The sequence below is a fragment of the Paraclostridium bifermentans genome (genome assembly GCF_964259345.1).
Taxonomy (GTDB): domain Bacteria; phylum Bacillota; class Clostridia; order Peptostreptococcales; family Peptostreptococcaceae; genus Paraclostridium; species Paraclostridium bifermentans_B.
Window position 1 is genome coordinate 1 of sequence record NZ_CAXVJR010000001.1, and the last position, 115343, is coordinate 115343.

131 protein-coding genes and 3 riboswitches (1 of these 134 running past the window's edge) are annotated in these 115343 nt (G+C 26.7%); of the genes, 28 read left to right on the forward strand and 103 right to left on the reverse strand.

Annotation, left to right across the window (positions count from 1 at the left end; all coding sequences use genetic code 11):
- Nucleotides 1-473: 473 nt before the first annotated feature.
- The 5 genes from ACEXNK_RS00005 to ACEXNK_RS00025 all read right to left on the reverse strand — a co-directional run bounded on the left by ACEXNK_RS00005 (nt 474) and on the right by ACEXNK_RS00025 (nt 5851).
- Nucleotides 474-2498: an FtsX-like permease family protein gene (locus tag ACEXNK_RS00005; RefSeq protein WP_373600780.1), complete on the reverse strand. Its 2025-nt coding sequence runs from the start codon at nt 2496-2498 to the stop codon at nt 474-476.
- Nucleotides 2488-3252: an ABC transporter ATP-binding protein gene (locus ACEXNK_RS00010; protein WP_373600781.1), complete on the reverse strand. Its 765-nt coding sequence runs from the start codon at nt 3250-3252 to the stop codon at nt 2488-2490. The genes ACEXNK_RS00005 and ACEXNK_RS00010 overlap by 11 nt, the downstream gene beginning before the upstream one ends.
- A gap of 188 nt (nt 3253-3440) precedes the next feature.
- On the reverse strand, nt 3441-3869 hold the full coding sequence (locus tag ACEXNK_RS00015) for a hypothetical protein (RefSeq protein ID WP_373600782.1): 429 nt from the start codon (nt 3867-3869) through the stop codon (nt 3441-3443).
- A 73-nt stretch (nt 3870-3942) separates the two neighbouring features.
- Nucleotides 3943-5184 carry a sensor histidine kinase gene (locus ACEXNK_RS00020; protein WP_373601553.1) on the reverse strand — a complete coding sequence of 414 codons (1242 nt, stop codon included), beginning with the start codon at nt 5182-5184 and terminating at the stop codon, nt 3943-3945.
- A complete protein-coding gene (locus tag ACEXNK_RS00025; RefSeq protein WP_373600784.1) occupies nt 5174-5851 on the reverse strand; it encodes a response regulator transcription factor in 678 nt (225 codons plus the stop codon). Before ACEXNK_RS00025 ends, ACEXNK_RS00020 begins: the two co-directional genes overlap by 11 nt.
- A gap of 169 nt (nt 5852-6020) precedes the next feature.
- Between ACEXNK_RS00025 and ACEXNK_RS00030 the strand changes: the two genes are divergently transcribed.
- Both ACEXNK_RS00030 and ACEXNK_RS00035 read left to right on the forward strand, forming a co-directional pair.
- Complete coding sequence (locus ACEXNK_RS00030) at nt 6021-7472, forward strand: ABC transporter permease (protein ID WP_373600785.1); 1452 nt, start codon at nt 6021-6023, stop codon at nt 7470-7472.
- Nucleotides 7473-7481: 9 nt separating this feature from the next.
- Nucleotides 7482-8171 (forward strand): ABC transporter ATP-binding protein, encoded by a 690-nt coding sequence (locus tag ACEXNK_RS00035; protein ID WP_373600786.1) that lies wholly within the window; start codon nt 7482-7484, stop codon nt 8169-8171.
- A 97-nt stretch (nt 8172-8268) separates the two neighbouring features.
- Here ACEXNK_RS00035 and ACEXNK_RS00040 read toward each other — a convergent pair whose 3' ends face one another.
- From ACEXNK_RS00040 to ACEXNK_RS00065, 6 genes are all read right to left on the reverse strand, one after another.
- Nucleotides 8269-9390 carry a DUF1648 domain-containing protein gene (locus tag ACEXNK_RS00040; RefSeq protein ID WP_373600787.1) on the reverse strand — a complete coding sequence of 374 codons (1122 nt, stop codon included), beginning with the start codon at nt 9388-9390 and terminating at the stop codon, nt 8269-8271.
- Nucleotides 9390-9773: a GntR family transcriptional regulator gene (locus ACEXNK_RS00045; RefSeq protein WP_373600788.1), complete on the reverse strand. Its 384-nt coding sequence runs from the start codon at nt 9771-9773 to the stop codon at nt 9390-9392. The genes ACEXNK_RS00040 and ACEXNK_RS00045 overlap by 1 nt, the downstream gene beginning before the upstream one ends.
- 139 nt (nt 9774-9912) lie before the next feature.
- Nucleotides 9913-10923 carry a sensor histidine kinase gene (locus ACEXNK_RS00050; RefSeq protein ID WP_373600789.1) on the reverse strand — a complete coding sequence of 337 codons (1011 nt, stop codon included), beginning with the start codon at nt 10921-10923 and terminating at the stop codon, nt 9913-9915.
- Nucleotides 10920-11591 carry a response regulator transcription factor gene (locus tag ACEXNK_RS00055; protein ID WP_373600790.1) on the reverse strand — a complete coding sequence of 224 codons (672 nt, stop codon included), beginning with the start codon at nt 11589-11591 and terminating at the stop codon, nt 10920-10922. Before ACEXNK_RS00055 ends, ACEXNK_RS00050 begins: the two co-directional genes overlap by 4 nt.
- 164 nt (nt 11592-11755) lie before the next feature.
- Complete coding sequence (locus ACEXNK_RS00060; protein WP_373600791.1) at nt 11756-13399, reverse strand: ABC transporter substrate-binding protein; 1644 nt, start codon at nt 13397-13399, stop codon at nt 11756-11758.
- A 109-nt stretch (nt 13400-13508) separates the two neighbouring features.
- Nucleotides 13509-15176 carry an ABC transporter substrate-binding protein gene (locus ACEXNK_RS00065; protein ID WP_373600792.1) on the reverse strand — a complete coding sequence of 556 codons (1668 nt, stop codon included), beginning with the start codon at nt 15174-15176 and terminating at the stop codon, nt 13509-13511.
- 320 nt (nt 15177-15496) lie between these two features.
- Between ACEXNK_RS00065 and ACEXNK_RS00070 the strand changes: the two genes are divergently transcribed.
- Nucleotides 15497-15817, forward strand: coding sequence for a hypothetical protein (locus ACEXNK_RS00070; RefSeq protein WP_373600793.1), 321 nt, complete (start codon nt 15497-15499; stop codon nt 15815-15817).
- A gap of 106 nt (nt 15818-15923) precedes the next feature.
- Here ACEXNK_RS00070 and ribH read toward each other — a convergent pair whose 3' ends face one another.
- The 6 genes from ribH to ACEXNK_RS00100 all read right to left on the reverse strand — a co-directional run bounded on the left by ribH (nt 15924) and on the right by ACEXNK_RS00100 (nt 21772).
- Nucleotides 15924-16388 (reverse strand): 6,7-dimethyl-8-ribityllumazine synthase, encoded by a 465-nt coding sequence (gene ribH / locus ACEXNK_RS00075; RefSeq protein ID WP_373600794.1) that lies wholly within the window; start codon nt 16386-16388, stop codon nt 15924-15926.
- A gap of 39 nt (nt 16389-16427) precedes the next feature.
- Entirely contained in the window at nt 16428-17624 is a 1197-nt protein-coding gene (locus tag ACEXNK_RS00080) for a bifunctional 3,4-dihydroxy-2-butanone-4-phosphate synthase/GTP cyclohydrolase II (RefSeq protein ID WP_373600795.1), read from the reverse strand.
- A 28-nt stretch (nt 17625-17652) separates the two neighbouring features.
- Nucleotides 17653-18306 carry a riboflavin synthase gene (ribE, locus tag ACEXNK_RS00085; RefSeq protein WP_373600796.1) on the reverse strand — a complete coding sequence of 218 codons (654 nt, stop codon included), beginning with the start codon at nt 18304-18306 and terminating at the stop codon, nt 17653-17655.
- Nucleotides 18307-19404: a bifunctional diaminohydroxyphosphoribosylaminopyrimidine deaminase/5-amino-6-(5-phosphoribosylamino)uracil reductase RibD gene (gene ribD, locus ACEXNK_RS00090; protein WP_373600797.1), complete on the reverse strand. Its 1098-nt coding sequence runs from the start codon at nt 19402-19404 to the stop codon at nt 18307-18309.
- A gap of 193 nt (nt 19405-19597) precedes the next feature.
- Nucleotides 19598-19714, reverse strand: a riboswitch (FMN riboswitch).
- Between the two features lie 60 nt (nt 19715-19774).
- Nucleotides 19775-21271: a glycosyltransferase gene (locus ACEXNK_RS00095; protein WP_373600798.1), complete on the reverse strand. Its 1497-nt coding sequence runs from the start codon at nt 21269-21271 to the stop codon at nt 19775-19777.
- A gap of 75 nt (nt 21272-21346) precedes the next feature.
- A complete protein-coding gene (locus tag ACEXNK_RS00100; RefSeq protein WP_373600799.1) occupies nt 21347-21772 on the reverse strand; it encodes a hypothetical protein in 426 nt (141 codons plus the stop codon).
- A 148-nt stretch (nt 21773-21920) separates the two neighbouring features.
- Here ACEXNK_RS00100 and glsA point away from each other — a divergent pair, with 148 nt between their 5' ends.
- Nucleotides 21921-22850 carry a glutaminase A gene (gene glsA / locus ACEXNK_RS00105; RefSeq protein WP_373600800.1) on the forward strand — a complete coding sequence of 310 codons (930 nt, stop codon included), beginning with the start codon at nt 21921-21923 and terminating at the stop codon, nt 22848-22850.
- 77 nt (nt 22851-22927) lie between these two features.
- Here the strand turns inward: glsA and ACEXNK_RS00110 are convergent, their stop codons facing one another.
- From ACEXNK_RS00110 to ACEXNK_RS00145, 8 genes are all read right to left on the reverse strand, one after another.
- Nucleotides 22928-23692 (reverse strand): ABC transporter ATP-binding protein, encoded by a 765-nt coding sequence (locus tag ACEXNK_RS00110; protein WP_373600801.1) that lies wholly within the window; start codon nt 23690-23692, stop codon nt 22928-22930.
- Nucleotides 23692-24783 carry a FecCD family ABC transporter permease gene (locus tag ACEXNK_RS00115; RefSeq protein ID WP_373600802.1) on the reverse strand — a complete coding sequence of 364 codons (1092 nt, stop codon included), beginning with the start codon at nt 24781-24783 and terminating at the stop codon, nt 23692-23694. The genes ACEXNK_RS00110 and ACEXNK_RS00115 overlap by 1 nt, the downstream gene beginning before the upstream one ends.
- Nucleotides 24784-24792: 9 nt before the next feature.
- Nucleotides 24793-25818 (reverse strand): ABC transporter substrate-binding protein, encoded by a 1026-nt coding sequence (locus ACEXNK_RS00120; protein WP_373600803.1) that lies wholly within the window; start codon nt 25816-25818, stop codon nt 24793-24795.
- A 120-nt stretch (nt 25819-25938) separates the two neighbouring features.
- On the reverse strand, nt 25939-26061 hold the full coding sequence (locus ACEXNK_RS00125) for a hypothetical protein (RefSeq protein ID WP_373600804.1): 123 nt from the start codon (nt 26059-26061) through the stop codon (nt 25939-25941).
- Nucleotides 26062-26171: 110 nt separating this feature from the next.
- Nucleotides 26172-27596 (reverse strand): sensor histidine kinase, encoded by a 1425-nt coding sequence (locus ACEXNK_RS00130; protein WP_373600805.1) that lies wholly within the window; start codon nt 27594-27596, stop codon nt 26172-26174.
- On the reverse strand, nt 27596-28282 hold the full coding sequence (locus ACEXNK_RS00135; RefSeq protein ID WP_373600806.1) for a response regulator: 687 nt from the start codon (nt 28280-28282) through the stop codon (nt 27596-27598). The genes ACEXNK_RS00130 and ACEXNK_RS00135 overlap by 1 nt, the downstream gene beginning before the upstream one ends.
- A gap of 193 nt (nt 28283-28475) precedes the next feature.
- Nucleotides 28476-29558, reverse strand: a complete 1083-nt coding sequence (locus tag ACEXNK_RS00140; RefSeq protein ID WP_373600807.1) for an ABC transporter permease — start codon at nt 29556-29558, stop codon at nt 28476-28478.
- Nucleotides 29555-30274 (reverse strand): ABC transporter ATP-binding protein, encoded by a 720-nt coding sequence (locus tag ACEXNK_RS00145; RefSeq protein ID WP_373600808.1) that lies wholly within the window; start codon nt 30272-30274, stop codon nt 29555-29557. Before ACEXNK_RS00145 ends, ACEXNK_RS00140 begins: the two co-directional genes overlap by 4 nt.
- A 151-nt stretch (nt 30275-30425) precedes the next feature.
- Between ACEXNK_RS00145 and ACEXNK_RS00150 the strand changes: the two genes are divergently transcribed.
- Nucleotides 30426-31049, forward strand: coding sequence for a TetR/AcrR family transcriptional regulator (locus tag ACEXNK_RS00150; RefSeq protein ID WP_373600809.1), 624 nt, complete (start codon nt 30426-30428; stop codon nt 31047-31049).
- 8 nt (nt 31050-31057) lie between these two features.
- Here ACEXNK_RS00150 and ACEXNK_RS00155 read toward each other — a convergent pair whose 3' ends face one another.
- From ACEXNK_RS00155 to ACEXNK_RS00215, 13 genes are all read right to left on the reverse strand, one after another.
- On the reverse strand, nt 31058-32521 hold the full coding sequence (locus ACEXNK_RS00155) for a SulP family inorganic anion transporter (protein WP_373600810.1): 1464 nt from the start codon (nt 32519-32521) through the stop codon (nt 31058-31060).
- 158 nt (nt 32522-32679) lie between these two features.
- The gene (locus ACEXNK_RS00160; protein WP_373600811.1) at nt 32680-33348 is read right to left on the reverse strand and encodes a hypothetical protein; all 669 of its coding nucleotides are present in this window, start codon (nt 33346-33348) and stop codon (nt 32680-32682) included.
- A gap of 159 nt (nt 33349-33507) precedes the next feature.
- On the reverse strand, nt 33508-35031 hold the full coding sequence (locus ACEXNK_RS00165) for a YfcC family protein (RefSeq protein WP_373600812.1): 1524 nt from the start codon (nt 35029-35031) through the stop codon (nt 33508-33510).
- 166 nt (nt 35032-35197) lie between these two features.
- Entirely contained in the window at nt 35198-36319 is a 1122-nt protein-coding gene (locus ACEXNK_RS00170) for a hypothetical protein (RefSeq protein ID WP_373600813.1), read from the reverse strand.
- Nucleotides 36320-36336: 17 nt separating this feature from the next.
- Nucleotides 36337-36675 (reverse strand): hypothetical protein, encoded by a 339-nt coding sequence (locus ACEXNK_RS00175; protein WP_373600814.1) that lies wholly within the window; start codon nt 36673-36675, stop codon nt 36337-36339.
- 567 nt (nt 36676-37242) lie between these two features.
- Nucleotides 37243-38025, reverse strand: coding sequence for a tetratricopeptide repeat protein (locus ACEXNK_RS00180; protein ID WP_373600815.1), 783 nt, complete (start codon nt 38023-38025; stop codon nt 37243-37245).
- A gap of 197 nt (nt 38026-38222) precedes the next feature.
- The gene (locus ACEXNK_RS00185) at nt 38223-38519 is read right to left on the reverse strand and encodes a hypothetical protein (protein ID WP_373600816.1); all 297 of its coding nucleotides are present in this window, start codon (nt 38517-38519) and stop codon (nt 38223-38225) included.
- 127 nt (nt 38520-38646) lie between these two features.
- Complete coding sequence (locus ACEXNK_RS00190) at nt 38647-39165, reverse strand: ECF transporter S component (protein ID WP_373600817.1); 519 nt, start codon at nt 39163-39165, stop codon at nt 38647-38649.
- 17 nt (nt 39166-39182) lie between these two features.
- Nucleotides 39183-39773 (reverse strand): class I SAM-dependent methyltransferase, encoded by a 591-nt coding sequence (locus ACEXNK_RS00195; protein ID WP_373600818.1) that lies wholly within the window; start codon nt 39771-39773, stop codon nt 39183-39185.
- Between the two features lie 154 nt (nt 39774-39927).
- The gene (locus ACEXNK_RS00200) at nt 39928-40284 is read right to left on the reverse strand and encodes a hypothetical protein (RefSeq protein WP_373600819.1); all 357 of its coding nucleotides are present in this window, start codon (nt 40282-40284) and stop codon (nt 39928-39930) included.
- Between the two features lie 34 nt (nt 40285-40318).
- A riboswitch (cyclic di-GMP riboswitch) is annotated at nt 40319-40401 on the reverse strand.
- Between the two features lie 100 nt (nt 40402-40501).
- Nucleotides 40502-40585: riboswitch (cyclic di-GMP riboswitch) on the reverse strand.
- Nucleotides 40586-40651: 66 nt separating this feature from the next.
- Nucleotides 40652-41308 (reverse strand): hypothetical protein, encoded by a 657-nt coding sequence (locus tag ACEXNK_RS00205; protein WP_373600820.1) that lies wholly within the window; start codon nt 41306-41308, stop codon nt 40652-40654.
- 58 nt (nt 41309-41366) lie between these two features.
- Nucleotides 41367-41576: a hypothetical protein gene (locus tag ACEXNK_RS00210; protein WP_373600821.1), complete on the reverse strand. Its 210-nt coding sequence runs from the start codon at nt 41574-41576 to the stop codon at nt 41367-41369.
- A gap of 172 nt (nt 41577-41748) precedes the next feature.
- Nucleotides 41749-43026 (reverse strand): MFS transporter, encoded by a 1278-nt coding sequence (locus tag ACEXNK_RS00215; protein ID WP_373600822.1) that lies wholly within the window; start codon nt 43024-43026, stop codon nt 41749-41751.
- Between the two features lie 249 nt (nt 43027-43275).
- Between ACEXNK_RS00215 and ACEXNK_RS00220 the strand changes: the two genes are divergently transcribed.
- Complete coding sequence (locus tag ACEXNK_RS00220; protein ID WP_373600823.1) at nt 43276-44118, forward strand: MBL fold metallo-hydrolase; 843 nt, start codon at nt 43276-43278, stop codon at nt 44116-44118.
- Between the two features lie 134 nt (nt 44119-44252).
- Here the strand turns inward: ACEXNK_RS00220 and ACEXNK_RS00225 are convergent, their stop codons facing one another.
- From ACEXNK_RS00225 to ACEXNK_RS00240, 4 genes are all read right to left on the reverse strand, one after another.
- Nucleotides 44253-44387, reverse strand: coding sequence for a hypothetical protein (locus ACEXNK_RS00225; protein ID WP_373600824.1), 135 nt, complete (start codon nt 44385-44387; stop codon nt 44253-44255).
- Nucleotides 44388-44555: 168 nt separating this feature from the next.
- Nucleotides 44556-45257, reverse strand: coding sequence for a DUF554 domain-containing protein (locus ACEXNK_RS00230; RefSeq protein WP_373600825.1), 702 nt, complete (start codon nt 45255-45257; stop codon nt 44556-44558).
- Nucleotides 45258-45382: 125 nt separating this feature from the next.
- The gene (locus ACEXNK_RS00235; protein WP_373600826.1) at nt 45383-46939 is read right to left on the reverse strand and encodes an AbgT family transporter; all 1557 of its coding nucleotides are present in this window, start codon (nt 46937-46939) and stop codon (nt 45383-45385) included.
- A 362-nt stretch (nt 46940-47301) separates the two neighbouring features.
- Nucleotides 47302-48060: a nucleoside phosphorylase gene (locus tag ACEXNK_RS00240; RefSeq protein ID WP_373600827.1), complete on the reverse strand. Its 759-nt coding sequence runs from the start codon at nt 48058-48060 to the stop codon at nt 47302-47304.
- Nucleotides 48061-48595: 535 nt separating this feature from the next.
- Between ACEXNK_RS00240 and ACEXNK_RS00245 the strand changes: the two genes are divergently transcribed.
- Complete coding sequence (locus tag ACEXNK_RS00245; RefSeq protein ID WP_373600828.1) at nt 48596-49405, forward strand: hypothetical protein; 810 nt, start codon at nt 48596-48598, stop codon at nt 49403-49405.
- A gap of 68 nt (nt 49406-49473) precedes the next feature.
- Here ACEXNK_RS00245 and ACEXNK_RS00250 read toward each other — a convergent pair whose 3' ends face one another.
- Entirely contained in the window at nt 49474-50199 is a 726-nt protein-coding gene (locus tag ACEXNK_RS00250) for a CPBP family intramembrane glutamic endopeptidase (protein WP_373600829.1), read from the reverse strand.
- A 393-nt stretch (nt 50200-50592) separates the two neighbouring features.
- Here ACEXNK_RS00250 and ACEXNK_RS00255 point away from each other — a divergent pair, with 393 nt between their 5' ends.
- From ACEXNK_RS00255 to ACEXNK_RS00265, 3 genes are all read left to right on the forward strand, one after another.
- The gene (locus ACEXNK_RS00255) at nt 50593-51351 is read left to right on the forward strand and encodes a hypothetical protein (protein ID WP_373600295.1); all 759 of its coding nucleotides are present in this window, start codon (nt 50593-50595) and stop codon (nt 51349-51351) included.
- A 111-nt stretch (nt 51352-51462) separates the two neighbouring features.
- A complete protein-coding gene (locus tag ACEXNK_RS00260) occupies nt 51463-51900 on the forward strand; it encodes a MarR family winged helix-turn-helix transcriptional regulator (RefSeq protein WP_373600294.1) in 438 nt (145 codons plus the stop codon).
- 20 nt (nt 51901-51920) lie between these two features.
- Complete coding sequence (locus ACEXNK_RS00265; RefSeq protein ID WP_373600293.1) at nt 51921-53060, forward strand: FUSC family protein; 1140 nt, start codon at nt 51921-51923, stop codon at nt 53058-53060.
- Nucleotides 53061-53163: 103 nt separating this feature from the next.
- On the opposite strand, the gene ACEXNK_RS00270 is transcribed toward ACEXNK_RS00265, so the two are convergent.
- The 9 genes from ACEXNK_RS00270 to ACEXNK_RS00310 form a co-directional block, all read right to left on the reverse strand.
- A complete protein-coding gene (locus ACEXNK_RS00270) occupies nt 53164-53580 on the reverse strand; it encodes an NUDIX domain-containing protein (RefSeq protein ID WP_373600292.1) in 417 nt (138 codons plus the stop codon).
- A 151-nt stretch (nt 53581-53731) separates the two neighbouring features.
- Nucleotides 53732-54079 carry a four-helix bundle copper-binding protein gene (locus ACEXNK_RS00275; protein WP_373600291.1) on the reverse strand — a complete coding sequence of 116 codons (348 nt, stop codon included), beginning with the start codon at nt 54077-54079 and terminating at the stop codon, nt 53732-53734.
- 72 nt (nt 54080-54151) lie between these two features.
- Nucleotides 54152-54931 (reverse strand): class I SAM-dependent methyltransferase, encoded by a 780-nt coding sequence (locus ACEXNK_RS00280; protein ID WP_373600290.1) that lies wholly within the window; start codon nt 54929-54931, stop codon nt 54152-54154.
- A 22-nt stretch (nt 54932-54953) separates the two neighbouring features.
- Entirely contained in the window at nt 54954-55409 is a 456-nt protein-coding gene (locus ACEXNK_RS00285; RefSeq protein WP_373600289.1) for a GNAT family N-acetyltransferase, read from the reverse strand.
- A 77-nt stretch (nt 55410-55486) separates the two neighbouring features.
- The gene (locus ACEXNK_RS00290) at nt 55487-56086 is read right to left on the reverse strand and encodes a YdcF family protein (RefSeq protein ID WP_373600288.1); all 600 of its coding nucleotides are present in this window, start codon (nt 56084-56086) and stop codon (nt 55487-55489) included.
- 20 nt (nt 56087-56106) lie between these two features.
- Entirely contained in the window at nt 56107-56496 is a 390-nt protein-coding gene (locus ACEXNK_RS00295) for a ParB/RepB/Spo0J family partition protein (RefSeq protein ID WP_373600287.1), read from the reverse strand.
- A gap of 48 nt (nt 56497-56544) precedes the next feature.
- Complete coding sequence (locus tag ACEXNK_RS00300) at nt 56545-57717, reverse strand: hypothetical protein (protein WP_373600286.1); 1173 nt, start codon at nt 57715-57717, stop codon at nt 56545-56547.
- A gap of 24 nt (nt 57718-57741) precedes the next feature.
- Complete coding sequence (locus ACEXNK_RS00305) at nt 57742-58221, reverse strand: GNAT family N-acetyltransferase (protein WP_373600285.1); 480 nt, start codon at nt 58219-58221, stop codon at nt 57742-57744.
- Between the two features lie 11 nt (nt 58222-58232).
- The gene (locus ACEXNK_RS00310; RefSeq protein WP_373600284.1) at nt 58233-58742 is read right to left on the reverse strand and encodes a GNAT family N-acetyltransferase; all 510 of its coding nucleotides are present in this window, start codon (nt 58740-58742) and stop codon (nt 58233-58235) included.
- 198 nt (nt 58743-58940) lie between these two features.
- Between ACEXNK_RS00310 and ACEXNK_RS00315 the strand changes: the two genes are divergently transcribed.
- Nucleotides 58941-59216 carry a hypothetical protein gene (locus ACEXNK_RS00315; RefSeq protein ID WP_373600283.1) on the forward strand — a complete coding sequence of 92 codons (276 nt, stop codon included), beginning with the start codon at nt 58941-58943 and terminating at the stop codon, nt 59214-59216.
- A 26-nt stretch (nt 59217-59242) separates the two neighbouring features.
- Complete coding sequence (locus tag ACEXNK_RS00320; RefSeq protein WP_373600282.1) at nt 59243-59518, forward strand: hypothetical protein; 276 nt, start codon at nt 59243-59245, stop codon at nt 59516-59518.
- Nucleotides 59519-59803: 285 nt separating this feature from the next.
- Here ACEXNK_RS00320 and megL read toward each other — a convergent pair whose 3' ends face one another.
- A complete protein-coding gene (gene megL / locus ACEXNK_RS00325; RefSeq protein ID WP_373600281.1) occupies nt 59804-61000 on the reverse strand; it encodes a methionine gamma-lyase in 1197 nt (398 codons plus the stop codon).
- Between the two features lie 236 nt (nt 61001-61236).
- Between megL and ACEXNK_RS00330 the strand changes: the two genes are divergently transcribed.
- Nucleotides 61237-61524, forward strand: coding sequence for a hypothetical protein (locus ACEXNK_RS00330; RefSeq protein ID WP_373600280.1), 288 nt, complete (start codon nt 61237-61239; stop codon nt 61522-61524).
- Nucleotides 61525-61700: 176 nt separating this feature from the next.
- Here the strand turns inward: ACEXNK_RS00330 and ACEXNK_RS00335 are convergent, their stop codons facing one another.
- From ACEXNK_RS00335 to ACEXNK_RS00385, 11 genes are all read right to left on the reverse strand, one after another.
- The gene (locus tag ACEXNK_RS00335) at nt 61701-62591 is read right to left on the reverse strand and encodes a M20 family metallopeptidase (protein WP_373600279.1); all 891 of its coding nucleotides are present in this window, start codon (nt 62589-62591) and stop codon (nt 61701-61703) included.
- A gap of 246 nt (nt 62592-62837) precedes the next feature.
- Nucleotides 62838-63614, reverse strand: coding sequence for a sporulation protein (locus ACEXNK_RS00340; RefSeq protein ID WP_373600278.1), 777 nt, complete (start codon nt 63612-63614; stop codon nt 62838-62840).
- A gap of 34 nt (nt 63615-63648) precedes the next feature.
- Nucleotides 63649-64143 (reverse strand): GNAT family N-acetyltransferase, encoded by a 495-nt coding sequence (locus ACEXNK_RS00345; protein ID WP_373600277.1) that lies wholly within the window; start codon nt 64141-64143, stop codon nt 63649-63651.
- 395 nt (nt 64144-64538) lie between these two features.
- Nucleotides 64539-65462 carry an aminoglycoside phosphotransferase family protein gene (locus ACEXNK_RS00350; protein ID WP_373600276.1) on the reverse strand — a complete coding sequence of 308 codons (924 nt, stop codon included), beginning with the start codon at nt 65460-65462 and terminating at the stop codon, nt 64539-64541.
- A gap of 542 nt (nt 65463-66004) precedes the next feature.
- Nucleotides 66005-66241: a hypothetical protein gene (locus ACEXNK_RS00355; RefSeq protein WP_373600275.1), complete on the reverse strand. Its 237-nt coding sequence runs from the start codon at nt 66239-66241 to the stop codon at nt 66005-66007.
- Between the two features lie 719 nt (nt 66242-66960).
- Complete coding sequence (gene rsgA / locus ACEXNK_RS00360) at nt 66961-67977, reverse strand: ribosome small subunit-dependent GTPase A (RefSeq protein WP_373600274.1); 1017 nt, start codon at nt 67975-67977, stop codon at nt 66961-66963.
- Nucleotides 67978-68259: 282 nt separating this feature from the next.
- Nucleotides 68260-68583: a hypothetical protein gene (locus ACEXNK_RS00365; protein WP_373601515.1), complete on the reverse strand. Its 324-nt coding sequence runs from the start codon at nt 68581-68583 to the stop codon at nt 68260-68262.
- A 24-nt stretch (nt 68584-68607) separates the two neighbouring features.
- Complete coding sequence (locus tag ACEXNK_RS00370) at nt 68608-69321, reverse strand: hypothetical protein (RefSeq protein ID WP_373600272.1); 714 nt, start codon at nt 69319-69321, stop codon at nt 68608-68610.
- Nucleotides 69322-69475: 154 nt separating this feature from the next.
- A complete protein-coding gene (locus ACEXNK_RS00375; protein WP_373600271.1) occupies nt 69476-71029 on the reverse strand; it encodes a Na+/H+ antiporter NhaC family protein in 1554 nt (517 codons plus the stop codon).
- 259 nt (nt 71030-71288) lie between these two features.
- Nucleotides 71289-72080, reverse strand: a complete 792-nt coding sequence (locus tag ACEXNK_RS00380) for a GNAT family N-acetyltransferase (protein WP_373600270.1) — start codon at nt 72078-72080, stop codon at nt 71289-71291.
- Between the two features lie 736 nt (nt 72081-72816).
- Nucleotides 72817-73077: a Mor transcription activator family protein gene (locus ACEXNK_RS00385; RefSeq protein WP_373600269.1), complete on the reverse strand. Its 261-nt coding sequence runs from the start codon at nt 73075-73077 to the stop codon at nt 72817-72819.
- Between the two features lie 124 nt (nt 73078-73201).
- Here ACEXNK_RS00385 and ACEXNK_RS00390 point away from each other — a divergent pair, with 124 nt between their 5' ends.
- Entirely contained in the window at nt 73202-73387 is a 186-nt protein-coding gene (locus tag ACEXNK_RS00390) for a DUF1659 domain-containing protein (RefSeq protein WP_373600268.1), read from the forward strand.
- Here the strand turns inward: ACEXNK_RS00390 and ACEXNK_RS00395 are convergent.
- Complete coding sequence (locus ACEXNK_RS00395) at nt 73379-73645, reverse strand: VapE domain-containing protein (RefSeq protein WP_373600267.1); 267 nt, start codon at nt 73643-73645, stop codon at nt 73379-73381. The genes ACEXNK_RS00390 and ACEXNK_RS00395 overlap by 9 nt on opposite strands.
- A 35-nt stretch (nt 73646-73680) precedes the next feature.
- Nucleotides 73681-75516, reverse strand: coding sequence for a DNA polymerase (locus ACEXNK_RS00400; protein WP_373600266.1), 1836 nt, complete (start codon nt 75514-75516; stop codon nt 73681-73683).
- Between the two features lie 344 nt (nt 75517-75860).
- On the opposite strand from ACEXNK_RS00400, the gene ACEXNK_RS00405 reads away from it, so the two are divergent.
- From ACEXNK_RS00405 to ACEXNK_RS00415, 3 genes are all read left to right on the forward strand, one after another.
- Nucleotides 75861-76190, forward strand: a complete 330-nt coding sequence (locus ACEXNK_RS00405) for a hypothetical protein (RefSeq protein ID WP_373600265.1) — start codon at nt 75861-75863, stop codon at nt 76188-76190.
- Between the two features lie 76 nt (nt 76191-76266).
- Nucleotides 76267-76656, forward strand: coding sequence for a hypothetical protein (locus tag ACEXNK_RS00410; protein WP_373600264.1), 390 nt, complete (start codon nt 76267-76269; stop codon nt 76654-76656).
- Between the two features lie 279 nt (nt 76657-76935).
- Nucleotides 76936-77127, forward strand: a complete 192-nt coding sequence (locus ACEXNK_RS00415) for a hypothetical protein (RefSeq protein WP_373600263.1) — start codon at nt 76936-76938, stop codon at nt 77125-77127.
- Between the two features lie 46 nt (nt 77128-77173).
- On the opposite strand, the gene ACEXNK_RS00420 is transcribed toward ACEXNK_RS00415, so the two are convergent.
- Nucleotides 77174-77395, reverse strand: coding sequence for a helix-turn-helix domain-containing protein (locus ACEXNK_RS00420; RefSeq protein WP_373600262.1), 222 nt, complete (start codon nt 77393-77395; stop codon nt 77174-77176).
- 704 nt (nt 77396-78099) lie between these two features.
- On the opposite strand from ACEXNK_RS00420, the gene ACEXNK_RS00425 reads away from it, so the two are divergent.
- A complete protein-coding gene (locus ACEXNK_RS00425) occupies nt 78100-78777 on the forward strand; it encodes a CPBP family intramembrane glutamic endopeptidase (protein WP_373600261.1) in 678 nt (225 codons plus the stop codon).
- Between the two features lie 53 nt (nt 78778-78830).
- Complete coding sequence (locus tag ACEXNK_RS00430; RefSeq protein ID WP_373600260.1) at nt 78831-78998, forward strand: hypothetical protein; 168 nt, start codon at nt 78831-78833, stop codon at nt 78996-78998.
- Between the two features lie 86 nt (nt 78999-79084).
- Here ACEXNK_RS00430 and ACEXNK_RS00435 read toward each other — a convergent pair whose 3' ends face one another.
- The 4 genes from ACEXNK_RS00435 to ACEXNK_RS00450 all read right to left on the reverse strand — a co-directional run bounded on the left by ACEXNK_RS00435 (nt 79085) and on the right by ACEXNK_RS00450 (nt 81307).
- Complete coding sequence (locus ACEXNK_RS00435; protein WP_373601516.1) at nt 79085-79348, reverse strand: hypothetical protein; 264 nt, start codon at nt 79346-79348, stop codon at nt 79085-79087.
- Between the two features lie 193 nt (nt 79349-79541).
- Nucleotides 79542-80000 carry a GNAT family N-acetyltransferase gene (locus ACEXNK_RS00440; RefSeq protein ID WP_373600258.1) on the reverse strand — a complete coding sequence of 153 codons (459 nt, stop codon included), beginning with the start codon at nt 79998-80000 and terminating at the stop codon, nt 79542-79544.
- 209 nt (nt 80001-80209) lie between these two features.
- Nucleotides 80210-80614 carry a GNAT family N-acetyltransferase gene (locus tag ACEXNK_RS00445; protein WP_373600257.1) on the reverse strand — a complete coding sequence of 135 codons (405 nt, stop codon included), beginning with the start codon at nt 80612-80614 and terminating at the stop codon, nt 80210-80212.
- Between the two features lie 51 nt (nt 80615-80665).
- Nucleotides 80666-81307, reverse strand: coding sequence for a class I SAM-dependent methyltransferase (locus tag ACEXNK_RS00450; protein ID WP_373600256.1), 642 nt, complete (start codon nt 81305-81307; stop codon nt 80666-80668).
- Nucleotides 81308-81577: 270 nt separating this feature from the next.
- Here ACEXNK_RS00450 and ACEXNK_RS00455 point away from each other — a divergent pair, with 270 nt between their 5' ends.
- Nucleotides 81578-82054 carry a DUF2975 domain-containing protein gene (locus tag ACEXNK_RS00455; protein ID WP_373600255.1) on the forward strand — a complete coding sequence of 159 codons (477 nt, stop codon included), beginning with the start codon at nt 81578-81580 and terminating at the stop codon, nt 82052-82054.
- Between the two features lie 102 nt (nt 82055-82156).
- Here ACEXNK_RS00455 and ACEXNK_RS00460 read toward each other — a convergent pair whose 3' ends face one another.
- The 4 genes from ACEXNK_RS00460 to ACEXNK_RS00475 form a co-directional block, all read right to left on the reverse strand.
- Complete coding sequence (locus ACEXNK_RS00460; protein ID WP_373600254.1) at nt 82157-82597, reverse strand: hypothetical protein; 441 nt, start codon at nt 82595-82597, stop codon at nt 82157-82159.
- Between the two features lie 133 nt (nt 82598-82730).
- Complete coding sequence (locus ACEXNK_RS00465) at nt 82731-83114, reverse strand: hypothetical protein (protein WP_373601517.1); 384 nt, start codon at nt 83112-83114, stop codon at nt 82731-82733.
- Nucleotides 83115-83156: 42 nt separating this feature from the next.
- Nucleotides 83157-83408: an HDOD domain-containing protein gene (locus ACEXNK_RS00470; RefSeq protein WP_373600252.1), complete on the reverse strand. Its 252-nt coding sequence runs from the start codon at nt 83406-83408 to the stop codon at nt 83157-83159.
- A gap of 87 nt (nt 83409-83495) precedes the next feature.
- On the reverse strand, nt 83496-84827 hold the full coding sequence (locus ACEXNK_RS00475) for a S41 family peptidase (protein ID WP_373600251.1): 1332 nt from the start codon (nt 84825-84827) through the stop codon (nt 83496-83498).
- Nucleotides 84828-85047: 220 nt separating this feature from the next.
- Here ACEXNK_RS00475 and ACEXNK_RS00480 point away from each other — a divergent pair, with 220 nt between their 5' ends.
- Nucleotides 85048-85362: a hypothetical protein gene (locus tag ACEXNK_RS00480; RefSeq protein ID WP_373600250.1), complete on the forward strand. Its 315-nt coding sequence runs from the start codon at nt 85048-85050 to the stop codon at nt 85360-85362.
- A 99-nt stretch (nt 85363-85461) separates the two neighbouring features.
- Here the strand turns inward: ACEXNK_RS00480 and ACEXNK_RS00485 are convergent, their stop codons facing one another.
- Both ACEXNK_RS00485 and ACEXNK_RS00490 read right to left on the reverse strand, forming a co-directional pair.
- On the reverse strand, nt 85462-86010 hold the full coding sequence (locus ACEXNK_RS00485; RefSeq protein ID WP_373600249.1) for a GNAT family N-acetyltransferase: 549 nt from the start codon (nt 86008-86010) through the stop codon (nt 85462-85464).
- Between the two features lie 31 nt (nt 86011-86041).
- Nucleotides 86042-86374: an inorganic diphosphatase gene (locus ACEXNK_RS00490; RefSeq protein WP_373600248.1), complete on the reverse strand. Its 333-nt coding sequence runs from the start codon at nt 86372-86374 to the stop codon at nt 86042-86044.
- A 679-nt stretch (nt 86375-87053) separates the two neighbouring features.
- Here ACEXNK_RS00490 and ACEXNK_RS00495 point away from each other — a divergent pair.
- The 3 genes from ACEXNK_RS00495 to ACEXNK_RS00505 all read left to right on the forward strand — a co-directional run bounded on the left by ACEXNK_RS00495 (nt 87054) and on the right by ACEXNK_RS00505 (nt 88780).
- The gene (locus ACEXNK_RS00495) at nt 87054-87314 is read left to right on the forward strand and encodes a hypothetical protein (protein WP_373600246.1); all 261 of its coding nucleotides are present in this window, start codon (nt 87054-87056) and stop codon (nt 87312-87314) included.
- A 67-nt stretch (nt 87315-87381) separates the two neighbouring features.
- Complete coding sequence (locus tag ACEXNK_RS00500) at nt 87382-88221, forward strand: YwqG family protein (RefSeq protein ID WP_373600245.1); 840 nt, start codon at nt 87382-87384, stop codon at nt 88219-88221.
- A gap of 136 nt (nt 88222-88357) precedes the next feature.
- The gene (locus tag ACEXNK_RS00505) at nt 88358-88780 is read left to right on the forward strand and encodes a DUF4829 domain-containing protein (protein ID WP_373600244.1); all 423 of its coding nucleotides are present in this window, start codon (nt 88358-88360) and stop codon (nt 88778-88780) included.
- 88 nt (nt 88781-88868) lie between these two features.
- Here the strand turns inward: ACEXNK_RS00505 and ACEXNK_RS00510 are convergent, their stop codons facing one another.
- A complete protein-coding gene (locus ACEXNK_RS00510; RefSeq protein ID WP_373600243.1) occupies nt 88869-89741 on the reverse strand; it encodes a DUF2268 domain-containing putative Zn-dependent protease in 873 nt (290 codons plus the stop codon).
- Nucleotides 89742-90038: 297 nt separating this feature from the next.
- Between ACEXNK_RS00510 and ACEXNK_RS00515 the strand changes: the two genes are divergently transcribed.
- A complete protein-coding gene (locus ACEXNK_RS00515; RefSeq protein ID WP_373600242.1) occupies nt 90039-90434 on the forward strand; it encodes a (deoxy)nucleoside triphosphate pyrophosphohydrolase in 396 nt (131 codons plus the stop codon).
- 54 nt (nt 90435-90488) lie between these two features.
- On the opposite strand, the gene ACEXNK_RS00520 is transcribed toward ACEXNK_RS00515, so the two are convergent.
- Complete coding sequence (locus ACEXNK_RS00520) at nt 90489-91670, reverse strand: S41 family peptidase (RefSeq protein ID WP_373600241.1); 1182 nt, start codon at nt 91668-91670, stop codon at nt 90489-90491.
- 126 nt (nt 91671-91796) lie between these two features.
- Between ACEXNK_RS00520 and ACEXNK_RS00525 the strand changes: the two genes are divergently transcribed.
- Nucleotides 91797-92117 (forward strand): hypothetical protein, encoded by a 321-nt coding sequence (locus ACEXNK_RS00525; RefSeq protein WP_373600240.1) that lies wholly within the window; start codon nt 91797-91799, stop codon nt 92115-92117.
- Between the two features lie 114 nt (nt 92118-92231).
- On the opposite strand, the gene ACEXNK_RS00530 is transcribed toward ACEXNK_RS00525, so the two are convergent.
- The 8 genes from ACEXNK_RS00530 to ACEXNK_RS00565 form a co-directional block, all read right to left on the reverse strand.
- Nucleotides 92232-94769 (reverse strand): ABC transporter permease, encoded by a 2538-nt coding sequence (locus ACEXNK_RS00530; protein WP_373600239.1) that lies wholly within the window; start codon nt 94767-94769, stop codon nt 92232-92234.
- An 11-nt stretch (nt 94770-94780) separates the two neighbouring features.
- A complete protein-coding gene (locus ACEXNK_RS00535; protein ID WP_373600238.1) occupies nt 94781-95440 on the reverse strand; it encodes an ABC transporter ATP-binding protein in 660 nt (219 codons plus the stop codon).
- Nucleotides 95441-95579: 139 nt separating this feature from the next.
- Nucleotides 95580-96890: a GHKL domain-containing protein gene (locus tag ACEXNK_RS00540; RefSeq protein WP_373601518.1), complete on the reverse strand. Its 1311-nt coding sequence runs from the start codon at nt 96888-96890 to the stop codon at nt 95580-95582.
- Nucleotides 96891-96937: 47 nt separating this feature from the next.
- Nucleotides 96938-97648: a LytR/AlgR family response regulator transcription factor gene (locus ACEXNK_RS00545; protein WP_373601519.1), complete on the reverse strand. Its 711-nt coding sequence runs from the start codon at nt 97646-97648 to the stop codon at nt 96938-96940.
- Nucleotides 97649-97669: 21 nt separating this feature from the next.
- Nucleotides 97670-98953 (reverse strand): B12-binding domain-containing radical SAM protein, encoded by a 1284-nt coding sequence (locus ACEXNK_RS00550; protein WP_373600235.1) that lies wholly within the window; start codon nt 98951-98953, stop codon nt 97670-97672.
- A 117-nt stretch (nt 98954-99070) separates the two neighbouring features.
- Complete coding sequence (locus ACEXNK_RS00555; protein ID WP_373600234.1) at nt 99071-99421, reverse strand: hypothetical protein; 351 nt, start codon at nt 99419-99421, stop codon at nt 99071-99073.
- Entirely contained in the window at nt 99421-99930 is a 510-nt protein-coding gene (locus ACEXNK_RS00560; RefSeq protein ID WP_373600233.1) for a GNAT family N-acetyltransferase, read from the reverse strand. The genes ACEXNK_RS00555 and ACEXNK_RS00560 overlap by 1 nt, the downstream gene beginning before the upstream one ends.
- A 117-nt stretch (nt 99931-100047) precedes the next feature.
- Complete coding sequence (locus ACEXNK_RS00565) at nt 100048-101349, reverse strand: S41 family peptidase (protein ID WP_373600232.1); 1302 nt, start codon at nt 101347-101349, stop codon at nt 100048-100050.
- A gap of 354 nt (nt 101350-101703) precedes the next feature.
- Between ACEXNK_RS00565 and ACEXNK_RS00570 the strand changes: the two genes are divergently transcribed.
- The gene (locus ACEXNK_RS00570) at nt 101704-102207 is read left to right on the forward strand and encodes a hypothetical protein (RefSeq protein WP_373600231.1); all 504 of its coding nucleotides are present in this window, start codon (nt 101704-101706) and stop codon (nt 102205-102207) included.
- Between the two features lie 245 nt (nt 102208-102452).
- Here the strand turns inward: ACEXNK_RS00570 and ACEXNK_RS00575 are convergent, their stop codons facing one another.
- The 4 genes from ACEXNK_RS00575 to ACEXNK_RS00590 form a co-directional block, all read right to left on the reverse strand.
- Nucleotides 102453-103235, reverse strand: a complete 783-nt coding sequence (locus tag ACEXNK_RS00575) for a hypothetical protein (protein ID WP_373600230.1) — start codon at nt 103233-103235, stop codon at nt 102453-102455.
- Complete coding sequence (locus tag ACEXNK_RS00580; RefSeq protein WP_373600229.1) at nt 103228-103710, reverse strand: RNA polymerase sigma factor; 483 nt, start codon at nt 103708-103710, stop codon at nt 103228-103230. Before ACEXNK_RS00580 ends, ACEXNK_RS00575 begins: the two co-directional genes overlap by 8 nt.
- Before the next feature lie 197 nt (nt 103711-103907).
- Nucleotides 103908-104966, reverse strand: coding sequence for a DUF4179 domain-containing protein (locus ACEXNK_RS00585; RefSeq protein ID WP_373600228.1), 1059 nt, complete (start codon nt 104964-104966; stop codon nt 103908-103910).
- On the reverse strand, nt 104966-105523 hold the full coding sequence (locus ACEXNK_RS00590) for a sigma-70 family RNA polymerase sigma factor (protein WP_373600227.1): 558 nt from the start codon (nt 105521-105523) through the stop codon (nt 104966-104968). The genes ACEXNK_RS00585 and ACEXNK_RS00590 overlap by 1 nt, the downstream gene beginning before the upstream one ends.
- Nucleotides 105524-105769: 246 nt before the next feature.
- Here ACEXNK_RS00590 and ACEXNK_RS00595 point away from each other — a divergent pair, with 246 nt between their 5' ends.
- Nucleotides 105770-106753 (forward strand): linear amide C-N hydrolase, encoded by a 984-nt coding sequence (locus ACEXNK_RS00595; protein WP_373600226.1) that lies wholly within the window; start codon nt 105770-105772, stop codon nt 106751-106753.
- A 141-nt stretch (nt 106754-106894) separates the two neighbouring features.
- Here the strand turns inward: ACEXNK_RS00595 and ACEXNK_RS00600 are convergent, their stop codons facing one another.
- The 12 genes from ACEXNK_RS00600 to ACEXNK_RS00655 all read right to left on the reverse strand — a co-directional run.
- Complete coding sequence (locus ACEXNK_RS00600) at nt 106895-107473, reverse strand: histidine phosphatase family protein (protein ID WP_373600225.1); 579 nt, start codon at nt 107471-107473, stop codon at nt 106895-106897.
- Nucleotides 107474-107508: 35 nt separating this feature from the next.
- On the reverse strand, nt 107509-107994 hold the full coding sequence (locus ACEXNK_RS00605) for a GNAT family N-acetyltransferase (RefSeq protein ID WP_373600224.1): 486 nt from the start codon (nt 107992-107994) through the stop codon (nt 107509-107511).
- A gap of 101 nt (nt 107995-108095) precedes the next feature.
- Entirely contained in the window at nt 108096-108929 is an 834-nt protein-coding gene (locus ACEXNK_RS00610; RefSeq protein ID WP_373600223.1) for a DUF2785 domain-containing protein, read from the reverse strand.
- A gap of 21 nt (nt 108930-108950) precedes the next feature.
- Nucleotides 108951-109466, reverse strand: a complete 516-nt coding sequence (locus tag ACEXNK_RS00615; protein ID WP_373601520.1) for a GNAT family N-acetyltransferase — start codon at nt 109464-109466, stop codon at nt 108951-108953.
- Between the two features lie 114 nt (nt 109467-109580).
- Nucleotides 109581-110108 carry an NUDIX hydrolase gene (locus ACEXNK_RS00620; RefSeq protein WP_373600221.1) on the reverse strand — a complete coding sequence of 176 codons (528 nt, stop codon included), beginning with the start codon at nt 110106-110108 and terminating at the stop codon, nt 109581-109583.
- A 130-nt stretch (nt 110109-110238) separates the two neighbouring features.
- Nucleotides 110239-110442, reverse strand: coding sequence for a helix-turn-helix transcriptional regulator (locus ACEXNK_RS00625; protein ID WP_373600220.1), 204 nt, complete (start codon nt 110440-110442; stop codon nt 110239-110241).
- A gap of 5 nt (nt 110443-110447) precedes the next feature.
- Nucleotides 110448-110939, reverse strand: a complete 492-nt coding sequence (locus tag ACEXNK_RS00630) for a DUF3796 domain-containing protein (protein WP_373600219.1) — start codon at nt 110937-110939, stop codon at nt 110448-110450.
- 119 nt (nt 110940-111058) lie between these two features.
- Nucleotides 111059-112102, reverse strand: coding sequence for a hypothetical protein (locus ACEXNK_RS00635; RefSeq protein WP_373600218.1), 1044 nt, complete (start codon nt 112100-112102; stop codon nt 111059-111061).
- 203 nt (nt 112103-112305) lie between these two features.
- Nucleotides 112306-113133, reverse strand: a complete 828-nt coding sequence (locus tag ACEXNK_RS00640) for a class I SAM-dependent methyltransferase (RefSeq protein WP_373600217.1) — start codon at nt 113131-113133, stop codon at nt 112306-112308.
- Nucleotides 113134-113154: 21 nt separating this feature from the next.
- Nucleotides 113155-113628: an ASCH domain-containing protein gene (locus ACEXNK_RS00645; protein WP_373600216.1), complete on the reverse strand. Its 474-nt coding sequence runs from the start codon at nt 113626-113628 to the stop codon at nt 113155-113157.
- A gap of 139 nt (nt 113629-113767) precedes the next feature.
- On the reverse strand, nt 113768-114868 hold the full coding sequence (locus tag ACEXNK_RS00650; RefSeq protein ID WP_373600215.1) for a radical SAM protein: 1101 nt from the start codon (nt 114866-114868) through the stop codon (nt 113768-113770).
- 162 nt (nt 114869-115030) lie between these two features.
- Nucleotides 115031-115343: the 3' end of a hypothetical protein gene (locus ACEXNK_RS00655; RefSeq protein ID WP_373601521.1), read on the reverse strand. Its footprint extends 929 nt past the window's final position; only the last 313 of its 1242 coding nucleotides appear in the window; the start codon falls outside the window, past its right edge; it ends in the stop codon at nt 115031-115033.

Genomic DNA, 115343 nt, shown 5'->3' on the forward strand with positions numbered 1-115343 from the left:
GGATTAGGTACACAAAGCTGAAAATCTATACTTGTTTGCTTAAAATTAGTAGTATCTTGAAAGCTACATACATTATGTGTATATGAGTCTATGCCTGTATATTCGACTAATTCTCTTATAAATTTACTCATATATAGACCTCCTTCTATGAAATATCGACTTTCTATATTATTTTATTAAAATTTTAATTAAACGTTCCTATTTTTAAATAAAATTTATTTGATTATCAATAGCTTTTAAATTTTTTGAAATTTATAATAATGTATACAAAATAAGTGAGTATAGAATTGATCTGTGGAAATTTACTATTTTTATACAAGAAATATGAATGTTCAAATTTAAATTAAAATAAAATGTAACCCCCATTAACATTTAAGCGATAGCTTTATGCTTATGAGGGTTATTTTGTAAATTATTAAATTTTACATTAATATAACACTAGTGCTATTTTAATTTATTTTTTTATTAAATATCTATGAATTTTTTATTATATTTTTATATCCTGTATATGTTGCAAAGAAATATCCTGCATATATTATTAAGAATAATATAGCTGTCATTATTGATGAAGATGAAATATTAGGCTTATTAAACATAGTAACAAAATCATTTATTATTTTTATACCAACTATAGAATGTATTAAAGCAAGTCCTATAGGAAGTGTAAAGTATATTAAAGTCTGAATAAATATTGTTCTATTTATCATCTTATCATTTGCACCAATTCTTTTTAGTGATTTATATCTATCGATGCTATCACTAGCTTCAGATAATTGTTGTAATGATAAAACAGCCATACTTGAAATTAAAAATACTATACCTAAATATATACCTAAAAATAGCATACTTGTAGTTACACCTTTATTTTCAGCATAAACTCCGGCTTTTGTTACTCCATATACAAATCCAACTTTTTCAAAATCAACTTTTTCTGGTATATAGGAATCAAATATTTTATTAAATCTTTCTTCCGATTTTTCTTTCTCTTCCTTACTACCCGTAAAGTTTACATTTAAGTTATTAGATACAGCTTTTAGTCCTTTGACTGCATTATCTGGTACTACAACTGTAAATAAATTGCTTGCCATACCAGTAGTAGTAAGTGATTCTTCTACTGCTTTCTGATTCTTTATATTATACACTTTGTCATCTATCTTTAGAATTGAATTATCTTCTAAAAAGTCATTAACTATATTCACCATTTGATTATTATTAGACATTAATATAATCTCATTACCTAACAACTTTATATCATCTTGGTGGTTTAAATTTCTTATTTTGTTATAATCAGATAAGCTTATAAAATCAACATAAGTGTTGTACATTTTAGATATTAATTTCTCATTTGATTTATTTAGATTTTTATTTAAAGTATCTTTCATATCTAGTTTAGATTCATATATATTAAAAGCTATATAATCTTCATTTTTATTAAACTTAAATCCTAATTTGTTTAAAGATTCTTCTATGCTTTGAACTTTTGAATCTTCATCTATATACATACTAGCACTTGCATCAAATGGAGTAGTAGCTTTAAGCCCTGATTCTAAAGCAGATTTTAAGCTAAGCCCAGTAGATAAAATACCTATTGTTAAAAATAACATTAAACATATAACTGACATTGATACGAAGTTTGTATTCACCTTGCTATTGATTTGCTTAACTATAAATATATTAAGATTTTTTAAATATATATTTTTATTTTTAGTTATTAAAAATGTAAAAGCACCTGATAAGCTATAGAAAAATAACACTGTTCCTAGTATACCTAGTATTATTGAAACTACAAACTTAGGATCTTCAATTGCCATAAGACCTATATCTATTATAAGGTAATAAGCAATAGCTAAAGACAATATACATATTATAAATGTTATTACATATATAATAGGATTTTTAAACTTAATGTTTTCTATTTTTTTACTAGCATTTAACATATCTATTATCTTATACTTTGATATTATTAATGTATTAAATATCATAACTAATAAAAATATAATTCCAAAATATAATACTGTTTTAAATATAGCATCAGATGAAATTATAAACTTATATTCATTCATTCCAACTTCAAATAACTTAGCTGTAAATAATGATAACCCTTGACTTAATAGTAATCCAAGTAAAAGACCACTAACTAAAGATGCTAGTCCTACTATTAATGTTTCTATTACTAATATTTTAGATATTTTATATTTACTCATTCCTAGTGTCATATAAATACCTAGTTCTTTTTTACGTCTTTTTATTAAAAAATTATTCGCATATAAAATTAAACTTCCTAATATAACTGATACAAATATTGACAAGCCTCCTACTAATTGAATTAACGCTTCTATATATTCAACATTTGACTTGTCCATTTCAAGTATAGCTTTTTGACTTTCTATAGAGTTAAAACTATAAAATATACTTACTGCAAGAGTTAAGGTTAGAAAATATATACTATAATCTTTAAAACTCTTTTTTACATTTCCTAAAGCAATTTTAGAATACATTCTCATCACCTCCAAGTAAGGTGATTACATCTATTATTCTATTAAAAAATTCTTTTCTAGTATCACTACCTCTTACTAATTCATTGAATATCTTTCCATCCTTTATAAATAAAATTCTATGAGCATAACTTGCTGTAAAAGCATCATGTGTTACCATAAGTATAGTAGTTTTTAAATCTGTATTTAAACTTTCAAATCTTTCAAGTAATAATCTTGCAGATTTAGAATCAAGAGCACCTGTAGGTTCATCTGCTAATACTAATGATGGATTAGTAACTATAGCTCTAGCTGAAGCTACTCTTTGCTTTTGACCTCCAGATATTTGGTATGGATACTTATTAAGTATTTTTTCTATTTCAAGATACTTAGCAACTTCTTTTACTTTTGAATCTATTAAAGAAGGTTTCTCACCTTTTATAGTAAGTGCTAGAGCTATATTTTCATAAGCTGTTAAAGTATCTAATAAATTAAAATCTTGAAATATAAACCCTAATTCATTTTGTCTAAACTTATCTAAGTTTCTAGACTTAAGTCTTGTTATATCTTGATCATTAATTATAATGTTTCCACTAGATACATTATCTATTGTTGATATACAATTAAGCAATGTAGTTTTTCCGCTACCACTAGGTCCCATTATCCCTACAAACTCTCCTTCAATTACATTAAAGCTTATATTATCTATTGCTTTTGTTACATTATCTTTATTTCCATAATATTTTTCTATATTTTTTACATTTAATATATTCTTCATTTCTTCCTCCTGATTTTTTATTATAATCTTATTTTACACATTTTTCTAAAAAAAAGCCTTACAGTAATAAGGAACTAATCTTACAGTTTAGTAATCTTTTCTAATTTTATGTAAATTAAAAAATACCCAATAGGTGACAATTCAGTTAATAGAATCACTTATTAGGTATTTATATAAATATTTAAAAACTATTTATTTGTCTGTTGAAAAATTTTTACTAATCGTTCTTTTAATTTATCTCCTTGGTCTTTAGTTATTATATTATCATTAACTAAGTTATCTACTAAAGATTTTTGTCTATCGTTATTATATTTTTTTAGTTCGCCTGTTTTTTTACACTCTTTATTGCCTCTACAATAATTATGTTGATTTTTTTTAGATTTCATTTTTGTTAAGTAGTTATTTATGTTATCAATATCTTTTTGAGTAAATACACCTTCATTTTTAAGTTCTTCTAAAGATTTATTCAAACATTCTCGTCTTGAAGTTTTATTTCTTTCTATTTTGGGGTTAGAATCTTCTACTGGTAAACTATTTGCACTAACTGTACCTGTTGATAATATAGATAAAGTTAATAAACTTGTAGATATTACACTTATTGTTTTTTTAAATTTCATATATATACCTCCTAAGTTTTAATTAGTACTTAGTTTGTACTTAAACCTTAAATAAACCTTAAAATTCTTTAATTTATTTTTTAGGTATATATAGAGTAAATGTACTACCTTTTTTATATTCAGAATCAACCTCTATTTTACCATTTAAATTAGATATTAGCATATTTGCTATAGATAGACCTATTCCTGATCCTTCTTTATTAGTTTCTCTATGTGAACTTGCTCTATAAAATCTATTAAATATTAGTGGTAATTCTTCAGATTTTATTCCAACACCTGTATCTTTTATGGCTAATCTTAAACCTGATATTTCATCAGATAAAATTATATCTATGCAGTCATGTTCATTAGTGTATTTTATTGCATTGTCTATAAATATTATAAATATTTGTTTTAGTTTTTCTTTGTCAGTATAAATCATATTGTCTTTTAAATTACTATTAAAACTTAATTTTTTATTTTGCAACTCACATATATCTTCATATTGTTCAAGTATTTCATTTATCATAAAATACACATCGAATTTAGATTTATTTACAGATACTATTGCATCTTCTTTCGTAAGTTTTAATAAATCAGATACTAATTTTCTAAGCCGCCTTACCTCTTTCATAACTATTATCAAATTGGTCATTTCATCATCAACACTATTTTCAGGTCTTTTTATAATACTTTCTATCTTTGAAAATATTATAGTAAGTGGAGTTCGTAATTCATGGGAAGCATCTTGGACAAATAATGCTTGGTTTTTCCAAGACTCTTCTATAGGCTCTAATGACTTATGAGTTAAGAATCTACTTATAAAGTACACTGTTATCAGTGCTATTATTGCTGAAGTTATAAGTACAAACTTTAATTGACTCAAAAGAGTTTCTTCTGTATCTACAATCTTTATTATTTCTATTGTATACGGTCCACTTGATTGCTTTAGTTCTCTGAACTTATATCCTTCATACTCATAAGAAATAATACCTTCTTTAAAATCTTTACTTTTTTCATATGGTTTTATATAATTTGCAATTTCTTTAGGTTCAGACTTTACTAATTGATCTCCCCTCCATACATATACAAAACTCCCTTTAGTAATCATCCTCATACCCATATTATTTTGGAAGTTTGGTGGAGCCTCTCTATTTAAATCGTCCTCAACTTTTTGATATTGCATATACAATTCTTTATCAACTTTTTGATAAGTTAAATTATAAAAATACTTATATATAAATAGTGTAAATATTATAAATATGACGCCGACTACTAAAGTATTTAGAAGTATTAGATTTTTCCTAGTTTTTTTTAATATATTTTTATTCATCATCAAATATATAACCTATTCCTCTTTTTGTTTTTATGTACTTATTATATCCAGTAGAAGCTAAATTTTTTCTTAAACCACTAATATGTACTTCTACTATTTCTAGCGGAATATCACTTTCTATTCCCCATATTCTATCATAAATTTGTTCTTTTAATAATACTTGTCCCTTATTTACTAAAAAATACTCTAATATATCAAACTGTTTTTTATATAGATCTATCTCGCAATTATCTATATATACTTTTCTTGAGTCTAAATTTATCTTCAAGCCTTTAAACTCTAATATGTTTTCCGTAGATATATGTCCAGTAGTTCTAAGTATTGCATAAACCCTAGCTATTAATTCTTCCATATAAAAGGGTTTAGTTATATAATCATTTGCTCCTAAAGAGAAAGCTCCTACTTTGTCATCTAACTCTTCTTTAGCTGTAAGCATTATTACTGGAGTTTTAATGTTTTTACTCCTTAAAACCTTTAATATTTCAGTACCACTTAAATCTGGCAACATAATATCTAGTATTATAACATCATAAATATTTCTTTCTATATAATATAAAGCTTCTTCTCCATTATTGTATACTTCTACATTAAAGTTAGTATTATTTTCAAGTTCTTCTTTTATAGTATCCGCTAAAACTATGTTATCTTCTACAACTAAAATTTTCATTTTATTTTCTCCTATCGATTTATTTAATAACTTAATTATAAACATACTACCTTTAATTAAACTTAAATTTTAAATAGAACTAGTTTAAAATTTCAAAATAATATTTAAGATTTTTTTAAGGTAAGGATTATATCTTTATATCAAACGAACGAGGAAAGGATGAAAATATATGAATTTTATATTTAGAGCAATTAAATCTTTAAAAGAAAGGAAAGGCAAAACCTTAATAACATTTTCTATAATACTAACTATATGTTTAGTAATACTAACTAGTTTCAGTATACAGTCTGCAACAGAATTAGCTTCTATAAGTGCTAGACAAAAACTAGGAGCTCAAGTTACATTGAGTCAAGATATGGAAAAAATGATGGAAGAAAATAAATCTGAAAATGGAGAGCCTAAAAAATTTGAACCAACAAAGTTACCAGTACCACTTACATATATAAATGAACTTAAAGATTCAGACTATGTACTTGAATACGCTGTTAATAGTAATACCTCTGCAAACTTAAATAATTTAACAGCAGTAGGTTCAGACGATGAAAGTGAAAATTCTAATGACAATGAATTTGCTCCAATGAAAATGCCTAACAATGGAGATGTAACAATTTATGGATTAAATGATTTCAATGTTAGTGATAAAATAGAATCTCAAACTATTTCACTTCAATCTGGAAGAGATTTCACTGAAGACGATTTAAATAAGAATGTAGTATTAATAGAATCTACTTTTGCTGATCAAAATGATTTAGAAGTTGGAGATAAAATAACATTAAGCTCAACTGAAGATGAAGACACATCTGTAGAAGCTGAAATTATAGGTATATTTAAAGATAATAGCGAAATAGATGATAATGCTTATAGATTTACATCTATGTTACCTTATAATAGCATTTATGCTCCATATACATTAGCAAATGAATTAAAAGGTGATGATTATAAAAATGCAGTAGACTCAATAACATTTTATATAAATGATCCTTTAAATGTTGATTCTTTCATAGAGGAATCTCAAAATAATAAAAATATAGACTTTGACCAATTTAAGTTAGATGCTGGTGATAGAGCTTACGAATCTATGATGGGACCAATTGAAAATGTAGCTTCTTTTTCTAAAACAACATTAATCATAGTAACTATATTTGGTGCAGCTATACTTACGCTTATTACAATGTTATCTATAAAAGATAGAATGCATGAGATGGGAATATTAATGGCTCTAGGTGAAAAGAAATTTAAAATAATTGGTCAATTACTAGCTGAAATATTAATCATTTTAACAATTGCTTTAGGTGCATCTACACTATTTGGAAATCCTATAAGTAATATAGTTGGTAACAAACTTATTCAAAATGAAATTTCAGTTCAATCTGAACAATCAATGGATCAACCAGGTGCTAATAGAGGAGGCCCTATGGGTGGCGGAAAAGGTGGCTTTATGAATACAAATAAGCAGCTTAACGAAATAGACCCTATAGATGATTTAGACATACAAGTTAGTTCATCTGACTTTGCTAAAATGTCTTTATACTCAATTGTAGTCGCTATGATAGCAACTATAATACCTGCCTCATTTATAATGAGATTAAATCCAAAAAATATATTAAGCAAACATAACTAGGAGGTTATTATGGAAAGTATATTAACTTTTAAAAATATAGATTACTCATACAACTCAAATACGAATATTTTAGATGATATAAGTATAGATTTTGAAAGCGGTAAGTTTTATACGATTATAGGGCAATCTGGCTCAGGAAAAACTACTTTTATATCTTTAGCTTGCGGTTTAGACTCTCCAACAAGTGGTGAAATAAAATATAAAGGGAAAAGTTTAAAAAGTATATCTCTTGAAAAATATAGAAATAGGTATGTATCTATAATATTTCAAGGATATAATTTATTAAATTATATGAGTGCAATTGAAAATATAACTTCTGCTATGAGCATTAAAGGTATAAAAACTAATGATAATAAACAATTTGCAATAGATATGCTAGAAAGAGTTGGAATAAGTAAAGAACAAGGAATGCAAAAGACACTTACTTTAAGTGGAGGACAACAACAAAGAGTTGCAATTGCACGTGCACTTTGTTGCGATTGTGACTTGATAATAGCAGATGAACCTACTGGTAACTTAGATGAAAATACCTCTAATGAAATAATATCCTTATTTAAAGACATTGTTGAAAAAGAAAATAAAACAGTTATTATGGTTACTCATAATAAGGATATAGCAGCTGAATCTGATGAAACTTATTTAGTTAAAAATAAAAAGCTTATTAAAGTAGATTTAAATATGAATAACAATACAAAATAGATATAAAAAGGAACTAATTTAAGTTATATACAACTCTTAAATTAGTTCCTTTTTTATGCTTAAAGAAATTATGATTTCTGAATTTCTTATTATTAATTTATGCAAATAATGGTGCTATTAAACTGAATACTAAAATAAATATTGTTATCCCTAATATTAGCTTAGAAGTTTTATGAGCCATATTAAATGTCCAACCTGCTCCCAGCCTTTTATCTACCATAAATGATGGGTCCTCTTTGTTGTAGTATATAAATCCATATATCCATTTTTCATCATCACTTTCAGGTGTATATAAATCTTTAACCTTCGATTTTGTTGTTGATAGCATTATATATGAATATATTAAATATACAGATATAAATATTGGAGCTATTGTAATAACTAAAAATGAATAATTTGGTATGTTCCACCCATTAATAGAATATATCGGTATTAATGTTGTTCCTATTTGTATAGTTAAAGTCATAATCCAAAATGAATAACCTATTTTATCTAAGTATTTCAAAGCTTTTTTTCGATTGTTTTCTAAGTCTGTAGTATCTAACTGAATTCTATAGCTTACTGTAGCTATACCAGTACATGAAAATATTATTACTAAAGCTAAATCTATTATATTTATTAAAAACGCATTTACAAAATTCTTAGGTCCAAATGCATCAGGTTTGCCACTTGCTCCATAATGAGTAGGTATCATGTCTGGCAAATTATTATAATTTAAAGCCGTATATAAAAATGAAATAATAGAAAGTCCTAAACAAATTCCAAATAATATCTTAAACTTTCTTTTTAACTTAAGCTTTCCTTTCATAAATTCAGTGTCTACTGATATTTTTCCACTTTGCTTAACAGGTACTTCTCCTTCTGGTTCTTTAATTAAAAATTGGCTTTTTAAAACCTTTGATTCTTGAAAACTATCTTTTAAATAATAAAAACTTAATACACTGTACATAATTAATGATATTGAAATTAATATACCTTCATTTACATTAGAAAATTTATATAAAATTATAGGTAAAATTAATAATACTAAAAATGTATAATTTATCTTTTTTTTATAACTTTTATCTATTCTCTTTTTCTCCCCTTCATCTAATTGCAAGTTCTTTACATATACTCCATAGAAATAATTTTTTGAACTTATCATCTGTATATTAGCTATAAATAAGTGTGTGAATATTAAAATCGGTGCTAAAATCATAATTCCTACCATATTTTCCATTATCTTTTCACCTCATAATTATTAAAATAATTTTTACATAAATCCATAAACTCATCTTCTTTTATACCTTTTAGATAACTTTCCGCTACTAATAGTTCTATTTGACCTTTAATATTCTCGAAGTTTTCTTTTGTTTTATCTATAGGAAGTTCATTTACTATAGCGCCTTTTCTTCTGTCTATATTTATATATCCTTCATCTTTTAATAAGTTATATGCTTTACTGACAGTGTGAAGATTTATCCCTATTTCTTCTGCCATTGCTCTTACTGATGGTAGAGATTCATTTATTTCTAACTCTCCATTTGCAATAGATTTAATTATCTCTTCTCTCATTTGTATATATATAGGTTTCTCACTATTAAAATCTAAATTTAAAATCAACTTTATCACCTCTCTTATATATTATATTCAATAATACTTGTTATATATATAATATAACAAATGCTATTATAGTATCAACTAAAACTTATAATAAAATAAATAAAAATAGAGTTATGAAATTTCACAACCCTACATTTATTTACCTTAATATGCTTTTGTATAAAGGAAATACTAAAATAACCGTAGTTCCTTTATTTTCTTTTGATTCAAGAGTAATACCCAGACCTAATTTTTCACAAAGATTTTTACATAAATATAATCCTATTCCTGTAGATTTAGAATATTTTCTTCCATTCTCTCCTGTAAATCCTTTATCAAAGACTCGAAATACATCTTTTTCACATATACCAACTCCATTATCAGAAATACTTAGAGTTATGTTATGTTTATTTATATTAGTATCTATAGAGATACAAGCATTCTTTTCTTTAGAATATTTTATAGCATTTACAAATATTTGATTAATTATAAACTCAACCCATTTAGGATCACTATAAACATTTGTATCTATATCTTTTATATCTATAGCAATTTTTTTACTTATGCAGTCACGAGCATTTTTCCTAATTACTTTTCTAACTATTTTTTCTAAATTAAATTCTTTAATTATATAATCTTTATTTACATCATTACTCTTTGAATAATATAATACTTGTTCTACATAGTCTTCTATCTTTTGTATTTCTGACTTTATATGAGGTGGAACTACTTCACTATTATTTTCAATAAATAGCATTGTAGATGCTATAGGTGTTTTTATTTCATGTACCCAAGTTTCTATATATTCTTTGTAATCATTTTGCATGGTTTTGTAATAATTTATATTCTCTCTCATAGATCTATTTGTATCCTTTAATAAATCATATATAATCATTTCATGAGTATATTTAGGTTTATTTATAACCTCTGATAACAAATACTTTTTATCTAAATTATCACAAATAGATAATATTTCATCAAAGTAAATTTTTTGCTTTATAAAATCTACTATCATAAATGATATTAAAGGCCCAAACCATAGTATTATTATTAAAAACACTAGTTGTGAGCCTGCTTGTGCGACTACTAACCCAAATAATATAAATAGAAATATTAAAGTATTTACAGTTAAAAATAGACTTTTATCTTTTATGTAATCTAATAGCTTCATTTCATTATATAACCTAATCCTCTTCTAGTCTCTATATAATCTTTTAAATTAATTTCTTCTAGTTTTTTTCTTATTCTAGTTATATTAACTGATAAAGTATTATCATCTATATAGACATCTGAATTCCACATATAATTCATCAACTCATCTCTAGATACTATTTTCTCTTTATTTTTCATAAGATATGCAAGTATCTTTATCTCGTTTTTGCTAAGTTCAATGTTATTATCAAATGCAGATATCATACCCTGTGATAAGTCTAAACTTAAATCTTTATAAGTTAATATGTCTGAACTTTTATTATCAGAATATGTTCTTTTAAGAACTGCACTTATACGTGCAAGTAATATTTGTGTGTTATAAGGTTTAGTTATAAAATCATCTGCCCCTAAATTCATACTCATAAGTTCATCTATTTCACTATCTCTACTAGTTACTATTATTATAGGAATGTTTAAATTTTTTCTAATTTCTCTACATATATGAAATCCATCATAAACTGGTAAGTTTATATCTAGTAATATAAGATTTGGCTTTTCCTTCTTTACATCTTCAAATACATTTTCAAAATTTTCAATAACCGTCACTTCATAACCATATCTTAAAAGTAGTGATTTAAGTTCATCTCTTATGACTTGAGAATCTTCTATTATCATTAATTTCTTCATAATATTTCTCCTTTAGGTAATTCTTGTATATAAGTTTAACATTTTTATATTTATTATTAAAGTAGTATATTGTTATTATGTCTATAGGATTATAATAATATTTAAGTATTATAATAAATAAAACTCACTTACATTAGTTAACATAAGTGAGTTCTGTTTATAACTTATTCAGTTATATCTGGTTCTACATTCAATATTAAAAAGTTTATAGCTGCATCCATACTAGTATTAAATTCTGGACTATCTTTGTAATTATCTACAGTTTCTGAGGATAACAATACTCTATCTATTTCTCCTGTTTCGTATAAATTCAAATCAGTATGAGGATCTTTTGTTATTTTAGTATTTATTTCTTTAAGATTAACCGAGTTAGAATCCCAATAATTAGGATTTTTGCTCATAGAGTATTGGTCTGATAGCCTCCAATCACTTAGCACAAAAGGACCATTAAAAACGGTATTTTCTATAGAATAGCCATATTCCTCTCCTTTTAATTCTACAAATTTTTGATTTTGGGGTGAAAACATCTGCATACTTACTAACTTATCAAAGTAAGGTACTGGTCTGTTTAACTTCACTTCAAAAGTATAAGCATCTATTGCTTTTATACCTACGCTATCAGAGTCTTTTACTTTGCCCATATTAAAATCTTCTGCTCCAACTATATCATAAAATACACTTGCATTTTGATATGCAGTTGATGGAGTTAATATTTTCTTCCAAGCATATTCAAAATCATGTGCAGTTACATTATCTCCATTTGACCAAGTGGCATCTTCTCTTAAGTTAAAAGTCCATGTTAGTTTATCTTCTGAAATATCCCAAGATTTTGCCATGCCTGGAGTTACCTCTTGATTTTCTCCTATTCTAGTTAAACCTTCAAACACATGAGTTGCTATATCTCCTGAAAGTAAATCTACTAACTTGCAAGTATCTAGTGTTGTTATGTCTGAATAGCTAGTCATTCTTAATGATTTATTTTCCTTATCAACATCTGCCCATTTATAATGATATTTTGTTCCATAAGTTGATACTATTATATTTTTCACATAATCTTTTTGTAAATAAGCTGAAGCTCTTTGATACATAGGAATAACATATACATCCTTTAAAAGTGTATTTTCAGCTTCAGCAAATATCTCAAAACTGTTATCTGTATCTTTTGCCTTTTTACCTTCTTGAACTAAATCATTGTACTCTTTGCTATTATAATGTGTTTCTACAGCATAAGTTTGACCTTCTAAAAAGTTAGCAAGATATGCTAATGGATCTGGATAATCTGGTGCCCATCCACTAAAAGCTATGTCATACTCTCCTTTAGCTAGACAATCACTTCTTTGTTTTGCAGGCATTTGTCTAAGTTCAATATTTAATCCATCTAACTGTTCAAGTTGTGATTTTAAATATTCTCCTAACTTTCTATTAAACTCTGTGTCTGATAAAATTACTTCTAGAGTTACTTCTTTAAATCCAAGTTCATCTTTTGATTGTTCCCATAAGTCTTTTGCTTTCTCCAAATTATATACATATCCCATATCTTTAACTGTATCTCTATAATCAATACCTTCTTTGTTTATTGCTAAATGCCTAGGAACATAATAATTAACAGGTATAGATCCATTATTTAAAATAACATCTACAAATGTTTGTTTATCTATAGCCATAGCTATAGCACTTCTTGCACATTCACTATTTAAAACAACCTTAGGATCAGCAAATCGAACTTTTTCTTTAGAGCATCCAACAAGAAAACCTGTACTAAGCATGCTTATAACAGTTATGCTTGACAATATTTTTTTGAAAATCATAAATTCTACACCCCTAAATATATATTTGTACAGTATATTCATATTTTATAAAACAAGTTCTAAAAAAAGGAAGTTTCTAAAATTAGAAACTTCCTTTAAATTCTATTTACTATTTTTTCCCTCCATTTACTAAGAAGAAGTATGTTGATGCATCATTTCTAGTTTTAAACTCTGGGGAATCTTTGTACTTATCAACATTTTCAGAAGTTAATCCTGTTTTATCTATTTCTCCAGTTTCATATAAGTTAAGTGCTGCATTTCCATCTTTAACTATTTTTGTATTTATTTTGTCTAACTTAACTACATTAGCTTCCCAGTAAGTAGGATTTTTACTCATAGTGTGTTGATCTTCTAATTTCCACTCACTCATAGTAAATGGTCCATTATAAACTATCTTATCGTGAGTTGTTCCATATTCTTCTCCAAATTGTTCAACTACTTTTTGACTTTGAGGGAAGAATACTGGGAAGGCCATTAATTTATCAAAATATGTTACAGGTCTTACAAGTTCAACTTGTAGTGTATTATCATCTAATGCTTTTACTCCTACATTGTCTGGACTATCTGTTTTTCCTGTATTGTAATCTTCTGCTCCAGCTACATCATACATTATGTATGAATATTCTGAAGCTGTTTCAGGATTTAAAGTTCTATGCCATGAATATACAAAATCATGTGCAGTTACATTATCTCCATTTGACCATTTTACTCCAGGTCTTAGTTTGAAAGTCCATGTTTTGCCATCTTCTGATATCTCCCAGCTTTCAGCCATAGCTGGTAGTGCCTTATCTCCTTCACCCATTCTAACAAGACCTTCCATTGTATTTGTCATTATAAAGAATGACTCTGCATCTGTAGCTTTACTTGGATCAAGTGTTGGTATATCTGATGTACTAGATAAATTTATTTCCTTAACATCTTTATCTACATCTGCCCACTTATAAGTTTCTTGTATAGTAGGTGACACCACTATTCCCTTAACAAAATCTTTTTGAAGATATGCAACTCCTTTTTGGAATAAAGGAGATAAGTATCCGTCTTTTAACATTATATTTTCAGCTTCTCCATACTTTTTCCAACTTTCATTTTTATCTGGAGTAGCTTTAGCTTCATCTATTAATTTATCATACTCAGTATTACCATAGCCAACTTTACTAGAGTATTGTCCGTTGCTAACCATTGTTTCTAAGAATGTTAATGGGTCTGGATAATCTGCTCCCCAACCAGCATAAGCTAAGTGAAACTCTCCTTTAGCTTCTAATTCTAGTTTTTGTTTAAATGGTTGTTGTTTTATTTTTATAGTAAGACCAGGTAGTGCCTCTTGAAGTTCTGCTTGCATAAATTCACCTTGTCTTTTACTAGTATCACTATCAAAAGTTAATAACTCTAATTCAACTGTATCAAATCCTACTTCTTCTTTAGCTTTCTCCCACATAGCTTTAGCTTCTTCATCGTTATGAGAATAACCTTTTACATTAGCTACTTCCTGATATTCTTTGCCATCATCGTTAACCCCAAGACCTGCTGATGTAAAATAATCTATAGGTGCAGATCCATTATTTAATATTGTGTTACACATTGTTTCTTTATCTACAGCCATACCTATAGCAGCTCTTGCATTTTGATTTGCTAGTACAGCATAAGGTTCTCCCACTTTACCTCCTTGTGATTGTCCCCCTGTTGATTCATCCGGTCCTGTCGAAGTACATCCAGATAAAGCTACAACGCTTAATGATGATACTGCAAATAATATAGCCAACCTTTTTCTTAAAACCATAACTATTCCCCCTTAATATATTTATAAAGTAGTTCATTTATATTATGGTAGCATAACTTTTCTGAATTTTCTATTTATTTTTAAATTTAAGTTATTTTTTAAAAAAGTTATTTTTTTAATGTTAAATTAATATTTTGTAGTATTTTTTATTATTTTTTAAATTTAATAAAAATACTGTAAAAAAATATTTACTAAAATTGAACTTAATCATAAAACAAGTTTTTATGTAACTATAGGTATATAAATATATAGGGTTTAATTTTTGTATAATTATGCTTTTAACAATTTAATTTATATAATAATATAAAGGAGGAGATAGAATGTATTTGCTTAGCATAATATTTACTGTATTAATTATATTTTTATTATTATTTTCTATATTGTTATTTTATAAAAATGGTAGCTTTATAAAAACTAAATTTGGAATAACTTCTGTAACTATATTCATATTACTTATTACATTTATAACATATACATCATTTCCAAGTAATTTCCACTTACAAATAATCTCAAGTATAGTTTTTGGAATAATAGGAGTAATTGGCGTTATTTTAACTAAATATAATAAAAGCAGCTATAATTTAGGTCGTATGTTAATATTAATATCAATGTTTTTAAATTTTTTTATATTAATTAAATAACAGTAAAAAGGACGAATCATAAATTTCACTTTATAATTCGTCCTTTTAAGCTTTAATACACTTTATAATTTAGTAATTTAAATGTGTTATTATTTTATGTGATTTATTAATTAAAATTTTTAAGCAAATTAGCCATTTCTATAGCACTAACAGCTGCATCATAACCTTTGTTACCAGCTTTAGTTCCAGCTCTTTCTATAGCCTGTTCTATTGTGTCAGTAGTTAATACTCCAAAGATAACTGGAATCTCTTCATTTAATGATACTGAAGCAATTCCTTTAGAAGCTTCTGCACATACATAATCAAAATGAGGTGTAGAACCTTTTATAACAGCTCCTAGGCATATAACTGCATCGTACTTTTTAGATTTAGCCATTTTCTTCGCCACTAGAGGTATTTCAAATGCTCCAGGAACCCATGAAACTTCTATATTATCTTCATTTACACCATGTCTTTTTAATCCATCTAATGCTCCACCTAATAACTTTGAAACTATAAACTCATTAAATCTTCCTACTACTATCCCTACTTTAATATCCTCTGCTACTAAATTTCCTTCTATTATTCTCATATCAATCTCTCCTTAAAATTTATTCACACAATTTTTATATTAAGCTAATAAATGTCCTAGCTTTTCTTTTTTAGTTCTTAGATAAAATTCATTTACTTCATTATGATTCATTTGAATAGGAACTCGATCTACAATTTCTATTCCATGTTCACTTAAATCGTTTATTTTTCTTGGATTGTTAGTCATAAGTCTTAATTTTTTAGCTCCTAAGTCTCTAAGAATTTGTGCTCCTATAAAATACTCTCTCATATCAGCTTTAAACCCTAGTTTAATATTTGCTTCTACTGTATCTAGACCTTGATCTTGAAGTGCATAAACTCTTAACTTATTTATTAGCCCTATACCTCTACCCTCTTGTCTCATATATAAAAGAATTCCTTTACCTTCTTTAGCTATTTTTTTCATAGCAGCATCATATTGTTCTCCACAATCACATCTTTTAGACCCTAAAGCGTCTCCTGTTAAACACTCTGAATGTACTCTTGTAAGAATAGCTTCATCCTCTGATATATCTCCCATAACCAAAGCTACATGATGTTCTCCATTTAACTTATTTACAAATCCATACATTTTAAAATCGCCATATTTAGTTGGCATTTTAGTTTCAACAACTCTTTCAATATGTTTTTCACTATTTTTCCTATACTCAACTAAGTCTTTTATAGTTATAATCTTAAGATTATGTAAGTTTGCAAACTCTATCAATTCTGGTGTTCTTGCCATAGTTCCATCATCACTCATTATTTCGCATATAACCCCACCTGGTTTTAATCCTGCTAGTTTAGATAAATCAACAGCCGCTTCAGTATGTCCATTTCTTACCAATACCCCACCACTCTTTGATTTAAGAGGGAATATGTGTCCTGGTCTTCTAAATTCATGTGGTTTAGAGTTTTTATCTATAACTTTTTGTATAGTTAAAGCTCTTTCATAAGCTGATATACCTGTTGTTGTATCTATATGGTCTATACTCACAGTAAATGCAGTTTCATGGTTATCTGTGTTATTCGTTACCATTTGAGGTATATCTAATCTATCTAAAGTATCTGCTTCTATTGGCATACATATAAGCCCTTTTCCATAAGTAGCCATAAAGTTTATAGCTTCTGGAGTTACTTTTTCTGCTGCCATTAATAAGTCACCTTCATTTTCTCTATCTTCATCATCTATTACTACAATAATTTTACCTATCTTTATATCTTCTATTGCTTCTTCAATACTATTAAATTTAAACATTTTTATCCCTCCAATAATTGATTTTATTTTAGAAAAATCCATTTACTTTTAGAAAATCTTCATTTATAGAAGACTCCTTTTCTTTACTAGAATTATTTAACCCTAATAATTTTTCTACATATTTTCCTATTAAATCACATTCTAAGTTTACAGTATCCCCTATTGTCTTATTAGAAAGTATTGTTTTATCTAAGGTATGGGGTATTATAGATACTTTAAAGCTTTTATCGTCTATGTAAGCTACTGTCAAACTTATTCCATCTATTGCCACTGATCCTTTGTAAACTATATATTTAAGTATTTCTGGTGAAGTATTTATATTTACCCATATAGCATTATCCTCTTTAGTCATAGATGTTATTTTTCCGATACCATCTATATGTCCACTTACTAAGTGACCTCCTAAACGAGTTTTAAGATTTAATGCTCTTTCTAAGTTTACTTTGCTACCTATATTTAAATTTTCTAAATTGCTTTTTCTAAGAGTTTCTGCCATCACATCAGCATCAAAGCCATTTGAACTAATATTGGTTACTGTTAAACATACACCATTAGTACAAATACTATCTCCTATTTTTGTGTCTTCTAAAACTGTACTTGCCTTAATAGTAAGTACAGATGATTTAGTTCCTTTTTTTATAGATTTTATAATACCGATTTCCTCGACTATTCCTGTAAACATTTAATCCTCCCTTTCTTTTAAATATCCTTCAATTAAAATATCTTCTCCTACTAATTTATAGGTCATATTTTTTATATTAAGAGAATCATTTATGTTAGATATACCTTCTCCTTCAATTGGTGTTTTAGCATTTTTACCACCTATTAACTTCAGGGCTACATAAACTTGAATTTTATCTACTAGGTTATCTTTTATAAAAGAATAATTTAAAGTAGCTCCTCCTTCTAACAAAATACTATCTATATTTAACTTACCTAATTTACTTAACATATCTTTTAAATCTACTTTATTATCGCGTACATTAGCTATAACTATTTCTACACCTTTATCTCTAAATTTATTTACATCATCTTTATTAGCTTGTTGAGTTGTTACTATTATAGTTCTAGCAACATCTACCGTAGTTACAACTTTTGAACTTATTGGTGTTTTAAGATGTGTATCGACCAATATTCTTATTGGATTTTTACCATTTTCCAATCTACAAGTTAACATAGGATCATCTTTTATAACTGTGTTTACTCCAACTAAAATTCCCATAACCTCATCTCTTAATTTATGTACATTTTTTCTAGACTCCTCACAACTTATCCATTTAGAATCACCTGTTTTAGTTGCTATTTTTCCATCTAAACTCATAGCTACTTTCATAACTACAAATGGTTCTTTTTTTATTATATATTTCATAAAAACTTCATTTAATTTTCTATTTTCTTTATCCAAAACTCCAGTAACTACCTTAATCCCTGCTTGCCTTAGCTTTTCAACTCCACGACCTTTTACAAGTGGATTTGGATCAGTTGATGCTATAACTACTTTACTTATTTTACTTTCTATAATTTTATCTACACACGGTGGAGTTTTTCCAAAGTGTGAACATGGCTCTAACGTTACATACATAGTGGCTCCTTTAGGGTTTTCATTTAAACTTAAAAGTGCATTTATTTCTGCATGATTTTCTCCATATTTCATATGGTAACCTTGACCTATTATTTTGTTGTTTTTTACAATAACTGCTCCTACCATTGGATTTGGAGTGACTCTTCCTTTCCCACATTTTGCAAGTTCTAAAGCTTTTTTCATATAAAACTCATCCATATAAAAACTTCCTTTCTAAAACTTAATTATGAAAGAAAATATAAATAGCCCTGAGTGAAATTACCCAGGGCTTATATGTACACAAACTAAATACACTTATACTATTTAAATTAAAAAAGCTCTGAAATATATTATATTCCAGAGCGTATTAACCAAATAAATATAGCAGTATAAAGCTACTATTATACCTATATATTATCTTCTTTCATCCAGACTTTACTGTCGGCTTCGGAGTTTCACCGAATCATGCCAATTTTGGCTCGCGGGCTATACCGCCGGTAGGGAATTTCACCCTGCCCTGAAGATTATTTAATTTATAATTAGATAATAATTCTTAAATTTATTATTGTCAATGTTTTTTTGTAAAACTTTATTTAATATCCTTTATTTTAACATGAATATATATATTACTATCATATACTTTTTTATTTTTTATTAAAGATTCTAAGTGGCTCTCTAAAGAGTTTATATTTTTCTTCTTTATAATTTTAATTTCTTTTTTATAAGTATTATTTAATACACTCAACATATTGAAACTAAAGCTTTCTATATTTGTTTTTCTCAATAAATCTATTATTTGTTTTTGACTTTTATTGGAACAAATTTCCCCAGGATTAACCAATACTATATACTTACCTCTGCACTCTTTTAATCCAATTTTAAAACATTTACTTTCATCTTTAGAATATATTATTTGAACTCCTATATTTTTTAATTCTTCTATATTTAAATCCTTATTATTAGTTACTATAACAAAATTAGATACTATTTCATTATAACTTTTTATACTTTCTACTAGGTCATTTTTATTTTTATGTTCACATTCATTTATTATCATTAACCCACTTAGTAAGCTATCATTTTGACCTGTACTAGCACTTAAAAGCCTTTCTTTCATTTCATTTATATCGTATACATTTTCGAATCTATTATTAGGATATTCATATATTTTATTTATAGGACATTTTATATAATTTTCTAATGACTCTAATGCCTTTGTAACCTTTCCACACTCTATATAAGCTAGACATTCCATAAAGTATAAATCTTTAAAATCAGGTGTTGTTGACTTTATACTATCTATAAATTTTAATTCTTTATAGAATTGTTTAGTGTTTGAATAAGCTTTTACAGTATTTAATATTAAATATGGATAAAATATATAGTTATACTTCATATCTAGTTTTTTGATAGCTTTTTCATAATAGTATATAGATTTTTCATAATCAGTTATTCTTGAGTATTCATTTCCTAAGACATAGTAATAATAAGCATCTTTCTCTTCTTCTTTATAAGTGTTTAATATATTTATATTTCTCTTATACTTTTTTTGAATATCTACAGTATTTGGATCATATCCATAGTGAAAAATTCTTAAATCTAAAGTTTCAATACACTTTTTGTTATTAAGTTGTTGTATAGAATTAGCTATTTGTTCATGTATTTTTCCTGTAAATCTATACTTAGGATTATTTTTAAATAATCTAAATACAACATAATCTCCAACACTATTTTCGTTGATTATATTTACTAATCTTAAGAAGTATCCTTCAGCTAAAGTTTTATTGTTTAATAAGCTTTTTATCTTATTAATATCTTCTTTAGGTATTTCTTCATCTGCATCTAAAAATAATATATAATCTTTTGTTGCATAATCTAAAGATATGTTTCTAGCTTCACTAAAATCATTATTCCACAATTTATTTATTATTTTCGCATTATAAGACTTACATATATCAATGGTATTATCCGTTGACCCTGTATCAACTATCACTATTTCATCTGCAATATCTTTTATACTATTTAAACATCTATCAATATTGCTTTCTTCATTTTTAACTATCATACAGATGCTTAATGATTTCAAAAAAATCCCCCCAATAACTCCTAATCTAAGATAAAATAGGTCTACCATAATTTATATGATAGACCTAAAATGTATCTATAAATCTTTACTTTTAAAATCTTTGCTTGCGCTAGTTAAAAATCCTATAGATGAAAAAAGTAAATTTTTAATTAATATAAGTGATGGATTATTAACATCTATATCTATAATATATGCTCCAATAATTACAATTAATGCAACTATAGAAAAAGTTCCTACTAGTAAAATTTTATTTTTTAATAGTTTTGGATTTGAACTGCAAGTTTTTGTAGACTTTTCTAGTATATAACCTGCAATAGAAGAAAATGCAGTTCTTATTGTAACTAAGTTTCCTGTTGCATCTAACTGTGGATGAAATATAGATATACATACAACTGCAAATGAAATAATTCCTAATACTATTAAATATTTACAAACTATGCCTAAGTCATTAAAAAACTCTTTAAATTCATTTATAGCTAGTTTTATATACTTTTTAATCATACTATCACCATTGTAACTTTAATAAAAACATAGTTACAATTTATAATATGAATGCACTCGAAAGTTGTTACTTTTTAGAAACGTTTTTATTTGGTATTTTTGGGTAATTACATATTATACAAATTTCATAAAAAAGGAAGCGAGTTTAATGTTTGATTTACTTAAAAACCTAGTTGAAGATAATAAAAAATACATAAAAGATGGTCATGTTGCAACGTATATACCTGCACTTGCCAATGTAGATGAAAACCAATTAGGTGTAGCAGTTGTTGATTTAAGAGATGGTAATTATAAAGAGTATTTTGCAGGTGATTATAAAAATACATTTGCAATAGAAAGTACTTCTAAAGTTATTACACTTATAATGGCAATGTTGGATAATTCTCCAGAGTATGTATCTAGCAAAGTTGGATCAGAGCCTAGTGGTTTTGCTTTTAACTCTATACTAAATATGGAGATAAATAATAAATCTGTACCTTCAAACCCTTTTATAAATGCTGGTGCAATAGTTACTAACTCATTAGTAAAAGGAAAAAACAGTGATGAGAAAATACAAAGAATATTAGAGTTTACTAGAAAGTTAGCTAATAATCCCAATATAGAAGTAATTGAAGATATTTACTTATCAGAAAAAAGAACTGGAGATATAAATAGATCTTTAGCTTATCATATGAAAGCTAATAACTTAATTGACGGTGATGTTGATGATGTCCTAGATTGTTATTTTAGACAATGCTCTATGTCTGTTAGTGCATTAGATTTAGCTAGAATAGGTTCTGTTTTAGCTAATAAAGGAGTTTGTCCTTGGAATAATGAAAGACTAATACCTATGGATATTTGTACAATTGTTAAATCATTAATGGTTACTTGTGGTGTATATGATGAATCCGGAAGGTTTGCCGTTCATATAGGTATACCTGCTAAGTCAGGCGTTGGTGGAGGTATTTTAGCTTCTGTTCCTAATAAAATGGGGATAGGAGTATTTGGTCCATCACTTGACTCTATGGGTAATAGCGTAGCTGGAGTTAGAATATTACAACAGATATCTAAAAAATTAGATTTAGATATTTTTGAATAAAAAAGTGAGCATAATTATGCTCACTTTTTGCTTGTTTATAAGTTATTATAAATTAACTTATATTATTAAATTTGTTATTAATAATGCTTATAGCATATATTTATTGTATTTTCATTTTCATCTTTTATTAAACTACAATCAACTTCATATACTTCATTTATTAATTTTTCAGTTAAGATTTCATTTGGAGTTCCATAACCTAATATTTTGCCATCTTTTAAAACATATATCTTATCGCAATACATTAAAGCTATATTTAAGTCATGTATAGCTGCTATTACCTCTATATTGAGCCCTTTTACTAAACTCATTAATTGCAACTGATATTTTATATCTAAATGATTTGTTGGCTCATCTAATATTAAACAGTCTGTTTGTTGAGCTAATGCTCTAGCTAATATTATACGTTGTTGTTCTCCCCCTGATAAAGTATTAAAACTTCTATTTTTAAAATCTAACATTCCTACTTTTTCCAATGATTCATTTACTATTTCATAATCTTTTTTAGAATCTCTTTCCATAAGTTTTTTATGAGGGGATCTTCCCATAAGAACAATATCTTCTACTTTAAAATCAAAATCATAATGATTGTGTTGAGAAAGTACAGCAACTTTCTTTGCAGTTTCTTTCATAGGCATACTATCTATATTTATATCATCTAATTTAACTACTCCACTTGAAGGCTTTAAAGTTCTATACATACATTTTAGAAGTGTTGATTTTCCACTTCCATTAGGTCCTATTACGCCTATGAATTCTTTATTAGATACATTAATATCTATCCCTTTTAATATATCTTTATCCCCTATATTTACATTAATGTTTTCAGTGTATAAATTCATTATTTATTTCCTCCAAAACCATACGATTTAGTAATCATAAGCCAGACAAAGCAAGGTGCTCCTATCATAGATATTAGTATACCTATAGGTATTTCAGTCCCTTTTATTACACTTCTAGATAATACATCCGCCCATATTATAAATATTGCGCCTAGGATAGCTGCTATTGGAATTAGTTTTTTGTGATCTGTTCCAAATACCATTCTCACTATATGAGGAATAATTAAACCTACAAATCCAATAACTCCGGAAGAGTACACTAGTAATCCTACCATAAGTGATGTAATTACTAAGTATATATGTCTATATTTATGTAAATCAGTACCTAATGTTGTTGCAACTTCATCTCCTAATAACATTAAGTTTAATATTCTATATTGACTAAAAAAGAATATAGATCCTAATATTATAATTGGTAGTATAATTACAATTTGTTCCCATTTTACACCTGCTAAACTTCCCATAAGCCAAAATGTTATTTGTTGCATACCTTGTGCATCATTTGAAATATATACTATAAAACTTGAAAATGCACTACATACTGAACCTAGTGCCATTCCTGCAAGTAGCAATTTAACAGAATTAGCTCTACCTCCAATATTAGATATAAAAACTACTAGTATAGATATTAAAAAAGCACCTGTAGATGCAGCTACTCCCACAGAATTAGTTCCAAATGATGCTCCAATACCTAGCATTATAGCTAGTGTAGCTCCTAAAGATGCTCCTGATGATACCCCTAAGACATATGGGTCTGCTAACGGATTTTTAACAATTGATTGCATTACTATTCCTACAACAGATAACCCAATCCCAACCGCAACTGCTAATATAATTCTTGGAAGTCTTATAAGCATTACTACGTCAATTACTGCTGGATTTATTGTTGTTGTATCTATATTTAATTTAAAAATTTTGCTTAAAATAATACTATATACATCACTTACACTTATATCTACAGAACCAATAGTAACCGCTAATCCAATAGATAAAATTAACAGTACTATCAACACTAAAGAAACACCTATATATATAGGTGTTCCTTCGAATTTATTTAAAATTTCTTTAGATGTTTTAGCTTGACTTATCATATATCTTACCTACTTATCTAAATTAGGATATAATCCATCGATAAATGTATTTAAACCATCTATAGTTCTAACTCCACTACAATACATTTCACCTAATGCTATTGAATTTACTCTATTGTCTTTTACAGTTTTTAAACTCTTAAGTGCTGGATTATTTAATACCTTATTAACTTCTTCTTTAGCTACTTTTTCATCAGTTCTATCCATATATACAACAAATATAGAATCAGGATTTAAGTTTATTAAATCTTCCTCACTGATATTTCCACCTTTAGGATTTGAAACTTCACCACCTAGTTTAGTTACCATATCTCCACCTAATGTATCAGCGCCATATGTGTATATTTTTCCGTCCATATACTCCATTATTAAAGCAGTTTGTTTTTCTTGGCCTTCAACTTTCTTTTTAACATTATCTATATTATTATTTATTTCATTAACTATAGCTTCAGCCTTATCTTCAACATTAAATATTTTTCCTAAGTTTAAGATATCTGTTGTTTCATTTTCTATAGTTTTACTTTCAACAGCTCCACTATTTAATGACATATATGTGTTAGCATTATTTTCATGCCAGTAGTCAACTTCTCCTAATCTTTTATCATCAAATATAGACCACCAAGACAATATTAAATCTGGTTGTTCCATTATTACAGTTTCTTTATCTGGTGTAAACTGCTCTGAATAGTTTATCTTTTCAAAAGCTTCTTTGTACTCATCTTTAACAGCATGATCAAGTCCAGAAGCTAATTTAATTTTGTCTTCTAATCCTAGTGCAAGCATTGTTTCTATAGAATTTTGATATACAGCTATAACATTTTCTGGAGCTTTTTCAAAAGTTACTTCAACAGGCTCCTTTTTATAGTTGTAAGTAGTTATAGTCACTGGATAATGTGAATTAGTGTCATGACTTGATGCAACCTCTTGTTTAGGCTTTTCAGTTGTAGCTTCTTTATCATTTTTACTACATGCTGTAAGTCCTAAAATCAACACTGAACTTAAAAGCAATGCTATACTCTTTTTTATTCGTCTCATTTATATAATCCCCCATAAATTAACCCATTTTACAATTTTAAAACTTATTAATTATTTTTATAATAGCTTTGTTGCTTAAAAAAGAGTATATACAAGTATATACTCTTTTTTTATTTTAAATTACTTGTTACAAGCTTCACAAGTTCCTGCTCCATCGCAAGTACAACTAGCTTTTTTACAAGCTTCACAAGTCCCTTGATTATTACAAGTACACTCTACTCCACAATTACAAGTTTTACACATATTATTATGTCCCCCTTTTGTTATGTTTTTTACTACTTCTTTAGTATAATGTATGATTGTGTCTTTTTTGTGTCAAAACATAGTCAAATTTGGTACATTTTAAATTTTTATTAATTATAGTGAATTGTAAATATAAATTTAGATCCTAGTCCTATTTCTGATTCTACACATATAGTTTCATTTAAATGAGCTATTATTTCTGATGCTATAGACAGTCCTATACCTGTTCCATTAGACTTTCTAGATTTATCAACTTTGTAAAATCTATCAAATACAAAAGGTAAATCTTCTTTATCTATACCTATACCTGTATCACTTATTACTATATTTATAAATTCATTATTATCTTCTACATCTATATAAATTCGTCCTTCTTCCCCTGTAAATTTAAAGGCATTGTCTAGTAATATAATCATTACTTGTACTATTCTATTGTAATTTGTAAATACATCTATAGATTTTAAATCGCTTTTAGGTATGTTAAATTCTATATCTAGATCTTGAGCAATAACTTCAAATTTCAAATATACATCTTGAATTAAATTGTATAAATTTACAATTTCTTTTTCTATCGGTAAATTTGAAGATTGCAAACTAGATAGTTCTAATATATCTTTTATCAAAATTTGCATTCTAATTGACTCTCTAAGTATCATACTATAGTATTTTTTCTTATCTAAAGCGTCTTCTATTTCTTCATCATTTAAAATTTCTGCTACAGCTCTAATAGAAGTAATAGGAGTCTTTAATTCATGAGATACATTTGCTACATAGTCTTTTCTCATTTGTTCTAGTTTTTTTGCTTCTTCTTCATTTTGTTCTAATTTAGAAGATAAATAATTGAATGCTTTTGCTAGTTCTCCAACTTCATCATTTTGATTTTCTTCTATTTTTGTTGAAAAATCTCCTTTAGACATTTTTATAGTTGCTTTTGTCATATCCTCTAAAGGTTTAAATAGTTTTTTAGTTACTATATAAATAGGTATTGATGTTGATAAAAGTACAATAATTAAACTAAATACTAATACTACATAAAAACCAAGTAATATCTTATCAAATTCTTTAACTGGTTTAACTATTAATATAGCACTTGAAACCTTTTTATTTTCTATAATAGGCTCCCCTATTACTATAGACTTTCCATTTATTCCTTCAACATTTTCTATTCCATATATTTTTTTGCCTTTTAGGATTTGTTGTGAATATGAATCTAGTGATTTATTAGTCTGTTCATAATTTACTTTAATTTTAAGATTGTCTACTGTGTAATATCTAAAAGTATTATTACCTTCACTATCATATCCTTTTATTAATACACCTTTTCCTAAAGAAATTTTAAGCCTTTCTCCTAACTTATTATTCCCTAAGTCATATTTTGAAATAGTATTATCTATTTTTTGCTTTATTTGACTTAATTCAATACTTAAAACATATTCTTTTATTATGAAACTAAAAAATAGTACAGTTATGATTATAGAAACTATACTTGAAATCCCAATGGTTTTTAGTATTTTCTTAAATAACGACTTATTCATTACAATACCTCAAACTTATATCCAACACCATATACGGCTTTAATTTCCCAATCTAAATCAAAACTGCTTACCTTTTTTCTAAGTCTTTTTAGTTGAGTATCTACAACCCTTGTATCTCCAAAGTAATCATATCCCCATATTTCTGATAGTAAATACTCTCTAGTTAAAGTTTTACCTTTGTTACTAGCCAGCATATATAATAATTTCATTTCTTTTGGAGTAATACTTATTTGTTCATTATTTATAAATACTTCATGTGCATCAATATCTATTTTTAAATTTTTTATTTCTAAGGTATTGCTTTTTCTTTTATTACTACTTCCCATTCTTCTTAATACTGTCTTAATTCTAGTAACTACTTCTTTAGGTGAAAATGGTTTTGTTATGTAATCATCAGCACCTATTTCTAAACCTATTATTTTATCAATAGTTTCTCCTTTAGCGGTAAGCATAATAATAGGTACATCACTTATCTTTCTTATTCCTTTACATAAATCAGTCCCAAACATTTTTGGCATCATTATATCAAGAAGTATTAAGTCTGGATTGTATTCTTTAGCTTTATATAATCCATCTAATCCATCATATGCAGATATATATTCCATACCTTCTAATTTTAAATATTCTCCTACTGTTTCATGTATTGATTCTTGGTCATCACATATTAAAATCAGCTTTCTTTTCAATATAATTCACTCCCTTACAAATATAAACCCTGTAATTTATCCCTGTAACATTATAACCTATAAAAGAATTTTTTTGTAAAAATTTGGTTTTTTAGTTGAAGTGAGAAGATTCAAATGTGCGAAATGATTTTAAAATTAAAATAAGAAGTGAACAAGTGATTATATCAATATACTCACTTGTTCACTTCTTATTTTATATTTTTCTATATCTTTTTAAGACAAATATATTTAAAATTGATAGTACTAAAGCAAATAATAATAATACACTTAACTCCCCAGATATATCACTTATAGAATATCCTTTTAAAATAACATTGTTAAGCGCATTAGCTCCATAATATAGAGGTGTTATTTTACCTAAGGCCTGTAACCAACTAGCCATTGAATCTATAGGTATAATTCCTGTGAAAAATATTTGAGGAACTATTACTATAGGTATAAATTGCATCATTTGAAATTCTGAATTTGCAAATGTAGATAATAATATTCCTAAAGATAAGGCAACTAAAGCTATTAGTATATTTATGCCTATTACTAAAAATACATCTCCTACTATTTTTATATCTAATACATATATAGAAAACAATACTAATACTATAGTTTGTATTACTGAAAACAGACCATATCCTAATAAATAACCTATTACTATTTCACTTCTTTTTATTGGTGTTGATAATAGTTTATCTAAAGTACCTGTAGTTCTTTCTTTTAAAAGTGATATCCCTGATACTAAGAATACAAAGAAAAATACGAAAAATCCAATTAACATAGGGTTTAAAGTATCAAAGAAAGTTAAATCTTTATCTCCATACACATAGCTACTATTTATCGATATTTTATTATTATCTATATTATTTCCTAGCATATTGGTTTGTTGTATAGCTTTATTTAAATTCATCATTTCATCTTTTGCTAATGTAGCATTTATCTTTGCTTCAATTTGTTTAGTATCTTGTGGAGCACTATTTTCATAAGTTACATTTAAGTCGTTGTTATCCATGTATATAAATGCACTTAAATTATCATTTTTTATTTTGTCCTCTATATTATCTTTATTTGAATACTTTTCGATATTCAAATCAGTATCTTTTAAATTATCATTAAATGCTTCACTAGTATTATAAACGCCTACATTTAATGTAACCTCTTCACTAGAGTTAAATAAGAAGTAAACTAAAGACATAACTACAAGAGGTGCTATCATCATAAGTGCTAGAGTTCTTTTGTCATGTATAGTTTGTTTTATAATTCTTCTTGCTAAGGCTTTTATTCTCATTTTACGTCACTTCCTAATTTTAAAAATATATCTTCTATAGTATTAACTTCAAAATCTTTAGTTAACTGTGAAGGTGTTCCTGTAGCTATTATTTTTCCATCTCTTATTAACGCTAATCTATCGCACTTTACTGCCTCATCCATAACATGAGTTGTCACTATTATAGATTTGCCTGTATTTTTTAAGCTATGAAGCTCATTCCATATGTCAAATCTTAATTTTGGGTCTATTCCTACTGTAGGTTCATCTAGTATAAGAAGTTTAGGATCTTGTATTAAAGATATAGCTAAAGATAATCTTCTTTTCATACCTCCAGAATAGTTTTTTACCTTTTTAGAAAGACTATTTTCTATATTTACAAGCTTAGATGTATAATTTATTCTTTCTTTTATTTGAGACTTGTTTAATTTAAATATTTGCCCGAAAAACTCTAGATTTTCTTTTGCTGTTAAGTCTTCATATAATGCATCTGATTGTGCCATATAACCTATTTCTTGAAGAATATCAATATTAGGTATATCTTTTCCAAATACTTTTATAGATCCCTTATCTATCTTTTCCATACCTATTATTGATTTAACAAATGTTGTTTTACCTGCTCCTGAAGGCCCTATTAGACCAACAATTTCTCCTTCATCTATATCTAAACTTAAATCATTTAATATAGTAGCTTTAGATATCTTTTTAGAAATATTTTTAACCTCAACTATTTTCATGTCATACTCCTCTCTCATTAATAGACATCGTGTTGATTATTCTTTATATTATTATTATAATAAACTCATAATATATAACAATAATTAAAATTTTCAAATGTGTTTATTACTAAACACATTTATTAAAAGTGTCAATTATAAGGAGATTTTTATGAATAAAAATTTAGATAAAAGAATAATTAAGACTAGAAAACTTATACAAAGTGCATTAACACAATTAATGAAAGAAAAAGGATTTGATAAAATAACAGTTAAAGATATAACTGAAAAAGCATTCATAAACAGAGCTACTTTTTATCTTCATTATAAAGATAAATATGATTTATTAGAACAAAGTGAAAATAGTATGTTGGAAGAAATAGAACTTTTAAAACAAGGAATTAGAAAAACTTATCATGGAAACTTTATTCCCATTGCTAATCCAAATAATATAATCCCTTTTTTAACTAAATTATATGAATATATAAGTGATAACTCTGAATTTATGAAAGTTATACTTGGGCCAAATGGAGATTTGAGCTTTCAGCTTAAATTAAAGTCTAGCATAGAAAACTTTATATTAGAAAATGCTGAATCTAATAAAAATATAAATGATTCCAACCTTCCTATAAAATATCTTACTGTAATGGCATCTTCTTGTCAGCTTGGAGTAATCCAAAAATGGCTTGAGGATGGAATGAAAGAAAGTCCCAAAGAACTAGCTTGTATAGTATCTAAATTTATATTTAGTGTATCTGAAGGTGCTTTTAAGCATAAAAAAAGGGATATTAAATAATATCCCTTTTAGTGTCCAGCTACTACATCTAAACCACCTGGTTTATCATGTATTGCCATTCTTTCTATTAAATCAGAACAATTTTCACTTAATCCAATTAAGTTTACATTGACTCCATTTTTATAAAATTTTATAACTACTTTATCGATAGCATCTACTGCAGATTCATCCCATATTTTAACGTTAGAAAAATCTATATCTATATTGCTTGAACTTTCATTATAATCAAAGCTATTTACAAACTTTAAAGTCGATGCAAAGAATAATTGACCTGTAACAATATACTTTATATGACCATTTATATCTTGTTTTTTTATACATATTTCAGATATTTTAGCTGCAAATGATATAGCACTTAATATTATTCCAACTACTACTCCATAAGCTAAGTTGTGAGTAAATAATACTACAATAACTGTACATATCATTACAACACTATCTGATTTTGGAACCTTTATCATTCTATTTAACGAGTTCCAGTTAAATGTAGTTATAGATACCACTACCATAACTGATGCTAGTGCTACAACAGGTATAATTACTACAAACTTATTTAAAACTATTATAGATATAAGCATTGCACATCCTGCTGTAAGTGTTGAAAGTCTTCCTCTTCCTCCATAACTATTATTGATAATTGTTTGTCCTATCATACCACATCCTGCTATTCCACCAAAGAATCCAGCAGTAATGTTAGCAAGTCCTTGACCTACACATTCTCTATTTTTATCACTCGTAGTATCTGTCAAATCATCTACTAATTGTGCTGTAAGTAAAGATTCTACAATTCCAACAAGTGCTACTGATATAGAATATGGTAATACTATTTTTAAAGTTTCCATATTAAATGGAACACTTGGTATTAAAAACTTTGGTAATTCACTAGTTATTTCGCCCATATCTCCTAGTGTTTTTACATCTATATTAAATACAGATACTATTACAGTTATAGTTATTATAGCTATTATTGGTGATGGTATAGTTTTGTTTAGCTTTGGGAATAAGTATATAATTGCTACGCCTATAGCTCCAAGTACTAATAATTCTACACCACCTTTAAAGTGAGTTATTTGAGATTGAAGCATTAATATTCCTAGTGCATTAACAAATCCTACCATAACGGGTTTTGGTATAAACTTCATTAAGTTTCCTATCTTTAAGTATCCAAGTATAACTTGTATAATACCTGTTAATATTGTTGCAGCTAGCATATATTCTATTCCATGAGTTCTAACTAATCCAGCTAATACTAATGCTGTAGCTCCTGCTGCTGCCGATATAAGTCCCGGTCTTCCTCCAAATATTGATGTTATTAAAGATATACAAAATGATGCATATACCCCCATCATAGGATCTACACCTGCTACTATAGAAAATCCTATAGCTTCTGGTATAAGTGCCATACAAACAACTATTCCTGCCAGTAAATCTCCTTTTATATTTCCAAACCATTCTTGTTTATTACGCCTCATACAATTCCTTCCTTCTATTTAATTTTTTTGATGTATTTTGCATTGAATGTATATTGTATAGTCTTTTGAATATTTTGTCAAATTTTCTGATAAATAATATTTAGCATGAAAAAATCAGAAAGTATTTGTTTAACAACTATACTTTCTGATTATATAAATTATACAAATATATTAATAACTACACCTATGTCTAAGTTTCCTTCAACAAAAATAAAATCTAATGGATTTATTAATACTTTTTCATTTATGTATTCTTCTGATTCTATATGTTTTTTTATAATTTTCTCTTTAGTTTCATACTCTTTCTTAGTTCTATTTACATACTTTTCTATATCTAGTAATTTTGATTTATACTCAGATAGTTTGTATTTTATATTTTGTATGTTTCTTAAAGCTTCACCTATAGTATCAATAGTACATTCTTCATGTGAAGAATGTAATTCTGCATTATATTCATGCCCTAAATCATTTGTTTCTTTTAATATTTTTTTTATCTTAATTTTTTCTTTTATTTGTTCTTGTTTACCTTCTTTTACAGCTTGTTGGTATGCAGATTGTATTTCCTTTAAAGTAGCTTCCATTTCGTTTACTTTATCTTCATGAACTTGAACCTGAGCTAACTTTTCTTTTATATTTTTTTGACTTTTGTTTACAATACTAATCTTACTTTTTAAATCTCTATAAATATTATTATCTGGATTTTTTCCTTTTTTACGTTTAACTTTTTTGCTATCTTTACTTTGAGTTTCTACGTTTATATTTTTATTTAAATCTTCTTGAACTGCTATTTCATAATTCCTAAGATATGTTCTATCTACTAAAACCATTTTTTCACCTCCTTTTCATTTGATTTTACAATTTAGTATTGAGCTCAATACAATATATCGGTAAATTTTGGTTAAACGTAAGTTAAAAATCTAATTATTAATATTTTCACATACTTTAAACCAAAAAAAAGAAGGTGTAAGTATACACCTTCTTTCTAATTATATAAACGATCCTACACAAAGGATAGCTATTGATAATGCCATTATTATACCTACTAGTGGCATAACAAATTTTAACCATTTATCATAAGTTACATTAACCATAGCAAGAGATGCTAAGATTAATCCTGTTGGAGTTATAATTCCTATTAAACCTTGTCCAAACATATATGCAGTTACTATTATATCTCTATTAACACCTACAACATCTGCAAGTGGTGCCATTATTGGCATAGATAAAACTGCAAGTCCTGAAGAAGAGTTTATAAAGAATCCTAAAATTATATAAATAAAATACATTACTACTGAGAATACTACGCCTCCCATATGAGATACTACTCCACTTAATGAATGTAGTAACGTATCACTTATTAATCCTCCATCCATTATTATAGTAACCCCTCTAGCTAAAGCTATGATAAGAGCTACTCCTAATAACTCAGATGCACCTTGTATAAAGTTTGAAACATAATCACTTTCTTTTTGATTAGCTAAAGGAACCATTATAAATGTTACTGCAAAGAATAAAGCTGTCATATCAATGAATCCCCAGCCAAGCTCTTTTACCCCATATATCATTACTACAAATGATAATGCAAATATTAATAACATTAATTTTTTTCTTAGAGTAAACTCTAATACATCATCATCATGAGTTTCTGATAAAAACTTCTTCTCTATCTCTTCCTTTTGAGAGTATATTAAAGACTTTGTAGGATCTTTCTTTACTTTCTCTCCATATCTTATTATGTAGATTAAAGTAATAGTAAGTGCTAGTAATAATGCAACTATTCTAAGTGGCATACCTTCTGCAATACTTATTCCTGCAATATTAGAAGCAATTACTGTAGAAAATGGATTTATTGTAGATACCATAGTACCTATACATGAACCTAAGAATATTGTAGCGATGGCAACTATAGCATCATAACCAGCAGCTATAAATATTGGTACAACTATTGGGTAAAAAGCTATAGTTTCTTCAGCCAGCCCAAATGTAGTTCCTCCTAAAGCTACTAGTGATGATATTATAACTATCATCCATAACTCTTTTCCTTTTAATGCTTTAGATAATGCATTTATACCTGCATTGAAAGCTCCTGTACTATTTATTACACCAACTAATCCTCCTATTACTAATACGAAAGCTATTATATCAATAGAATCATATAGTCCTTGGATTGGAGCTTTTAAAAATGTTGTTATTGCACCAAATACTGTTGTTTTTTCTTTTGCTAACTGTTCATATGTATTTGGTATAGCAACAGGTTTTGATATTGCTCCACTTGTAAATTGTTTTAACTCAACATTTACACCTAATTCATTTAAAGTTTCCTGAGTAGCTTTATACTCCTTAGTATTCCCATTAGGTAATTCAACTATAAAATCAGAATTTGTAGTATCATAGCTTAGCTTTGCATACTTACCTGATGGAATAATATAAGTTAGCCCCATAACAACAAGCATAACTATTAATATTACAGTATATGCAGTTGGGAATGAAAACTTTTTCTTATTGCTCATATAGACCCCTCCTATAAGTTTATTAATAAAATAATACCACGGTTTACTATATTTGGTAACTATGTCAAATAATTTCGAAATCTTAAAAATATTCATCATTTTGAAGAAAATACATAAAAAAAGAACTGTTAATTTAAAACAGCTCTTTTTATTTTAAAGTAAGTTTTTAAACAATATTCACTTTTTGGATATAATCATATTCATTATTGATTAAGGACTTTTCTAAATTATTAGAGATTTCAAAAATTGTCTGAGTTTTATCTTGTTTTAGATAATCCTCTCTTATTTTGTTTGACTTCTCTACATTTTCTATATCTCCATAATTTATATCTGATTTAGTTATAGAGTTTATTATCCTTATAGCTCCAACTAAATAATCTTTACTTATTTGTTTTGCTTTAGCATCTTCTATATTTGTTGGCATATTAAATTCACATATGTTTTGAGCTTGTTTTGTATTTACTTTAGGAATTTTAGTGTTTACAACTATATATGTAGAAAAATCATTATCACCTTCAACTCCAAAAGATGTTAAATCAGTATTATTAGTGTTTTCTTCATATACCACTGGTTGTAAATTGTTAGTTTTTGCAAACTCCTTAGAATACTGAGTCAATTCATTTTTTAAATCTTCTCTTTGTTTTTTATACTTTTCATATGTGTATTTAACTTCAGGATGATTTATAGCATCTCTTTTATAAGTCTTGTCTAACATAAAGTTTATACCATCGTATGTATAGTCAAAACTTATATTATCAAATGCATCTAAAGAATTAGTTAATTGCAATTTATCTGTATCATCAGAATTTATTAATTTTATAAACTCAGAAACTTTCATATTATCAATACTTTTAGTTGCATTTAATAAATCATACAAAGCTCTTACTGAAGCATCATTCTTAGCTACAAGTTCACCTCTATCTTTGAATATATTACCTTTTACTTCTATTTTGTAATTGTTTTTTTGTGCATTCATATTTATAACTATATATTCTTTTTCTAATTGGTTATTGACCTCTCTAGTAGCTAAATTTAAAATTATAGTTTGTTTATCTGGTGTTAATTGAGGTTTAAATTCAGTTAACTGAGAGTTTATTTTTTCCATTAGCTCTTGAGCTTGCTCATAAGTTAATTTTACTTCTTCTTTATTGCTATTATCTATATTATTTAACTGTTTGCTAACTCCATTCATAGTGTCTTTCATTTCTTTATTTCTTTGCGATGAACAGCCTACTACTGTTAATGTCATTACTGTTATTAGACCTAAGACTGCTATTTTTCTTTTCAACTTAATTCACTCCAAATCTATGCTGAGTATAACCATAGTTGGTCAACCCACTTAATTGTTATACTATTATTTTTTAAATTTTTAGATAGTAATAATATTACCTTATTATCTTCCGTGAATAGCTCATATATAATTTCATTAGGTTTATGTCTATCATATATTTTATCAACTGCCTCTATTCTTTCTCTAAAAAGTTTCGGCAGTGTGTATTTTATGTTTAGTAATTGCTCTGATAAAGTTATTATATTTTGCTTTTCTATCTCGCCTACTTTTATATGTTCAGGAATATAACTTTTATATATTCTAAACACCTTATCCATTATTAAATCTTTAGTTTTTATAAATATATTACTCAAAACAACATTCGCCCCCTGTGTTTTATAAACTTGCTATTCTAGTATATACACCATTTTGAAAAACTTCAATCATATATAGTTCTAAAGTGATATTTATTTTTTACCTCTACTTTTAAGTCTATTATTTTTCAAATGATCTGTGTATAATTTTACAAAAAAAAATGACCTAATCTTAGATCACTTTCTTATTTCTTCCTTTTATTACATTAAAATAAATTAAATTATATATAATTATATATACTATAGATCCACGACCTTTCACAATGCCCAGAAGGGAAAGTAGCCCTAATAATGTAAAAATTATTAGTTGTAATAAATCAAATATATATGTACTTCTTTCTAATTTTCGTATGTAACTACTAGTTCGTCCTATAATATATACATTTTTATTTTCGTTATACTCTTTCACTGTTCGTGAAATTATATATAACTCTAGCAATATTAAAATTAAACTCAGTAATTTTTCAAGCATTCATATACCTCTTTCTTATATAGTAATTTACATATACTCTAACAGTAAGCTTCATAAATTTCCATATAAGTGGACTAACATGGTATTTTTTTGCACTAAGATAGTATTAATGCTTCCAATTTATCTTTAGCTTTATCTAATCCATTGTTATATGCCTTTTCATACCAGATTGCTGCTTGTTTGTGATCTGCTTCTAATCCCAAACCTTTTTCATAAATTATTCCTATGTTATATTCAGCCTCTGAACATCCTTGTTCTGCTGATTTTAGAAATAAATCTAAAGCTTTTTCATAGTCAATTTCTACACCTATTCCATCTCTATATGCTTCTCCTAGGTTGTTTTGGCCAACTTCATCACCTTGTAGCGCAGATTTTTCATACCATAATACTGCTTTTTTTAAGTCAACTTCTATACCTAAGCCTTTTTCATACATATAGCCTAGATTACATTGTCCTATTGGATCTCCTTGTAACGCCGATTTTTTATAAAATTCCACTGCCTTTTTATAATCAATTTCTACACCTAAGCCTTGCTCATATATATATCCTAAAGTGTATTGTGCTTTTGAACTACCTTTTTTTGAAGCCATATCAAACCAGTATAAAGATTTTTCTAAGTCGATTTTACCGTACTTTTCATGCTTAGGCATATCCACTCCAAAATACCCCTCTAGGCCTTCTATACCTGATTGATATAGTAGCCCTAATATAAACTGTGCTTCTACATTGCCTTGTAACGCAGATTTTTTACATAGTATTAGAAAATCCTTAAAATCTTTTTCTTCGTTTTTTTCATATATATATTCCACTGCTAACTTTAAATTATTCTCTGCATCTTTTTGATTATATTCATTTAAACTACCTTCTAAATAATTCATAACTGTATCTCCTTAAGTTTCTTAAGTAAAAGTAATATATTATATTACTACTTTGTCATGATTTAATTGAATTGTAAAGTAAATTTTCTATCAATTTTAAAATTTATTTTAATTAATTTTAAGTAGTGTAACGTTAACTTATAAATTAGTTATAATTGGTGTTTTATATTAATAAAAAGAGATCTATATAGACCTCTTTAATAATCTTTCAATTTATCTATTTTTCGTTTTATTACAGTGCTTATTACTAAAAATATTAATACTATAAATAGCATATGCTTACAATCTACTATCTTAAAAGCTGATAAAAATCCTATAACTGAATACAAACAAGCTTCAAATAAATCAAATATATATTGATATCTTATATATTTATCTAATTCATTTCTATATTGAATACTTCTATTAAGTCTTTTAGGTTTTTCTTTTATAGTAAAGTAAACTAAAATCATGCCTGTCACGCTTAAAACTATAGATAAAACTTTTGTAAGCATTACGTTCCCCCCATTCTCATTGATATTCAATCTTGATTTTATCATAACAATAAAAATATTATGTAAATTTGGACTAAGATAGTGTTTTTTTGCACTAAAATATAAAAGACCCTAAAAATAGGGTCTTTTATATTAAAACTTTTTTGATTTCAGGGTTTTTATATAAATACTTTATAAGCATAGGAATAAATATTAATTGTATTAACATGCCAGGTATAGCCATTGATATATTTCCAAATACAAACATTAAAGGACTTACCTTTGGTGCTACTGTTATAGATACTAAATATGCACCTACTACTGCAAATAATCTTCCTCCTATCATTGCTCCTATAAGTGATATGTATATTTTTTCAGTTTTATTAAATATAAAGCCTGTTAAAAATCCATATGCACACAATTCAAATGCCATTATAGGCATCATAGGTACTAGTGGTGGCATTCCAGTCATCACGCTACTTAGTATAGGAGTTATTATACCTATTAGAGCCCCACAATAAGGTCCTAATAAAAATCCTGCTATAAGTACTGGTATATGCATTGGTAAAAATATTTGACCTGCTAAATTTATTGTATGAAATATCATAGGTAATATAATTCCGAAAGCTATAAATATGGCTGATAAAGTAATTTTTTTACTTTTCATGTGTTCTCCCCCTAATATTAATTATTTTTTAAAAGTAAATAATACATTTCATTATCTTCAAAAGCTTCTATTACATTTAGTCCTTGCTCTGTAAATAAATTCTTTTGCATATGTACAGGTATAAGTCTATCTTCACTTACCGACTCATCTTTTTCTTTATGCATATTATTTAAAAATTCTCTGCTATTTGAATGTGCTATCATAAGCTTTCCACCCTTGATTAAATTATTTTCAACTAAAGATTTAATTGTTTTCGTTTTGTCTTTTAAGTGTGGAAACATAGAGTAAAGAATTATTTTATCGTATTTATCTTTTATTTTATGATTTTCAACATCTAATAGCTCAAAGTCTAAGTCTGTTATGTTTTTGTACTTATTTTTCGCAACATCTAACATTCCTGAAGATATATCTATTCCTTTTATATAACCACTACTATTTAACTTTTTTAAAAAAGGAATTAATACACCTGTCCCAGTTCCTACATCTAGTATTCTTTCATCTGATTTAATGTCTAATTTAGATAATAACTTGCTAATTTTAAACTCATTCACTTCAATAATATTGTCCCAATCATTGGCTATGCTATCAAAAAACTCTTTTTGACTCATAATATATCCCCCTTTTTATACAAAAAAGCCATGAAGGATTAAAACCTTCATGGCTTTGATTAAAATAATTTATCTAAGAAAATTATAGTTAGTTTGTATATAATTTGTCAACTAAAATTAAAAATTCATATTGTTATGTTTTAATCTACTAATTTTAGTAGTTTTTTAATACAACTTGCTTTAATTCTTTTTCTTTATCCTTTAATATATCAGAATATCTAAAAGATAAAGATACATCTGTTGTCATATTACCTGTTTTTAAAGAATCTTTAAAACTGTTAAATGCAACATTTGCTTCCCCTAAATCATCTTCGCTATCTAATGTTTTTAAACATTCATTTAGATTAGCTAATTCTTGTTCAACTTTTTCTGCTGAAATTTGTACATGTGTTTTTTCTTTTAAATCAGACGTACTATTTGTTTCTAAAAGTGCATATCCTTTTACTCCTAATATTGATATTGATAGACATGTTATGGCTAATATGCTTACACTCTTCATTTTTACTTTCATTTTAAAAATCTCCCGTTTTATAAAATATAATAAAATTGAAATTAGCCGGTTGCACTACTAGCTCCATACACTCCAAGTGCCCATATACAGAATGTATTTCCTTGCTTCTATGTCTATTGTTTATGCAAACTTAATCTCTAATATGCGAAAACATTTTCTCTCATAGTATGTTATTTTGCATAAAAATAGACTAATCAAAAGTTATATAAAGATATAACTTAAAATTAGCCGGTTGCACTACTAACTCGATACACTCCAAGTGCCCATATACAGAATGTACGTCTAAGTTTCTAATATTTTCCATTTGTCGATTTTATTTTAACAAATATTAAGTTTTTTTTCAAGATTATATATTTAAAATATACTACTATTTAGATAATTCCTTAAAATAGGTTATTGATTCTATTTTATCTTTATTTATATTAGTTGATTCATCTTTATCATTAAATATATGTTCATTTCTAAGTAGTACTATAAAGTTGCCTTTTTTAGATGTGTAATATATGTAATTTTCATCCTTATACTCTTTTGTCTTAATTTCTTTTATATCATCTGGAAGTATACTAGAAGCTATTTCTATTGCTTCTTCATTTGTAAAAGCTTTTTTTACTTTAGAATAACTATAACCTTGAAGTATCATTGCATATTGTTTTTCACTTATAGCTTTTAAATGGTTATTAGCTTCAGTATTATAAGCTAATCCATTTTCAAATTCAAAGAAATAGTCATTTAAATTTTTCATATTTGGTTCATAAGTTAAATCTTTTTTATTAACTTCTTTGTATCTTTTATTTACCTCATCTTCATCAAATACAGTTATATCATCATATATAGGCTCATTATTATTATCTGTTAAATCTTGTTTGTCTTGTGGATTTGTAGTTTTTGTCGGAATGTTGTGTTCTATATTTATTGACTCTTTTTGTTTATTTGTTTTATAACTTATAAAAATTATGGATATTACTACCACTAATACAAGAGTTCCACTTAAAACAATCCATTTGTTTTTTCTTTCTTTTTTCATGAAATCCCCCTTTTTAACTTTATATTAGAGTATTTCTATAAATTATATAATACTCCTTTTACTTTTTATCTATTTTTCTTTCTATTTCTTCTATTCTTTCTTCTAGTTCATATATTTTATTTTTTCTGCTACTCTTCCCACTTAATTTTTTAAATAATAGATATAAACCATATACTATAAATATAAATATTATAGATATAAGTATAGTGTTAATAATTTGAAATATTAGTTCATGAGAAACTCCTATCAATGGTTTTATCTCAAACATTATTATTCCCCCCTTTTTATTATGTTGTCCTTTATATACTCATAACCCCTATATAGTACACTATAACATATTTTATCTAAATTTTCCGACAAATAACTTTATTAACTTTAAAAAGCTATCCCAGAATATAAATACTTAATACAGTAAATATTTTGAGATAGCTCTTTGTTTTTTAAGATACAGCCTCTGATAATCCATCGTAAGGATTCGGGCTGCCTTTTTTCATTCCTATAGTTGCTGCAATTATAGTAAGTATGCTCATTGCTATAAATAGCATAAATCCAGTTTTGTATCCTATTACTCCAGCTCCGTTTATCTGTATCATAAATCCTATAAATAAGTTTATAATTCCACTTCCCATAAATTCCGCTGTATTTATTATACTAGTTGATAGTCCTGAGTACTCATCTCTGTTTTTGTATTTAACGTCATTAAACGCTTGTAAGTGTGCCATATTAACACATCCTATTATAAAGAAAGCTATAGGTAAAAATACTATTGGAGGCTTAACGTCATTAGCTAATACTATAAATACCCATATAAATAAGTTTATAGCCCCACCTACTCTTACTATATTAAATTTATTACCTTTGTATCTACTAAATAATACATTCATTACTATGGCTCCAAATACAAGACCATAAGTTAAAAATGAAACTATAAATGCTGATACACTTTTGCTAACTCCATAAACATCTACTATATAAGTAATTCCCCATAAACTACTGAATGCTGTAGTAACCCCTACCAATGAAAACATTATAAGTGAGTTATACCAAGTAGCTTTTGTAGACATTACCGATCTCAAACCTTCTTTTATATTTACTTTTACATTGGTACTATTAACCTCTACATCAAATCCATATTCTTTAGGTGTATTTCTAACTATTAAATATATACTAACTCCTGATATTATACTTATGATACCGATTAATATAAATGAATTTCTCCATCCTAATACATCAGTTAAAAATACTAATGGAAATGTTGCAAATACAGTTCCTAAATTTCCTATAAGTGAAAACTTAGCTGATACAGACGCAAATTCTTCTTTTTTAAACCAATTACCTTGAACTTTAAACATTGCAAGTAATATCACAGATGTTCCTGCTCCAACCATTATACGTGATAAGTATGCTATTTCTATGCTTTTCATAAGTCCAAATATTATAGAGCCTATTCCTGATATTATCATTCCTAAACTACTAATTTTTCTTGATCCATACTTATCTATAATTATGCCTGCTGGTATTTGCATAATTGCGTAAGCATATAGGGTAAATGATGCTATATTTGATATTTCTATAGAATTAAAACCTAGCTCATTTGCTAAATTATCAGATATTACTGCTGTTGACATTCTAAGAAATAAAACTAATACAAATGAAAGTGTAAGTACCCACCATACACTCCATTTAACTTTTGAGTATGATTTTATGCTATTTTCCATAACCCCTCCAACCACCTTTTTTTATGATAATATTTAATTCCATATAGATATTATCATCTTGGTGAAATAATTTCAATATTATGAAATAATTTCATATATTAAATATTTTATTCACAATTATGAAATTTATTATATTTTATTACTTATGCTTTTTTGATATATAAATTAAGTTAGTTTAACTTTATATAGATTAATTTTAAGATGTAATATACAATTGTTAAAAAGTGGTGTTTAGAAAGGATTGATATTATGAAATTTACTATTTTAGGAAGTGGTGGTTGTGTTTCTTTACCTAAACCACTTTGTAAGTGCAGAATTTGTGAAGAAGCTAGAGTTAAAGGTGCTCCTTATTCTAGATTTGGGTGTAGTTTATTTTTAGAAGATATTAATTTATTAATTGATACTCCTGAGGATATAGTTCATGCCATAAATAATTCTAATATAGAAAATATTGATAATGTACTTTTTAGTCATGTTGACCCTGACCATACTCTTGGTATGAGAGTTTTTGAACAACTTAGACTTAATTGGTTTGATGTTTCAGAAGGAATAGAGTGTGATAATCCTATAGAGGTTTTTGCTATGGAACATGTCATGGATGATTTAAATTCTATAAGATTTAAGTTTGGGTGTTATTTTGATTATTATGATAATGTTAGAAACTTAATAAAAAGAAATGTTGTAAAAGATAGTATTTTTATTAAGGGTATAAAAATAACTTTTGTTAAGGTTAATCATGCTACGATATTTGTATTTGAAAAAAATAATAAAAAGGTTATATATGCTCCTTGTGATGTTAAACCATTCCCTGAAAATGATATATTTAAAGATGCTGATCTTTTAATAACTGGAAATACTATTATAGGTGATGTACTTAAAGATGGTATTGTTTTAAGTGATGATAATCTTTTAAAAAGAGATTTATTTAGTATGGATGAAGTTATTTCTTTGAAGAACAAATACAATATAGATAAGGTTATTTTCACTCATTTAGAAGAGGATTGGGGTAAGTCTTATGATGATTATTTAGATTTAGAAAAGAATTATGATAATGTTAAGTTTGCATATGATGGTATGAAGGTTTTGGTTTAGCGAGGTTGGTCGCTCCAGATAGAAGTATAAGTTTTGCTCCATACAAGCGATAGTACATGCTTGTAAATGTCGCTAAAACTTATACTTCTATCTTCCGCTGGCGACTTTCGCTATAACCTTTTTAAGCATAGAGTTTAAGAATTGTTTTTTATGTAAATCTTTAAAGCTTTTATAAGTAATAGTAGTGCATAAAATGCTGTTCCTAAAAATCCTACTATTACAGCTATATATATTAAAAACATGGGTACTGCGATTAGTTGAAAGTCCATTGTATTTCTCCTCTCTTTGGATCATTATCGATATTTATCCTAATTTTAATTATAAAATTCTATTATACCAAATCTATGTAAATATATAGCAATAAAATTATAGATAATAGTCTCATTATAAATCCTTTTACAGTAAAAAAGGACCTCTTTTAAGATAGCCCTTCTTGCTTATATTATTGAAAGAACTCCCAGTATTATTGGTATGAATACTGCTGGAAGCAAGTTCGCAACCTTAATTTTAGTTGCACCAACCATATTAAGTCCTAATGCCATTATAAGTAAGCTTCCTACTACATTCATACTATTTACAACCGAGTCACTTAATACTCCTGATAAAATCCCTGCTCCTATAGTTATTATTCCTTGATATATAAATACAGCTATTGACGAGAATATTACTCCTATCCCAAGACTTGCCGTAAATATTATAGATGATATTCCGTCTAGTATAGATTTTGTGAATAGTATTTCATGATTGTTTTGAAGACCACTTTCTAAAGACCCTACTATTGCCATTGCTCCTACACAAAATATTAAACTAGATGATACAAATCCTTGAGCTATTGATACTTTTTCGGAATCATTGTTTTTTAATCTTTTATTTAACTTATTTTCAATAAATTCTCCTATACCATTTAGCCTTTTATCTAGGTCTAACAACTCCCCTATAAGACCTCCTATTGCAATGCAAATTATAGTTATAATAGTGTTGTTATTTTCTAACGACCCGCTTATACCTATATATATTACACAAAGGCCTATTCCTTTAAGAATTGTGTCATTTACCTTTTCTGATATTCCCCCCTTTATAAAAAGTCCGATTATACTTCCAACTATAATGGCTAAGCTATTTACTATTGTTCCTAACATAAATGTTTTACTCCTTTTAGATGTTTTATTTATATAACTATTCAATAGTATTGTATTTTAATCCTTTTTATTATTTTATAAAACAAAAAGAGGAGAACTTGGTTCTCCTCTTTTTCTATCTAAATTTAGAATCCTACTGGTATTCCAAATGACATCCATACTATAAACATTATAGTCCATGCTATTAAGAAAGTCATTGAGTATGGTAACATTAATGATATAACTGTACCAATTCCTGTGTCTTTTTTGTATGCTTGCATGAATACTATAACCATTGCAAAGTAACTCATTAGTGGTGATATTATATTAGTAGAACTATCTGCTATTCTATATGCAGTTTGTACTACATCTGCTCCCATTCCAAGTTCTAAGAACATTGGTATGAATACTGGTGCCATTATTGCCCACTTTGCTGATGCAGATCCCATGAATAAGTTTATGAAACCTGTTATTATTATAAATCCTACAAGTAGTGGTATTGTTCCTATGTTTATAGACTTTAAGAAGTCTGCTCCACTTACAGCTATTATAGTACCTAAGTTTGTGTAGTTAAAGTATGCTATAAATTGAGCTGCTACGAATGCTAAACATAAGTATCCACCCATTGAACTCATTGCTTTTGTCATATGAGCTGCAACTTCTTTTTCATTCTTAACTGTCTTTGCTATTTTACCATAAACTACTGATGGTACAAAGAACATTAATGCTATTATTGGTATAAGACCATTCATAAAAGTAGATCCGTTAACTAAAGAATCTAAGAATGTTGGTTGTTCTAAGTTTCTTAAGAATGAATTTGGCATAGCTATTAATACTATTAATCCTATTACCATAAATAATAAAGTGAAGTTTGCTGCTTTCATAGCTTTTGCTTCATCTTTAGTTATATTTTGTAAATCACTTCCTGCATTTTGGTTAGGTCCACCTTCGTATTTACCAAGCTTAGGCTCTATAACTTTAGTAGTTATTAAAGTACCTAATATAGTTATTAAAAATGTTGATGCAAACATGAAGAAGTAGTTTGCAGTTGCACTTATGTTTATTGTTGGGTCTATTATGTGTGCTGCTTCGTTAGTTATACCAGCAAGCATTGGATCTACTGTTCCTATTAATAAGTTTGCACTAAATCCTCCAGATACCCCAGCAAAGGCTGCTGCTATACCTGCTAATGGATGTCTTCCATAAGCCATGAAAACTAATGCTCCTAGTGGTACTAATATAACGTAACCTGCATCAGATGCTATGTTTGATGCTATTCCTAAGAAAACTATTGTTGGAACTATTAATTTAGCAGGTGTTACACTAACTATCTTCTTTAGTAATGTACCTATATATCCTGAACTTTCTGCTATTCCTATACCTAACATACCTACTAACACTACTCCTAGTGGAGCAAATGATGTAAAGTTAGTTACGGCACTTTCTAGCATATATTTAAAGCCTTCACCATTTAGTAAGCTTACAGCTTTTATAGTTTGTTCTTCAACTTCCATTGTTTGTCTATTTATAAGGTCTGCTGTTACACTTAAATCCATTTTTGCTGCTACTGCAGATATAATTGCGATTCCCACACAAAGCATTGCGAATAATGTTACTGGGTGTGGCAACTTATTTCCTATGTACTCAATCGAATCCAAAGATCTCATTAATAAACTTTTCTTTTTAACTTCCGTCTTCCCCATTTTGTATTCCTCCTTTGTTGTTTTTTGTATGTTTTTCCCTTTTCTTGTTTTTATAATACCATAATATTCTAGCCATAACAATATTGTTTTTTAAATTTTCTAATTTTTTTAAAAAATAATATTATAATAAATAATTTATTCAATACGTTAAATTATTATTTTTTAAAAAAATAAAGAGATATCGTTATCCCTTTATTTTTTTACTAAAATAGCTATTTATAAACGTTTTCAGTTAGTTTTATAATATTATCTTTACTAATCTTTTACATTTAAAACAATTTTCAATTGAATACTAAAAAACATTTTATTCATATTAGTCTTTTTTTATTTTTTTCTGTTTATTTTATACAATTTCAAGTTTATTATAAATTAATAACACATTCAAATGCTAATAACATAAGTTTCTCTCTATGGGATAAATCATAATTTATAAGTCCACCTGGCTCCCACTCAGTCCCTCCTAGGTTGTCTGCTGCATAGAAAAATGTTGCAAATTTTATATCCCTAAACTTAGCAACACTAGCTAAAGCTGAACACTCCATTTCTACACATACGCACCCCATATCTTTCCTTTTTGCCGCTTTATCTCTAGTTTCTCTATAAGGTGCATCTGTTGTCCAAGTTTTACCTAGCGTATAAGTATATCCTTTATCTTTAATAGTATTTTCAATCGACTCTACACATTCCGTATTTAACTCTATCTCATCAGAAGCTTCTATATAATGATAACTTGTTCCTTCATCTCTTACCGCTGAGGTTGGTATTATTATTTGGCTCTCTCCAATATTCACATCTAACACGCCACAAGAACCTATGACTACTATTTTTTCAATTCCCATAGATATCATATCTTCTAGAGCCATAGAACTAGCAGGAGCACCAATCGGAGACAAATACATAGCAAGTTCTGTATTGTTATATTTAACCTTATATACAGGAATGGGCCCATTACCTGATCCTAAATAACTTATTTCCTCTGCCCCTATTGTATTTACGATTTTATCTACTATTTTTTTAGAAAAACAAGTTACTGCTATTTTAGGAAATCCATTTATCTTAGGTGCTATCATATGTGGTTCTATTATTGCGTCTTTACTTTTATCAAATTTAGTTATTATCATATATTGTCCCCCTTTGAGTTTATAAAAATTTATTCATTATTAATTCTATAATTTATTTAAAATCCCTTTCACATATATGTTCTTATACAATTAAAAAGGGTATAATTTACAATATAGGGATATAGTTATTAATTATAGGAGGGTTGTTTATGGATGTATTAGTTGATGTATGTATATCTATTGCTTACAACATATTAAGTCTATTTGGAGATGCTTCTTATGAAAAAGCATCTACTTATGTTGATAAAAGAAACAGTTAGTACAAGGGGGTATCTATATAAGAAAGTTATACACAAAAGTTGATAGTCTATTAAGTACTATCAACTTTAATAGTTTATGGATAGGATTTAGCAAATCTGACTTTGCTTTATATGATGAAAATTATGTTTATTTAAAAAACATTACTATACCCTATGATAATAGATTTATAGGTAATACTAGAATAACTTATGAAGAACAAGAATTAGCTATATGGTATATAGATGATATTAATAATATAGATATTATTTATTTAGCTTCTAATATAATACATGAAATGTTTCATTCACATCAAATCTTAAATGGTGAAACTAGATTTCCTAATGACATCAAAGCTTTGGCATATCCTAATGATTTAAGCAATTATGAACTTAAGTATAATGAAAGCTTACTTTTAGTCGATGCTCTTAATTCCATTGATAAAATTACAAAACTTGATATTTTAAAGCAAATAATATCTTCTAGGCTATATAGGTTACATGAGTTTGGAGAACTTATTAGATATGAGTTTTTGATAGAAACTCTTGAAGGTTGTGCTGAGTATTGTGGTACAAAGGCTTTAAAACAGTTATCTAAGGATTTATATTTAAAAAGGATAGAAAGTTATAAAAATAGTATTATGCATGATACTACTCTCTTATTTGATATTCGTAGATCTTGTTATTTTACTGGTACATTGTTTTTACTTCTATTAGATGAAGTCAATTTTGACTTTTCTAAGGATTTAAACGATAAAAAGCTTACTATATTTGAAGAAGTTTCAAAAGCTGTTGATATAAGTTGTGTAAATATAAAAAAATATGATTTATCAATCATTAAAAATTTTTATGATAATGAACAATTTAAAGTAAATTCTCTATTTAACGATTTTTTTAATCAGGACTTCATAACTAATAATGGCGAATTTTATATATGTGGATATGACCCTATGAATATGTCTATATTAGAAAACAAAGTTTTATGTAGTCACTTTATAATGCTTTTTGATACGGATAATAATACTAAAAACTTTATAAAAGGGCCTGTTGTAATAGAATTAGATAGTGATTTTGAAAAAGTTATTAGGTATTATACGCTTAATAATTAAGTTAAATACAATAATAAAGATGGGTATAATAACAATGTAGCTTGTTAGCATATCCATCTCTATTGGTTTTAATACATAATTTTCGCAATTAATGTTAATGCTAAAAAATTGTATATCATATGCATAAGAATATTATATTTTATATCTTTAGTTTTTACATAAATATATGTCAGTGAACAACTTATTACTAATCTTGGAAGAGAAGCTACAATTAAAGATAATACAAATGCATGACCTGTAAAATTAAAAGGAACATAATGCATGCTCAAAAACATAAGAATGTTAACTACAATAGCAATATTTCTTACAACCTTATTTTTCATATCAAGAAAATCATAAGCTATATTGAAAAAAACGCCTCTCATTAATAATTCTTCTACAAACGGAACTATCATAAAAGTTAAAAATGGATTATAACTAAAATCTATTGTTGGATAATGATTACCAACTATATATCTATAAACAAATACATCCATTCCAACCGCAGCTATCAAAGATATACCTGTAAGAATTAAAGTTAGTTTCAAGTCTTTTTTATCATAGCTTGTAAAACTTTTTAGTGTAAGTTTATCAAAAGGTGTTCTCCCTACTTCATCATTATAGGCTTTAGCTAATAAAAAAACTACCAAACTTCCAACTGCAAGAAGAATTACTGTCTTAATTAATCCATTTGTAAAAAACGCTCCTATTAATTCATAGCATGAAACAACTTGAAAAATCAAAAATATCGCTATAGATATTAAAAGCGCTCCAAAGAAATTTAAAAAATATTTTTTAAAATTAAAAGTATGCATACGCCCTCCTTATATAATATAGTTTTTTATTATCTGTACTTAATATATATTTAATAGAACAATTTCATAATTTATGGTTACCATGAATAAACTATATTTGTTTAGTAGCTGTTTATATGAATTTCTATTAAAGAATATACTTTTAATATACAGATTTTATTTTATAAGACTATACTTATAAATATAGTCTTATAAACTTATTAATGGATACTGTTATACAATAGATCTTCTGTGATTAATTAATAATTTTGATATAGATTTAATGTAAATATTTAATTTTATATACATAATTCTACATATTACTCCTAATCCCTTTATTTTTAGCTAATCATTGAAAATTATTTTAATATATCTATGTATCCTTTATTAAAATTTTATTAAGGAGGTATTTTTATGAAGGTTATTTTTACGAGAAAAGATGAATTTGATGATTATAGTGCTATTGCTGATTTTTTCGCTGATAATGAAATAGATAGAGTTCAAACTTATATTGCTACTACTTTAAACTTAGACTTACACTATTTAAATAAATTAGATTTTGATGGAAAGGTAATTTATATTTCTAATAAGTTGCAAAAAGAATATATTAATGCATCTAATATTATAGATAATAAGATAAATGAGATTAATATTTTATGGGACTTAGTTTGTGAAGATGTGTTTTCAATACTTTCTAAAGAGTTTGATTTAAAACTTCCAAGTAATAAGCCTATAAATGCCGAGTTTACGCTTAATGTTGTATGCCCTAGATATTTAGATAGATGGGCTTTTGATATTAACTATAGAAAGAATAACAACGAAATAATTTTAATTTGTATCCATGAGATTATTCATTTTATATGGTTCGAAAAATGGAGATATAGTTTTCCAAATGTTAAGGATTACGAGTGTAACACTCCTAGTTTGAGTTGGCTATTTTCTGAGATCGCTATAGATGCAATAATGAAGGAATCTGATTTATATAAATATTGCTGCGTAGATAAACCTTCTTATAAACACTTTTATGGTAAGTGTATAGATGATATAGATATTATGGAGTTTTTTAGAAAATTATATAGAGATAATAATATGAGTGAATTTATGATTAAAGGTTATAATTTTATGCTTGATAATAAAGGCTTTTTTGATAAGTTGAAACAGGATAGGTGTTAACTATTGTAAAAATTACAAAGATGTATTAAAATATAGTTAACAAAGTAAACTAAATTGAATATTATATAATATGTTATTTGGTTTATAAACTTGGAAAGCGGTGAAAAAAATATGACGGATTTAGAATGGGTTTATATGACAAATAAATTACAGGATATTGCTTTATTTAGTAGATTAGTTGTAAGAAGAGCTAATAAGGACGATAAATTACCTTCACAACATCTAGAACTTTTATCTGCTCTTGCTATAAAAAAAGAAAAAGTAACACCTATGTCCTTAAGTAAAATAATGGGTGTTAATAAAACTATAATAAGTAGAATTATAGATAAATTAGTTAAACAGGGCTATTTAGTTAAAGAAATAGATGAAAGTGATAAAAGAAGCTATTTTGTGTATATGACAGAAGAAGGTGAAAAGGTGTTAGATGAAATCTATAAGCATTACTTACAGCCTATTTATGACCTTCGTAAAGCTTTAGGTGAAGATGATTTTTTAAAGCTTATAGAATTGATAGAAAAAGCAAATATAAAAATGAATAAATTTGATTAGTAAAGATGGGAGATATTTAAATGACGTTTTATCAAGCAATGCAATTAGGCGCTAATGCATTAAAGCCTATGATTAAAGACACCACAGATGAAAAATTAAAAAGAAAGTATATAACTGCATTAATAGTTAAAGACTTTTTATGTTTATTCTTTTGTATGGCTGTTGTTATAGCCTTTAGTACTGTATTTGGAACTGAAAACAGTATAGTTGGGGTTGTTACAGTTATATTATTGTTAACTTTTAGATTTTCAAATCTAGATTTTGAAGTTAAACAATCTGCATTTACTTTGCTAGGTATATTTGGAATATATATGATAGGTCCATTTATAGCTTCAGCATCAAGTCCGATTGTGGCAAGTATTATAAACTTTATTTTTATAATGATAATAGTTGTTTTATCTTGTCATAATGTTGTATTGTGTAATCAATCAACGCTAGTATTATGTTATCTGCTTTTATATGGATATGAGGTAACTAGTATAGATGCATATATCAATCGTGTAATAGGACTTTTAATAGGTGGGTTAATTGTTTCAGTTATATTTTATTGTAAACAAAGAAAAGTTAAATTTGAAAATAACCTAATTGATATAATACAAGACTTTACATTAACTAATGAACGTAGTAGATGGCAATTAAAACTTTCACTTGGAATATGCACAGGTATGTTAATAGGAGAACTTATTGGTCTACCTCGTTCTATGTGGATTGGATTTTCTTGTATGTCAATAATTCAACCAACTCAAAATAGACTAGAGTTTAGATGTAAAACTAGACCGAAATATCTAATTTTAGGATGTTTGATGTTTGGATTGTTTTATGTAATTCTTCCTACAAGTTTAAAAGGAAATATAGGTATACTTGGAGGATTATTAGTTGGACTTTCTGCAACTTATGAGTGGCAGACTGTATTTAACTGCTTTGGAGCTTTAGGGGCTGCTATCCCTGTTTTAGGATTTGAACTTGCTATAATAATGCGTATTGTAAACAATGTATTTGGAGCTTTATATAGTAAAGTGTTCAATAACGTATTTATTAAGCTTGAGGAATCTATAGCATCTATAAGTGTAGTTGATGAAATGAAAGCTACTAATGTAGTTGATGGAATGATAGATGAAATGGCATCTACAAATGTAATTGATGAGGCTGTAGAAAATTAAAAAAAGTAAGCTAGTAAAATTTTTCTAGCTTACTTTTTTTATGTAACTTTATATCAATTTAGTTTTAGTAGTTCATACATAGTTTTTACCTGCTTTAAGTTTACTATATATATTTCAAATCTATAGCTTTATCTATAGCCCACACTTGATGTTCTAAATATAACTTTTCATGATATTCATCTCTTCTGATCCATTTTAATTGATGATTTTTTTCTATAGGTTCAGAGATTTCACCTTTAACTTCAGCTGTATAAAAATTGCCTATAGCATGTATATAAGATTTTAAACTGTCAATAAAAGTGTATTTACTAGCTTTACAAATAAACTCTTTAACTTCTACCTCTAGTCCAGCTTCTTCTATACATTCTCTTTTAATACAGTCTTTATAATTTTCATTACTTTCAATTTTTCCACCAAGCAAGAAATAACCTCTATCTGTTTTTACAGTTAAAAGATTATTATCTTCATTTAATATAATTGCATATGCACCTACTCTATCTTTATATTCTACTTCTTTCAATTTTTCACCAAATACCTTCTCTATACTATCCCCTCCAAACACCTAATATTTACTTAATCTATTCTATTATAATTACTGCTTTCCTTTATATAATTAAATATTCACTATTGTTACAATAAAAAAACACCTAGAATTAGGTGTTTTCATAGAATTACTTATTAGCCATTTTTTTACATTCTTCAGAACACATTTTGCATGTATTTGCACATTTTTTACAATGATCATCTTTAAACATTGCACATTCTTGTTCGCACTTTTCACAAACCGTAGCACATAGTTGACAATGTTGTTTAGAAAACTCACTGCTCATAGACATCATAGATACTGACATTTGACACATCATAGCACATTCAACTAACATGCTTAAACAATTTTTTCTTTCTTTTATGTCTTCCTCGTTTAAACATTCATTGAAACACTCATAACATGCTTGAGCACATTTTTGGCATGCATCTATACATGTTTGATGCATGTCTGTTTTATTTGTTACTATTCCCATTTGTAAGCCTCCTAAAAGTAGTTTTGTTATCAGGAATAGTGTCTGTAATTTATTTAATTTTATTCTTTATATTCATTTTGTTCCTATATATAACCCATGCTTGCTATATCCTATTAAGCTAGGATTCTCACAAGTCTTAAAATGATAATTAATCCATAATTCAAATTCTTCATGTGTAAACTCATTTATTTTACCTCTAATCATATCGCCTATTCCATCAGTTGCTATATGATTAGATTTTTCTATTTTATTGGCTTTCATAAGGTTTTCTATATAATCATAAGTTGTAAAGTAAAAGCAATCCCTATACTCTCCCGATTCTAATATGTGATGAAGTTCTGGATCATTTATATCATCTTTATTCCTATTTATCATATCTGCAAAATGTGCAAATTTACTTATATACGATACTGCTATAACTCCACCTGGTTTTAAGACTCTTAGAGCTTCTTTTATACATTGTATTCTATCTTCTTCCTTCGTTAAGTGGTACATAGGACCTAAACAAAGCACTATGTCATAACTATTATTTTCTAGTATGCTTAAATCTAGGGCATTACCTTGAAGTATATTTATATTATCTGTATAGTTTTTAGCTTTTTCTTTCATTATATTTACATGTTTTTCTGAAATATCTAATGCAGTAACATTACATCCTTTTTCAAGATAATAAAATGAATATCTTCCCGTTGCAGCACCTATTTCTAGTATCTTAGCTTCTTCTGTTATGTGCTTATCTATGTATTTAGTTGTAGTTAAAAATTCGATGCTGTGTGAATTATCCTTTATAAGACGATTATCTTCATCATAGTTTTGATAATAGTTTTCTATTTGATCTTTTAGTAAATTCATAAAATCCCCCCATACAATATAATTATTCATTTAAAGCTTTAGTCATCATTATGTTTGTAGTATTGTAGCCTAGACTTTCATATAAGCTAATAGCTACCTTATTATGTGCAAAAACATGAAGTTCTAGCTTCTTTATACCAATTCGTCTAGCAAATAATTCTATTTCATTCATAGCTTGTTTGCCATAGCCTTTACCTTGATATTTATCAAGTATGTTTATGTCATAAATAAATCCATGTTTGTTAGTTTGTTTATTTAGCCATATCATTCCAATAACTTCTACAACTTCATATATAGAGAAAAAGTAATGATTTTTAGTTTTCTCTTTATCTGGAAGTAGTCTGTTAAACTCTTCTTTAGCTTTATCAAAAGCTTCTTCTTCACTCCAATTACCAGCTTTTATTTTTTCCTTAGCATAGTTATATATAGCTTTATCTATATAATTATTAAATTCTTCACTAGACATAGTTTTTATCATAAAAATCCCCCCTATTTTATAAGTAACACTCAATATCTATTGCTTTAAATATTATAATTTAAAAAAGCTTTCATTATTTAATTTCTGCTACCTATTTCCTTAATATAACTTCTAAATTGTTCACCACTCTTCATAAGTTCATTCATAACTCTATCTATTCCTTTTTCTAAGGTAAACCAGTTGTCTTTTCTAATTCCTTGAACTTCTGAGGAACAAACTAATAATTCTGTTTCTGGGTATGCCCATTGATAATACATTAAGCATCGTCTTGAATGGAAGTTTTTACAACATATTATAGCTGTATCTATCTTTAACCCTAACTTATCTGTAAGCTCACGTGATTTAAATGCATTTTGGTATGTATTTTCTGCCTTATCTTCTTTTAATATAGCCTCTTTGTTTACATCATGCTTGGTTAAAACATCTACGAAAAAATCGCACTCTGTTTCATATACATTTGTATATATATCTGCCTTTGATGATGGTTTTAGAAATCTATTATTTAAGGGACTATATTTCCCTGAAGGTAAAATTAGAGGTGCATAGTTATTATGCCAAAGCTTAGCAGCTTTTTCTCCAAGCTCTGAATATGATCCCCCTGGTATAAATATAATATCTACTTTTTTAGGTTCATCTTCTATAAAAATAAAGTCTGATATGTCAGTTATAGTTTTCATATATTCTCCAACTTTCTAACTTATAAATTTTTCATTAATTTAGTACAATAATCTACCCATAGTTTCTTATGATCTTTATTCTCAACGATTCTATCTTTTAGTTTTTCTATAGATGTTAATCCTTTATATTTAGCTTCTTCATGAATTTTCAAATATAATTTAGTAGGTCCTTCTATATCTTCTATTGAAACTACATCTGCTAGTATAGTTTTATTATTATTTTCAAAGGCTGCCATTGTTCTTGAATGTCCATCTATTAAGGCGTATTCATTGTTTATAATAGCTACTGTAACAGGTGGCAAATCTCCTTCTTTTTTATTTTTATATACTTCTCTTATTTTATTTAGCTTATCTTCATTTATATAAAAGTTATTAGGAATTAAGTCTAATATTAAAATTTCCTTTAACATGTTTATCACATCCTTAGTACATATTATTTAGTTATAACTATCTTTACTTTATATATATATACTCTGTAGATATCGCCCCTCATCTTCTTTGAATATCGGACTTTCTACAAAGTTAGTTTCAACAAGGTATTCATTTATTGCCCCAAATACTTGATGCCACAACTCGTTAGATATTTCTTTTATATCTACTTTATGACTTATTGAAGTTATTTCATTTAAGTTAGCTTCTATATCCTTAAAAAACTCAATAACAATAGGTTCTATAGCTGGTAATATAATTTCACCTATATTTTCTATTACATGATTGTATTTCTTATCAAATACAGGAACTTTAATGTTTATAAGATCTTTATCAATATCAATACTTATATAATTAAACTCTTTTAAAAGGTTTAACATTGACTTATCTTCTATATAATCACTATATTTGTTATTTTCTTTTGATATTTTTAAAATTAAATCCCCACATTTATTCATAAGTTGTTTGTTCATACTATCATTTAGCTTTGTATATGAAGTATTTAAAGAGTTATATGAACTGGTATTTTCTAAGCTTTTATCTACCTGCCTAAAAAATCTGTATACATCTTTTCTATTTCCATCGCAATCTCCAAAACTATTGAATATGTACTTATCAGTTTTATAGTTATTGCTACTACATAGTAATTTATCACTATATTTTTCTAACTCTTCGCTATTTTCATAGCCTACTATTATATAATTTCTATTATTTGGTTGTGATTTTGAGGTGCAAAATATATTTCTTTTTGAAAAGTAATCCATTGCAATACCATCAAATACGTTGTCACAAATTATGTGATATAGTTGTCTTTCAATTGTTATAGTTGTGTATATAGGAATATTTTTTACTATATCATTTTTTAAGCTAACTATTTTATCCCCTATTATTTTTCCTACTTGTTTAAATTTGCAATCTAATGTATTCATATCACTTTCTAAAAAGATTGGAAACTCTAATTTATAAGTGTTATTGGTTTCTTTTAGTGCGTTTATTTGTTTTAAACTATCTATTGCATTATTAAATTCTTTTTCTGATATTTTTAGTTTTTTTATTATGTTGCTTTTATTAATGTGAAATGGTTTATCTTTTGCTATTAGATATAATATGTCTGAAATGTATTTTTCACTTAATACATAGTATGGGTTGTAGTTGTCGTATTCCCCTGCTTCCCCAAATACATAAAAGTTAATCTTCTCCATACTTCTCCCCTCTTCCGTACTGTTTTATTTGACTATATCTTTCTCAGCTACTTCTCTGTTTTTAAAACTTAAATCACTTTGCCTGTGATAAAACTCTTGAGCTTGTTCATTTGATGCAGTAAATAAAAAGTAGTATTCTACACACTGACTCTTAAAATATTTCTCTGCTCCTTTTAATAATTTCTTACCTATTCCCAATCCCCTATAAGCTTTTAATGTATATATCCAATCTACATATCCAGTTTTACTACATTCTACTAAACTAGTAATTATAGCTATATCGCATCTACCGATTATTTTGTTATCTAACTTAGCTACTATAATTTTAGAGTTATCTAGCTTATTTATATTTAATGATTTTAGCTTTTCCTTATATTCACTTTCTACAAACTCCCATCCCCATATATCTGGCTCTGTTGTGCGAGCCTCTTTTTCAAATTCACATAGACTTTCAATATCATTATTATTAACACAGCTTATAGTTATATTTTTAGTATCTATCATATATAATTCTCCTAGCATAATTTTCTTCTAAAAATTAATATCTCTTTATCTAAATCTGAATATATATTAAATCCTAATTTTTCTACTAATTTAACAGATGCTATATTTTCTCTATGAATTGATGCTTTTAGTTCTTTGATATTTGTATTATTTTTTAGATATTCAATCATATAAGGTAAAACACCACTCATTATCCCTTTATTCCAGTATTGTTGCTTTAAATTATATCCTATTTGTACTTTTTGATTTTCAAAATCAAAATGATGAAGTGCAATGCTCCCAATTATATTATTGGTAGATTTATCTACTATAACAAATCTTACAAACCATCTATTTTTCATACCTTTTTTTATTAATTCAAGAGTTTCTTCTCTTGAATTTAATATATTTTTACTATCATATTTCATAATTTCTTTATCTGAATAAATTTCAAAAATATCTTTTAAATCATTTGAACTTATACTTCTTATTATATATCTACAACTTTCTATTTCTTTAAATTCGGTAAATATCCTCTCCATACAACTCCCCCATTATAATTATTTAATTAGTATAATTATAGATTTAATACTATTTATAATCTACAAATACTTAACTTTTTATATGAAATTTGATATATACTAAATCTTAGTACCTAAAAAGCCTATCTTAATCCAAATTTAATAAATCTCATTCTTAAAATGGTATATTAAAATAAAGGAATTTAAAGGAGGTTTTTTATGGATTATTCTAAAAATAAAGTATCGTTTCTAAATGTAATTTCTAATATTGCATGTATAATTATAATTTCAATATATTCATTTAAGGATAGCTCTGAAATAGGTGTATTTGGTAAGATAGCTGTAGTATTTGCAGCTTTCGGAATTTTAATAAACACTTCATCACTTATAAAAAATATTGGCGATAATATAGGGGCATCTAAAAAATTATTAAAGACAATTGACTTAGCTGTATTTTCAGTAGTCGGTTTCCTTATTGGAAGGTTTTTAATATAAAAATTAATTGTAATGGGGAGTATTTCATGGAAAACATAAAAAGTAAAATAAAACTAAACTGGCCATACATATTTTCTCTTATTGTATTCATAGTTATAATTCCAACATATGCTTTCAAAGATAATATAAATGCCTTTGGAAAAATAGCTATATTTTGTGCTATGATTGGAATGGCTCTTAACATAATATCTCTTATATCAAGAGCTTGTGATTCAAAGGGAGTATCTAAGACTTTACTAAAATTTATAAACTTAACTGTATTTGCAGTATTTTCATACTTTACTGGAATAATTTTAATATAAATAATAGTAATTTAAAAATTATATCTTATTTACACAAAGAGAAGGGGTAACATATAAGTTGCAGCGACATTTACAAGCATGATTTTTAGCTTGTATAAAGCAAAACTTATATATCACCCCCTTCTATCAAAAAAGAGGATATCTACGATATTAAGCCCAGAATAAGCATATAAATTTATCTTAGCAATCCCAAATTTGCCAAATAAAACTTACACACTTACTCCGAAAGCCTCCTATCAGATACCCTCTTAAAAATCTATATTATCCTATATTAAAGAAAACTTATTATAATCTATCAAGACCTTGTTTTAAATCTGCTATTATATCTTCTGCATCCTCAAGACCAACAGATATTCTTATTAATCCATCTGATATACCTGCTTCAGCTCTTTCCTCAGCAGTATATGGAGAATGAGTCATTGATGCTGGATGTTGTATTAAAGTCTCACAGTCACCTAAACTAACTGCAAGAGCACATAACTCTAAAGAGTTTAATAATTTCTTACCAGCTTCTAATCCACCTTTAACCTCAAATGCTATCATACCACCAGGTTGATCCATTTGTTTCTTAGCTAATTCATATTGTGGGAAACTTTCAAGTCCTGGATAATTAACTTGAACTACATTCTCATGTCCTTCTAAGAACTTAGCAACTTCCATTGCATTCTTACAATGTCTATCCATTCTTATTTGTAAAGTTTTCATACCTCTTAATATTAAATATGCATCGAATGGTCCAAGTACAGAACCAGTCATATCTTTAACACCAAATAATCTTACTTGGTTTATAAAGTCTTGGTTACCAACAACAAATCCTGCTATAACATCTCCATGTCCATTTAAATACTTAGTAGCAGAATGAACAACTACATCTGCACCTAACTCTAATGGTCTTTGTAAGTATGGAGTACAGAATGTATTATCCACCATTACTATACAATTTTTATTATATTCATGAGCTATATTAGATATAGCCTCTATATCTATTAACTTTAAGTCTGGGTTAGCTGGAGTTTCAAGGTATACAACCTTTGTATTTTTCTTCATAGCATCTTTTACTTCTTCTAAATCAGATGCATCTACGAAAGTTACTTCTACTCCGTATCTAGTTAAACCATGATTTAAAAGTGCAAATGTACAACCATATAATGTTTTAGATGCAACAACATGATCCCCTGCTTTTAATGCAGTCCATAATGCTGAAGATATAGCACCTATACCAGATGCAGTAGACATACAAGCTTCTGCTCCTTCAAGTAATGCTAATTTTTCTTCTACTTGTGAATTCGTAGGATTGCCTAATCTTGAATATATGTATCCACCTTCTTCTAGTGCGAATCTTCTTCCCCCTTGTTCAGCACTATCAAATACGAAAGTTGATGTTTGATATATTGGAGTACTTAAAGCTCCAGATAATGGATCTTTATGATGTCCCCCATGTATAGCTTTTGTAGCAAATTTCTTGTTTGTTAAGTTTTCCATAGCAAATTCCCCCTGAATATTATGTAATATATTAATTATTCTCTCACTTTAGAAAACGTTTAACCCCGTCTTCACTATAAATATAGCACTACAAAACATCCTTGTAAATAAATTAACAATAAGTAGTAAAACTTAGATTATTTTTAATATTTAGTTAAATTTCCAATACAAACTCATATGTAATTACCTTGAATTTATGGTATATTTATATGTGTGATTTAAGGAGGAATTATTGTATGAAAGATTCTTATAATAGGTTTATACAAAGAAACCCAAGACTTGTAAATATATTTTCAATTGCTGTTTCTATTTTAATTTTAAAAATTTATGCTTTTCACAAGTTTGCAGAATTACAACCTGTTGGAAAGTTATCTATATTATGTGCAATTCTAGCTCTTGCACTTAGTATTACTAGTTTTGTATGTAATTTATTTTTTGAAGATAGCTTATCTAAATTCACATTAAGTTTTATAGGAATTTTTTCTGCCTTAGGATTTTTCGTAGGTAGATTCTTGCTATTATAAATACATAAAAAAGTCGCTCAAAAAATTACTTGAGCGTAAAAAAAATGCCAGTATAATATTTACTGGCATTTTTAATAAATATGACTATATAATTTAAAATAAAATCACGACATGGAATTTTTTATTACTATATATATTATGCTATTTAATATATATAATATGACTATATAAATCATTTAGGACAATCGCTGGATAAGTTTTTTTAAAAGTTTAAAGGATGGTTCTATAGAGTCTATTTCTAAATACTCTTTTTTATTGTGTACAAGTCCCCCTGTAGGACCTATCGCATCTACTACTACAGCTCCTACACTTGCAACTATATTACCATCACTTCCTCCTCCTGCATCTGTCCAATGAACATCTATACCTACTTCTTCTCCAACCTCTTCTACTATATGTTGAAGTTCTTCTCTTTCTTCATTCATAGGCATAGGTGGTCTTTTTAATCCACCTTCTATATCTACTGTTACACCTTCTGTTGATACATGATTTTTTAAATCTTTTATAGCATTATCTATTTTTTTAGCTTCTTCTATTGAAGTTACTCTAACATCTACATCACAGCTAGCTTTTGGACATACAACATTTGAAGATACTCCACCTTCTACAATACCTACATTTACTGTAGTTCCTTTATTATAATCAGTTAATTCATGTAATTCTAAAATCCAATGAGCTAATTCTTGAATAGCACTTTTACCTTCTTGATGTTTGTTCCCTGAGTGTGATGCTACTCCATTAAAACCTATATGATATTTCATAACACCTTTTCTAGTTGCTACAAAATCACCATTAGATCTAGCTGGTTCTAGTATTAGTGCATATCGACTCTTTTTACCTAGCTCTTCTAATAGATTTCTTGAATATATAGAACTTATTTCTTCATCTGAATTAAATACTATACATATAGCTGCATCTAGTCTATTTTCTTTAACTAAAGCTTTCATAACATAGTAAATTAAAAGCAATGAGGATTTCATATCTACTATACCTAGCCCATAGGCTCGATTGTCTTTTATTTTAAAAGGTACTTTTTTAGTTTCTCCTTTTCCAAACACAGTATCCATATGCCCTAATATCAGTATATCAATATGATCTGATTCTTTATTTCTTATTTCTAAACAAGGTCCTGCTTTTTCATCTATTAGATGCTTTTTTACTATAAGATTTAAATTTTCAAATTTTTCATAAAATATTTCACAAATTTCTTCTATTCCTGCAATATTCTTGCTACCACTATCTATATTAACTAACTCCTCTAATTCCTCTAAATACTTTTCGAGATTGATAATACCACTCCTTAAACTTTTATATTACATTTTACTTTTTATAACTGAGTAAATTTTATTTGCTATATAGTCTATGCTATCAAGTTCATTGTAGGTAAAGTTAACTCTAACTTTCTTTTCATCCATACCTAGTTCTTCTAAGAAAAATCCACCTAACCCTCTTGCTTTTCTATCTACTTCCATATATATATCTACAGATGCATTTGAAGATATTAAGAATAGTTCTAATTCATCTAGTCTACCTCGGAATTCTCCACTATGTGGTATAAATTCAAATTCTTGTATAAATCGTAATGGACTTGTTCTATTTTTAAAATATTCATTTTCTACTTCATATAATATAAATCCTAGTTTTTGTACAGCTTCAATTATATTTGAAATGTAGTTTGGAGGTAGCACTTTTATATAATCTCTATCACCTGAATCTATGGCGTTTTCTATTTCTAAAGAAGTAGTTACCCAAACTTGACTTTTATGCAGTGATACAGGTGTATTTTTGTTTAAATCAAATTTAAAAGGTACTTCTATTTTCTCATCTTCTTTTATAGTTTTATTAACCATTATCTTTTCAGTTTGTAAAACAGTTTCTACAATATCTATTTTATCGTCATTTTCTTTTTTATAAGACGTTTTTATATATAACATTATGTGACTAATATCTTGTTCAACTTTGCCACCTTTTACCTCACATACACCCTCTATAGCTTCTCCTGGGTATATTGCATAAGTTTTAATTACAGTATTTATTTTGGCTCCACCTATTCCAAGTGTATTAGCCATTACTTTTTTTAGAAAGCTCATAAAATTTCCTCCCTGTTTGTTCTTTAGTTATATTTTACCATAATGTACTTATGAAATATTTTGTTTTTATTTCTTTTTTCATAACTAAACAAGGAAGGTCTTCTCCCCATATGGTTTTAGATTCTTCTAGTTGATAAAAACCAGCACTTCGGTAAAAAGCTCTTGTACTTTTATAATATTCATCTGGGTGAGATTCTCCTAAAGTTTTTACAACAATATACTTTATATTTTGTTGGCTAAGTTCTTTTTCTGCTTCTTCTATTAGTTTTTTGCCTATACCTTGATTATGAAATTCTTTCATTACTCCTATTAGGTATATTTCTGATGTGATTTTATCGATTGTCTTCATACTTATAAATCCAATTAGCTTTTGATAGCTATATGCAGCATATACTTTAGTGTCTTTTACTCCTTCTACATACTCTACTATAGAATCTTCTCTTGCAAACCATTCAGGTAAGCTTCTAAGTATGTTATTTGCTACGTAGGATTTGTCTTTGTAGTTTAATATTTTTCTAATAGTAATCAAATCAATCACCCCACTAAATTTGTATATATAGTTTTTAATAGTTGTTATTATAAATTTTATTCTTTTGTCATTACAGTAATACATAAATACTTTTGATAAAGAGACATATTAATTTGAAATAATTGTATTTGGATATGATATTAAATTATTAAAGAGGGGGTATAATCCCCCTCTTTTTGTATGTAGTGTTATTTATGTGTATTATTTTTTATTGTTTTTAGATTTATATTGTCTTATTAAAAAATAAGCAACTACAAGGATTACTATAAATATAAAATAAATCCATGGAAAAGTTGTAATTCCCACATTATTTCCCCCCTTATATATATTATAGTTATTGTAGAATTAACAATATATAATAATTATACTAAAATTCATTCAAGTATATAACAATTTTATATGTATTTATCGCTATTCAGTGTGTACCACTTAGGTATCAATGATTTGAAGTTATCATAATCATAAAAAGCATCAGTACAACGTTTTTTCATTCCATTTATATCATCTTTTCCGAATTTTTCAGCCCACACTATTGAATTTAATGAGTTACAAGCTACATATATAGATAGAGTATTCCAAAAATCTAATGGCGGATTACCCTTGAAGTATCCATGAATTTTACCAATTGAAAAAGGAATGCTAACTTCAACATCAAAACTTTGTATTCTTTGAAATTCTTCATATCTATCTCCATATCCACATCTATTAAAGTCAATAACTCCAATTGTATTTAAAGGAGTCAACACTAAATTACCTACATGATAATCACCATGTTTATGTACCAAAGATAGTGAATTTATTTTTTCAATATTCTTTTTAACAAAATCTATAACTGGTTGATCTTCTTTTACACGATTTTTGCTATTTTCATACTTAATAAGCTTGTTCATCATTTTATCTTTTTTATCATAGGCTATTAGATCATCAATGTTGTCCATTTTCAAAGAATGAATTTCATTTAATATTTTTCCTGCCTGTAATCCAAGTTCATATTGTTCACTATCATTAAAATCACCAATTACTTTATTGAGAGAACTCCCTTCTACCCATGTTAAAAGCATATATACATTTTTTTCATTATTACAGATCCCCATCTCTATTACTTGTGACATTGTAAAATCTAATGTATTACATTTTTTAATAAAGTTAAATTCTTTTAATTTATTACTGTACTCAGATATATCACAAATACGTAATAACAACTTATTTCCTTCAACATCTTCTATGTAAAACTTTGAATCATCTGACCAACCTTCATTTATTTTTCTTATTACGCTCCAGTTTTTGGTATTAGGAATATCTTGCAATTCTATATCCATTTATTCCCCCCCTTTTTAATTACTATTTCTCATATACCCTTATATATTTATTATGTATTATCAGTTTCTTCTTTATTATCCCAATCACCTTCATTTATTTTTTGTATTTTTATAAAAAGTAACATGATAGTCTACTTGCTTTACTGCTAATACTAAAAAAAGCACTGATTTGATAGCTTAAGCTTTCAAATTCAGTGCTTTTTCAAGGAGTAATATTAATTACATCCTTATCCTCTTTTGACTTTTATTAAATATAGTTTGCAATTTAGCTATAACTCTAAGCTTTGGGTATTAGACTAGGGCTAATCGCACTCTAGTAGAGCGAGGAAATCTAGTAGATTCATTATATTTAATATGATATTTTTTAAAATATCTAGCCACCATCACTTCCAAAGGTACTACCAAAAGGTTAGATATAATCTAGCTTTTGCATAGTAAGTGTTGGCTGATAGTTAACCTTAATTAACTATCTGATTATATATTAACCATTCTTTAAAAGAATATGCATCTTATTAAAAATTTTTATATTTTTAACTTAATAATTAGTCTATAAGTTTCCAATACCCAGTTCTAGGACTTACAAATAATTCGGTTCCATCAAATTCTTTGAATTCCGTACATCCTCTTTTTAAAATTTTTTGTACTATAAAACTAGAATCCGCCATACCTGAGTGAATAATTATCTTAGCTAATTTTCCAAATCTCATTTCACCATGTTCATCTAGCGTATATACAATTTTAGCTTGAATTTCTTTTAATTGTGCTTTAGTGTATTCCATGATCTTTCTCCTTTTAATCAATATATATCTATATTAACAAAATCACCATATAAATTAAAGTCTATACTTATCTAAATTAAATTAGTTACAAATTATTAAATTTTATAAATATAAAAACGCCGTAACAAACAAGCAATTTTGTTTACTACGGCACTTTTATATTTATATCTCATCATGTAATAAATCCCAATACCATACTAATGATACTGACATGGTATTTATACAAATAACAATTTTAAAAAACAAAAATATAAACCATATAGGACTTTTATACACTATCGAATGTATATAGTACTGCATTATACACAACACTACTAGTAAATAAAGTACTATAAGTATCTCTATTTTAGTCTTGTGATTACCCAATCAAATCATCACCTTTTTGAAATATCTACCCTATAAAATAAGCTAATGGTGCTATAGCTGTTATAATAAAAGCTAATATTATCATAAATATTGCAATTCTCTTTGCTCCTAAATTTTTAGATTTTTTCTCTTGTTTAATCATATTAATCCATTCCTTTCATTTTATAATGATAATTTTTCATAAAGACATATTTACATACATAAATATTATACAACTTGTATCTAAATTAATCAAAAAAAGTTACTATTATCTAATATTTTACATATCTCCAACGATTTTGTCTGTTGATTAATTGCATACTTCCTTAAACGCAAAAATGAACTCTATTATTCAGAGTTCATTTCTTATTTTTCTATCTTTTATAAGCTTTAGCCTTTCTTTCCTTACTTTTTCTTCTTTTCTCGGCATATATAAGTTCTCTTTGTAGCTTTTCATAGCTTTTAAATCTTTCTTTTGAAATCATACCATCTTCAATAGATTTTTTAACTGCACAACCTGGTTCGCTTTTATGTTTACAATCTGAAAATCTACATTCTCTAGCTATTTCTTCTATATCCTTAAAAGTACTTTCTAAATCACCTTGACTTAGCTGTAACTCTCTCATTCCAGGAGTATCTATTATAACCCCTCCACTTTCTAATACAAATAGTTCTCTATGAGTGGTTGTATGTCTTCCTTTGTCATTTTCACCAATATCCTTTGTTAGCTGGATCTCTTTATTTAATAGCTTATTGATAAGCGTAGATTTTCCTACTCCAGAAGAGCCTATAAATACAACAGTATCACTACTACATATATAATCTTTAACACTATTTATTCCTTCTCCACTCACTGAACTTACAACAATTACATCCATTCCAATACAAACACTTTCAATGTCTTCTAATTTGTCTTCTAAATCTTTACATAAATCTGCTTTGGTAAGTATTATTACAGGCGTTGCCCCACTATCCCAAGCTATATTTATATATCTTTCTAATCTTCTTAAATTAAAGTCATTATTTAATGACATAGTTATAAATATTTTATCTACATTAGTTGCTAGTATTTGCTCATCACTTTTAGCTCCTGCAACTTTTCTGCATATTTTAGTTTTTCTTTTTAATATTTTATATATTATTGCATTGCTATTATCTTCACTTTTAAAAACAACCCAATCACCTACTGCTGGATAATCTTCTTTGTTATCTAACTCATACTTTAACTTACCGCATACCGTAGCTAACATTTCACCAGAGTTAGTTTCTATTTTATATATGTTCCTATATTGAACAGATACTCTTGCCAAAGAGTATCCTTCATAATTATTAAATTCCTTTTCTAATTCTTGATTTAATCCTAATTTGTATAAGTTTTCTAAATTATTCATATTGTACGCTCCTAATTTTTAATTTTGGGCATAAATATAGCCCTGAAAATAGATAATTAATAACTACTCCAAGGCACTTTTAACTTATACAATTATATAAGATTAGTTTTTATAATTATATTGGAGTAGTTGTATGAAATTTATTGATTTTAAAGTTTTAGTTTTCATCATAATACAACACTCCTTTCAAAATTTAATCTTAATTACATTATATACTATATTATAAAATAAATACTTATTTAAATAAATTTAGATATATAATTTTTTTAATATGTCACTATATTAATCTTTTTTTATCTCAAATTTACATTCATCAGAATTAATATCATTTATACTTATAGTAAAGCTACCCATATATGCTTTAGGTATTTCTTCTTTTATTAAGAACTCTTTTTCTAAGCCATCTACAACCATTCTTAAGTTTTTCACCTCATCCAACGTACTAATTCCTGTTTGTTTATTCTCATTAGGTTTTATATTTTTAACACTAATAATTGATTGATCTACATTATAAATAAACTTCACTTCATTTATAACTTTATCTGTATTATTTCTTACCTTTAAAACTGTTGTCCATGAAAACCCCATAATAACCATATTTATCACCTTATATCCCTTTATATTAGTTTTTTATAATTTTATTTCATTTAAAAGTTGTAGTAGTTTTTCATTAACTTTAAAGCTATCTAAGTATAATGTAAAATCTCTTTCAAACTCTTCTAAGCTAATCCCAAATACCTTATTGAAACAGCCTTTAAAGTCTTCATTCAAACTTTTATAAAATAGCTTGTATTTTCCTATTCCATATATAGTTATAAGATATTCAGTAAAAGCACCTGCTATGGGATAAGTTAAGCTCCAACTATATTTATAAAAACTATCTTTATCTATAAGTTTACTGATACTTATATACCTATTAGCGCTTATAAAATACTTCGCCCAAACTAAATTACTTATACCAAAATGTTGCTTATCAAAGTACATTGCCAATCCTTCTCTTATAAATACTTGAGATGGTGTGTTAATTGAATAAGATATTATATGTGAATCCTCATGATATCCTATACACTGAACATCTTCATTTACAACTGCATAAATTTCATTTGGGTTTCTTGCAAAAGCATTGCAATCTTCATTGTCCCCATACAAAATACCTACCTCTTTTGGTGAGTTACATAAGTAATACTTTATTTTGTTATTAAACTTAACATCTAAAACTTTGCATATATGCTTAAAACATAATTCTTGAGTATTTACAATATCATATATCATATTTTGTGCTACTGAATTTTTATGATAATGAAATATGTAGTTCTCACTTTCTTTTATTATCCAATTATTCATTAAACACCTTCCCATTTATAAATACTTTAATTTAATTTTCAATATGTATCTTCAAAATCCCTCTTTTTAATTGGATAAATAATAAAGCTATCTTTAATATAATAAGAAATCTTTATACTTTTAGCTTTTCATATATTAAAAATAGCTTTATTTATTATTTTTTAATTTTATCTAACTTATTTTTATTTATTTTATTCATAATAAAAACAATCATAAACAAAATAGCTAATCCAAGTGGAAGGAATATCATAGGAGGTATTTTAAATATTCCTACTAAAAGTAATATTAAAAATACAACACTAGCTACAGTTATACCGTATGGTATCTGACTTTTAACATGGTCTATGTGGTCTGCTCCTGCAAATATAGATGCCATAACTGTAGTATCTGATATAGGAGAACAGTGATCTCCAAATACTGAGCCTGAAAGTGCCATACCTGGAACTGCCATAGCAAGAGCTGCATCTCCTGTTACTTTATATACCAAAGGAATAGCTATAGGTGTAACAATTGCCATAGTACCCCAAGAAGTACCTGTTGCAAAAGAAACTACCATTCCTAATACAAATATAGTTATTGGTAATATCCATGCTGGTATACTATCGCCTAAAACTTGTATCAAGAAGTTTGCAAGTCCCATATCCTTTGTTACTTGACCTAATGACCATGCCATTAAAAGTATAGCCGCTGTTAAAGTCATAAGTTTCATACCATCTATAAAGGTATCCATACTTTCTTTAAAAGACATAATCTTATAGCCTATAGATAATATAACTCCACTCATAGCCATTGCAAATGCTCCCCAAAGTAGTGCAGTTACTGCATCTGCATTTTCAAGTATTCCCATAAATCCAACGCCTTCTCTACCTGTGTAAACAAATCCAAATATTGTAGTAACTATCATTGCAATAAATGGAACTATAAATGTTATAAGTCTTGGGGTAACATCTTTTGGATCTCCTAATTCATTTGCAACATCAAGCATTGGTTGAGCTTCATCAGAACAGAATTTACCAGTGTTTATAGCTCTTCTTTCTGCTTTTAGCATTGGTCCATAGTCAAGTCCAGTTATAACTATCATTCCAACAAAAGCTAATGTGAATATACTATATAAATTATAAGGAATACTACTTATATATGCTGACATTGGACTTACATTTATAAGTCCTGCTGCTAATAAACCTTGACTTATCATACCTATTTGAAATGCTATCCAGTCAGATATAAAAAGAGATGCTGATGGTGCTGCTGTTGAATCAAGTATATATGAGAATTTTTCTGAGGATATTCTTTGTTCTTTTGCTATATCTCTAAAAACATTACCATCTATAGCTGCTATTAAACAGTCATTTACACTTATACACATACCTAATAGCCATGCACCTATTCCTACTGCTTTTCTATTTTTTATCTTTTTCCTTGCCCATATTGAAAGAGCTTTACTTCCTGACATTTTCCATATAAACGATATACCCACACCCATAAACATTGTAAATAATATAAGTTTTGCATTACCTGGGTCGCTTAATTGTCCTACTATTGTTTCTAAAGAAAAAGATACTGCTTGAAATATATTTCCTTTTGATACTATAACCCCTGCTATAAAAACTCCTGCAAATAATGACGGTATTACTTGTTTAGTTTTAAAGCACATAAATATTGCAACTATAGCGGGAAGTAATGCCCACAATCCATAATTAACTTCCATAAACACACCACCTAATATTTTATAGCTTTTAAAATTTGCTATCTTTAGTGTTTATTAAGTTTTTTCAATAATTAGGTTTAAGTTATATTATGAGTATGCACCTCCTTTATATAACAGTTTATTAAAGCTATATATATATTTATTACGCTAAATTTTCATAAATATAAAATCTTTTAATTATATATAAAAAAATAACCTGAAGCTCAAATTTAGATACTAAATCTTTACTTAGGTTATTTTTATTATTTTATATTAAGTTTTAAAATTTATTTTCCACTAGCATAGTCCATATACCAATTTCTTTAAACCCTAACTTATGATATACTTTTCCTGCCTTTGGGTTATCGTAGAATAGACATAAAGACTTACCTCTATTTAATAGATCCTTACATAACTTTGATAAACACTTACTCATATACCCTTGTTCTCTATATTCTTTTCTAGTAGCTACCCCTATTATCATAGCTGATTTACTATTTTCTGCAGTTACTTGCGATACACTTATCATTTCTTTTTCTTCATTTTCTATATAATAAACGGTCTTACTATTATCCTTGATTCTACTTCTTGTTGTTTCAACGCTATCTCTTATTGTAAACTCATCTATTGTAAGTAATAAATCTTGCATCCTAGAAGCATCTTCCTCTGTTGCAATCTTTATACTATCATCATAATTCACAAGTTTTTTATCATCTCTTAACTCACAAAAATAAGTTGCCTTTTCATTATAATCATTAAGTACATCTTTAAATTTTTCTATAATATTACCTTTCCCTGATATAATCTTTTCACCTTCATATGATTTTATAATTTGTTTAAATTCTTCTACGTCTGTATCTACATTATCTATATAAGGTACAAAATTGTTCATATATCTTAGCAAAATCCCATTTACATTATTATCTTCATCAAAACTTGCCCATATATCTTGAAAGTCCTTATCAAATCCATATTGTTCTATATCACCAATTATAAATAAATTTATACTTGGTTCTTTTCCTACATAGTTTAAAATCATAGATTTATGTGTATCATTTAGTTTTAAAATCATATAAAGCACTTCCCTTCTTAAAATATATAGGTTATATATATTCTTTATAGTGCTTAAATATCCTTTAAATTAATTTGATAGAAAAATAGCCTTCGTTTTCACGAAGGCTATTTCCCACTTGTCGTATTGTCGTAATTCAAAAAACATTGCATCTTTATTTGGATAAAATTGTTGGTAAGTAATTACCTAACCTAGGAATAACCATAGTATACAACCTCAAAGTTTTAGAATCAATATACTTTGCTAAACCTTCATGTAGTTATCAATTTAATTTCATATTTATTAATATTTCTTCATAGTAAATACATAAATTACAAAATACAACCTTGTATAAACAAAAAAACTGAATCAGATATACTTTCAAAGAAAAAGACTCTCTATATAGAGAGTCTTTTTACAGGAATACATTGCTTTCGCAATTAACAAGAACTGTTTTTTTAACTTTTTAGCAAATTAAATACTTTAAGGAATAAATTAATTATATATTTTTAAAAATTCAGAATCAATATTCTTTACTAAATCTTCATTTATTGTTCATAAATTTTTCATATTGTAAGCAAAAAAATACTACCATAAGATAATTATGGTAGCACTTAATAAAGAGTAGTTATAATAATATTTTATGTAGATTTCATTTACCCATTAATTTCACTTTCAAAATTTAATAGATTTTTTATTATAGCATAATTAGCATATTTATACAATTATGTTTTTAAAATTTAGTAAATTTTTTATTTTATTTTACAATTTTTCTAATTTGGACATCACTAATTCCAAATTTTTTCGAAAGTTCCTTATAGTTTCCTCCATCAAACGAGTCTTTTATAACTCTATTTCTAGCTTTTTTTACTACTGAACTAAGTGTTGGTAAATATAAACAACTTCCACCACAATACTCAACAAGGTCAATAAATATATCCATACCAAATACCTCGACCAAATCCCTACATCCTTCTGGAATATCTTTTGTCTCAACTAACTTCAAAAACTTTTCCATATTTTATCCCCCTCTAATATTATTAATTTCTAAACTTGTTTAATATTTAGTTATTTTAAAAACCTCTAAACTTTAATTAGAAGGTGCAACTTCAATAAATTTAATTTAAAAAGGAGATTTTAAAATGCCAGTATTAGAAACTAAAAAACCATCATCACTAAAGATAAAATATGACTGTGGATTAGACAATGACGGAAAGACAATAGTTAAAAACCGTACTTACTCTAATTTATCACCTATTGCTACTTCTCAAGATATTCTTGATATAGCAAATGCATTAAATAACCTTCAACAACATGCATCAATTTAAATCTTTAAATAAATTTTTTCTATTAGGATTTACACCTAATACCAAAGGCCAAAATCTTCTATTACCTGTTTTATCTTTTAAGAACTCCATTTCATTTGTAGTTCCAAATAAAATACATTGCCTTTTATAAGTTTCCTTTGTGTAATTTGTTTGTTTTATTATTTCTATAAACTGAGAATATTTAATAGTTTTATTTATCCAATTGGTTTCTTTTCTACTTCTTCCTAATGCTATGTTAATATCCTTGTCGTAAATCATATCCTATATCCTTTCTAGTATTTCATAAGTAGAGTCTATTTTTTATAATATTTAGATTCTATTGTATCTGCTTTTATATTTAAGTTTTTTAAGTATGGTATTTCTTGTTCCATTACTTTATTTATATCTTTTATATTAGTATTTATAGGTACTTCAAGTACTACTTCATCGTGTATATGCATTACTATGTTATATCCATGTTTATCTAGGTTTGTCATTGCATATGCTAATACATCTCTAGCTATTGCTTGAACTATGTTTTCTACTAACTTACCTCCATAAGTTTTAAGCCTTGTTAATTTCTTTGTTGTGCTGTCTATTCCTTCATAGGTTATTATGTATTTATTAAATATATAATCATATTCTAGTCTTGGTCTTATGTAGGCTAGTTTTCGCTTTGATGGTAGTTTTATAAATAATATGTTTCTTTCATATATAAAGCTTATTCCTTTTCCTATATGTACTATTGTTTTATCTTTTACTGCTTTTATAAAAGCTTTTTCTACTTCTTTCCATAGTTTTACTATGTTAGGGTTTGATAATCTAAAGGCCTTTACTATATTTTCAAGCTCTTCTTCTTTTATTCCCATCTTTGTTGCACCCATTTTTATAAGTGCATTTTTACCCCCTTGGTATCCTAGTGCTACTTCTGACATTTTTCCTTTTTGCCTTAGTTCACTTTCTTTAGTTATTTTCTCTATATCTACCTTAAACATCTTTGCTGCACTTGCTTCATATATTTTCCCATGGCTGTTAAATACATCTATTCTCCATTTTTCATTTGATATATATGCTATTATTCTGGCTTCTATTGCACTAAAGTCTGATATTATAAGTTTATGATTTTGTTTTGGTATAAAAGTTGTTCTTATACATTTTGACAAATTTTGTATCGTTTTATCGACATTATTTCTATTATATTTATTTCTACTAGGTAATTTTAGTTCATTATACTTTTTTATAACTTTCCTTGCTTCATCTAAATTTTCAATTTTATTTTGAGGTAGATTTTGGACTTGTACTAATCTACCTGACCATCTTCCTGTTTTACTCGCCCCATAAAATTGAAATAACCCTCTTATTCTATTGTCTTTCCCTAAACATCTTTGCATTGCTTCATACTTCTTTATAGAGGTTTTACTTAGTATTAACTTTAGCTCTACTGCCTCTTTTACTTCTTCATAAAATTCGCTTTTAATAACATACTCTTTTTCTAGTAGTTTTTCCATGTTTTCTTTGCTTATAGAGTTCACTACCATCCCTTTATTGTTTAGATAATCTTTAAATTGTTTTGTACTATTTGGATTTTTTAGTTTTGTTATATCTCTAACCTTTTCTGTTATAACTTCTTTTATTTCTTTATCTATTATAATAGCAGCATCTACTAACTCCTTATCTACAAGTACTCCCCTATCATTTATAGTTTGGTCTAATTCCCATAGCTTTTGTTCACTTTCTATTAACTCAATTTTACTTAAAGCCTTTTTTATACTTCTTTCTACCTCAACATCTTTTTTACAGTAGTATTTAAACTTTTCATACTCTTTGATTACGTTTCTTTTAGCTTCTGATTCTTCCTTTGAAGTAAGCAGTTTTATATTTTCTTCTTTCATAAAGAATCTTATTAGACTTTTTCCTTCTTCAAGTTTTTGATCTTTTAATTTTAAACTTTTAGCTACTTTTTCTAGGCTATGTGGCAAACCTAAACTTATAGCTTGAACTTGCGTGCATCTAAACATATTTGGTGATAGTAGTTTGTTAAAGTATTTTGATAAACATATCCTTTCAAAGTTTGCATTAAAAGCAGTTTTTATTATGTTTTCATCTAGTATATCTTTTATTAGATGTTTTGGTAGGTCTTCATTTTTCAAGTCTATTATATTTACATCTTCATCATTGTAAGCGTAGGCAAGTAATAGTATTTCAAAGCTATCGTCTTGAGTGTATGCATAGACTCCACTAGCTGTAAAATCTTTTTATAAAGGCGACCTTATAGATTTAATTTTGGTCGTAAAGAAGGTATTTACCACATAAAGCGCATATACAAATATATAATTTATAAAAGATTTCAAATTAATAAAGCCACAGTTTATATATACAGTAATAAATAAGTCAATATAATACTATAATAAAATCAAGTAAACAATTGGTATATAATGTGAAATAAAGATGTTTTTGATACTGTATAAATATAATAAATAAAAGGGGTGATTAAATGGTGTTTATAATATGGCTACTATTAGGAATATTCTTTATTTGGGAAGGAATTTACTGTATTAGATCTAAAAAAGACGTAGCTATTGGGTTTTGGACAAATGGGAAAAAACCTCTAATAGAAGAAAAAAACATAAAAGCCTACAATAAAGCCTTAGGAAAATTGTGGTGTGTATACGGTGTCTTATTTATATTGTTAGGAATACCTGTAGCATTGTGTGAACAAAACTCTCCCTTTATTATACTTTCATCAGTAGGTATTATTTTAGAGGTTATTGCATTGATAGTTATCTATGTCAAAAAAATTGAAGGAAAATATAAAAAGAAATAAAACAATTCTATTAAAGTATGAATTATGAACTATTTACATTGTTATGTAAATACTGAAGGAGGTGGAATAAATTAATATGATTGATTCAGATATATTGCTAATATATTTATACCCAGTACTATTCTTAATATTGGGTATTATTTTTAAAATAATAAAGCCTAAGTATCCACCAACGGGTAAAAATCCTTTAAATTCTGGAATATGTTTAAGTAGTGCTCTAAAATCTGAAGATCATTGGGACTATGCACAGCATGTTGGTTCAAATATGCTTATACTAGGGAGTTTAATTACTTTTACTATAGGTACAGTAGAAAATATTTTATACTTAAAAGATATAATCAGTCCTATGGTATATAAAATTTTGTCTGTTTCAAGTAATAGTTTAATACTTGTATTTGGATTATTATTATTAAACAATAAGGTGAAAAATTTACCAACAACTAGAAACGGTAGTGAGGATAATTAACTAATATGAAGGTAATTTAAAATTATTTAACTTTCTTAATAAATATTAATAATATATCTTGGTAATCTGTAAATTTATTAAGTAGGTATACTCATTGAAATTATAACCATCAGGCTATTTTACCTCTTGTTTATCATATAATAATATAGCTATAAATTAAAATATGTACCACTGTAAAATTAAATAAATAGCAATTCTTTTATAATGGTTATTAGTATATTATAATTAAATTAAGCTACATAATTTAGTAACTATATATTAACTAGGAGGTACTCCAAAATGGAGATTAATAAAATCTGCCCCAAATGTGGTAGTTGTGAAATAGCTTATGGTAAGCAAAATGGTTATGCAAAAATGTTTCCCTTAAAAGATATACTTAATTTTTCTGGTTCAAATGTAATAGCTGAAATATGTACTGATTGTGGTTATATCCTAGAAATGCGAGTTGAAAAACCTGAGAAATTTAAATAAACAAAAGGCTACCTCTTTACTTAGTAGCCTTTTGTGTTCTAACATTTTATTTTTTTATCTTATTTTTATATAAATCAAACTTTTCACTACCAAAATACTTAATCATAGCTTGTTCAGTTATAAGCCATGTTTTACCAAACTTCTTTACCTCAACTTCATTTACAAACTTATTTTTAACAATTCTTTTTCTTAAAGTTGAATTATCAATTCCATAAATATTTGCTACTTCCTGAAATGTATATAAACCTTCGAAACTTCCATCTGCCATTTTTCAAATCCTCCCAAATAATATTCTTATATACACCAAAACTACAATTAACAATATTATTTCTATTACAAGGCTAAAGTAATAAATTGCTAATCATTTGGTTAATTTTATTAATTTCCTCAATCACTTTTTTATTATCCTATCCTCATTAAAAAGGAAAAACATACTCTACATTTTTATACTTCTTCTTGAATTTATTAAATACATAATTATGTCCTTAATACTTAAACTATTAAAATACTTTTTATTAACATTTTGTCCCATAAATCAATATTCCTTAAAAAAATTATAATTCTCTATATACTGAATTGTAGCTGAATAATCTTTAAATTTCATCATAAACGAAAATTCTCTAAAATTAATTACTTATTTCAATTAATAAAATTTTTTACCTATCATTTATTTTCAAAAGCTAATTTTAAAATTAGATACTAATTTACTAAAAAAACAAAGTTAGTTTAACAATATGGTTAAAAAGTTCATAGTTAAACAAAACTTTTAAAACTAAAGTTTTATTTAGAATAACTAAAAATAAAACTAGTGAACCTAATGAAATATATTAATTTCAGTAGATACACTAGTTTTCCATTCGAATTATTCCCTAAATCTGAATTTTAAGACTTATTACATAAGTTGATACATATAACTAAAACAACTACAATTAATAATAAGAATATTCAGAATCAATATAAAGGAGAGTAATAATGGGAACTAATGAGCAAATAAAACATAAAACAACAAAAACTAAAAGTATATGTACCTTAATTTTAACTATAGCCATCTTAGCTTTAAGTGGATTACTGTATAAAAACTCAATTCAAGATACTATGTTTAATAATATTTCTTATCACATATTTCAAATAGTGTTTATATTTTTTATAGTAATCAAAGTCGATAAAAGACCTCTATCAAACATTGATTTACGTTTAGATAATGTGTTTAAACAATTAGCATTAGGTAGTGGTTTATTTTTTATTATGAGCCTTTTAACACTTATACCTTTTATATTTACACTAGATTACAATATGTTTAGTTTCAATGCTCCTACGTTGAAAAGTCTTTTATACGAATTTTTATACTGTATTTTTATAATTGGATTTACAGAGGAGTTAATTTTTAGAGGTTACTTACTTGAAAGGCTTAAATGGGTATTTAATTCAAATGCTTTAGGCATAATTATATCGTCATTTTTATTTGGTTTAGTACATTACGATTCAGGAGGAGTTTCAAAAATTTTTATATGTACCATGGTTGGAATTATAATTTGTATTTATAAAAATAAGTTTAAAGCTACTGGTTTAATTGGTGTAGCTTTTGCACATGGTATGAATGATTTTTATTTATCTGCATTAGGATATATAGCTCTTAAATTCTTTATGTAATATTTCTTACTAAGTGCTATATTAAATATATAACTTAAATAATGGGGGAACTTATGAAAAATAAACTTATTTTTTCGCTTGTAGGGGTATTACTTTGTATTGGGATATTCTATATAAATCTAGAAATTTTAAAGTTAGATAAAATAACAGGATATATTACTTCAGGTTTAATATATGGGTTAGTTTCACAAATTTTATATAAAAAGATTAAAGATAAGTAAATTTTAACTAGTTCCTAAAAACTTGTTTAAAGAGTACTAGTTAATGCCCTTAAAATCCATTTGTTTGGATTTTAAGGGCATTAACTTCATCTTAAATATATAATTACGTTTTTATGAACATATGTTAATTTTCGTTTTTTATATCCATTCCAAGAATCATATTTGAATTTATAAATATACTGTTTTGACTTATCTAATTCTCTATTTTTAAACATTTCTTCAAGAACTGAACACCATTGCTCTGTTTCTCCACTGAATTCAAATCCATTAATATTGTCTTTAATTAACCTTGGTTCAATCTCATTATCAATATAATAATTAATATAATTATTGAATTTTGGATTATCCATATCCCCACCCTTCAATTCCTTGAGAATAAACCATAGCATTTCGTAGTGATTCTACTGAGTCTACAAAAACCCACCCCGGATTAGTCCCTTTTATTACCGCTTTAACTTCAAATTAACTTTATCTCAAATACATAACTAGTCCTTAAACGGAAATTTTAAGACTTTTTATAAATAAATATAAAATAATAAAAATTTATTTAGCTAAATCTGTTGCATAGATACGAGATTCATCTCCCCAAGGGTGATACCCCGTACCTATGTGATTGAAATCATAGTGCTCGTAATACCCTATATGGTCAGTACATAAATATAGTTTATCAAAGCCAGCATTGAGTGCGTCTTTCTTTGCTTCATCAAGCAATATACTTCCGTAAGAGTTTCCACGATATTTTTCTTCAATGTATAATGCACACACCCAGGGATATAAGTCCATTCTACTGATAAAATCATTAGTAATTAAACCTGTACACCCAACAATTTCATCATTGTTGAAAAGCAAATACCACTGAGGAAGTGGTCTATTTGATGTTATGCAGTTATTGATGCAATCTTCATATACTTTTAGGCTATCTTTACTTGCCCATTTTTCTTGAAAATATTTTATTGCAATAGAAGCATATTCAGGTTGTTTTTTAATAGATATAATATTCATTTTTTCTCACCCCTATTATATAAATTTCTAATTTAAGTATAGCAGAGTTGAAACTTATTAATAAATTACTATTCCCTAAAAACACACTTAAAGATATCTAGTAAAAATGTCCTTTAAATCCATTTATTTGGATTGTAAGGACATAATTTATATTATCTACATACATAGCATTTTTTCACATATCAAGCTTTTAATATTTTAGCTAAAACTTATCTAATGTAACATACCATGTGTTTATCTGCTATTTTTTTAAAGTTAAAAGATTGATAAAACTTATTGTCTACTTTGTCTTCTATATCAGTTATAACTATAAAGCTTCTTATATCTTCATATTTTTTCATTATAGTCTTAAAAAGATATGTTCCAATACCTTGCTGTTGATAATCAGGATCAACAATTAAATCTTGAACTAACAACATATGCTCTCCATCTCCAACACATCTAATAAATCCAATTAATTTATCATTATCAAAAGCCCCTAGTGTATATAAGGAGTTATCAAAAGCTCTTATTAGTTTTGCATCATCGGTTAAATAAGCAATCCAATCTTCTTTTTTATAAATTCTTTTTACTTCTTCAATACTTGATGAATCTATTTTTTCATATGTAAACATAAAATCCCACTCCCCTTCTTAATATATTATATCAGATAAAAATACACTATTTTACTTTCTACCTAAATACTCTATTATGTGATGATAATGATTGCCTATCTCTTTATCTATATCAAGTATCATACCTGTATTTAAGGAGATAGTTTCTAAGTCTTTAAACAATTCTAAAACCTCATCTGAATCAGTGTAGTAATATCTATAACAGTTATGTTCTTGTAAATACAACGTATTTTTTTCATCACAAGATTTATCTAAGTTTTTTATATAGTAATCGTCTAATATAGAAAATGCAGCAAAATAAACTACTCCATTAGGTTTTAATCCTTTTTTTATCTTTGAAATAATTAAATCTATTTCATCTTTTTTAAAGAAATTTAACACCCAAGAAACTATTATTAAAGAGTATTCATTTTCAACTATATCAAAATCTCTAATATCTATAACACTAGCTTTTACATCTAAATTTAGTGTTTTAGCTTTAGCCAAATAATTACTTATATTTTTATCTGAAATGTCTATTGCTTCTACATCAAACCCTAACTCTGATAAAAATAATGAGTTTCTGCCGCATCCTACTCCTAAATCTAATATCTTTCCTTTTTCAATAAAGTCAATGTACTCTATAAGTTTATGTTCTGGTTCATCTCCATAACGTTCTTTTATAGATCTATATAAATCAAACCAATTACTCATAAAATTCACCCTTTCTCCAATCATATTTACTTATAAGTTCCATATTTATAATAAATCTCCTTTTATTTCAGTACCCTCTAGATTTTTTAATTATTTATGTAAAACATTATATTTTAAAGTAATTTTATATTAATCAATTAACTTAATGTGTTTTTTGTAGAATAATGTTTTTCATTCATAATATATCAATAAATTATATTTTTTTATTGATAAACGATATATAACCTGCTAATATTATATTAAATCGATATTAAAAGGGGTGCAATTTAGATGTCAAATAGTTTAACAAAAAGGGTTTTATCTACTTCATTAGCTATATTAGCATTTATGTTAGGTACGATGCTTATAGTCGGTATTTTTATTTTTATTCCATATGTTTTAGAAAATATAAAAGATATTAAAAGCTTATCTTTTGCAATAAGTTTATTAATTTTATTAAGTTCCTATTTAGCACTTACTATTTTGTTACTTAATATAGTTAGCCATTCAAAAGTTAGTATATTTGTAAATGAAACAGTGAAAAATTTTAAATTAATGGGAGTTATACTGTTATTAGATTTAATAGTTGAGTATATTTCAACTATAATTATAGGTGTAAGAGGAATGAGGTTTATTGATTTAGCACCAGGCATTTTTATTACTCCTAGTATGGCAATCTATTTCATATCTAGTCTTATATGTTTTGTTATAGCAGATTCCTTTACAAGTGCCATAAAAATTAAAAATGATAATGACTTAACTATATAAGTCATATAATAATATTCATTAAGCATAGTTTCCTTAAGCGTAAAAAATAGTATCTTAGTAATTTATAATCTCTATTACTAAGATACTATTTTTTTATAACTCTTACTTAAATCCAAAATCAATGCCTACAGTTTTCTTTAAGTCATATTCATCAATACCATTACCATCTTCTTTATATGGATGCATATATCTTACTTCAAAGTTCAATCCATCTACTGCATATGTAACTTTCGTTACTCCAACTTCACTTTCATAGCTTCTCTCAATTTCTTTTATTCCTTCTGGCAATGTTTGTTTTACATATTCTAATGCTTCTTCAATCGTACGATTTGTAGGGTTTTCTTCACTACTGTAAGATGCTCTCATCATTTTAAGCTTTAAATCTTCTACATCTATTTTTTCATTTTGAGAGTCATCTAATTGATTATCAACAATTTCATTTTCTGATTTTTGTAATTTATTATTGTTATCTTTATTACTACATCCGAACATAAATAAAGATAAACAAATTAAACAACCTAAACTTATTACCCTTAACTTCATAAAAAATGTACTCCCTTATGTAAATATACTTAATTATACCATTTAATTCCTTAAAAATCTTACTATTACAGGTATCTTTTAGCATATTATACGTATTTGTACAAAATTTCACTTAGAATTTAACTTGTAATTTCTATAGTGGTACCTCTATTAATGTAGTCTCCTTTACATTCGGAAGAATATCATATATAGAACAATTCATTTGTTGTTCAAAGTATTTTTTTATTTCAAATGTCGTATTCCAGCGTTCCACAGTAAATGGAAATGCACCATAACGTCTTGTTGTATTTACAAACCTCTTTTCTAAGATACAAAAGCCTTGATCATCTGCAATTGAATCACAAAGAATTATCAGTCTATCGTAATCGTCATAAGTTATATTATTTAAATATTTCCTTACAAATTCACTTTCTTCGTAGTTCATATCATTTTTGCCTATTTGTTTATCAAAATCAGGAACAGGATATGAATGTGTCAAACAAATTCTAGCTACTTCATACCACCCTTTTTCCATCATAAATTTATATCCATCAATTATATGTTTTCTTCCACTTACACCTCATCGTCTTCCTATATCATGAAGAAGTCCTAGTACATATGCTTTATCTGGATTAATATTTATGCATTTTTCAGCGATTATTTTGGCTGCTAATCCCACATTAATAGAATGCTGTGTCCATGGCCCTTTATTTAATTGTCCTGCTATTTCTAATTCCTTTTCAGCTATTTCTATACTTGGATACATATTTACCTTTTCAGTTTTGAAATCAACATCTCCATGTATAGTTCCTAAAATACCTACAGTATCCATATCTATCCCCTCACCTAAAATTAAACTTAATACTTTACTATTTCTATTGGTTATTTAAATCACCTTTATATAGTTCATTATTATTAACTATTTGTTATTTCCATCTAAGTCTTTTATATACTCATAGCAAGTATCTACTCCATTTATATAATCTTCATAAGTTTGAATTACTTCAAAATCAGGTACAACTCCACCAATATGGTCTTTGTCATATATACTTTCTTTAAAAGAGTGATATATATTTAATCCTGAATTAGGTAATACTATACTTTGATTATGGGTACTAAAAAGATTAACATTACCCCCAGTAGTTTCGCCTACTACGTTAGCATCTAGCTTACTTTGTAGCTCCCATGCCAAGGTAACAGATGCTGAACCAGATTGTTTACCAGTTATTACATATATATCTTCGCCCTTTAAATCAGTTCGAATTTTGAACATCTCCATCATGGCATTACGTATATTAACATCTCCTCCTCCATTTTCCCTTAAATCTATAATAAACTTACTATAGTCGTGTTTATTAATTACATCTATAAGTCTTTCTTGAACTTCTCTAAAGTCGGGAATCAGCTCACCTATTTCATTATCTTTAAAAATAGAGTAATTAGTTCCAAATGAATTATATCTAAAATATAAAATATTATCTTCTTCAAAGTTTTTATACCAATAGTAAGGATTTTCAATGCCTTCAATTATGTTAGTTTTCATTTCTTTTTTATGTGGAGATATATAGTTTATTTTATTTTTTTCTACTGCCTTTAAATTTAGAATTATTTCTTCGCCATTATCATTTTCAAATGTAAATTCAGCATTTGTGCTATCTATTACGTTAAAAAATTTTAAAACATCATAAGAATTTATAAAGAACTTAGCATAAGCTAATGAGCATTGGTTATTTTTATAATCACCTGGAATCAATGTTGCTACATCATTTAGTATTGTATTAATATCTATATTGTTTATAGCTACTAACCTTGATCCTAGAATTTTTTGATAATTTGATCCACACTCTACTATTCTAAATCCATCATTAAAATAGTCACCTTTTATAGGAAATTCAACTATGGTTTCTGGATTTAACTTTTTTTCATCAATTGGTTTTAATAAATCTATTGGATGAATAAAAGTATGTGCATCTCCTACTGTATTTACAATTTGTGATATTCGTAAAATTATGTCTGTGTCTGAAAGGTTATCTACATCTTTTTTAAGACTTTCTATACTTTTATTCCATTCCTCTTCTGATATATATTTAAATATGTTTGGGTGTTCTTCTTTTAATTCTTTATCTAAAGTTTGTATGTCTTCTAGCCACTGCTCATTACTCAGTACTCTCTTTTCAGTTAATGACAAGCTACATCCTGATAAAAGTATAATTGTTAGTAAAAAAATAATTATATATCTTCTTTTTTTCATAGGCATTTCCCCTTAACATAAATTTACTTACTAGTTTTCATTCTCTATTTCCATAAAAATAACTACTACAATTATATTTAATATATTGATAAACTATCTCCAATTAATAATCATTTTTTATATCTTGTAAATATTTATTAAAAATCTGGTTATAATTCAAATAAAAGCATTATGTAAGACTTTAAGTCTTACTTTTAATTTATCTAGATAGGGTGATACAATGACAAAATTTATAAAGGAATTAGCTTTAGTGATATGTGTATTTTCACTTTCAGTGGGTGTGTTTAAAATAGCTAGTTTTGATTTTTCAACCTTAGAAGGTAATGAATCTCCAATTATAGACGATGGAGATAGTTTTGATGAGGCTCAACAGATACTAAAAGAATATGGATATAATCTAAAGGAAGTTATTGATATTGGAGAAATCCAAGATACTATGCCTGATTTAAAAACCTACAATTATGAAGGTGAAAATGGAATTATATCTTTTAGTACAGATAATACATACCTTTACAGCGTAAACTATTATGAATAGTTACTAAAGCTTAATAAGTATTAAAGATAATGACTGTATCTTAATGTATATAATCTATTAATTCTATACATTAAGATACAGTCATTGTTTATTCTATAATTACTTATTTATTTGATCTAAATAATCCTCTTTTGAAATATTGTAATAAACTGTAGTTACTTCTTTATTGTCTAAAGCTGTAAGTGTTGTATCTTTCTCAAATTTATATTTAAACCCACACTTTTCAATTACCCTTTTAGATTTATTATTAAAATCAAAATGACTACACCATATTAAATCTAAATTCATTTCATTAAAACCATACTCAATTAAAGCTTTTACTGCTTCAGGAACATATTCATTTCCCCAGTATTTTGGATTTAATACATATCCAATATCTTTTTGTTTTAAATGCTTTAAATTTTCCTCTGTCTTTCTATCATGCAATCCAATTCCACCTATTACTTTAGCTTCTGACTTTAGAACAATTGCATAAGTATCATTATTTTTTATAAATATATGTATTATGTCTTTACTTTCTTCTTCAGATTTATGAGGTTTCCACCCTGCATTAGGTCCTACTAATTCGCTTTTTGCATATTCATATAAATCTTTACTATCGCTAAGTTTCCATGGTCTTATTTCTAGTCTATCCGTAGTTATATGCATTATCTCACTCCCCCTTTTAAATTTACTTATTTTAATACATTTTAATATTTGACTTAAAAAATCTCTCTTGAAATTCTACCAATGCTTTTACTTGTTCTTTATTGTACTTATTTAGTTCCTTACATACAACGAGTTTATCCTCATTATCATTTTCTCGTTTTATAATGGCAATTACATATCCTTCATACGTGTTTACAGGAACAAACTCTCCAATAATATAAGCATCTATTTCTTCATTATCTCCTGATATAGTGTTTGGTATATATCCATAGTTTATAGGATATATAAGATTATGATTTGGATGCTTAGAGCCTAATGGTCTATCAATTTTAACATTTACAATTTTTCCTAGATATTTTTCCATTATAAATCCCCTTTTCTTTTATTGTAATGTACTTATAGATAAAACTCTATCTAATAAACTATACTTACTGAATATTATTGTTGATATATCTACTCAAAGTTAATACCATATAGTATATATATTATTTTATAGATAGGTGGTATTTATTATCTCAAATGAAGAAAAGCGAACTAAAATGAAAACTAAACAAGAGTATCATTTTGTTGCAACAACATTTTTATTGATATCAATATTACTCGCAGTTTCAGGAATAGGAGAAATCGTCTGTAAAAATATCAGTTAGTAAATAAATATAAGGATATAGTCTTCATATCATAAAAAGTAAGTACGTAATTGTTATATAATGCGTACTACAGATTATTTATATTAGGAGATGTTAAATTGAGCGAAAAAAAGGTTATGGTAAGAAACAATTACTGCTGGTTTTAGAAGTTGCAAAAAACATAAAAATCCCAAAAGTAATGATTATCTGCGATAAAGACAATATTGCTTCAAGCTATACTGCAATAAGTTGCGGTGGTATATTATCAGACGAAAATTTCTATGAAGGTAAAGAACAACAAATCTATTGGATTAGTCTCTACTAATAATACTACTATACAGTAATCCCCCCCCCCTTTATTGAAGTTTTAATTTTAATCGTATATAATTACCATATAATGTCTAAGGGGGTATTATTTTGAAAGAATTTTTTTCAATTAAAAGTTCCAATAAAATAAATATATTTTCTATTATAGGTTTATTAATCCTTATATACAGTGTTTTTAATTCATATGCTGGAATTCCTCTTTTAGGACTTTTAGTTATGTATATTCCTGATGTTTATGTATCAATTATAAATTTTAAAGAATCTAGAGAAATAAATATAATATTATTTGGTTATGCTACTGCTCTTTTAATAATATTTTTAACTTTTTTATTTGATTTTTTTATTCATTAATTAAGATTTAAACTTCTCATATTATGGTATAAGTAAAATATTACATAATTTAAGGAAGGTGAATTTAATGAATGAATTAGAATCAAGTAAAATAAAAGATATTATAGCTAGTGTTATGCAAAATAATCAAAAAGAATCAATACATATAAAACTATTAGATGAGATACCTTCACTATTTGATAGTAAGTTTGGTGGTATCCCATATATCCCAAAAGATACTGGATGTCCTACAAATCAAGAAGGTGAACAGTTAAAACTTTTAGCTCAGATAAATTTATCTGAACTAAAAGAAAATGGTATATTACCTGATAAAGGTATTTTACAATTTTTTATATATCCTGATGATTTATATGGAGTAGATTTTGATAATCCTACTAAACAAGATGGTTTTAAGGTAGTTTATTATGATGATATAGATACTTCTGTAACTCTTTCAGATGTAGAACCTAAAATTATAAATTACAATATAGATGGATATAATTACTTATTCCCTCTTACAGGACAATGTAAATTAGATTTTAAATACGGATATGAGCCTATTTCTATAGGAGATTATTCTTTTGAAAGTAAATTTATTGAAGAATATAATGCTAATTTCCCAGATGCTAGAATAAATGATTTGTATGATGATTTAGGAGATGATGTATTCGATATTATAGACAAAGAAAAAGGTACTACAGACTGTGGTCATAAGATTGGTGGATATCCATTCTTTACACAACAAGACCCTAGATCATGTATGGATTATGATGAATTTGATACTTTATTACTTCAAATAGATACTGATTCTGCTAAAGAATTTGAAATCATGTGGGGAGATAGTGGAGTTTGTAACTTCTTTATAAATTCTGAGGATTTAAAAAATCTAGACTTTAGCAATGTTTTATACAATTGGGATTGTTGTTAATCTTATATAATATAGTTTCAATAATTAGATGATTGTGCTAGTTTATCGTATAAATTGGTGCAATCATTTTATTTTCGAGGAAATATTTGGTATAATCTCTACTAAGTTCAATAAACAATACAAAGGAGATATACATATGAAAAGATTTCTATTTATTTTTAGCATAATTGTAATAACTTTTTCTTTAGTTGCTTGTGAGAAAACCAATAATGTTAACGTTTCTATCGAAAAATCTGAAAGTTTTAGTGAAGAAGAAATAAATAATGCAGTTGAAACAGTTAAAACTCACTTCAAAAGTTTTAATGGATGTACACTTACTGATATATGGTATGATGAATCTGATTCTAATAAATTAGTTGATGATTATCTAAAATATGGTGGTGGTTTAGAAAATAACTCTACTATTGAAAATTCAATAGGACTAAGGTCTAACTTTGATGTAGGTTCTTCAGGTGGAGATGGAAGTCTTGAACCTAATTCAACATATACGGATTGGACCTGGGTTCTTATAAGAGATAATAAAAATTCAAATTGGAAAGTTCAAGAATCTGGTTATTAGTTTTTGAGTCCATAATCTTAAAAGTACCTCTTCAGTTTGAAGGGGTACTTTTAATAAAATAACTAATTATGTATTTACTAAATCCATTTTATGAATTATATAGTATTAAATATTCTTCTAGTATCTTATCCGCTGAAAGATTAGTTAATTGTTTAAGGGAATACTTCTTAGTACTATGTACTTTTTGAATAATCCTAAAACCTATAAAATATCCGCTGTATAGTGGTTTATCTGCTAACATATCTTCAGCTGTATATGCAAAATACTTTCTCATCATATCAAAATTTAATATCTCATCTATTTGTTCTAAAACCTCTTTTTCTAATAACTTTTCTTGCTTAATAAGAGTTTCTATATTCTTTGCTGGAATACCTATCACCTTGGATAAGTCCTCTGTATTATCTTCTAACTCTAATAATCTAAAAGGTGTAAATACCCCTAAGCCTTCTGATATTAATCTTTCTTTAAAACTATTCATTTGTTCTATATTAAAATCATTATCCTTATTTAAATCTAAGTCCCTTATAAAATGATTTATCTCATGTAAAACCAAAAACTTTAAATCTTCTATATTTTTAATAGTTTCAATGCCAAAATAAACAACTATCCCCCCCTCTACAGGCAATACACAAGCTCCAATATTATCTATCTCACAACCTATATATAAAGTAAGTTCATTTTTACTACCAAAGTAATCTAAACCTGTTTCAACCAGTTTAATTATTTCCTCTATGCATCCTTTTTTTGCATTTTCTTTAGCCTTTATATATATTGCTTTAAAGTTTACGCTTTCTATTACAGGTTTTAAATCCTCTAAATCTAGCATATATAAACCTTTTAATATCCCTGAAAATAAAGCTTCGTACTTTGATACATAATTTTTCCATGCTTCAAAGTTACCTTGTATATCACTTTCTATACACAACTGTTCATAATCATCTAACATATTAATTACCCTCATAAATTCCCCCTTCTTAGTATCTAAGTTTATATCTATTATCTTAATAAAACCTATTTCTTAACTTTAATTTATCATAATTATGATTATTTTCTTTTTAATATATTATTATATATACATAGATTTCATTTTATATTAATTAAAGTTAATAATAATTTACTATTTAAAAGTTGCATAATCCTTTTATTTTTCAAGAAATATTTGATATAATCTCTACTAGGTATAAATTATATAAATACTTATAAAAGCTACTATATTAAATTTAAATAATAACTTAATATATAACACGAGGTGATATAAATGAAAAAAACTGTAAAAGTTGTTGGCGCTATTATAGAAAATGAATATGGCGAGATATTATGTGCTTTAAGGTCTCCTAAGATGATACTTCCAAATAAATGGGAATTTCCTGGTGGAAAAGTTGAAAAAGGTGAATCACTACAAGCTGCTATTGAACGTGAAATACTTGAAGAACTAGATTGTACTATCGAGGCTGGAGAAATTTTTAATACTACTACTCATGAGTATGATAATATTATCGTCAACCTTACTTGTATAAAGTGTAAAATTATAGACGGACTTCCTATGTCTAATGAACATTCTGAGCTTATATGGTTTAGAAGAGAAAATCTAGATTCTTTAAAGTGGGCTAATGCTGATATACCTGCGGTTAATAAGTTAATAAATGAAAAATAAAAATCCTCTACTTAAAGAGGATTTTTATTTTTCTATTCTATTTAGGTTAACCTACTATTGTTTAATTTTTTCAAGTTCTAATACTTTATTAATGCACTCATCTAATGTAACTGTACCATCTGGTGAATCACTTTCAATAACTATATCGGGGGTAGTTTTTTCTTCTTCATTACATATTCCACTGTCAGTCAAATACATGTTTGATGACATTCTAACAATAAGTCCACTATTGTCTAACTTAAATAGCACAGGATCATATATGTATCCATCTCCCGAAGTCTTAGACCCAACTATAGTGGCAAAGTTCTGTTCTTTGCAGAATATAGAAAAAGACTCTGCTCCCGAAAATACCATATCGTCAACTAATAAATATATCTTTCCTTTAAATGGAGTTTTACTTTTGCCTTCAATTCTATTTTCATTATATTCAAAATGAGTAAACATGCTCCTAACTTCTTTTGGTGCATTCTTTAATATATCTTCTGGTAGCATGCTAATATCATTAAGCTCTACCCCTCTAGCTTTAGTATAATTATTAATAATATCTGATTTATTTCTAAATAATCTATATCCTCCACATTTATAATATTTATCTGTAAGTAATGAAACTAGCTTAATCCAGTATTCATCACTCCCTCCTGTATTTCCTCTTATATTAATAACCAAAGATTTATAATCTTTGATTTTCTTCAAATACGATTCAATCCTTTTCATATCATCATCAATACTTCCATTTGCTGAATTCATTTGAGGAATATACATATATCCAATTTCTCCCTTTACTAAATCCTTTAACTCTATATCATTATAAGTTTCCTGACTATATACTCTTGACTCATTTAAAGAACTATACATATTATTTACATCTTCATCATCTAGAAAATCGTACCATTCAAGTGGTTCATAGAGTTTTTTTATATCCTCAAACCCGGTCTTACTATTAATTACTTGAGTATGTCCATTATGCAAATCCATTAATATAGCATTTAACTTATCAGCAAAATCTTGATCTGAAGATGTATTTTTAATAATAGCTTCATAATGCTCTTTATTAGCTAACCAATCTTCTTTATTTTGCCTTTTATTAACTTCTAAAAAAGGATATCCTTTTTTAACTTCGTTGTACATTTGTTCAAAATCTGCTAACTTTTCTTCCTCTGTCAAAGTACTAACCCCTGAGCATCCAACGGTCATTATGCTTATAATTAAAATCATTATTACATTTTTAAACTTCACAAAAATCCCTCCAACAGTAAATATCAGCTTACATAAGCTTCGTCTAATAGACATGATTAATTTTTATAACTATAATATAAGTATAGTATAAGTGTATTTGTTATATATAAATAAGGGGTCTTTATAATGAAAAAAAGTAAAAATTTAATTATTTTAGTAATAATTTTGTTAATAGTTACAATATGCATTTTTAAAATAGTAAATATTATGTTCAACTCTTCAACTTTAGAAGATAGTCATTCTCCTGTTATAGAAAGTGGAGATAGGCTTAGTGATGCTGAAAAAATATTAAAAGATTATGGATATACTCTAAAGAGTATTTATGATGATGAGGAAGAAGATCCTAATGCTCCCGATATAAAAACCTATAATTATGAAAGCAAGAATGGACTAATTTCCATTAGTACCCATAATGATTATGTTCAGATTGTTAAATATTATGAGTAATAAAATAATTAAAAAGGACTATGAATTTCAATTCACAGTCCTTTAAGTACATAATTATCGTTCTTCAATTTTATTTAAGAATACACAATTTAATTTACATCCTTGTACTCTATTCTAGTCTAAAGTTTTTATCATTTCTATAAAATTATCACTTTGACTTTTCTTAACAACTCTTAAATTGGTTAATATTGTGATAAATGTCAAACTTAATAATATTACAAACATAGCTATTATAAATTTAATATTTATCAAACTTATATTTTCAAAGTCTTTTATTATAATACTTCTTACTATAAGTGTAGGAACTAACGAAACAATAAAACTAACAACTATATATATCAAAACTTCTAGCTTCACAATCTTATTAATTTCATTCTTACCTATTCCAATACCTCTAAACAATGCAAACTCCCTATTTCTACTATTTATATTAGTCACAATAGTATTTAAAATATTAAATACAGATAATATAACTATAACAGAAATAACCATCACCATAATTAGTAACTTTTGATTATCACTTTTTTCAATATCTTGTGATTCCATTTTATATGGAATTAATACTCCCTTTCCATATTTAGGTATATTATTATCTAGTATCTTATTTAATTCACTTTCCACATATTCATCATCAGCAAGCTTACTTGTCCATATGTCAAATCTTTCATAAGTATCAATTCCCGTAAACTTATTCATTTGATTTACAGACATAACTCCACCAAAACTAGTACTAGCTGCTTGTGAAGTAAGGGGGATGATCTCTATTATACCTGCTATAGTAAAATTTTTTGATATACTCCCTTTATAATTTCCTGTTTTATCATCTTTTATATTAAGATGAACTTTTATTTTATCTCCTTTTTTCAACTTAAGTGTATCACTTGAATACTTATCTATATAAATATATGGCTTATTATTTATTTTATCTAAGTTTTCACGTCCATCTATTATAAACTCATCCAACATAGAGCCATCTTCTATACCCATAACTTCAAAACCAGCTCTATACGCTTTTTTACCCTCAGTATACTTTATAGCCTCAGCATTCATTTCAATATTATCCTTTGATTCTTTCCAATAACTTGAATTTTTATCTATTTTATTTATATCAATATCAATATCTAAGTTCTTAAGCCTTGTTGCATTTACTTCTTTTATACCCTCTATATTTTTTATATCATTTAATACCTTTTTATCATAAGCTTTTTTATTATCATTTGCAGAGTTCATATCTATATTATGTAATAAGTAATCTCCTGGTATCCACCATCTTAACCCTCCATCAGTTAAAAAGTTACTGGTAGCTTTAGTATAAACTGTAGCTAATAAGAAAAATACTATAGTCATAGATGCAAGCATAATTCTTGTACGCTTTTTATTTCTTTGAATGTTTTTAGATGCTATGTTTCCATAATCACCAAAAAACTTCTTCATAAACTTACTTACAATTGAATTTTGATTTATAACTATCTTTTCATCACTTCTTTTTATACAAGTCATAGGGTCTACTTTATAACTCATTATTATTGGCTTTATAACCGATATAATTATAGTTATACTACTTAATAATATAGTAAATATATATGCACTTAGGTAACTATCACTTTTAATAATGTTTACATAATTAACATTATAAATTACTCCTATAACATAGCTTCTACATAAATTTGATATAATATATCCTAAAATAAGTCCTATGGGTATACTTATAATTGAATACATCAAAACTTCTAAAGTCATTATTTTACCTATATCTTTTGGAATAAACCCAATTGCTCTTAATATTCCAAAGTCCTTTGTTCTACTAGTTACAAGTATATAAAAGATGTTGTAGATTAATAGTATTGTAGCTAAAGCAAGTACCATATTAGTTATCATATATGGAATTTTTAAACTCATACTATCTGCTATAGCATTAACTATAACTTTATTTACCCATATATTATCTTTATTTAAGTTACAGTCTTCTATAAGTTTATTTACTTGCTTTTCTATATTTCTTTCTTTTTTGAAAGTAAACATAACTTGATCAACTTTATTTTTAATCGGTATATTATTTATAGCACATTCTTTACTTATTGCACCTATACTAACACCCTGTGCTTTTAAAATTGAATTACTTTTTAATATTCCAACTATCTTAAATTCTTTTTTACCTTTGTATAAAACATTTTCACCATCTCTAGTATATCTTGAATAATCTAATACTACAGTTTTTCCTATTGGATTCTTTATTTTCTTTTGTTTTATATACCAAGTATCTAAAGCTATTTCATTTTCTTTAGTTGGCATTTTTCCTTCTTCTAATCTATACGAATTGTTAATTTTCATTGCTACTTTATCATCATATACAATTTGTAAAGTCTGTCCTTTATCTACATCAGCTATTCCAAGCAACATATCTGTTCCAACTTCATCTATACTATTATGATTTTTAATATTTTCTATATCTTTATAGTTTGCTTCACAATATGAACCATTTTGTGATCCTAATTCTTTTTTAGCTTGATCTATGACTATATTTCTAGCATCCTCACTTATTATATTCATAACTAAAAACAAAGTCGTTGAAAGTATTATACTTATAATTATTAATATTGTATTTTTCTTATTTGCAAATATGTATTTTTTTACTAAATCATTTAATCTCATAACTTCACCTACTATCTAAGATATCCATCTTCAATTTTTATAACTCTGTCTGCATAGCTTAAAATGTCTTTATTATGAGTTATCATGACAATGGTTTGATTGTACTTTTTCTGAGATTCTTTTAATAAATTTAGTACCTCAGCTTCAGTTTTTGTATCTAGATTTCCAGTAGGCTCATCTGCAAATATTATTGATGGTTTATTTACAAGTGCTCTTGCTATTGCTACTCTTTGTTGTTGCCCTCCCGATAGTTGATTTGGTAGATGTGTTTTCCTATTTTTTATATTAAGTAGTTCCATCAATTCATATATGTATTTATCATCTTTATTGTTAGTGTTTATCGTCGGAAGTTTTATATTTTCTTCAACGGTTAAAACAGGTATTAAGTTATAGGATTGAAATATTAGTCCTATTTTTTCTTTTCTAAGAAGTGCCCTTTTACTTTCATCCAGTGAAGATATGTTTATATTTTCTATCACTACATCTCCACTACTTGCTGTTTCTAGACCTGCCATTATATGTAGTAGTGTACTTTTACCACTTCCACTTTTTCCTACTATAGCTACAAACTCTCCTTTGCTTATTTCTAAACTAATATTATTCAAGGCATTTACTTTAGTTTCTGCTTTTCCATATACCTTAGTTAAATTTTTCACTTCTAAAATACTCATATCTCTAACTCCTTTATTAATTATTTACAATAAAAAAATACTACCTCCTAAGCATTTAAATAGTTTTTATCTATTTACTATGCTTAAAAGATAGCATTTTGAAATTTTCACATCAATATTATTAATACAAGTGGGTATTTTAGGAACATAAGTGGGATTTATTTTTAACAATAGGTATATATATACATATTATAAATTCATTATCAGTATAATCTATTTCTACATTTCCATCGTATTTTTCAACCGAACTTTTTATACTGCTTATCCCAATTCCATGTAACAATTTATTGCATTTATCAGTTATTATTGATGTTTTGTTTGTACTAATTTTATTCATTTTACTATTCTCACATTTTATAAAGTATAAACTGTTAACAATAGTCCCTTTTAATTTTATATATTTTTGTTTATCATCATTTATTTTCTCACAAGCTTCAATTGCATTATCTAACATATTAGAAAATATACTACAAACATCAGCTATATCAATAAACTCACACTTTTTAAAATTAACATCCACAAGTAATTTTATTCCTAGTTTATCACAAGTACCTTTTTTATCACTAAGTATTATATCTAAAATCATGTTACCAGTATTAAATATATTATCATACTTAGCTAATTGTTTATTTATATTTTCTATGTAATCATTACTTCCATACATATTTTCAATACAAATCATGTGATTTTTCATATCATGATATAACTTTCTAATGTCTTCTTGAGATTTTTGCATATTAGCATAATAACTATACTGCATATCAATATTTTTCTTTACTGCTTCATTTTGTAATATAATTTCTCTATCATTTATTATACGACTTATAAGGTTTATAGAATAAATATTTAAAAGAATAACTATGCAAGTTAAAACCGTTGTAAATATATCTAAACTTAAGAAGAGTATCTCGTATGCTTCCATATAAAAAATAGCAATTATGAGCAATATGTATAATATATTTCCACTTAATAACACTCCTATATATCTCAATTCTTTTCTTGTAACATTATATCGTAGCTTAATAAATTTGATTATTGGTATTAAAGATATCATAATTAATTTGGAGAAAATTCCACTTTGTAGATTTATAAATTCACTATACATATTAAAGTAAAAAGTATTAATTGTCATTACTCCTCCATTTCTGGATATATAGTTTAATATGAAAGATATTCCTTTTTCACTGATTAAGTTTATACATAAATATATCATACAAATTAACGTGGTTTTTAATAAGTTTACTTCATAGTTATAATACGCAAAGGCAATTAAAATCACTACATACATAATTGAATTTAATATACTATTTTTTATTAAAAAGTTAACTAAAATACTACTAAAAATACAAGTTAAAAGTGATATATTAAAAACAGTTTTATTTCTTTTATTTGCATATAGCTCATTTAATATAGTTTTTATAACAATTATTTCTACAATTGTAAGAAGCATAGATGTTACTATCCAAAATTCCCTACCTTTAAATAAAAAATCAAAATCTAGCACACGACTGATGCCAATACTTTCGTTAATTTTGTTTTTAAATTACTAATTCTATGTTTACTAACAGGAATTTCTTCATCATTTATAGTAACCATATCTTTTTTTATAAATTCTATATGCTTCATGTTAATCAAGTAACTTTTATGACATCTAAAAAAGTCATATATCAAAAGATCTTTTTCTAAGTTTTTTATTCTTCCCTTAGTGTAATAAGTTTTATTTTTAGTATGAATTGTTATGTCATTTTTAATAACTTCTATATAAGTTATATCTTTTATAACTATGTTTTCTATTAACCCTTTACTTTCTATAACTAAAAAGTTTTCTTTCTTTTTTATAATATCATATACACAACTTAATAAATTTTCTTTCAAACCTTCGTAGCTTACAGGTTTTATAAGATATCTATAAGCTCTTACCGTATAGCCTTCTTGTATGTATCCTATATATGAAGTTATAAATATTATTTCACAATTATTGTTTGTTTCCCTAATTTTTTTTGCCAAATCCATTCCATTTATTTCATTCATCTGTATGTCTAAAAAGAATATATCAATATTATCTACTTGTGCTTTTAAAAATTCTTCTCCCGAACTAAAAGTATAAATTTCTACTTCACTACATATTTCATTTAAAATATTTGTGATATTATTTTTTAAGTTCTGTCTTTGTAAATCATCATCTTCGCAAATTACAACCCTATACAAAATCCTCACTCCTTGTATGTATTAAACATTCTTTCTTATAGATACCTTATAACCTAAATTGACTATCAAATTATAAATTATATTTGCTTTTGACTTTTTAATTCTTGTACATATTGATTTTAATGAATAAAAGTTTCTTCTAAACCACATATATCCTTCAAATAATTCTTCTGAACTCATATTTTTAGGTTTAAAAGCTACTCTCGTTTTTCCATTATAATACGACCAATCGGTTGTTAATAATCTACCTTCTTCTTTTAACTGATAATATAGTGGCGTTTTAGGCAATGGCGTTAATATACTAACTGTAACTCCGTCTATACCTAAGTAATTACACATATCCAAAGTATGTTTAAAAACATCCTTTTTATCAGTATCAAATCCAAAAATTATACCTGCTTGAATACAAATACCATGTTTATGTACAGAGTCAATTAACTCTTTATATTTATCTACATTATTTAATCCCTTATTTACACTTTCTAGAGTTTTCTTAGAAAAGGATTCTAATCCAACAAAAAAATAAATACACCCTGCTTTTTTAGCAAGTTTTAATAATTCTTTATCTTTTAACCTTTCTAAAGTAACTTGAGCAGCCCATTTTTTGTTTAACTTACTTAACTCTTTTAATAACTCTTTCGAATATTCTATATCTCCAAAAAAATTATCATCCCAGAAAACGAAAAATTTACTTTTTATGCTCTTAATATCTTTTATAACTTCATCTATCGGTCTTTTTCTAAATGAATCTTGATATATTTGCTTTAAATTGCAATATGAACAACTATAGGGACACCCTCTTGTCGCAAAAACTGCTCCTTTTGTAAATTTTCTTCCTTTTATTAAATCTCGTCTTGGTATAGGTATGTTTTCTAAAGTGGGAGTATTTATACATCTATATTCACGCTCATGCACTCCATTGTAAAAATCATTTAGGAATTGTTTCCAACTATCTTCAGCTTCACCTATAATTACTACATCACAGTGATTTTTTACTTCTTCTGGTAAAAGTGTTGCATGTGGCCCTCCAAATACAACTTGGCTTCCTTTATCTCTAAAAGTTTTTGAAATATTATAGCAGTGCGGTGCATTTGAAGTGTTTACTGTAATTACTACTACATCATAAAATTTTTGAAAAGGAATTTTTTGATTGTATTCATCTACCAACGTGATATTATATTTACTTTCATCAATAAATGCTGCTAGATAAGGCATTGTTATCTGTATAAAATTATTTGCTTGCCTTTTTCTAAATCTGTTAATCTCCCTATTTTCTGGTGTTATCATTAATATGCTTTTTCTCATTATTTCTCCCTATTTACATTTTTTTCCAAATTAATCTTATCATAATGTATATTATCTTTCAAATTTAATAGTATGTAAAATATCAAAAGGGTTACCTCTTTTAAAAGTAACCCTTTTTTAATATATAGATTCTAATAAATATCTAAATTCTTTTTCATTCATTTTTATTAAACTTCTTTTTCCATCTTCAAACTCAATAGAAACTAATCTATAAGCTTCATATGTATTACTCGCAGTAAATCCTGCTAACAATCCTATAATACCTACTAAACAAACCCCTATTATTATTCTAATTATTATATCTATACTACTTTTTTTATACTCTATATGTACAGTATCATATTTCTTAATATTATCCCTAGAAAGTTCTTTAACTTCACTATATCCTTCTAAAAATAAGTTTTCACATTTTTTGTGATTTACAACTCTCCAATGTTTATAGTCACCTTGTATAACTAAGCTATTCACTAAATAATATACCTCCAGTATCTAACTTCTAATGCCCCATCAAGATCACTTATTCTCTCTACTCCATCTGATTTAAATCCACATTTTTCATAAAACTTTCTTGCTCTATAATTATCTTTAAACACCCATAAATACGCCTTGTATTTTCCGCTTTTTAATATATCTTGTAATGTTCTATCCATCATAGCCTTACCAACACCTTTTCCCCATGTTTCTTTAAGCGAGTGAAAAGCCACTACTTCTACACAATCTAAATTATCTTCTTCATCTGAATCGCACCAAAATACTTCTCCACAAGGTTTTTCATCTAAATATGCAATATAAAAAGTTCCTTTCTTAGAGTCAAAAACTGATTCGAAAAAATTTGTAAACTCCTCAACGTCTTGGTACTTTTCCAAAGTCTCTTTTGAAAGAATATCTTTAAAAGCAACACTCCAAGAATCCACTTGTATCTTTGCCAATGCTCTCATATCACTTCTATTTGCTAATTTAACTTCTATTTTATTCAATTTTACCTCCCATATATAACATACAATTAATTATGTTCTTTTTTATTTATTATCATAGTTAAAGTATCTCAATTTTACTTACTAAAGTCCATAGCAACTTTAATTATATAACTCTAACTATCTAATTAATTTTCTTATATGCTCATAACAAGTATCTATTCCATTTACATAATCCTCATAACTTTGTATTATTTCTATATCTGGTTTAACTCCACCTATATATCCTTTTTTACTTATAATTGGACTATTAGAATAAGCTACCTTAAATTTAGAGTTGGGTAATTCTATTTGTACAGAGCGACTTCCAAATAAATTGATATTACCACCAGTCGTTTCTCCAACTATATTTGCGTCTCTCTTGCTTTGTAAATCCCACGCTAATAAAGTAGATGCAGAGTTAGATTGTTTTCCTGTTATAACGTATATATCTTCCCCACTTAAATCAGTTCTATATTTTATCATATCTGTCATAGCATCTAAAACCTTACCATTACCACCTTTATTATTTCTTAAATCTATAACAAACTTATCGTAGTCTTTCTCGTTAATTTCTTCTATCATACCCTCTTGAAACTCATAAAAATTAGGATATATATCTCCATTAGTATGAGTAGCAAACTTATTGAATTTAAAATATAAAATATTATCTTCTTTAAAATTTTTATACCAGAAAAACTCACTTTCTCCTTCTGGTATTTTATTTGTTTTCATTTCTTTAACATCTGCTTTTATGTAATCTATATCTTTATTTTTTAATGGCTTTAATTTCAAATTTATCTTTTCTTTATTATCATTTTCAAATATGTATTCCGCTTTTTTACCATCTACTATTTCAAAAAACTTCAAAAATTCATATGTATTCATATACTCTTTTGCATAAAATAACTGACCTTGTTTGTTTTTATAGTCATGTGCTATTATAGTTGCTATTTTATCTAAAACTTCTCTTATATCAACATTATTTATAGATATTAGCTTAGAACCTAAGATGTCTTTATACTTTGAGTCACTCTGAACTACTCTTAACCCATCATCAAAGTATTCAGCTTTTACTGGAAACTCCCATATCTCATCTGTAGTTATTTGCTTTTCTCCAATTGGAGTAAGTATATCTATAGGAGCTACTGCTGTATGAGCATCACCTAATGTAGCTACTATTTGTGCTATTCTCATCTTTATATCTATATCTGAAAGTTTTGGAACTTCTGATTTTAATTTGTCTATACTATCATCCCATTTTTCTTTTGGTCGGTACTTAAAGATATCTGGATGTTGCTTAGTTAACTCTGTACCTAAGTAATTTATATCTTCTATCCACTGTTCATTACTCAAAACCCTTTTGTCATTAAAGCTAATGCCACATCCTAATAAAGTAATTATTGATAAAATACAAACTATCGTAATTAATATTTTTTTCATACCCCCACTTACACCCTCCCATAATATAAATTTATATATTATATCAGTATTAAACTTTTATTAATTAAATACCTCCATTAAAATCAATATATAATTACATAAATAAAGCTACATTCAAATACATACAATGCCTTTTAATTGCATATCTATAATGTAACTACCAATGAAACGTATATAACAAGAATAACCATTCAAAATAGATTAATTGAACTAATTTAAATCAATCTATTTAGTTGAGGTATGCCTAAGACCATTTGATAATTGAAATATGATTAAATGTTATTTATGCTATAATTAATTAGAAGGTTTTTATGCAATATATAATATATAATATATAAAAATGGGGGATATAACATGCTTGATGTTACAAATAAATCTTTGTCAAATAGTCTAAAAAGGGATATAGACGACGCATTAAACTCTGGAAAGGTAATCGTTTCAGTTTCTATAAATGGTAATGATTATCCAGGCAAAATGTATTCAAGAAGCCCATGGATTTTATTAATAGGTGGTGCTGAAATCAAAATATATAACAATAGAGATAAAAAGGTTCTGAAAAATATATCAACTTTAGATATTACTGAAATTAACTTAAGAGTAGCAAAAGGTTTTAACAATGCACCTGGTATATTTATGACTCAATCACTTTGCTTAGAGATGGATGTAAGAAAAAATAATAAAAATTACTGCTTGATTTGTGAAGATTTAAGGCCAATTCCAGAAATATTAAAATGGTTAAAAGAAAATAATATATTCTATATAGATTCATATAATTTAGAACAATTATACAATGAAAATGATGTAAAAGAAGTTGTTAATATTTTATATAGTAAAATTCAAGAAATTCAAGAAAGATAATATTAACAATTGAACTGAATTATGAATTGATTGATATTCAATTTAATATAAGACTGTGCCTTGTAATTCAACATTTTAGAATTACTAAGGTACAGTCTTTTTTTATTAATATATCACAAACTTATCTAACATAGCCAAACTTTTTAATTAGCAATAAATATACCTAATACGATAACATTCCCAAATAAAAGCTCTCGGATATAGGCTCAAGAAATGAGTTTATACTCTTATCTTGAGTCTATATCCTACTTATTATCTATAATCTCACATGCCATTTTAACTAATTCATCTTTAGATATGTCATTATTCATAGCCAATAATGAATAAGTAACACCATCTTTTTCAAAGCTTAAGAACTTAACCTCAGTAACTTCTACTTCCTTAGACCCAACACTAAAAACATATTTCCCCTCTGCTTCATCTTTCTTATCTTGTTCTGTCATCTCATAATCTGCTGGAACCGACTTACTTGCATATTGATTATAGTATATATCTACTCCCTTATAATTTTCAACTTTTTCTGTATTTTCATCCTTTTCCCCAAACTGCTTATTTGTCATATAAAGGCTTAATTCATTCTTACTATTCCTATAAGTAAAATCCAGTTCCTTTGATTTTCCTAATGAATTTCCCTCTTCATCAAAACCTTCTTTATTAACAGTATATCCTTTATCAAAAATATATCCATTGCTAAATTCTTTAACTATTTTAGGTTCAAACCCAAAATCCTTACTTACTTGAGATATACTTGGAATACTCTTATAAGTTGGAATATTACTTGAGTTTCCAATTATAGAAAATACATTTCCTGCTGCAAATACTCCTGTTCCTAATATCATAGTAACTGCTAAAGTAACTAATACTCTTTTTCTAAACCCTATATTAAAACGCTTTTTATTTTTATTTTTATCCTTAACCATTACTATATTCTCCTCTTTATCTGGTAAGTTATTTAGTGTTGACCTTACCCTATTTTTAAACCCTTGTGGTACATCTTCAAAAGTATCTTTAAAATCTTTTCTATTCATAAATTTCCTCCATGTTCTTTAGCTCAATTTTTAATAGCTTTCTACCTCTTGATAATCTGCTTTTTACAGTTCCTGATGGTACTTTCAAGATTTGTTTAATCTCATCTATGCAATATCCTTCTACATAATATAAAACGATGGTTACACGAATTCTTGGTGGAAGGTTAACTATAGCTTGATATAGCTCGTTATAATCCTTTTTATCATCCGCTTTAACAGATTCAAAAGCTTCTTCATAGGGAATGTTTTTTACAGCTTTACGTTTTAAGCTATAACATTCATTTATAAGTATACGTATTAACCAAGTTTTAAAATATTTTTCTTCTTTTAAAGTATGTAGCTTGTCATAAGCTTTAAGTATTGCATTTTGAACTGCATCTTCACAATCTTGTTCATGTATTAAAATTGATTTTGATACATGGTATAAAGTAACTTCAGCTTCAAGTACCTTATCTATAAATTTATTTTTATCCAATTATATTTCCTACCTTTCTTAACAAATCATAGCGCTATTTCTTTGCTTTCACTAATTAGATGTATCTATACCATAAAAGGTTCATTTATTTTTAAATTTTTTAATAGTCTAATATGATAATAGCAGTAATTATATTTTTTTACTAAAACTACCATAAAAATAAACCAACAATACTTATGTTGGTTTACTCTTACATCTTATTTATCTAAATATAAAACTTCATCAAAAACTACATCTCTTCTAACTTCTTCATACGTTCCTTTTTGAGATTTCAACTCCTTATATACAGATTTCTCTATAACAATTCTTATACTTTTGCTATTTCCTGTAGCTTCTAAAGATGCCGATATTTCTTTATCATTATCTTCTGACACACTAGTTTGGTCACAGTATAACTTTTTATTATTTTCATCTAACACCTTAATATCATAATCATCCCAATTGCCTTTTTTATATTCTACTTTCACAATACTCTTAAATGGTGTTATAACTACTGATTTAACCTTTACTATATCATTTTCCAAGTTATCAGTGATAATTTCTTTTTTTAGACTTTTATTAACCTTAACTGGAACATTAAATGCCCAAGTCCCTTTTTTAACGTAATCTTTACTGTTCTCTTCTGTAGCATAATTTTCTATAGATACAAGTTTAGTTTTAAATATGAATTCATCTGGAATATCTTCTTCTATGTTAGATAAGTCGTATGTTTCTACTCCAACAAAAGTATTCTCATCAATAAATTCACCTTCTAGCCCTGAAAATCCTGATACGTCAGGTTCTTCATTTGTAAAATCTAATTGGTTGTATTCAGCTTCTACCTCTAGTTGATTCATATCTAACTCTTTCCCATTTCCCCATGATGTATTTTTAAATGGCTCATCATTTTCAACAATATATGTAGCATATAATGTCTGTCCATCACATACTAATTCTGAAAGTGTAATTCCTATTCCATTTGAATAAGCAGTTTCATTTATAGAAGTTGCGTACTGAGAATAGTTTCCTGGAAAGTAAATATTCTTTTCAATAACTTCAAATACATTTCCTACAAAAGGTATTTTAGATGCTAATGCAGGGTTAACAATTCCAACAATTATTAAGCCAATAAAACTTGCAGCTAACACCTTATATAGCTTTCTATATTTGTTATCAGTATTACACTTTTTATGTATTAATGCTTTTTCAACACCTTTTTCTATTACACTATCTATATTTGTAGGTATAATTATTTCATCATATTTTTTATTTCCCATTACAAGTCACCGTCCTTTAAAATTTGTTTAATTTTTTCTTTAGCTCTTCTGAGATGACTTTTTACAGTGTTTATTGGGATATCCATATTTTTAGCAATTTGTTCATCTGTCATATCATTAAAATATTTAAGTATAATAACCATTTTATAATTATCGCTTAACATATCTATTGCATCATATAAATCTAATTTATCCTCAATTGAAATATTTTTATGATCTTCTGATAAGATTGTTTCTTCTATGTAAACTATTTTTTCTTCTTTTTTAGAATAATCTATTGATGTATTAATTAATATCTTTGTTATCCATGTTTTAAAATATTTTGCTTCTTTTAGCTTTTCTATATTTATTAACCCTTTATATACCGTTTCTTGTAATATATCTAATGCTTTTTGTTCATCCTTTACATAGCTATAAGCTATTTTATAAAGTGATGCTTTATGAATTTTTATCAATTCTGAAAATGCATCAGAATCTCCCCTTATTGCTGCCTTTGCTAAGTCTTGTTCTGAATTTTTCCTTATTTTTTGCAAAGGTATTTTTAATATATTTAACATACAATCTCCCTTCGTTTTACTTTACCCACCTAACATTATAATGTATTTTTAGAAGTTAATTAACTTTTACATCAATTAGACTTACAATGATTTTAAAAAGTTGCAAAAATTATAATTAATTTTTAATATCTTACATCAAATACTTAATAAATAACATTAAGCATTCAGTTAATCCTGTTTATCATATTTAAGTTAGGGTAGAAAAATAATATAAAAAATACAATAACTTAATAGGAGATGATTTCATTGTGTACACATGTTCATATTTTAAGCAATAAAAATAATTCTTACTGGGGAAGAACTTTAGATACTTCTTTTAATCCATTTGACATGAATTCAAAAGTAACTATCGTCCCTAAAAATTTCACTTTAGATACACAAAGTAATCCTTGGAAAACAAAATATGCTTTTTTAGGTATTAGTTTATCAGGATCTACTTTATTTTTTGATGGAGTAAATGAAAAAGGACTTGCTGGAGGACTTTTATTTTTAGATTCATGTACATGGGATACGAAAGATAATATAGAAAAAGAAGGTCTTACAGCTATCAATAGTGGTGAAATAATACCTTGGATTTTAAGTAACTTTGAAACTGTTAGTGATATAAAGAAAAATATATCAAAAGTTGCAGTTACTGGTGATGATCTTCCTGCTCTAGGAGAATTAGATAAAGGACATCCTATCACTGCTCATTATACTTTTACAGACAAAATGGGTGACTCAGTAGTACTAGAGCCCACAAACAATGGACGTTTTAGAGTTTTTGATAATACTATAGGTGTAATGACTAATGCTCCTACATTCGATTGGCATATAACTAATTTATCAAATTATATACAAGTTCAAGGGTTTAATAAACAACAAAATCATATAAATAGTAAAACAGTAATTCCACCTAGTTCAAATGGTTCTGGAATGCTTGGATTACCAGGTGATTATACTTCACCATCAAGATTTGTGCGTGTAGCATATTTAAGAAACTTTTTAGGCGAGATTAATGATGAAGAGGCTCCAACTCAACTATTCAGTATTTTAAATTCAGCTTGGGTGCCAAAAGGAGTTGTACGTTTTGTTAAAGATAAAGATGATTCAGATTTTTCAAGTTATATGTGCGCCTATGACCAAACTTTAGGAAAATTATATTTACGTATTTTTAATCATATAAATACAATGGAATTCTCTTTAGAAAATGTTAAAGAAAATGAATTAGTAACTTATTCAATTAACTAAAATTTATGGTTTTAGTGTATATGATAATAATATAAACTATTGTTATATACGCTCAAATCAAACAAAAAGAGTATATATATTGAATAAAAAAAATTCCAATATATATACTCTTTTTTGTTCATATTTTATTTTTACTTAGAACTATATTGCACCGGCTTCTATATTAATAAGTTCTTTCATATTTAAAATATCAACTCCGTCAAACTCCGCACAAACTATCCAGGGCATAACTCCCTTTATTCTATCAAAGGCTTCATATCCAAAATCTTTATCATAAAAATTTATTATAGTGCTTAATGCAGTACCATGAGTTCCTATAACTATATTTTCATTAGCATTTTCTTTTAAAATTCTATGTAATTGAACTATATTTCTATCCTGAACTTCCTTTAAAGATTCTCCTCCATCCATTTTGTAGTCAAAATCTTTCCACTGATTTTTAGAAAATTCATTAAAATTTTCTATCCAACAATCGCTTATCTTTCTTTCTCTAAAATCATCTACCATCTCAATTTTTAAATTAAAATCTTTAGCTACTTCGTTTATTGTGTCTATAGATCTTTTATATGGACTTGAATACATTTTAGTTATATTCTTATCTTTAAAAAACTCTACAAGTTCCTTACTAGATTTTATCCCTTCTTCTGTTAGTGGTCTAGTTAAATCATCATGAACTGAAAAATCAGGTTTTGCATGTCTTACAAAATATACTTTATTCATATTTACATCTCCCATTCCCCTGTTTAAACTGCAATCTAATTAATAGAAAATACCACACTATCAATACTTTTTACATAACCTTCATTTTTAAAATTCAATTTCTCTAATAACTTAATACTAGGCTCATTGTTTGGATGTACTAAACATGCAATTTCATAGTTTGAAAAATTATCAAAGATATAAGCCATTACCCCTTTAAGTATTTCATAGGCATAACCATTTCTTTGATGTTTAGTTGCAATAGTGTACCCCAGTGTAATTGTATTATCTTTAAAAGCAATGAACATATCTCCAATAAGTTCATTACTACTTTTAAGTCCAATCGCTACTTGCATTGTTTTCTTATCTAATATTCTAGCAGTATTATTTTTTTCAATTAAACCTTTTAAGTAGTCCAAAGATGTATTATCCCATCTTTGATATTTAGCACAATGTGGATCATTTCTATATTCAAATAAAGTGTTTAAATCTTCATATTTTAGGCTTCTTAAAACTAATCGTTTGGTTTCTAAAAATACCATATTAAATTTTCCCTTCTTTATTTATCATACTATCTATAGCTATAATCATTTCAACTTTTTCCAAATACATTTTTACTTAGCATACATAATAAATTAATACTTTATAATAAATTAGTTACTAAGCACTGAATTTTATCAAGTATAATTACATCTTGAATACAACCCTTCAATGTAAAATACAAGCTCTTTAAAAAATTAGTAATATTAACATTTTGATGATACCATTCTATTGATGATTCTTTAATATAGTTATACTTTTTAAAACTTTCTAACCATGACAATATATCACATTCACCAATTTCATCTCTCATAAAAATACTCTTCACAGCAATGCTTATTCGATCAGGCTCTCCATCAATGTATACATATTTCCCCTGACATATTTTTGACTGCAATGTCATAAGCAGCTTTTGTAAATCTTCTTTACAAAGAACACTACATTTTCCTAGTTCATCAATTACATCAGCTCCATGTGCTACTGAGTGAGCCCACCCCTTATTATCTACGTACCCTCTTAAATCAACCTCTTTAGTATAGTACTCAATTATTGTGTTTGTCGTCTTGTTAATTTCATTATTAGATAAAAAGTTATTTTGATTATTAGAGTATAATATCAAGGCTATAATCAGTGCAGAAAACGTACGGCTAAAAACTGTATCATCATTTTCAATCCCCACACATTTCATTAAATGCTGATTATCTATACAAATTTCTAAGAAAGTTTGAAGTTGCTGAATAGAAAATTTATTTTGATTAATCCATTTTGAAAAAATATCATAAATCAAATCATCTCTCAAAGTTGGATCAATTGTTCCTATATGTTTAAGCATATCAAGTGCATAAGAATAATATAAATTCTCACAGTTAATTTCATTAATCAAATAATTATCTTCTTTAACTTGTATTAATTTAGTTTTTAATATCTCCTCTGTCATTCTATTCCCCCTCCCTAACAACTATTTAAGAAGTAATTTTAATATATTTAAATTACTTTCTTTATCTCCAATATTTATTGTTGTTGATTTTACATGTTGATACCCTGCTAATTTCCAAAACTTTATACCTTTAGTGTTTTGCTCTAACACACCTATTCTAAATGTATCAGCCCCTTGAGTTAAAGCATATTTCTTTATTTCTTCATGAATTATTTTTCCTAAGTTTTTATTTCTTTCATTTGGTGAAAGTAACAATAATCCTATCATCCAAGTTCCATTTTCAGGATAGTTTTTAAATATATCTACCATACCGATTAACAATCCACATTTATTGTATACTCCAAGTGTTAAAGAGTCTTCTAATGTCTTTCTTTCACTATATTTAAAAATACTATCTACATCCTCATCAGTTGCATTTCTTCCACTACTCATGATATGGTAATCAGAACATAAATCATATAAATGTTTTATTTCATTATGATTCGAAGACGTTATAGGCTTAATTGAATACTCATTCTCTAATATAATATTCATCATCATCCCTCCCCCTATAATTAACTTTAATAGGTAATCTTAATTTAATTATAGCAGAAGTTGTATTTTCAAAATCTACATCAAAATACATATTTTTAATATTTATATTTACTTTAATTAAATATTATCTTTACATGTAAAGCCCATATAATCTTTCATATCAAATAATAGTTCTATAAAACTTTTGTGATATGGTATAAATTCTTTACTATCAATCATACCTAAGATTTTATTTTTATCAGCCCACATAACATTTTGAACTTCTTCATATTGCAATTTAAGCTTATCAATATCAACATCTTCTTTTATTATATAAATATCATCAAATCCTACTTCAAAATTAATTGTCAATGAAGGTCTTTTATCTTTAAGATTTATCTTATAACCTATTTCTTCAAAAACTTCCCTCTCTGCAGCTGACTGACTACAATCACCCGATACAGCACTTCCTCCAACCGTAATATCCCACATGTTTGGCCAGCCTTCTTTAAACGTTTGTCTTTGTTGAATTAACATTTTTCCTTCTAAATTAAAAATACACACATGCACTACCATATGATAAGTATTTTCTTTAAATTCACTCCCTCTTATCATAGTTTCTCCAATTTTGATTCTATCTTTATCATATAAATCCCATATTTCCATATTTTCACCCTTTCTAAATATATTGTTTAACTACTATATTACTAAAAAAAGGAGCATACGCTCCTTTTATATATAATCATATTATTAATTTCATAGATGTCAATTATCATTTTCTATATTATAATCAAACTTAAAATTCAAATATAAATAACTTATCTATTGGTGTGTCAAGTTCTTTAGCTATTCTAAAAGCTAGTTCAAGTGAAGGATTGTATTTAGCATTTTCTAAACGGGCTATAGTTTCTCTTCTAACATTAACCTTATTAGCTAATTCTTCTTGGGTTAGACCATTAAACTGTCGATATTTTTTTAAATTGCTAATGAAATTTGTCATAGTTTTTAATTTCCTAAATCAAATCTGTATGTTAAAAACGCCCATAAGTTCATTGCTATTGCAAAAGTAAGTGATAATATCAATACTTGTGCTCTATAAAGAGTTAATATGTCTACTGTAACTAATCTAACTAATACACTTGCTACAACCGATAATACAAATCCTGTATAAAGCGCTATAGAACCTGCTCTATTTTTATTGTAAATTAAACGTTCATCTTTACAAGTTCCTAGTTTGTTCCACCAGTAATGAGAGAAATATGCAAACCATGAAAAAGCTAATAGTCCTAATGGATCACTTTTTAATTCTGTAAATCCAAAGAAACCTAAAAACCCTAGAAGGAATAAATGCTGATTTAAATCTTTTATAAATAAACATCCAATCCATGCAAAAGTCAATATTTCTAATGGGTCATTTTTTAATGTTTCAATCCCTTTAACTTTTAAAAAAATTAAAAATGCTACAATCAATAAATACTTATTCATACCTTTTTTCATAAATAATCCCCCCACCAATGTGATATATTTGTATCTCTATATTACATATATATCACATTGGTGGGGGGATTATTACTAAAATAAAAAATAAAATTTAGAACTTAATTTGCATAATTGATTTACAAATTAATTTTGTCATATGCTATATTATCCGATATCATAGTAGCTAATTTAATCATCTTAGGTGCTAAATCTATATCTGCTCCCCTTATAGCTACTATACATTCTCCATTAGTACCTTTTTGTTTAGCTGCTTTTTCATAATTATCTCTAGTAATATTTCTTGCTTTATCTATTTCATCATAAACTATATTAAATTGTTTATTTATATTATCTAATTCCAGATTATCTGCAAAGTTTTCATTTATAGTCTTTTGTATTTTCTCTAATCTCTTTATTGCAACTATATAGTCCTCATCTCTTAAAGATTCATCTACTAATGATATAGAACCCATATAATCTCTTATAGAGTAAATTTCTTGTTCTATTTGAAAATTTATTGAATCAAATTTTTCTGGTTTGTAATTAAAATCATCATATAGTGAGTATCCTAGTATAACGCCATTAGAGCATGTACTTATTAATGTTTGTAAAGTTAATCTAGCTCTTCCTTTATAATCTAAATACTCAGCATATTCTTTTATATCTAAGTTATTTTTTAACTCTGTCATGGCATCTATTGTAGCATTAAAGTATGGATTTAATTTTGCAACCTTTTCTTTATAATCAGATTTTTTTCCTATTTCCTGCAATGTAATTAACTTATTTATAATCATTTCTATAAACTCTTTTTCTAATTTAGTTTCTTCTATCTGATATTGAGAAGTATATGTATATATAAATTTCCCAAATATAGCGTCTAGCGTTTCTGAATATTTCTCTAGTGATAAACTACTATTTTCATTTAGATTTTCGAGCAAATCATAATTATATTCTCCTTCATAAGACCTTTTCGTCTTCTCAATACCCTTCTCCATATATTCATTTTTAGAAATATGATATATAGGCTCATAACCTATTCCACTATACCCTTTATAATTTTGAGTTACCTCTTTCTTAACAGTTGATGCAGATTTATTATTTACGTTATTACACCCTGTAATTCCTATTGATATTACAGTACAAATACCTAATACAAATATATTTCTTTTAATAATTTTCATATAATGTCCCCTATTCAGTAAGTATGTTTTAATAATATAGTTTTTTGTACCTATATTCAATAAGTTATCCATAATTTCTAAGTAACTAAATTTACTTATGTTTATAAAAGTTACTCTTTTCTAAAACAAAATGATAAAACTTCTAATATATTTTATTTAACTCTTTTGGGATAGTATTTTTTGAAATTAGCTACTTATATCCATTATTTAATTTTTTGAGATACAATAATAAAATGAGGACTCATTCCCATTAACTCTATTTCATTTTCTGTAATCTCTAAAATATTTAATAGTCTTTTTCTTATACTAATATCTTTCCACTTTTCATTTAAATCTGGTGTAAACCAAATCGTACCTTCTATTGCATGTTTATTTATAGTTTCGAACCCAACATTCTCAATTTCACCTTGCAACTGTAGAGGTGTATGAAAATAGGCTTGTGTAAGTAAATTGGGATATTCTTTTGGTCTTTCGTGTACTCCTTCTTTTAACTCTTTTTCTATCATATCTGTAAATACATCTTCATTTAATAAGTTATTTTTACTTCCAAATGTTGATAATGCCCATGTAGTTGTACTAAATTTAGATATCCCAACAGAAAATAAAATTCCTCCCTTTTTCAATACTCTATAACATTCTTTTAAAACTTTTAATCTCTCCTCTAAGCTTTGAAGGTGATACAATGGTCCCATAAGTAATACAATATCTGCACTTTCATCACTTCTGTTTATACTTCTAGCATCACAAACTTCTGCAGTAAATGAATTGTTATAGTTTGACTTTGCATACTCTACAGCATTTGGGCAAAGTTCTAACAAGTGAACTTGATTACCTTTAGCTGCTAACCACTGTGAATAAATCCCTACTCCTCCACCAATGTCATATATAACATTCTTACTGGTATTTATGTACTTACTCAAAATTTGTTTGGTTCTATAAAGCTCGATAATACCTAATCCTCTTTCTAATCTTCCTTTTTCCGATACAGTGTTATAAAATTCAAAAACTTTTTCTATATTCTCATTGTCCATTCCTATCTCCCCCCAAACATTTTATATATATACAACTTCAAACTCTTCAAATACAACTTTCATATCTTCATTGAATTCCTTATCGATATTAGATAATTCTCTTTTAAAAAACTCTATATGTACTTTTCTCCAATATTCTAATGATTTATCTCCCTCTCCTTCTATATATGCTAATGTAGAGTCTACATCCTTGAATGGAAGTATATATACTTTTTTATTTTTTATAATACATTTAGCAATTCCATCCCAATTTGTAACTATGCTATATGATCCTTCTTCAGGTATATCTTCATTTTCTAACTCGTATAATTCATAAAGTGATGTAGTTCCTCTCTTTATACCAAGACAAACTAAATCTGCTAATTTATCAGCACTTTCTTTATTATCACAAAAACACCATGAATCATATGTCTTATTTGTAGTTTCAATACTTTCACCTATAGAGTTTAAATATTTTCCCCACACATTTTTTACAGATTTATCTTCTAATCTCAATTTGATTTCTCCCTTATTTTTAATTTTTAATATATCTTAATCTTTTAAATTTTTATTTTGGCTAACTTTTAAAGATGTAAATCCATTAAAAGTTCATCATAATAGTTACCATCAGTTTGAATATTATTTTTATGAGTTCCTACTTTAACAATTCCCCATTTTCATGTAAGTTTTCTCCATACATATGTATATACTTCATAATTAAATCTTCTTCAGTATAAATACTTATCCCATCTAAGTTTCCACATTCTTTCGCAAGTTTTGATATAGGTACTTCATACATAAGCTTTAATCCTAATGAAGCATTATTTATATAGTTATCCATAATTTTTTCTACACTATCGTAATTTAAATTACCTAAACTCCACCATGGCACAACTTCACCTGCATTACAGTAAACCTCTAAATCTGAAGTTATCATAAATGACAATATAAAAGGATACTCACTTAAACTATCATTGTTTTCCAACAACTTTGGTAACAACTCTTTTTCCTCATATCCAAGTATTGCTTTAATATCTTTAGAATTAAAGTATTTCAAAGTTTTCTCTTTTAAATATGTAGGTATAGAGTCTAATATATTAGCTTTAGGTCTTATATTTTCCAAGTTAAATGCTTCTCCATATGGAGCTGGTAGGTATACAAAAACTTCAAATTCTTTACCTATAGCTTTTACTCTATCTTCAAGTTTTAAATCTTCTATTAACTTAGTAAAAGCCTGTAATTCACCTTTATTTTCTTCATTTAAAAACAACTGCCATCTAGGAACAATACCTTCTTCTATTAGCCTGTCTGTAGCTATTAAATTATCTTTAAAAGTTCCCTTTCGTCCTGCAAAATAATCTGTGTTTTCTTCTAATCCAAAGAATGTTATTTGACATTTTTGTGTACCTATATCTTTTGCCCACTTAACATAATCTTTATCTCTGGCTATCCTCCAAACACTCATAAGTTCAAATCTTTTTACTTCATCTGAAAGTTCTTCTTCTAAATCATATAGTTCTTTATAATTAGGTAGATAGTCTGGCTCTCTAAACCAAGTACTCACAAAAACCTTATTAAAATATGTACTGTCATCTTCATTTATTTTATAATTTCTAAACTCATTTACAATCTCTTTTATTTTTTCAATATCTATTTTTTTATTTTTCAAATGACCTATCCAACAATGTTTACATCTATTTGGACACCCCCCCATATCAAAAGCTATGGATATTTCATTATTTCTTAATTTAGGCATAACTTTGCTCCTTCTATTTTCATTATTAAGAGTTTATATTCTTTATGTATTTGCTATAACCTTTAAATTTGAACAACTTAACTTATATTTACTTTGAAAGCTTCTTTATTAAACAAAAAAACCATGACTTATTAGCCATAGCTTTTATTTATATAATTAACTTTAATCTTCCATTACTATTTTAGAGCGTTCACTATCTCTTATTAATATTAAATATTGAAAATAATTAGTTATAGGATTGCCTTTATAATCAATTGCCTCTGTCTCATATGGATTAATAGTGTTTTCTTTAAATGGAGATTTGCTATTATTTAGTTTAAATATGGTTGCGTTTGAATCTGAATTTAAATAATCCTTGAATAATTCATCATCTATATATGAGTAATTATAGCTTTTTGCAGTTTTATAAGGATAATATCCATAATTTATTGATAATATCTTTCCTTTATAATCTTTATCTTTATTTAATAATGCT

What these genes read in the sequence shown, in the direction of transcription:
- ACEXNK_RS00005 (WP_373600780.1), bottom strand. Translation starts at nt 2,498, where the DNA reads ATGTATTCTAAAATTGCTTTAGGAAATGTAAAAAAGAGTTTTAAAGAT.
- ACEXNK_RS00010 (WP_373600781.1), bottom strand. Translation starts at nt 3,252, where the DNA reads ATGAAGAATATATTAAATGTAAAAAATATAGAAAAATATTATGGAAAT.
- ACEXNK_RS00015 (WP_373600782.1), bottom strand. Translation starts at nt 3,869, where the DNA reads ATGAAATTTAAAAAAACAATAAGTGTAATATCTACAAGTTTATTAACT.
- ACEXNK_RS00020 (WP_373601553.1), bottom strand. Translation starts at nt 5,184, where the DNA reads ATGATGAATAAAAATATATTAAAAAAAACTAGGAAAAATCTAATACTT.
- ACEXNK_RS00025 (WP_373600784.1), bottom strand. Translation starts at nt 5,851, where the DNA reads ATGAAAATTTTAGTTGTAGAAGATAACATAGTTTTAGCGGATACTATA.
- ACEXNK_RS00030 (WP_373600785.1), top strand. Translation starts at nt 6,021, where the DNA reads ATGAATTTTATATTTAGAGCAATTAAATCTTTAAAAGAAAGGAAAGGC.
- ACEXNK_RS00035 (WP_373600786.1), top strand. Translation starts at nt 7,482, where the DNA reads ATGGAAAGTATATTAACTTTTAAAAATATAGATTACTCATACAACTCA.
- ACEXNK_RS00040 (WP_373600787.1), bottom strand. Translation starts at nt 9,390, where the DNA reads ATGGAAAATATGGTAGGAATTATGATTTTAGCACCGATTTTAATATTC.
- ACEXNK_RS00050 (WP_373600789.1), bottom strand. Translation starts at nt 10,923, where the DNA reads ATGAAGCTATTAGATTACATAAAAGATAAAAGTCTATTTTTAACTGTA.
- ACEXNK_RS00055 (WP_373600790.1), bottom strand. Translation starts at nt 11,591, where the DNA reads ATGAAGAAATTAATGATAATAGAAGATTCTCAAGTCATAAGAGATGAA.
- ACEXNK_RS00060 (WP_373600791.1), bottom strand. Translation starts at nt 13,399, where the DNA reads ATGATTTTCAAAAAAATATTGTCAAGCATAACTGTTATAAGCATGCTT.
- ACEXNK_RS00065 (WP_373600792.1), bottom strand. Translation starts at nt 15,176, where the DNA reads ATGGTTTTAAGAAAAAGGTTGGCTATATTATTTGCAGTATCATCATTA.
- ACEXNK_RS00070 (WP_373600793.1), top strand. Translation starts at nt 15,497, where the DNA reads ATGTATTTGCTTAGCATAATATTTACTGTATTAATTATATTTTTATTA.
- ribH (WP_373600794.1), bottom strand. Translation starts at nt 16,388, where the DNA reads ATGAGAATAATAGAAGGAAATTTAGTAGCAGAGGATATTAAAGTAGGG.
- ACEXNK_RS00080 (WP_373600795.1), bottom strand. Translation starts at nt 17,624, where the DNA reads ATGTTTAAATTTAATAGTATTGAAGAAGCAATAGAAGATATAAAGATA.
- ribE (WP_373600796.1), bottom strand. Translation starts at nt 18,306, where the DNA reads ATGTTTACAGGAATAGTCGAGGAAATCGGTATTATAAAATCTATAAAA.
- ribD (WP_373600797.1), bottom strand. Translation starts at nt 19,404, where the DNA reads ATGGATGAGTTTTATATGAAAAAAGCTTTAGAACTTGCAAAATGTGGG.
- ACEXNK_RS00100 (WP_373600799.1), bottom strand. Translation starts at nt 21,772, where the DNA reads ATGATTAAAAAGTATATAAAACTAGCTATAAATGAATTTAAAGAGTTT.
- glsA (WP_373600800.1), top strand. Translation starts at nt 21,921, where the DNA reads ATGTTTGATTTACTTAAAAACCTAGTTGAAGATAATAAAAAATACATA.
- ACEXNK_RS00110 (WP_373600801.1), bottom strand. Translation starts at nt 23,692, where the DNA reads ATGAATTTATACACTGAAAACATTAATGTAAATATAGGGGATAAAGAT.
- ACEXNK_RS00115 (WP_373600802.1), bottom strand. Translation starts at nt 24,783, where the DNA reads ATGATAAGTCAAGCTAAAACATCTAAAGAAATTTTAAATAAATTCGAA.
- ACEXNK_RS00120 (WP_373600803.1), bottom strand. Translation starts at nt 25,818, where the DNA reads ATGAGACGAATAAAAAAGAGTATAGCATTGCTTTTAAGTTCAGTGTTG.
- ACEXNK_RS00125 (WP_373600804.1), bottom strand. Translation starts at nt 26,061, where the DNA reads ATGTGTAAAACTTGTAATTGTGGAGTAGAGTGTACTTGTAATAATCAA.
- ACEXNK_RS00130 (WP_373600805.1), bottom strand. Translation starts at nt 27,596, where the DNA reads ATGAATAAGTCGTTATTTAAGAAAATACTAAAAACCATTGGGATTTCA.
- ACEXNK_RS00140 (WP_373600807.1), bottom strand. Translation starts at nt 29,558, where the DNA reads ATGAGAATAAAAGCCTTAGCAAGAAGAATTATAAAACAAACTATACAT.
- ACEXNK_RS00145 (WP_373600808.1), bottom strand. Translation starts at nt 30,274, where the DNA reads ATGAAAATAGTTGAGGTTAAAAATATTTCTAAAAAGATATCTAAAGCT.
- ACEXNK_RS00150 (WP_373600809.1), top strand. Translation starts at nt 30,426, where the DNA reads ATGAATAAAAATTTAGATAAAAGAATAATTAAGACTAGAAAACTTATA.
- ACEXNK_RS00155 (WP_373600810.1), bottom strand. Translation starts at nt 32,521, where the DNA reads ATGAGGCGTAATAAACAAGAATGGTTTGGAAATATAAAAGGAGATTTA.
- ACEXNK_RS00160 (WP_373600811.1), bottom strand. Translation starts at nt 33,348, where the DNA reads ATGGTTTTAGTAGATAGAACATATCTTAGGAATTATGAAATAGCAGTT.
- ACEXNK_RS00165 (WP_373600812.1), bottom strand. Translation starts at nt 35,031, where the DNA reads ATGAGCAATAAGAAAAAGTTTTCATTCCCAACTGCATATACTGTAATA.
- ACEXNK_RS00180 (WP_373600815.1), bottom strand. Translation starts at nt 38,025, where the DNA reads ATGAATTATTTAGAAGGTAGTTTAAATGAATATAATCAAAAAGATGCA.
- ACEXNK_RS00185 (WP_373600816.1), bottom strand. Translation starts at nt 38,519, where the DNA reads ATGCTTACAAAAGTTTTATCTATAGTTTTAAGCGTGACAGGCATGATT.
- ACEXNK_RS00190 (WP_373600817.1), bottom strand. Translation starts at nt 39,165, where the DNA reads ATGAAAAGTAAAAAAATTACTTTATCAGCCATATTTATAGCTTTCGGA.
- ACEXNK_RS00195 (WP_373600818.1), bottom strand. Translation starts at nt 39,773, where the DNA reads ATGAGTCAAAAAGAGTTTTTTGATAGCATAGCCAATGATTGGGACAAT.
- ACEXNK_RS00200 (WP_373600819.1), bottom strand. Translation starts at nt 40,284, where the DNA reads ATGAAAGTAAAAATGAAGAGTGTAAGCATATTAGCCATAACATGTCTA.
- ACEXNK_RS00205 (WP_373600820.1), bottom strand. Translation starts at nt 41,308, where the DNA reads ATGAAAAAAGAAAGAAAAAACAAATGGATTGTTTTAAGTGGAACTCTT.
- ACEXNK_RS00210 (WP_373600821.1), bottom strand. Translation starts at nt 41,576, where the DNA reads ATGTTTGAGATAAAACCATTGATAGGAGTTTCTCATGAACTAATATTT.
- ACEXNK_RS00215 (WP_373600822.1), bottom strand. Translation starts at nt 43,026, where the DNA reads ATGGAAAATAGCATAAAATCATACTCAAAAGTTAAATGGAGTGTATGG.
- ACEXNK_RS00220 (WP_373600823.1), top strand. Translation starts at nt 43,276, where the DNA reads ATGAAATTTACTATTTTAGGAAGTGGTGGTTGTGTTTCTTTACCTAAA.
- ACEXNK_RS00225 (WP_373600824.1), bottom strand. Translation starts at nt 44,387, where the DNA reads ATGGACTTTCAACTAATCGCAGTACCCATGTTTTTAATATATATAGCT.
- ACEXNK_RS00230 (WP_373600825.1), bottom strand. Translation starts at nt 45,257, where the DNA reads ATGTTAGGAACAATAGTAAATAGCTTAGCCATTATAGTTGGAAGTATA.
- ACEXNK_RS00235 (WP_373600826.1), bottom strand. Translation starts at nt 46,939, where the DNA reads ATGGGGAAGACGGAAGTTAAAAAGAAAAGTTTATTAATGAGATCTTTG.
- ACEXNK_RS00240 (WP_373600827.1), bottom strand. Translation starts at nt 48,060, where the DNA reads ATGATAATAACTAAATTTGATAAAAGTAAAGACGCAATAATAGAACCA.
- ACEXNK_RS00245 (WP_373600828.1), top strand. Translation starts at nt 48,596, where the DNA reads ATGTTTCATTCACATCAAATCTTAAATGGTGAAACTAGATTTCCTAAT.
- ACEXNK_RS00250 (WP_373600829.1), bottom strand. Translation starts at nt 50,199, where the DNA reads ATGCATACTTTTAATTTTAAAAAATATTTTTTAAATTTCTTTGGAGCG.
- ACEXNK_RS00255 (WP_373600295.1), top strand. Translation starts at nt 50,593, where the DNA reads ATGAAGGTTATTTTTACGAGAAAAGATGAATTTGATGATTATAGTGCT.
- ACEXNK_RS00260 (WP_373600294.1), top strand. Translation starts at nt 51,463, where the DNA reads ATGACGGATTTAGAATGGGTTTATATGACAAATAAATTACAGGATATT.
- ACEXNK_RS00265 (WP_373600293.1), top strand. Translation starts at nt 51,921, where the DNA reads ATGACGTTTTATCAAGCAATGCAATTAGGCGCTAATGCATTAAAGCCT.
- ACEXNK_RS00275 (WP_373600291.1), bottom strand. Translation starts at nt 54,079, where the DNA reads ATGGGAATAGTAACAAATAAAACAGACATGCATCAAACATGTATAGAT.
- ACEXNK_RS00280 (WP_373600290.1), bottom strand. Translation starts at nt 54,931, where the DNA reads ATGAATTTACTAAAAGATCAAATAGAAAACTATTATCAAAACTATGAT.
- ACEXNK_RS00285 (WP_373600289.1), bottom strand. Translation starts at nt 55,409, where the DNA reads ATGATAAAAACTATGTCTAGTGAAGAATTTAATAATTATATAGATAAA.
- ACEXNK_RS00290 (WP_373600288.1), bottom strand. Translation starts at nt 56,086, where the DNA reads ATGAAAACTATAACTGACATATCAGACTTTATTTTTATAGAAGATGAA.
- ACEXNK_RS00295 (WP_373600287.1), bottom strand. Translation starts at nt 56,496, where the DNA reads ATGTTAAAGGAAATTTTAATATTAGACTTAATTCCTAATAACTTTTAT.
- ACEXNK_RS00300 (WP_373600286.1), bottom strand. Translation starts at nt 57,717, where the DNA reads ATGGAGAAGATTAACTTTTATGTATTTGGGGAAGCAGGGGAATACGAC.
- ACEXNK_RS00305 (WP_373600285.1), bottom strand. Translation starts at nt 58,221, where the DNA reads ATGATAGATACTAAAAATATAACTATAAGCTGTGTTAATAATAATGAT.
- ACEXNK_RS00310 (WP_373600284.1), bottom strand. Translation starts at nt 58,742, where the DNA reads ATGGAGAGGATATTTACCGAATTTAAAGAAATAGAAAGTTGTAGATAT.
- ACEXNK_RS00315 (WP_373600283.1), top strand. Translation starts at nt 58,941, where the DNA reads ATGGATTATTCTAAAAATAAAGTATCGTTTCTAAATGTAATTTCTAAT.
- ACEXNK_RS00320 (WP_373600282.1), top strand. Translation starts at nt 59,243, where the DNA reads ATGGAAAACATAAAAAGTAAAATAAAACTAAACTGGCCATACATATTT.
- megL (WP_373600281.1), bottom strand. Translation starts at nt 61,000, where the DNA reads ATGGAAAACTTAACAAACAAGAAATTTGCTACAAAAGCTATACATGGG.
- ACEXNK_RS00330 (WP_373600280.1), top strand. Translation starts at nt 61,237, where the DNA reads ATGAAAGATTCTTATAATAGGTTTATACAAAGAAACCCAAGACTTGTA.
- ACEXNK_RS00335 (WP_373600279.1), bottom strand. Translation starts at nt 62,591, where the DNA reads ATGGATACTGTGTTTGGAAAAGGAGAAACTAAAAAAGTACCTTTTAAA.
- ACEXNK_RS00340 (WP_373600278.1), bottom strand. Translation starts at nt 63,614, where the DNA reads ATGAGCTTTCTAAAAAAAGTAATGGCTAATACACTTGGAATAGGTGGA.
- ACEXNK_RS00350 (WP_373600276.1), bottom strand. Translation starts at nt 65,462, where the DNA reads ATGGATATAGAATTGCAAGATATTCCTAATACCAAAAACTGGAGCGTA.
- ACEXNK_RS00355 (WP_373600275.1), bottom strand. Translation starts at nt 66,241, where the DNA reads ATGGAATACACTAAAGCACAATTAAAAGAAATTCAAGCTAAAATTGTA.
- rsgA (WP_373600274.1), bottom strand. Translation starts at nt 67,977, where the DNA reads ATGAATAATTTAGAAAACTTATACAAATTAGGATTAAATCAAGAATTA.
- ACEXNK_RS00370 (WP_373600272.1), bottom strand. Translation starts at nt 69,321, where the DNA reads ATGAATAATTGGATAATAAAAGAAAGTGAGAACTACATATTTCATTAT.
- ACEXNK_RS00375 (WP_373600271.1), bottom strand. Translation starts at nt 71,029, where the DNA reads ATGGAAGTTAATTATGGATTGTGGGCATTACTTCCCGCTATAGTTGCA.
- ACEXNK_RS00380 (WP_373600270.1), bottom strand. Translation starts at nt 72,080, where the DNA reads ATGATTTTAAAACTAAATGATACACATAAATCTATGATTTTAAACTAT.
- ACEXNK_RS00385 (WP_373600269.1), bottom strand. Translation starts at nt 73,077, where the DNA reads ATGGAAAAGTTTTTGAAGTTAGTTGAGACAAAAGATATTCCAGAAGGA.
- ACEXNK_RS00390 (WP_373600268.1), top strand. Translation starts at nt 73,202, where the DNA reads ATGCCAGTATTAGAAACTAAAAAACCATCATCACTAAAGATAAAATAT.
- ACEXNK_RS00395 (WP_373600267.1), bottom strand. Translation starts at nt 73,645, where the DNA reads ATGATTTACGACAAGGATATTAACATAGCATTAGGAAGAAGTAGAAAA.
- ACEXNK_RS00405 (WP_373600265.1), top strand. Translation starts at nt 75,861, where the DNA reads ATGGTGTTTATAATATGGCTACTATTAGGAATATTCTTTATTTGGGAA.
- ACEXNK_RS00410 (WP_373600264.1), top strand. Translation starts at nt 76,267, where the DNA reads ATGATTGATTCAGATATATTGCTAATATATTTATACCCAGTACTATTC.
- ACEXNK_RS00415 (WP_373600263.1), top strand. Translation starts at nt 76,936, where the DNA reads ATGGAGATTAATAAAATCTGCCCCAAATGTGGTAGTTGTGAAATAGCT.
- ACEXNK_RS00420 (WP_373600262.1), bottom strand. Translation starts at nt 77,395, where the DNA reads ATGGCAGATGGAAGTTTCGAAGGTTTATATACATTTCAGGAAGTAGCA.
- ACEXNK_RS00425 (WP_373600261.1), top strand. Translation starts at nt 78,100, where the DNA reads ATGGGAACTAATGAGCAAATAAAACATAAAACAACAAAAACTAAAAGT.
- ACEXNK_RS00430 (WP_373600260.1), top strand. Translation starts at nt 78,831, where the DNA reads ATGAAAAATAAACTTATTTTTTCGCTTGTAGGGGTATTACTTTGTATT.
- ACEXNK_RS00435 (WP_373601516.1), bottom strand. Translation starts at nt 79,348, where the DNA reads ATGGATAATCCAAAATTCAATAATTATATTAATTATTATATTGATAAT.
- ACEXNK_RS00440 (WP_373600258.1), bottom strand. Translation starts at nt 80,000, where the DNA reads ATGAATATTATATCTATTAAAAAACAACCTGAATATGCTTCTATTGCA.
- ACEXNK_RS00445 (WP_373600257.1), bottom strand. Translation starts at nt 80,614, where the DNA reads ATGTTTACATATGAAAAAATAGATTCATCAAGTATTGAAGAAGTAAAA.
- ACEXNK_RS00450 (WP_373600256.1), bottom strand. Translation starts at nt 81,307, where the DNA reads ATGAGTAATTGGTTTGATTTATATAGATCTATAAAAGAACGTTATGGA.
- ACEXNK_RS00455 (WP_373600255.1), top strand. Translation starts at nt 81,578, where the DNA reads ATGTCAAATAGTTTAACAAAAAGGGTTTTATCTACTTCATTAGCTATA.
- ACEXNK_RS00460 (WP_373600254.1), bottom strand. Translation starts at nt 82,597, where the DNA reads ATGAAGTTAAGGGTAATAAGTTTAGGTTGTTTAATTTGTTTATCTTTA.
- ACEXNK_RS00465 (WP_373601517.1), bottom strand. Translation starts at nt 83,114, where the DNA reads ATGATGGAAAAAGGGTGGTATGAAGTAGCTAGAATTTGTTTGACACAT.
- ACEXNK_RS00470 (WP_373600252.1), bottom strand. Translation starts at nt 83,408, where the DNA reads ATGGATACTGTAGGTATTTTAGGAACTATACATGGAGATGTTGATTTC.
- ACEXNK_RS00475 (WP_373600251.1), bottom strand. Translation starts at nt 84,827, where the DNA reads ATGAAAAAAAGAAGATATATAATTATTTTTTTACTAACAATTATACTT.
- ACEXNK_RS00480 (WP_373600250.1), top strand. Translation starts at nt 85,048, where the DNA reads ATGACAAAATTTATAAAGGAATTAGCTTTAGTGATATGTGTATTTTCA.
- ACEXNK_RS00485 (WP_373600249.1), bottom strand. Translation starts at nt 86,010, where the DNA reads ATGCATATAACTACGGATAGACTAGAAATAAGACCATGGAAACTTAGC.
- ACEXNK_RS00490 (WP_373600248.1), bottom strand. Translation starts at nt 86,374, where the DNA reads ATGGAAAAATATCTAGGAAAAATTGTAAATGTTAAAATTGATAGACCA.
- ACEXNK_RS00500 (WP_373600245.1), top strand. Translation starts at nt 87,382, where the DNA reads ATGAATGAATTAGAATCAAGTAAAATAAAAGATATTATAGCTAGTGTT.
- ACEXNK_RS00505 (WP_373600244.1), top strand. Translation starts at nt 88,358, where the DNA reads ATGAAAAGATTTCTATTTATTTTTAGCATAATTGTAATAACTTTTTCT.
- ACEXNK_RS00510 (WP_373600243.1), bottom strand. Translation starts at nt 89,741, where the DNA reads ATGAGGGTAATTAATATGTTAGATGATTATGAACAGTTGTGTATAGAA.
- ACEXNK_RS00515 (WP_373600242.1), top strand. Translation starts at nt 90,039, where the DNA reads ATGAAAAAAACTGTAAAAGTTGTTGGCGCTATTATAGAAAATGAATAT.
- ACEXNK_RS00525 (WP_373600240.1), top strand. Translation starts at nt 91,797, where the DNA reads ATGAAAAAAAGTAAAAATTTAATTATTTTAGTAATAATTTTGTTAATA.
- ACEXNK_RS00530 (WP_373600239.1), bottom strand. Translation starts at nt 94,769, where the DNA reads ATGAGATTAAATGATTTAGTAAAAAAATACATATTTGCAAATAAGAAA.
- ACEXNK_RS00535 (WP_373600238.1), bottom strand. Translation starts at nt 95,440, where the DNA reads ATGAGTATTTTAGAAGTGAAAAATTTAACTAAGGTATATGGAAAAGCA.
- ACEXNK_RS00540 (WP_373601518.1), bottom strand. Translation starts at nt 96,890, where the DNA reads ATGCTTCTTACAATTGTAGAAATAATTGTTATAAAAACTATATTAAAT.
- ACEXNK_RS00550 (WP_373600235.1), bottom strand. Translation starts at nt 98,953, where the DNA reads ATGAGAAAAAGCATATTAATGATAACACCAGAAAATAGGGAGATTAAC.
- ACEXNK_RS00565 (WP_373600232.1), bottom strand. Translation starts at nt 101,349, where the DNA reads ATGAAAAAAATATTAATTACGATAGTTTGTATTTTATCAATAATTACT.
- ACEXNK_RS00570 (WP_373600231.1), top strand. Translation starts at nt 101,704, where the DNA reads ATGCTTGATGTTACAAATAAATCTTTGTCAAATAGTCTAAAAAGGGAT.
- ACEXNK_RS00575 (WP_373600230.1), bottom strand. Translation starts at nt 103,235, where the DNA reads ATGAATAGAAAAGATTTTAAAGATACTTTTGAAGATGTACCACAAGGG.
- ACEXNK_RS00585 (WP_373600228.1), bottom strand. Translation starts at nt 104,966, where the DNA reads ATGGGAAATAAAAAATATGATGAAATAATTATACCTACAAATATAGAT.
- ACEXNK_RS00590 (WP_373600227.1), bottom strand. Translation starts at nt 105,523, where the DNA reads ATGTTAAATATATTAAAAATACCTTTGCAAAAAATAAGGAAAAATTCA.
- ACEXNK_RS00600 (WP_373600225.1), bottom strand. Translation starts at nt 107,473, where the DNA reads ATGAATAAAGTATATTTTGTAAGACATGCAAAACCTGATTTTTCAGTT.
- ACEXNK_RS00605 (WP_373600224.1), bottom strand. Translation starts at nt 107,994, where the DNA reads ATGGTATTTTTAGAAACCAAACGATTAGTTTTAAGAAGCCTAAAATAT.
- ACEXNK_RS00610 (WP_373600223.1), bottom strand. Translation starts at nt 108,929, where the DNA reads ATGACAGAGGAGATATTAAAAACTAAATTAATACAAGTTAAAGAAGAT.
- ACEXNK_RS00615 (WP_373601520.1), bottom strand. Translation starts at nt 109,466, where the DNA reads ATGATGAATATTATATTAGAGAATGAGTATTCAATTAAGCCTATAACG.
- ACEXNK_RS00620 (WP_373600221.1), bottom strand. Translation starts at nt 110,108, where the DNA reads ATGGAAATATGGGATTTATATGATAAAGATAGAATCAAAATTGGAGAA.
- ACEXNK_RS00625 (WP_373600220.1), bottom strand. Translation starts at nt 110,442, where the DNA reads ATGACAAATTTCATTAGCAATTTAAAAAAATATCGACAGTTTAATGGT.
- ACEXNK_RS00630 (WP_373600219.1), bottom strand. Translation starts at nt 110,939, where the DNA reads ATGAAAAAAGGTATGAATAAGTATTTATTGATTGTAGCATTTTTAATT.
- ACEXNK_RS00635 (WP_373600218.1), bottom strand. Translation starts at nt 112,102, where the DNA reads ATGAAAATTATTAAAAGAAATATATTTGTATTAGGTATTTGTACTGTA.
- ACEXNK_RS00640 (WP_373600217.1), bottom strand. Translation starts at nt 113,133, where the DNA reads ATGGACAATGAGAATATAGAAAAAGTTTTTGAATTTTATAACACTGTA.
- ACEXNK_RS00650 (WP_373600215.1), bottom strand. Translation starts at nt 114,868, where the DNA reads ATGCCTAAATTAAGAAATAATGAAATATCCATAGCTTTTGATATGGGG.